This is a genomic window from Neorhizobium galegae, from assembly GCF_017877055.1.
GTDB lineage: Bacteria > Pseudomonadota > Alphaproteobacteria > Rhizobiales > Rhizobiaceae > Neorhizobium > Neorhizobium galegae_D.
The window spans coordinates 1,131,004-1,236,461 of the sequence record NZ_JAGIPG010000002.1 but is presented as its reverse complement, the minus strand read 5'-3'; the positions used below and the strand labels follow the sequence as shown (position 1 = coordinate 1,236,461).

Below are 105,458 nucleotides of genomic sequence, written 5' to 3'. Positions count from 1 at the left end.
GGCCGAGCGAATCGGCGATATCCTGGGTGACCGGCTGGATCTGCACACCGAGCCAGCCGCGATCGACCTTGCCGTCCTTCATCAGGTCGGCAACGACGTCCTTTGCGGTGGAAGACGGGATCGCAAACGCAATGCCGACATTGCCGCCCGACGGCGAGAAGATCGCGGTGTTGATGCCGACCACTTCGCCGGAGAGGTTGAAGGTCGGGCCGCCGGAATTGCCGCGGTTTACGGCCGCATCCACCTGGATGTAGTCGTCATAGGGACCGGAGCCGATGTCGCGGCCGCGGGCCGAAACGATGCCTGCGGTGACCGTGCCGCCGAGGCCGAACGGGTTGCCGACGGCAACCACCCAGTCGCCGACCCGAACTTTCGAGTCGTCCGCGAAATTGACATAGGTGAACTTGCGGCTGGTGGCGTCGACCTTGAGCACGGCGAGATCGGTGCGGCTGTCCTTGCCGACCAGCTTGGCTTCGAGTTCGGTGCCGTCGTTCAAAACGACCGTGTAGGCGGAACCGTCTGAAACGACGTGGTTGTTGGTGACGACATAGCCGTCTTCGGAGATGAAGAACCCGGAGCCCTGTGCCGCCGGGCGCAGCCGGTGAGGACGATTGCTGTCCTGGCCTCGCGGGCCGTTGCGGTCGGCGCGATCCTGGTTGCGGTTGTTGCGGTCGCCCGGAGCACCCGGCACCTGGCCGCCGAATTCACGGAAGAACCGCTTCAGGGGATGATCATCGGGAAGCTGGTCGAAGCCGCGACCGCCGAAGCTGAACGAGCTGCTGTCATCGGAAACGGGCTGCGCATCCGACTGGACGCGGACGGAAACGACGGCAGGGGAAACGGCCGAAACGACATCGGCAAAGCTCGGGGCCTGCGGTGCGGTGACGCTGACCGGAGCAGCAAAAGACTGCGTGATCTGAGCCGGGATGCCGCTCGAGAGCATGACCGCGGCAAGACCAGCAACCGTGGTGGTCTTCAAGACGGTCTTCAGGGAGGGACGTCCGATATTGCGCATGTTTTAAGCTACCTTCTTCTCTTCAGTCATTTTGGCTGGAGGTCAGCCAAGCGGTGGATGACGAGAGATATAGGCGCTCGCAGGTTAACTGCAGGTGGCGGACGAATGAAATATTGGTAATGTTCGGGCGGGGTTGCTTCAGCCCGCTATTTTTTCAGAAGCTCTTCGATGCGCGCCTGCTCCTCTGCGGAGAGCGCCGCAACCGCGCGTTGGCTTGGCCGGGTGCGGACGAAGACCAGGATGGCGATCGCACCGACCAGCAGTAGCAGGACCGGCGTTGCCCACAGGATGACAGTCTTGGCACTGAGGCGCGGTTTCAGCAGCACGAATTCGCCGTAGCGCGACACGACATAGTCGATGACCTGCTGGTCCGTATCGCCGTTTGTCAACCGCTCGCGCACCAGCACGCGCAGGTCGCGGGCAAGCTCCGCATTGGAATCGTCGATCGACTGGTTCTGACACACCATGCAGCGCAACTGCGCCGAAAGATTGCGGGCGCGCTGTTCGAGCGCGGGGTTGGAGAGGATCTCGTCGGGGTTGACGGCGAAGGCCGGGAGGGGGCTGAGGAGAACCAGGAGAAGCAGGAAGGATTGGAAAAGAGCTCCGGCGGACCGGCATCCTCCCCTCTTCTCCCCAGCGGGGAGAAGGTGGCCGGAAGTGTCGGATGAGCGGGGCGTAGCCACCGATTCCCAATCATATAACTTGTGCCGTGAGGCCTCCTCATCGCCGCGCATACGCTCGGCTCTTCTCCCCGCTGGGGAGAAGAGGGAGGTTGCCGCACCGGCCTGCTGAACCACCTTCACTCCGCCGCCTCCAGCCTGGCCTTGACCGGCTTCGCCTTCCGGCTCGGCGCGCCCACACGCAGTCTCCGATCCGAGAGCGACACAAACCCGCCGACCATCATCACCAGAGCGCCGCCCCAGATGCACAGGATGAACGGCTTCCACCAGATGCGCACGACCATGCCGCCGCTTTCCATCGCGTCGCCGAGCGAGACATAGAGCTGGCTGAGCCCGAAGGTGAGGATGCCGGCCTCCGTCGTCGGCATCCGCCGCGCCGTATAGAGCCGCTTCGACGACCAGACATCCGCCACCTGGACGCCGCCGCGGCTGACGGCGAAATGCCCGCGCTGCTCGGTATAGTTCGGGCCGACCGCATCGCGCAGACCGTCATAGGTCAGCGAATAACCGCCGATATCGACGGAAGCGCCCTGCTTCATCTCGACCACCGTCTCGGTGCCGAAGGTCGTCGCCGCGAAAATGCCGAGCACCGTGACGCCGAGGCCGAAATGGGCGATCGCCGTGCCGAACACCGAGCGCGGCAGGCCGGCCAGTCGCTTGAGGCCAACCGAGAGCCCTACCTTGGCAAAATTGGCGCGATACCAGAGGTCGGCAAACGCGCCGATCATGCCCCAGAAGCCGAGCACCAGGCCGAAGATCGCCAGAACCGGCCCGCCGTTCTGGATGTAGAAGAAGGCAAGGCCTGCGGCCAGCGCCAGGCCTGCGAAGACATAGAGCCGCTGCAGGGCGCCCAAAAGATCGCCGCGCTTCCACGCAAGCACCGGCCCGAACGGCACGGCGACCAGGAGCGGCAGCATCAACAGGCCGAAGGTCATGTTGAAGAACGGCGCGCCGACCGAGATCTTTTCGCCGGTCAGCGTTTCGAGGATCAGCGGATAGAGCGTGCCGGTCAGCACAGTCGCGGTGGCCACGGTCAGGATCAGGTTGTTGAGCACCAGCGCGCCCTCGCGCGAGATCGGCGCGAAAATACCGCCCGCCTTCAGCATCGGCGCCCGCCAGGCAAACAGCGCGAAGGCGCCGCCGATGAAGATGCCGAGAATGCAGAGGATGAAGATGCCGCGGGTCGGGTCGGTCGCGAACGAATGCACCGAGGTCAGCACGCCGGACCGCACCAGGAAGGTGCCGAGCAGCGACAGCGAAAACGTCATGATCGCCAGCAGCACGGTCCAGATCTTCAGCGCCTCTCGCTTTTCCATGACCAGCGCCGAGTGCAGCAGCGCCGTACCGGCAAGCCAGGGCATGAAGGAGGCGTTTTCGACCGGGTCCCAGAACCACCAGCCGCCCCAGCCGAGTTCGTAATAGGCCCAGTAGGAACCCATGGCGATGCCGGCCGTCAGGAAGGTCCAGGCGGCGAGTGTCCACGGCCGCACCCAGCGGGCCCAGGCAGCGTCGATGCGGCCTTCGATCAGTGCCGCGACCGCAAACGAGAAGCAGACGGAGAAGCCGACATAACCGAGATAAAGCAGCGGCGGATGCACGGCGAGGCCGAGATCCTGCAGCACCGGATTGAGGTCCTGCCCTTCCGCCGGCGCCGGATCGAGACGCAGGAACGGATTGGAGGTCAGCAGGATGAAGAACAGGAAGGCGGTCGAGATCCAGGCCTGCACAGCGAGCACATTGGCCCGCAGCGTATCCGGCAGGTTACGGCCGAAAGTGGCGACGAGCGCGCTGAAAAAGACGAGGATCAACAGCCAGAGCAGCATCGAGCCTTCGTGATTGCCCCAGACGCCGGAATATTTGTAGATCAGCGGCATCAGCGAATGGGAATTCTCCCAGACATTCGCAACCGAAAAATCCGAAACCACGTAGGCCCAGGTCAGCACGCCGAAGGAGAAGGCAACGAGCGCAAACAGCACCAGCGACCCGGTCGGCGCCAGCGCCATCATCGCCGCATCGCCGCGTCGTGCGCCGATCACCGGCAGGACCGACAGGATCAGAGCGGTTGCGAGCGCCAGAACGAGTGCATAATGGCCGATCTCGATGATCATCTGGTTGCCGTCCCCTTGGTGCCGCTGCCTTGACCCTGGTTGCCCTGACCTTCGTTCCAGACGCCCTGCGCCTTCAGCCGGTCGGCGACTTCCTTCGGCATGTAGTTCTCGTCGTGCTTGGCGAGCACGCTGTCGGCCACGAAACCGTGCGATGCGGCGTCGAAAGCACCCTCGGTCACGACGCCCTGCCCCTCGCGAAACAGGTCCGGCAAGATGCCCGTATAGGTGACCGGCACGCTGCCGGTTCCGTCCGTCACGGTAAAACTCACGGTCGAGCCCTGGCTGCGCTTCACCGATCCCTCGGCCACCAGCCCGCCCAGCCGGATGCGGGTGCCGGGCTTGACGTCCGCCTTGGCAAGATCGGCCGGCATGAAGAAATAGGCGACCGACTGGCTGAAGGCGAACATGACGAGCAGCACCGCGACGAGGATGAAGCTCATGCCGCCCGCGATCACCGCCAGCCGTTTCTGTTTGCGCGTCATTGCGCCACTCCTTCGACGGCAAGCCCCATCTCGTTGGCGAGTGCCACAAGCTCGCCTGATGACGGGAATTGCTTGAGGCCGCTCTTCAGCGCCTCCTGGGCTTTGGGTTTATCGCCGAGTACGGCATAGGAGCGCACCAGCCTTACCCAGCCCTCCAGATTGTTTGGCTCCTGCTTCAGCCGTTCCGCAAGGCTGTCGACCATGCCGCGGATCATCGCCTGCCGGTCGCCCTGCGACAGGTTTTCGGCTGCCGCGACATCCGCCTGGCTTGGGTTGCCGGGCGCCTGCGCCGTGTCCCGGCCAGGTGTAATGGTGCCGCCATTCTTGGCGATATGCTGGTTGACGAGCTGCATCCACGGCGCGTCCGGCGGCGAGCCCTTGGCGATCGCCTCGAACTGTGCCCTCGCCTCCGCCGCCCGGCCGGCCTGTTCGAAGCCGAGGCCGACATAGAAACGGGAACGCGGATTGTCCGGATCGAGCTTCACCGCCTGCTCGAATGCGGCCCGTGCATCCTCGGTGACGATCCCGTCGTTCGACGCGACCAGCGTTTCGCCAAGCCCCGCGAGCCTGAGGGGATTGGGGCCGAGAATGCGGATGGCATTGCGATAGGCCAGTTCGGCATCGCCGAGCCGCATGGAGCGGAAATAGATCGGCGCGAGCAGATCCCAGCCGGCGCCGTCGTTGGGATTTTCGGCCAGATGCCGCTCCGCCTTGGCGACCAGCAACGCGACATTGTTGCCGGGATTGGCAAGCCGCGCTTCGAGCGGCTGGTCCGGCAGCCCGGGGTTGCCGAGCGCCAGATAAAGACAGAGGCCGATAACGGGCGGCACCATTGTGACCGCAGTGGTGGCCAGCGCATGTTTTCGCGCCTTCGGAGCGGCGGTCTCCCTGCCCTCCCCGGCACCGGCACCGGCGGCGGCAAGCAGCCGGCGGCCGATTTCGGCGCGAGCGTATTCGGCTTCCTCCGCGTTGATCAGGCCTTGGGCCCGGTCGCGATCCAGTTCGGCCAGCTGGTCGCGATAGACGGCGACCTCTCCGGCACGGTCGACGGACGCTGCTTTGGTGGCTCGGGCGAAAGGCAGGATGAGGATTGCCGCAACGGCCGCCGTCAGAGCTGCGAGGATGATCCATAAAACCATAGTGGCCCAATACTGCAACGGCCCGCGCTTTCCAACAGCGCAGCCGGCGTTGACGCGAATTTGAGGCCTTTGGCCGCAAGTTCAAACCTGCATATGGGGCCGATCCGACCTGGCGGCCATGACCCATGTCAAACAGCCGCAGAGGAAATCAGACGGGGGAATCAGGTGAGCGGGGTCCAGGTGCCGTTCGAATTGCGGCAGGCAGCGCCCCGCGCCGTCATGTCGCGGCCATTCATGGTGACCGTATGGCGATACTGGCGGCAGTTCTGGGTGCCCACCTGATAGGGGGCGTTGGCGACCACCTGGCCGTTCGCGTCGTCACCCTTCCAGGTAATTGCCTCGCCGCCGGCGGCCCCTTCCAAAGCGCGATATTCCGCCTCGAGGGCGCGGGAACGGTCGCTTGCCGAAAGCGTTGCGCCGGTGCGGCCGACGATGCCACCCTGCAGCGCAGAAATATAGGAAGTCGATGGTGAAGGCCTCGGTGTCAGCAGGCCACGCGTGCCGCCGGTTCCCGCTCCTGAAGACGTGCCACAGCCAGCCAGCAGGCCAGCAACCACAAGCGATGAAACGGCATTTCGTAGGCTCAACAATCGCATCGTGTCGGAAACCGGTCGCGGCTCGTTTTCTTGGTAAATCTTGCCGAGACTGGTCCCGTCCCGGCATGGCATCATTATGGCGTCATTGGGAAAACACACAAATCCGACGATCTTTCAGTCTCCCCGTATATTAGCAGACATCATAGAAATGTCTCTTCCGACAAAGATATAGCAGGCGATCCATCCGTCCATAACCAAAGGCAGGGAATAGGCCGATGTTGCCGTTGCGCCACAGTTGGGCAGGACCGTGTTGCGAAATTTCCAACACTACGGGGTTTCCTTGGCGACGCCCGGGAGCAGAAGTTGTGCCCTCAGACCACCGCGCGTCCCGCGCGTCAGCTCGATCGAACCCTGGTATTCGCCGGTGATCTCGCGCACGATCGACAGTCCGAGCCCGGCGCCCGGCTTGCTTTCGTCGAGGCGCCTGCCGCGTTTCATCGCTTCTCGGATCTGATCCGGCTCCAGCCCCGGACCGTCGTCCTCGACGGCGACCTCCACCCAAGAGCGCCGTGCGGTTTCCCCTTCGCCGGACTGAGGGCCGGATGTGGGCGTCGCAGTGATCCACACGCCAGTTTCGCAGAAGCGCGCCGCATTTTCGAGCAGGTTGCCGACCGTCTCCTCGACGTCCTGCTGTTCCATGGCAAGCGCCACGCCCGGCGGGAAAACCGACAGGTGGAATTCCTTTTCCGGATTGAGTCGCCGCATCACCCTGACCAAGCGTTCCAGCACCGGCTCGATCTCCGTCCGGGCAAGCAGCGATTCGCGCTGAGCGGCGATGCGCGCGCGGTTCAGGTAGGATTGTACCTGCGCCTGCATTCCCTCCGCCTGCGACCGCACCATATCGGACTGCACCTTCTCGACGGCGCGCGATTCGTTGAGCAGAACCGCGATCGGCGTCTTCAGCGAATGGGCGAGATTGCCGACCTGCATGCGCGCCCGCTCGACGATGCGGCGATTGCTTTCGATCAGCGCGTTGATATCGCTGGCAAGCGGCATGATTTCGCGGGGAAACTCGCCTTCCAGCCGCTCGGCCTCGCCGCGCCGCACCTTTTCGAGCGAGCGTCGTGCCCCGTCGAGCGGCAGCAGGCCGTAAAGGATAGCCAGACCATTGACGACCAGGCTGCCGAAACCGAAAACGGCAAGGGCGATATAGAGACTGCGGGTAAAGGCCTGGATATCCTCCTCGACAACCGCGAGATTGCCCGAGACGCGGAAGCGCGCTGCGCGGCCTTCGCCGTCGAGTACGACTTCGGTCTCGGCGACCAGAACATGGTTCTTGTAGGCGTCGATCGCCGGATAGAAGCGCTCGTAGCGATTGTTGAAGGGCACCGCCAGGATCGACGGCACGCTGATGTTCGAGGTGCCGAGCGAAGAGGATGAAAGCGGCGTGGCCGCAAAGGTACCGAGCGGCTCGATGATCCAGTACCAGCCGGTCTCGGGCTGCGAGAAGCGCAAGTCGCCGAGCTGCGGGCTGCCGGCAAGCTTGTTATCGTCGCCGATCGTGATCGAGTTGATGACATTATAAAGCTGGGCGCGCAGGAGGTCGGTGAAGGCGCGTTCGGCCGATTGCCGGTAGAGCTGCGAGATGACGATCGAGATGACCACCAGGGCCAGCGCCGACCACAACGTGGCCAGAAGCAGCACGCGGGCAGTCAGCGATCTTGGTCCGATCATCCGGAATTTAGGGCGCATCGTTTGGCGCTTGCATCCTGTAGCCGAGCCCGCGGACCGTCTCGATGAGGTCGACACCGAGCTTCTTGCGAAGCCGGCCCACGAAAACTTCAATCGTATTGGAATCTCGGTCGAAATCCTGGTCATACATGTGCTCCACAAGCTCGGTGCGTGAAACGACCTGCCCCATGTGATGCATCAGGTAGGACAGCAGCCTGAATTCGTGCGAAGTGAGCTTCAGGGCGACGCCTTCGACGCTCGCCTTGGAAGCCTTGGTATCGAGCCGCACAGGCCCGCAGACGATTTCGGAGGATGAATGCCCCGCCGCCCGGCGGATCAGCGCCCGAACGCGGGCTAGCACTTCCTCCACGTGGAAGGGCTTTGCGACATAGTCGTCGGCACCGGCGTCGATGCCCGCCACCTTATCGCTCCAGCGGTCGCGGGCCGTCAGCATCAGAACCGGCATGCCCTTGCCTCCGGCACGCCATTTCTCGACGACGGTGATACCGTCCATGACCGGAAGGCCGATATCGAGGATCACAGCGTCATAAGGCTCGGTTTCGCCCAGATAATGGCCCTCCTCGCCATCGAAGGCCTGGTCGACCACATACCCCGACTCCTTGAGGGCGTCGGAAAGCTGCCGGTTGAGATTGACGTCGTCTTCGACCACCAGAATGCGCATGCACCGCCCCTCGAATGATATGCCGGCGGCCGATCGCCGCCGGACCCGCCTTACATCGGAACCCTGACGGTCACTTTGCGCGGTCTTTGATTGCCATCGCCTTGGACGAGCACCGTCACGACACAGGTCTGGCCATCGGAGGAGGGCTGAGCGGAAAGAAGCTGGCCGCCGGTTTCCCGCACCACGCGAGACGCCGCCGAGCCGCAATCGCCTGCGACAAGAACGAGATAATCACGCGCAGCGACCTTTTCCGGCAAAAAGCCGGCAAAACCGGCAAGACCGGCGGTCAGTATCGCGATGATTGGCAGTCGCGCCATGGTTACAATTTCCACTCACAAGACAAACAGGATTCATGTCCAAAGCATGTGATGGATTATGTAGCCAAAGGCGGCTGAATGGCAAATGAATGGTCCGTAGTGCTTTCCTTCATGAGCCTATTTTCCCCTGATTCCGCTCTGCGCCGCGACGCGTCCATAGATCGCAAAAAGCCCGCCGGCGGCGCCTGCCAGCGTCACCGCGAGGTCCGCGAGATCGGCCTGAACATCCGCTCCGAGCTGAATTCCCGTGACCTGCAGAAGCGAAGCGGCGACCGCGATCAATCCGCCCCAGACCGTTTTCGACTGATACCACACCTTCATGCCATCCATGCGTCATCTCCTTGTTCAACCTAAAATACAACGGTCGCCTCGGCGGGGGCGCCAAGCGGGACCGCCCGGCCCATCTGCCGGACCCGCAGCGAAAGGGTCGGTTGAGTCCCACCGAAATCGGCAATCTCATCGATCGCCGGATAGATGAAAGCCGGCTCTGCCACCTCGACCACACGCCTGACGATGGTTCCGTCCAGCACTTCCAACAGGTAGCGCTCCTCCGGCTCGTCCAGCGGGATCTCTGTTCCGTCCCAACCGTCCGCCTCGATCCTGCCGCGCCTCACCCAGGTCAGCCGGGCATCGCCGGCAACCTGCCGCTCGCCGCGGATATGCACCGGCGAAAGCGGCGTCTCGGCGCGCATGCCCCCCGCAAACCTGCGCGGGCCGGAACGCCCTCCCGCCTGCCCCGGGCTTTCCGCCAGCCAGTTCATCACCAGGCCCCGCTCCTCCGCCGACAATCCGAGGGGCACAACTGCCTCGTCGAGCACGACGACGGCCGCACCCACCGCGGCACCCGCCTGCATCGCATCCTCGGTCCCCGCCAGCCCGCGCAGCAGGTTCGACAGGGACCAACGGTTCGGGCTGATCTCTTCGGCTGCAGCAAAGGCGACTATTTCCCAAGCACCGTTCTGCGCTTTCACCGCAATTCGGTTTTCGCCATTCAGTACCGCCTGCTCGTCCGCCGACGACAATCCGCCGAAAAACAATTCGATCTCCATGGCCGGGCCACGATCGAATCGCCCGCCAACTCCGCCCGAAAGCGGCACCGCCAGAATGCCCGCCCTCGCGGGCCGGTCGAGCACCGACCGTGTGCGATACCCTTCCGCCGTTACAGAGGAGGACAGTGCCATCCGCCGCCACGGTCGGCAGAAACCCGCGACGCGGGCGAAGCTCGCCCCTTCGCCCGGGGCAAACCGCGGCAGATCAAGAAAGTGCAGGACAGGCGCAAATGCATCGGAGACGGCGCTACCGCCATTCCGGTGTCCCCCATCGCCGGCATAGTTCGACGGCACGAGCGGCGCGTGGTGCCGTGCCTCGATCCGCCGCGCGGCCCCCTCTTCTATCCGTTCGACGATGAACGTCCCCGCCGGGCCAGCGGCATCCGGCAGAGCCAGCCGCACCGCATCGCCGGGCTCGACGGTAATATCCGCCGGTGAAAGTGCAAAACTCAGCGACCGCCTCGCGATCCTGTGCGTGCGCAGCAGGGTCTCGACGGCACCGAGCGAGGTCTCTTCTGACAGCACGGCCGGCAGGTCGTAGCTGAGGATGCGCTGGCTTTCCGCCCGCGCCCGCCGCGATCGCACGCCCGCCTGTTCGTAGTCCAGGCTCGGATTGTAGGAGGTCAGCACCGCCCCAGCCGCAAAATCGCTGTCATGCCCCCGGTTTTCAGACCACAACGGATCATCCTCGATATCGGCAATGACGGCGATCTCCTTCGCCGCCAGGCTCGCCGTCAGCCGTGACCGGAAGCGCAGCCTACCACCGTCTTCGGCGACATCCACCTGAAAGACCTCGATCAACGGCTCCAGAAGCGCCCTTGCGGAGGTTACTTCGCCCTGCACGTAGCCGGTCAGGTCGCCGCTCACTTCCGAAACATCGAAATCGTCAAAACCATGCTCGGCCAGGATCGCGGCGATGGCATCGGCAAGCGTGGTTCCGCCCAGCCGGCCATTGAGCCAATGGCCGGTGCGCCAGTTGCCGCCATCGCTCCAGACCGAAAGATCGCCGGGGAAGGCCGGAACAGGCCGTGCATCCCAGGTCCAGACAAAGACGTGGCCCGGATCGACCATGCCTCCCGGCTTCGCCTCTCCCAGCCAATGGCCATGATGCGCTTCCAGGAACCGCCGCTGCATGCTGTCCGACCGCCCGCCGCTCGAAAAATACGGCAGCGCGCTTTCGGCGGATTTCGGGTCGGTAAAGACATTCGGCTGACTGGCGCCCTTGTCGACCGCCGGACACCCGAGTTCGGTAAACCAGATCGGCTTCATGCCGGGCACCCAAGCCGTGGGCGTCCCGGTCTCGACACCGCCCACACGATCAAAGTGCGGGTTCGACCACCAGCCCGAGAGATCCTTGTAACGATAGACCCAAGGTTTCCCCGCCAGCCCATCGCCGATCGGCGACCGGACCCGGTTCCGCCGGTCCGCTTCGCTCGCGTAATACCAGTCGAAACCCTCACCGGCAGCGATCTGCGCCGCCATGGCCTGTGCATCATCCGCAAGCCGAAAACCATCTGGATTTTCGGTCCAAAGATCCTCGTCGCGCCAATCGCCGAGCGGCATGTAGTTGTCGATGCCGACCGCATCGATATCCGGCGAAGCCCAGAGCGGATCGAGATGAAAATGCACCTCGCCCGAACCGTCCTGCGGGTGATAGCCGAAATACTCGCTCCAGTCGGCGCCGTAGGTGATCTTCGTCCCCGGTCCGACGATCGCCCGCACATTCGCCGCAAGCCCAACCAGTTCCTGCACGAAGGGAAACGCACCCGTTTCGTCGCGCAACTGCGTCAGCCCGCGCAGTTCCGAACCGATGACGAAGCCGTCGATCCCACTCGCGGCAGCCGCCAGACCGGCATAATGCAACACCATGCGCCGGTAGCCTTCCGCGCCGGCGCTGAACGCCTGCACCTGAGCCCGCGCATCAGCAGTCTTGTCGGCCGACAACGGGAAACACGTGATGCGCCCGCGCCAGGGAAAGGCCGCCTGCTCCGCGCCCCCATAAGGATCCGGCCGGGCGTTGCCGGGCGGGATATCCATCATCAGGAACGGATAGAGGTAGACCTTCAGCCCACGCGCCTTGAGGTCGGTGATCGCCTCGACCACGCTCGCATCGCTCGGCGTGCCGCCGAAGGCCGGCCCGCCGTCCTGGCTCACCAGATGCGCCTCGCGACGCGACACCCCTGCCACTGACCACTCCGAGCTCTCCTCCCACCGCTCAGGCACTTCGACCCCTGGCACGATCCGGCAAGACCCTGCCCTGAGGTCGGTCCCGAACCAGGCGATCACCAGCGCCACCCGTTCGAGGTTCGGGCAGAGCGCCTGCAGCTCGTCGAGCGATGCCTGCCAGTCGGTCCCGGACGTCAGCGTATGGCGGTTGAGAATGCGTGCACTGCCCTCGCCGGTCTTTTCCGTCACCGGCACAGTTGCATAACCATGTTCGGTCGCGCCCGGAATGAGCGTCACGGCGCGGATCTGCTTCTCGAGCCTGCCTACCGGCCGCAGCACCTCGAATTGCAGAAGCGGAATGCGATTGCCGAAACTGTCGAGCGGCAGCCGTTCGAATGTGACATAGGCCAGCCCGCGATAGGCCGGCGCATTACCTTCGCCCTGCTTCGCCTCGATCAGCGGATCGGGCAACTGCTCTTCGTCGCCACGATAGACCCGCATCTCGAGCGCTGTCAGATCGAGTTCACGCCCATCGGCCCAGACCCGCCGCACGCCCGCGATCGTCCCCTCGCAGAGCCCGACAGCCAGGTTTGCGAAATAGCGGAACGTCTCCACCCGCGGCCCGCTCGTCGCCTTGCCGCCGGAGCGCTCGCGCGTCACCTCCTCCTCGAAACGCGTCGCCCAGATCAACGTACCGCCGATCCGCGCCGTTCCGTAGATACGGTTGACCGCCGTCCCCTCGTCGGCACCCGGGATGCGCGCCGTCGCAAGACGAGGCCCGGAGATGGTCGTGCTGCCACCGCCGATCAGTGCCCGATCGACCACGCTGCCGGCCAGCGCTCCCGCGGCCCGCCCGATGATCGCACCGACCGGACCGAACACACTGCCGAGCGCCGCACCCGCTGCCTGGAAAAGGATAGTGGCCATCAACAACTCCACATATTCTAAAAGGCGAGCAAACCACTGGAAGCTCGTTTCGATTGCGTGATATGAGGTAATAGGTTGAGTGCATAAGCAGTATGTGTCGCGCCAGCCGGCACGTCGATGGTCAGGTCGGGCCACATTGACCTTGGCAGAGGCCCTGCTCTCAATCATGGAGGGGATGTTATGAGGCGAAGGCCTTTTAGCGTCACGCTGATGGTGAGAAAAATCCGGACGGGCTGGTCTATAGCCGTCCGGGTCATATTCGCTAACTAGGTAAAACGATGGGCGAGGCTGCTACCTCGCTCATCACTCCAAAAAGGATAACAACCTCTTGGCAACCAACAAGTAATCATCAGTTGCATAAATTGCAACTTATAAGATTGCCGGGTTGTGTTGCCAGTGGGCGAATACCTAATGGAAACCGGTACACGCCCGCAACCCGTCGCAGCCACGATGGTACCAGCGCCGAACGCGTTACCGCCGATTGCTCATAGGCATGGATGAAATGCTGCGGCCCGACCAAAACCCCGGCGTGTTTCGCCGGACAGTCCGGCCGCCAGCGGAACAGCAGGACGTCGCCGGGTTCCGCGTCACTCATCTGCACGGCCGGCCCGAAGAGCCGCGAGGCAGCGTCCGCGAGCCGGTCTTCGCCGCTTCGCTCCGCCCAGTCGGGCGCATAGGCCGTCACAGTCTCCGGCTCCTCGCCGTAAAGCTCGCGCCAGATGCCGCGGATAAGCCCGATGCAATCGCAGCCGACACCGTTCGTCGCGCCCTGGTGCCGATAGGGCGTGCCGATCCACCCCTGCGCTAGCGCTACGATCCGTTCGCCCTGCCCGCTCATTCGAAGATCGGGCCGCCGTCATGGACCCGCTCCCCATCGGCGTAGGAGTAGGCGAAATCGGCGCCCGGAACATGCGGAAAGCCGCGGAAATTCAGGTGGTTTGCAAAGCGCGCCTTGCAGGTCGCAAACGACTTGTCGCAACCGGCGGTCACCGCGAACGTGTCACCCTCCGCGACCGGCAATTCCAGTGGCAGCCAGAAAGTCAGCTCCACCGAACCATCCGCCCGCTTCTCGTGCGCATCGACATCCATCGTCACACCGCCCGAAAACGTCAGTACGCCCTGCCGGAAGAAACCGCTCTCGAAGCCTCCGAGCCCCGAAACGACGACCCGGCTCGCATCCTTCACCGCGATCACCGCACCCTCGCCGCGCCACGGATCCAGATCGATGCCGCAACGGGCGTCACCAAGGCTCGCATCGCAGCGCCGGTTGTAGACACGCCCCTGCGGCTGGCCCAGCCGATGCGCCAGACTGCGCAGCTCTGCCCGAAACTGACCGCCGGCGCGGGAAACCTCGCCGATCTCCCGCACGTGCAAAAGCACGTGCTGACCCGGCGCCGCCCAATTGACCAGAAACAGCTCCACCCGCGCACCGTCATATCTGCCGCTCGCCAGGTCCTGCTCGCGGATCGCCGCATTCGAAAACCCGCCGGCCACCTCGTCGGCACCGGCCGAAAGCCCCGTTGCCGCCTCCGCCTCGCTTGCCGAAAATCCACTCGCCGCCAGGAAGGTCGTGTCGTCGAATGTCAGGTCGTGGTCGTGTTCGGTAAAACCCAGTACGGCGCCGTCACGCCGCGTCACCCTCCATGCATGGCAGGTGGTCGTCGTCTCCCGCGCCAGATGCTCGGCCAGATCAGCCGGTACCGTTCTCATGCCAAAACCTCCGCCAGCGGAATGGTTGGAATATGCCCGGCATTGAAATGCGCGAGATTGACATCGATCCGGTCCGTATCGAACCGCACCGGCACATCGAATTCGTAACCCGCCCGCACCACCGCCCCGACCGGCGGAAAACGCCCGGCGGCAAAGGTGACGATCCCGGTCGCCACATCAACGGAGAATGCCTCCGGCACTTGGCCAACGCCGTCCACCGACACCACAACCGAGCCTGCGGCCGGCTTGGCTATCCGCCTCGTCCAGCTGCCGCCGCCATCCGCGTAGGTTTTGACGAGTTGGAACGCCGCGGTCTCCCCGTCGCCCGTGCCGATCACCTGATCGGTCGCCGACGCAACCTCGCCCGGCGCGCAGGATTTCCAGTCGACCGGATCGCGGAACCGGAACCCGTAAAGCTGTCCGCCCCGCGCCTCGAAAAATTCCAGCACCGCATAGAGATCGGCGAGCGATTTCACCCCCGAGCCGGCATCATAGCTGCGCCTTGAATCCCGCCAGCGCTGGTTGCGCTGTTCGCGCCCGTTGGAAAGGTTGACGATATCGGTGCGCCGCACCGGCCCGCCGGTCGCCCCGAGCGCCAGGCGCAACGGAAACCGAACCTCGTGAAAACCGCTCATCTTTTCCTCACAATATTCAGGTCACAGGCCGCGCCGGCCGCGCGAAACGCTGCGCGCCAGCATGGCGGAAATCTGCCCTTCGCTTTTTCGAAAACTCGCCGCGTCGCTCGCCGTCACGTTGAAGACGATCTGCGGCGCGCCGCCGCCCGCCGCAGCCACCCCAAGCGCGCCGTCCGGTCCGCGCCGCAGCGGCAGGATCGCCTCCGCCCCCGCCTCGCCCATCAGGCCCATCTCGCCGCCCATTGGAAAGAAGCTCGGGGTCCTCACCACGCCGCCGTCGGCAAACGGCGTCACCGACCCCACCAGCCCGCCGATCGCATTGCCCAGCATGTTTTCGAGCGGCCTCAGCCCTGCCGCAAGCGCAATGTCGGAAAGCCGGTTGCCGAGTCCGCGCAACACGTCCTCAAGCCCCCTGCCGCCCGTTGTCGCGGACCTGAGCGCGCCGGTCAGCGCCGCCCCGAACCGCAGCGAACGGACTTCAAGATCCGCCATCACATCGGTCAGCGCCTCGGCGCCGGACAAGGTGCCGGCCAAACTCTTGTCGTCGTCTTCCATGGTCGTCCCTCATGCCCCTCACCTGAAAAATCCAGCACTTAGGCTTTGGCTAAGATGCTGATTTTTCCTCCTCTCCCGCCAGGGAGAGGGAGGGGGCCCCAATCTCCCGCCGAATTTGCATCTCGGCGAAGGCGGTGCCGCGAACTCCCTATTCCCCTTTGCGGGAGGAATGGAGTTTCAACATCTTAGCCAAAGGCTAAGTGTTAGAAATTCCAAGAGAGGGGGTCAGTCGCCGCCATCCGGAAACGCCTGCATCAGCGCCTCCAGCCCGGCCTTCCCGATACCCAACCCCCGCGTCTTCAACCCGCCGGTCATCGCAAGGAACTCGACCGGCGTCAGCGCCCAGAAATCCCTCGGGGGAAGCCGCAGCAGGCAGAGGCCGGCGTGCATCACCGTTTCCCATGGAAACGGTTCCGGCCTTGCTTCTTCGGTCGCAAGTGCAGAGGGAAAACCGCCTGCCACTGCCCCTGTGCCCGCTGCGGCACTCAAGGGTTTACCGCAGCTTCCCCGCCCGGCCCCGCAAACGTCGCTGCCAGCAGATCGCCGACAATCTGCGCGTAGCCCAAAATTCCGCCCTCGATGCTCATCGCCGCCACCTCGTCGTCGGAGAACAGATTGCCGCCGCCGCGCAGGCCGGCGCCGATCAGCCGGATCATGTCCGACGCCTTCAACCGGCCGGAGGAAAACCGCTCCGCCAGGCTATTCAGGTCGCCGACGGAAAAGGCCGTCTCCAGTTCCGCCAAGGCGCCGAGCGTCAGGCAGAGAATGCGGCGCTCGCCGTCGATCACCGCCTCCACCTCGCCGCGCCTGCGGTTTGCGTGTCCGCCCGCCATCAGAGTGCCCCGAAGGTCAGGCCGCCCGCCGATTCCAGCGCCAGTTCGAAGCGGATTTCGCCATTGTGCTCGCCGGAATATTCGAGCGCCGTCACCTGGAACGGCCCGGTTACCGCGCCGAAGGCCGGGATCAAGATCTGCCATGCAAGAATGCTGCCTGAAAAAAACGCGGCCCGCACCAGCGCATCGCTTTCCTGGTCCTTGAAGATGCCGGCTCCGGTCAGCGAAGCACGCTGCACGCCGGCGCCGCCCAGAAGCTCGCGCCAACGCCCGGCGCTTTCGGCATCGGTGATATCGACGGTCTCCGCATTGAAGGCGAGCCGCCTCGAACGCAGCCCCGCGACCGTCAGGAATGCGCCGTCATTATCGATCTTCAAGAGCAGGTCCTTGCCCTTCTGCGCCACCATGTGGAAGTCCTTTCCTGTGTTGTCGGATTGTCGCTTTCGCGCCTCCGGAAGCGGTGCTAGAGGAACGGGCGTTCACAACCGCTTCGCCAATGCTTCCCATCGCCATGCCCAAAATTCTCCCTCTGCGCTCGGCGCAGACGATCGCCGTGCTCGCCGTCACCCAGATCATCTCCTGGGGCACGACCTTCGATATGCTCGGGGTCATGGGCCGCATCGTCGCGCCGGAACTCAACCTCCCGAACGAGGTCGTGTTCTTCGGCCTGTCGATCATGATGCTGGTCAGTGCGCTTGCCGGTCCCGCGGCCGGCCGGCTGCTCGGCCGCCACGGCGCCGCAAAAGTCATGGCCGGCGCATCCGTCATCTTCGCGATCGGCCTGCTGCTGCTCGCGAGCGCCCACGAAATCCTGGTCTACGGGCTTGCCTGGATCATCATCGGCATCGGCGGCGCGCTCGGCCTGTCGGCGCCGGCCTATACGGCGGTCGTCGAGCGTGAGGGGCTGGACGGCAAGCGCATCATCGCCATCCTCATGCTGTTCACCGGGCTTTCGGCGACCATTTTCTGGCCGGTCCTCGCATTGATGAACGATCTCGTCGGCTGGCGGATGACCTTCGTGCTCTCGGCCATGCTGCAGCTCTTCGTCTGCCTGCCGCTCTATCTGTTCGGCCTGCCGAAACCGGTCGATCGCAACGAGCAGACCCAAGCCACGGATAGGGTCCCCGTCGATTTCACGCCGCCGGAACGCCGCCGCGCCTTCTTCCTGGTCGCCGCAGCCACCGCGATCAGTTCGTTCATCAGCTTCGGCCTGTCACCTTCGCTGCTGGCCCTGCTGCAACAGGCCGGCGCCTCGCCGGCGTTTGCCCTGCAGCTCGGCTCGGCGCGCGGCGTGATCGGCGTTTCCGCCCGTTTCGTCGACATGGTTCTCGGCCGGCGCGGCAACGCGCTTCTCACTTCGCTGGTCGGCACCGGATTGGTTCTCTTCAGCTTCCTGCTCGCCGCGACCGTCACGTCCTCGGCCCCGGTCCTCGTCATCTTCATGCTGCTCTATGGCTTCGGCACCGGCGTGCTCGCGGTCGCCCGCGCACTCCTGCCGCTGTCACTCTTCTCGCCCCGCGAATTCGGCCTGCAATCGGCCCGCCTGTCGCTGCCGCAAAACCTGGCCAATGCCGCCGCGCCGGTCATCTTCACCGCGATCCTCGACCGCGCCGGCGCCACCGCAGCGCTTGTGACCGGCGCCGTGCTCTCGGCGATCTCGCTGGTTTTCGTACTGATGCTGGTCGGGCTGGTGCGCAGGGCGAATGCGAGGAGCCACTTAGTTGCTGATTGACTGTTCAATGGACAAGTCCCTTACTCCGTCACCGCTCGAAACCGCATCTCCGTCAGCGTGAACTTCGTCTTCGGTTCCCTCCGCGTGCGCGAACTGACCTGCAACAGGTTCACCAGCACCGCCCCATCAAGCGCCAGCGCCGCATCATGCAGGAGGCCGCGCACGATCCCGGCAATCTCCTGCGCCTGCCGCCGCCCCTCACCGTCGGACCAGATCTCCAGCACCAGCAGATGCTCCTCGCCCGCCTCGCTGGCGGTCGAAAAATCCCGGGTCTCCGTCTCGCCGAACACGACGCAGGGCAATTTTGCCCGCGGCAGCAGTCGGTCGCGAATGCCGTCGGCGCCGATAATGGCCGCCAAGGCGGCATCACCGGCAAGCGTTTGATGGATCGCCTGCAGAAGCGCATTCGCCGCCGTCATCGGGCCTCCTCCTCGCATTGGCAGACGAGATAACGCCGCGTTTCGTCCGGATCGTGCACCAGTTTCACCAGAAAGACCCGCGCCCCTTTTCGGAACCGCTGGCCGGCTGATATGCCGTCGCGGAACCGCACCCAGATGCGATGGCTGATCGTGCCGCCTTCGGCCGCCGCCCGCTCCTCCACCACGAACGAGACCGGCTCGATCCGCGCCCAGAGCGAGGCCGTCACTTCCCAGGTCACGGTCGCGCCACCCTGGCCGTCCGGGAGCGCCTTCGGCATTTCGAGATCGAGCCTGGCGGTCATCGACCCCGGATCGAAGAACACGACCATCAGAGCCTCCGCATCCGGAAGGGTGCGATCAGCCGCTCATAACCGTCGGGAATGCCGGCCGGCTGCTGGTCCGGTGAAACGACGCCGCGGAACGCGAACATGTGGCCGATATGGAGCGACATCGCCCGCTTCAGCGTATCCGGCACGTCGGTGCCCGCCTCACCGAAACCGGCCGAAAAATCGATTTCGATGCCGTTGACGAATCTCCCCGGCTCGGGCGGATTTCTCAGCCACAGCCGTGCCGGCCGGCCTTCGCCGTCGAGCAGATGATCTTCCAGTGGAACTTCAAGCTGCGTTCCGTCAGCGTCGTAAACCGTAACGTTGTCAACCGCCTGCACCGGCGATCTCGAAATCCGAATCACCCCGTCCGCCGGCCAGCGGTCGAGATAAAGACGCCACCCTTGAGACATGAGGCAAACCCCCGTCTCTCTTTCCAGGTGTTCGCGGGCGGTCCTGATCAGCGAGGCCAGCAGCGCATCCTCGTCACTTCCATCGAGACGCAGATGCGCCTTCACCTCGGCAAGCGTCAGCGGCTCCGCAGCGGGCGGAGTGGTTTGGGCGTAGGTCATGGGGTTCCTGGGGGGTGAGTAGTGGTTAGCCGGTAGTGAGTAGTGAGTTGCGAGCAGAAGCAGTGATGCGAAAAGGGCAGCCATCGGCCGCCCCCTACTCACTACTCACTTCGCGGCGGCTCACGCCGCCGCGAATTTCACCACCTTGATCGCCTCAAAATTCTGCACGCCCCCGCCGACGCGCTTGGTGGTGTAGAAAAGCACATAGGGTTTCGCCGAATAGGGATCGCGCAGGATGCGCACCCCCGCCCGGTCGACCACGAGGTAACCGGAGCGGAAATCGCCGAACGCGATGGAGAGCGAATTCTCCGCGACGTCGGGCATCTCCTCGGCTTCAGCGATCGGGAAGCCCATCAGCGAGGCCGGCTGGCCGGCAGATGCCGGCGGGTGCCAGAGATAGTTGCCGTCGGCATCCTTGAACTTGCGGATATCGCCCTGCGCCTTGCGGTTCATCATGAACGTGCCGTTCTGGCGATGGCCGGCCTTCAGCGCATAGATCAGGTCGATCAGCGTGTCCGAAGGCCCCGTCGATTTCCAGCCGCCTGCCACGCCAGTGGCGATGTAGCCGATATTGCCCCAGCTCCAGGCGCTGTCGGCCACCGTCGGATAGGACAGAAACCCCTTCGGCTTGTTGATGCCATCGCCTCGGATGAAGGCGTCGCCCTCCTGCTCGGCGAAGACGATGTCCACCTCGCCGGCGATCCAGGCCTCGATATCGACCGCCGAGTCGTCCAGCAGCGACTGCGTGGCCGCCGGCATGGCGTAGAGTTCCATGGTCGGGAAGGAGAGTTCGGCAAGCTGCGGCGTATTGGTCTGCGGCCGCGCCGCCGTCTCCGCAACCCAGCCGGTCGAAAGCCCGGCCGCCGCGAACGGCTTCTTCAGCACCGCGGAGGATACGGTGCGTACCGTCGAGAGCGCCCGCATCGGCGAAACCGCCGAAATCCGCCGACCGATTTCCGTATCCGTTTCCGGCGGCACGAGATAACCGCCGTCGGCACCGGTCCCACCGGAAAACGCCTTCGCCTCCAGTTCTCGCAGGCCGTTCTCATCGCCGCGCCTGACATAGGCGTCGAAGGCCGCCTTGTGCTCGACGGCCTCGGCCGAAAGCTCCGCATCGCCGCGCCCAAGTTGCGGCCTGGCCTTCTTCAGTACCAGCTGGTCGAGCACCTTCTTCTGGTCGTCGACGGCGCGGTTGATGCGGTCCATCTTGTCGCGGGTCACGACGTCGGCCGTCAGTTTCTGTTCGATCTCGCCGAGGCGCCGGTCGTTGACCTCCTTGAAGGCCTCGAAGGCCTCCATGAATTCGTCGAAGGCCGCCGTCACCGTTTCCGGTACTCCCTTGACTTCGGGGGCCTTCACTTCGGGGGCCTTCACCTGGGGCGCCACGCTTGCCATCGTTCTCGCCTGCTCCGTCATATCGCTTTTCCTTTGAAGGTTGATTTCATCATCATCTTCGCCGCCCGCCGCATCTGGCGGACGAGTTCGGTTTCCCTGTCGCGGAAGAACCGCGCATGCTTGACGTTGGAGACCCGGGCCGAAGGCAGCATCGGAAAGGTCACCACCGAGATTTCCCAAAGATCGGCCTCGAGAATTTTGCGCACGCCGGTCTTGGCGTCGGTGCGCGCCTTCACCGTGCGGAACCCGATCGACAGCCCGTCGAGCGCGCCTGATTTCATCAGCGCCAGCACCTCGCGGGAGCGGGCGACACCGGGTGAAAGCATGCCTTCGACATAAAGCCCGCGGGCATCCTCCCGGATCGTCCTCCAGGCGCCGATCGGCTCGGAAGGATCGTGCTGATAGAGCATCCGCACCCCCGGCGCCCCGCGCTCGACGAGGCAATTGCGGAAGGCGCCGCGCTCGATCGTATCCTTGCCGAGATCGACCTCGCCGAAGACGCTGGCATAACCGGAGAAAACCCCGTCGCCGGTAATGCCTGCGAGTTCCAGATTGGCGAATTTGCGCGCAGTCGGACGCGGCCCGCGGTAAGCGTGCATGGGTATTCTCCCTGAAATTGAAATGATCTGGCCGGCGAAGGGGCTCTAGGCGAAGACCGAAGTTAAGCGCCGCCGTTCCGTCCCCCATATCTGACGGCAATCCTCGCCAGCGCGCCCAGCACCCACCAGGCACAAAGGCTGGCCGCCGCCGATCCCGTCAGCATTACTTCGGGGCCGGAAAGCTCTCCGCCGATCCCCAGCCTTTCCACCAGCCACAGCCCGGTCGGCCCGCCGAAGATCATCCCGCAGCTCAAGCCCGTCAGAAACCGGCTCGCCGCCTCGCGACGGCTCTTCGGCAGCAGATAGATCAGTGACACGCCGGCTCCCGCCGTGGCGCCCACCGCCTTGGCGGCCCAGATGCCGGCCAAGGCGCCCGGATCGTTTCCGAGGTCAGCCATTTTTAATCTCTCTTGTTTATGATGCACGCATACGGACCGAACGGCGCTGCTGCCATGCAACCAGCCGTTCCGCGCCTGACGCTGGGTCAGGCGGTCTCATTTTCATCAATTGTCAGAATCACTTCCGACACTCTGCTGAGAGGTTGAGTCGGCGAGTTCGCAAGTTGAGTCACTCCGCGGTTCGGCCAAAGGCTTCGACCGCCTGAAGTCACTCAATACCCCACCGCCTCACGCTTCTCCTCATCGCTCAGGAATCCTGCCGCCCCGACCCTTGCCCACAGAGCCTCGCGCTCGGCGGAAAGGCCGGCGATCCGGTCGAGGTCCGGCTCCAGCCGCAGCCGTTCGCCATAGGCTTCCGACAGCCAGGCGGAAAAGCTCGCGGCGGTGCGGGAGATCAGCGGCAGCACGGTGAGGCGATAGAAGGCGCGGTTGGCCTCCTGGTAATTGGCATAGGTATTGTCGCCCGGAATGCCGATCAGCATCGGCGGCACGCCGAAGGCGAGCGCGATGTCGCGGGCAGCCCCGTTCTTCGCCTCGATGAAATCCATGTCCTTCGGCGACAGGCCCATCGCCTTCCAGTCGAGCCCGCCTTCGAGCAGCAGCGGCCGCCCGGCATTGACGGCCCCGGAATAACCCGCCTCCAGCTCTTGCCTCAACCGCTCGTACTGGTCGGCGGAGAGGTTGCCGCCATCCTTCGGCTGGTAGACCAGCGCGCCGGAAGGCCGGGCGGAATTGTCGAGCAGCGCCTTGTTCCAGTTCGCCGCCGCATTGTGCAGGTCGAGTGCCGCACCCGCCGCACCGAGCGGCGGAAAGCCGCAATGGTCGTCGAGCGGATGAAACAGTTTCAGGTGCAGCAGCGCGATGCCGTCGCTTTCAACCGGCAGGCGCCGGGTGGTGCCGCCGGCGCGGTAATCGTAGCCCGCCACCCAGCCGTCGCGCGCCTCGACGGCGCTCACCCGGTCGGGCCGCAGCAGATGCAGTTCGCGCAAATCCCCGCCGATCGACAGCGGTTCGACATAGGCATTGCCGGAAAGCGCCAAGTGCCCGTAGAGCGCCTCGAAAAAGTCGGGCCCTCCCTGCCGTCCGTTCGGCCGGGCCAGCAGCGCCAGCGCCGGATGGTCGGCAAGCTCGGTCACCCCGTCATAGGCAAGCCAGGGAACGGCCGCGGCGGCTTCGGCGATCATCCGCACCGCCCGGTACGCGACCGGGTTCCTCATGAAGCCTGTCCGCGCCAGCGCCGCATAGGACCGTCCCGACCAATGCGCCGCCCCCTCGCCGGAGACGATCGCGAAACCGGAGGCCATCTTGGTCTCGGGCTTCTGGGTTTCCGTCCCCTGAACTTCGGGCACGCCCTGTCGCCCGCCCGTGGAAAACCACGGGCGCCGGAATGGAGATTTCATTGTGACTTGTCCTTTCGCTCGGGCGCCAAGGCCCGCCTTAGGGAAGCGGCAGGGGTGCTTTCACCGCGCTCGCGCTGTCGAAATCGGCTGCCATGCGAATTTCCCGGATTGGCCGGACGATGTCGATCGATGCCTGATAAACCGGATGCGCCTTGTAGGCGGCCAGCGCTGCCTCGTCCTCGAACTCGCCGTAAACGACCAGATCGATCTCGTTGCCAAGCTGGTCGCTCTTCACATTCGTGCCGATCTCCAGGATCGATGCATGCGGATTGACGGTCAGCAGGGAGAGGCCCGCCCGTACCCGGTCGATCTCGCCGGCCTCAGCCGTGAAAAACACGATGTGACGTATCATGGAACCTCCAGCAAAACGGAGGCCTCGCTATCATGGGCTGCCACGGGCCACAATGCGGCCTATTGCAGCGCCTCGGCGAATACCCGCGCATGCCGCGCCACGAGTTCCGCCCGGTCGCTGCCGTTGATGATTTTTCGCGCGCCCACCCAATCCGCCCTACCCTGCCCGAAATAGTCGCCAAGCTTCCGCCCGGTGAAACTGCCGCGCCGCATGCCCACGATCAGGATCGCGACCGAGACCGGCATTTCCATCGCCCGGCCCGGATCGGCCACCAGGTCGATCCCGGTCAGGTCGGACATCGCCTCGTAGTTCCGCCGGTGAGTCAGTTGCAGGAGGCCTCGGCCGAGCCAGCTTTTTCCGTCTGCGTCCGGCCGCCAATAGGGCGTCTTTACCGACCCGAGCCGGCCCGCCGCGAAAGCCTCGTCCAGCCGCGCGATCGCGGAGCTGTCGCTCGCCGCCAGGGTCTCCCGGACGGGCTGCATCGTGGCGGCCGTCTCGTGAAAGGCGGTCGCCAGAACATAGGCGAGCGGCAGGCCCTCATCTTGGCCGCCCCTCTCCCGCCAACCGTCGAGAATCGTCGTCAGCCCCTCTACCTGGTTGGTGACCAGCCGGCCTTTGAAGAGCCTCGTCCGTACGAAATCAAAGAAAACATGCCGGTTGTGAGCCATGGGGAGCCTACCCTTATACCGCGTCGCAAAGTTTCAATCGGTTTAGAAAAACTAAATCGTTTTAAGACTTTAGGCGGCAGTTTACTTTTTTCTAACGATGTGGAACCAACGGCTTCACACGACGTTCATGTCGGCTTTCTAAACAACAGGAGATCATGATGATGCAGCAGCCCGCACCGGCCGCCCCTTCCAAGCCGATCCCGCAGCATGTCGTCGAGCGGATGGAATCCGAGTGGAGGCAGATCCGCGAAAGCGCCCAGCCGAAGCCGGCCACCCCGCGCTGATCATCATCAACCTGGTAAAGAGCCGCGCCTAAATGCCCCGCACGCGCGGCTCCCCGTGACCCTCCAGCATCAGCGCCGTCAGCGCCCAGACCAGCGCGTCGAGCCGGTCGGGCGAACGGCCTGAGGACAGTCCGTCCGGACCGAAATCGCACATCTGGTCTTCGAGCTCGGCAAACCGGCCGGCATGGGCCACACGCCCCTGTTCGTAGAGCGCCGCCACCGGCTCGGCGCGCAAAAACTTGCCCCGCGTCGCCCGCACCATCGTCACCGGCAGCGCCGCATCGACGCTTTTCAGCATCGCCGTCACCATCTCGCCGCCCTGGTTCACTTCCGCCACGACCCGATCCGCCTGGAAGCGCGCATAGGCCCGCGCCACCGCATTCGCCCAGCCGGCCGGGCTTTTGCCCTCGACAGAACAATCGGCCAGCACCACCGCCCGCCCGCTCGCCTCCAGCCCGGCGACGACAATGCCGCAGCAGGACTTTTCACCCGAGCCTGAAGGCGGATCGACCGCCACCACGATGCGCCTCAGTGCGCCGGTAAACCTTATCGTAAAGGCCTCCAGATCGCTGCGTTTCCACAGCGCATCCTCACGGTCCTCGATCAGCTCGCCGGCCAGTTCCTGCCGCCCGAGCCGGGTGCCGCCGTAACGCGCCTCCAGCGCCGAGATGAAGCCCGGCGAGAGGTTGCCGGCATTCGCCTGGGTCGAGATCCTCACGAGCCGCGTGCCTGAATCGGCGATCAGCCGTTTCAGGATCGGCACCGGCCGCGGCGTCGTCGTCACCAGCTGGCGCGGATCGGCCCCGAGCCGCAGCCCGAACTGCAGCATGTCGAAGGTTTCCTCCGCATGCCGCCACTTGGCGAGCTCGTCGCACCAGGCAAAATGAAACTGCGGTCCGCGCAGGCTTTCCGGGTCTTCGGAGGAAAAGATCTGCGCGATCGCCCCGTTCGGCCAGACCAGCCGCCGACGCGAAATCTCGAAATCCGGCCGGTTCTTTCGTGCAATCCGGCAGATCCCGGAAACCCCGTCGATCATCACCTCGCGGGCATCGCCCAGCGTTTCCGCCACCAGCGCGATCCGAAGCTCCGATCGTGCGTCGGCCGAGGCCAGCCCGTGGATCCATTCGGCGCCTGCCCGCGTCTTGCCCGACCCGCGCCCGCCCATGATCAGCCAGGTGCGCCAATCGCCTTCGGGCGGTTTCTGGTCGTCGCGACCGGTATGGCGCCAATCCCGGCTTGCGGCGCGGGAATGATGTGCATGGACGCTATCACGCCACTTACGCGAAGAACTTGCTGAGGACGATGGCGGCTCAGCGGACTCCTTATTCTCCCCATCCGGGGTTCGAAGGACGGGTCGAGACGCGTGGCTCGACCCCAGCGGGTGGTGCGAAGGACCGGATGAGGGAGGCGAAGCCACCTTCTCGCTCCCCAATTCCGCTTCGGGCATTTCTTGATCCACCAGATCGACCGTTCCGGCGTCGTCGGCCCCCTCATCCCCTCGCTCCGCTCGGGGCTTCTCCCTGCTGGGGAGAAGAGGGAGCTCGCCGCCCTGGTCCGCTCCGGCCTCATCGACAGCGATTTCAGCCACGCCTTCGTCGCCCTCCGGATCAGCGATGATCGCCTGACCCTTCGCTATTGCTCCACGCTTCCGAGCTCGCAAACTGCTGATCCGGTCCATCGTTTCCCCGTATTCAGCCAGCATTTCGTTCGTCTCAGCTTCGACAAGGTCCTCAACCGGTGTCAGGCGGTACCGCTCCATTCCCTCCCGCACCACCGGGCTCACCAATCTCAATACCAGCCGCGAGGCACCGCTTCTCAAAACGCTCTTGAGCACGCCGTTCGATAAGTTCTTCGACCTCACGCACAGCCTCCTCATAGCCGCCCTCGTCCGCCTCACGTTCGGCCGCTTCCTCGCGGTCGCGAGCGAGCTGGCGCTGCAGGCTGTCGACTTTTTCGAGGGTGCGGACGATCAGCGACATGGCGTCGGTGGCCGCCTTCACGTCGGCACGCGCTAGTTTCTGCGCGGCGTCGTCGCCACTCTCGAGCGCCGCCTCCGCCGAGGTGCGCATCCTCCGAAAAGTCGAAAACTGATCGCGCATCTCGACCGTCATCTCGTTCAGGAGCCGCCGCAGCTCCTCGCCCGGAGAAAATGCGTCCTCGGCCGACTTGATCTCCAGCAGCACGCCGCGCACCGCGTCGACCAACGCCGGATCATCCATCGCGACCCCGTCGCCATAGACCGGCGCCTCCGCCCAGAGCCCGAAAAGCGCCGGATCGAACGTCTCGAATTCATCCATTTCGGATATCCCCGGGGCCAAAATGAAGGCCAGAATTTCGGCGCAGAAAATCCCGCCGCGCCGTTTCCGGTCGCCGCGCGTCCCCGCCGCCGATTTTCGAGATAAAAAGAAGGCCCGGCTTTTGAGACCGGGCCAGTTTGACTGGAAGTCTTGCCACCGGCCGCCCGAAGGCTGCCGCCGGCACAATACTTCGACTGTGCCTAGACCCTATCAAACAACCGTCACGCCGTCAAGGACTATTTTCCTAATTAGCAAAGATTAATTTACGGACGGAGTCATGTCCCGCAGAACGTCTGCATCACCCGTTCCTCCGGCTTCGGAGGCTGCGTGAAATCTTCGAATTCCGGCCGGTCCTCGTAGGGCTTTTCCAGTGCCTCCAGCAAACGTTCGAAGACACCGAAATCTCCGTAATTGGCGGACGAAAGAGCCTCCTGGACCTTGTGATTGCGCGGAATGACCGCCGGGTTGACGGCGCGCAGTCCGGCAGCCAGTTCGCCGACCGGCCGGGCCTCCGTGGCCAGCCGCTCGCGCCAGTCGGCAAGCCAGGCCTGAGCCTTGTGCGGATCGGCAAAACTGCCCAGGAACGCCGCGTCCCTGCCCTCCGCCGCATCGGCAAGCCGCCGAAAGGCCAGCGTGAAGTCCGCCTGCCCCTCGTGCATGGCTGCCAGCAGCGCCTGGATCAGGTCGCCATCGCCGTCGGCCTCGGTCGCAAGACCGATCTTTGCCCGGAAAACGCCGATCCACTCTTTCTGAAACCGTTCGCCGAACGCTTTCAGCACGGCGTTTGCCGCTTCCACGGCCTTCTCCTCGTCCGCGTCGAGCAGCGGCAGAAGGCATTCCGCCAGCCGCGCAATGTTCCACTGGCCGATGCCTGGCTGGTTGCGATAGGCATAGCGGCCGCCCTGGTCGATCGACGAAAACACCTTCATCGGGTCGTATTCGTCGAGGAAGGCGCAAGGCCCGAAGTCGATCGTCTCGCCCGAAATCGTCATATTGTCGGTGTTCATCACCCCATGAATGAAGCCGACGCCCAGCCAGCGGGCGATCAGCTCCGCCTGACGCGCCGCCACGCCCTGCAGCAGCGCCAGATAAGGGTTCTCCGCCGTTTTCAGCTCCGGATAATGCCGCTCGATCACATAGTCGGCGAGCAGTTTTATCCCGTCATTGTCGCCGCGGGCGGCAAAGAACTGGAACGTGCCGATCCGCACGTGGCTTGCCGCGACGCGCACGAACACCGCGCCCTGCTCCACCGTCTCGCGATAGACCTGTTCGCCGGTTGCGACAGCCGCCAAGGCCCGCGTCGCCGGCACGCCGAGGGCGTTCATCGCCTCGGACACGATATATTCGCGCAGCACCGGCCCAAGCGCCGCACGCCCGTCGCCCCGGCGGGAATACGGGGTCGGCCCCGCCCCCTTCAGCTGGATGTCGCGGCGCCTGCCCTTATGGTCGACGACTTCGCCCAGCAATATCGCCCGCCCGTCGCCGAGCTGCGGCACGAAATTGCCGAACTGGTGTCCGGCATAGGCCATGGCGATCGGCATGGCGCCGGGCGGCACGACATTGCCGGCAAGGATCGCCGCCAGCCGGGCGGGATCGGAAAAATCGGCCTCGACGCCCAGTTCCTCTGCCAGTTCCGCGTTGAATTTCAGAAGCTTTGGCCCCTCCACCGGCTCGGGATAGACAGATGCGAAAAACCTGTCCGGCAGGCGGGCATAGGAATTGTCGAACTGGAACACGGGAAGGACTCCTCTGGCCGCCCGGATGCGGCGACCTTTTCTTCAAATATGGGAAATCTGTCCCGCCGAACAAGCGAAATGCGTTTTTGTTGCGCTGCTCAAGGCTTGGCGAGCCGCACGCCGAAACCGAGGATGAAGGTCAGGAGCGCACCGACTGCGGCAGTCCCGTAGAGCCACAGCGCCGGCCCGCCGGCCTCGCCGTTCTCCAGCGCCGAAACCAGGCCGGTCGCACTTGCGATCATCCCGGCGATCCCCGCGCCGATCGCGTAACCGGCGGTCGAAATCGTCGGCAGCAAGGCACTTGCGAGATCGCGCTCCTGCCTTGCTGCCGCTTCCATCGCCGCCTGGTTGACGCTTGCCCAGGCGACGCCGAAACCCGTACCGATTGCCACCTGGCCCACCAGCAGCAGCACCAGCGACCCGCTCGCGAACGCGGCGGCGAGGCCAAGGAAACCGGCCAGTTGAAACAATGCGCCTGCGCGCATCCACCGATGCCGCGGCCCAAGCGCAGTAATCCTGCTCGCGACCACTGCGACCGCACTCCAGGAGAGCGCCATGGTCACCACCAGATAACCGACCACGGCCGGCCGGAAACCGAAGACGGCGTCGATCATCAGCGCCAGGTAAACGCTGCCGACGGAGTGGCTCGCCGACATCAGGAACAGCACCCAGAACCCGTGCCCCAGCACCGAGCCGAGCCGGAAAGCGCCGTCCGGAAACAGTTTTGGCCCGATCCGCCCGTCGAGCCTCAGCGCCGGCAGGAACAGGCCGACGCCTGCCACGACCGCCACCGCCTGCATCGCCCCTCCGGTCGCCACCGAGGAGAGCGACAGGACGAAGGAGGCCGCCAGGCAGAGCGCAATGGTGGCGACGGACAGCGGCACCGGTGCCGCCTCGGTCACTCTCGCCTTCGCGGTCAGCGCAAAGACGGCAAGCAGAACCACCAAGGGCGAGACGGCCAGAAAAGACGCCCGCCAGGAATAGGCCTCGGTCAGAAGCCCGCCCGCCAATGGCCCGGCAATCGCCGCCACCGCCCAGACGATCGCCTCCACCGCGAACACCTTCGCGATCAGGGCGGAGGGAAAGCTGGCTGGGATGAGGCTGTAGCAGATCGCCACGATCAGCCCATCGGCAATCCCCTGCAGCAGGCGCCCGGCCATGATCCAGGAAAAGGCCGGCGCCGACAGCGCAAGCAGCCCGCCCACAGCAAAGATCAGCGCCGAGATAACGAGGATGAGGCGTGCGCCAAAGCGGTCGCGCAGGGCCGCAGCCCCCGTGCCGCCGGCGATCGAGCCCAGGAAATAGAGCGTATAGGCCCAGCTGAAATAGCCCGTGCCGCCGATCTCCCTTGCCGCCGGCGGCAGGGCCGCAACGATCGCGAACTGGTTGAAGGCATGCAGCCCGACCCCCGCCGAGATCAGCCCCAGCATCGCTCCTTCGCGGCCCCTGAGAAGCCTCGACCAGCCTACATTGATGTCCTGCAACACGCCCTGCCTCTTGTCCTGTTTTTCAGTCCCGGGGACGCTACAACCTCAACCACGATTGAGGTCAAGGGATGAGCCGAAAATTAAAATTGCACGTTTTCAGGATCTTAAGGCGTAATTGCAGATTTTCTCCGATGTTGTATTTTAGCTACAGCTTTCCAAGCAAACCGCTCTATTTGCGTTTCTGCCAACCAATCGGAGGGAATATCCATGAAGGCTCTTTTCATTCTTGCAGCGTCGGCCGCCATGACCGCCTCTTCCGTTGCTTACGCAGCCGACGCCGTCGAGCAAATCCCGCAGGCGCCGCAAGCCGTCGAAGCGCCCGTCGTATTCTCCTGGAACGGCCCCTATATCGGTGCCCATACGGGGTATGCCTGGGGCGACGGCGATGCTGCCGGCGGCGGTTCGGACGATTTCGACAGCTGGAGGCTTGGCGGCTTCGTTGGTTATAACTGGCAGTTCTCCAGCGGTTTCGTGGCCGGTATCGAAGGCGACGTCAACTACGACTGGAACGAAAACAGCTATGCGGGCGGCATCGATATAGATACCGGCTTCTCCGGTTCGGTTCGCGGCCGCGTCGGTTATGCCATGGACCGGGCGTTGATCTTCGCGGCAGCCGGCTGGACGGCCACCACCGCCCACATCGACGGCGGCGGCTTTGACGACGACGACATGCTCAACGGCTGGACCGTCGGCGCCGGCGTCGACTACGCGTTCACCGACAATGTCTTCGGCCGCCTCGAATACCGCTACAACGACTTCGGCAACGGCAGCCTCGCTGGCGCCGATTTCGACTTCAGCCAGCACGTGATCAACGTCGGCATCGGCGTGAAGTTCTAAGCCGCGACTTCGAGATATGTTTCAATGCTCCACCTTGCGAAAAGGTGGAGCAAAATCTTGAGGGTCGGCCTGCTTGCTCACGGGCGTCTCAGCACCTTGAAGGCGATGAACTGTGTCTTCTGTTCCTTTGAGAAATTGTTGTCGGAAGCGAAGATCAGCAGATCGCTGCCGTCGGTGCCCTTGGCGAAGGTGACGGCCTCGATATTGTCCGGCTTCAAGCCGATCGCCTGCATGTCGAGCACCTGGGCCTTGCGCACGGGCACGATGGCCGCATCGGCATTGGCGAGCGAAGGGATGGCCGAGACATCGGTCGCGCCCTCGGTATCCACCATGAAGACCTTGATCGAATTGCCGAACCCTTGCGCGAAACCGCGCTCGACCACCAGAAGGCGGTGGTCGTCCAGGCTTAAGATTTCCGAGGCGCCGTTGTCGTTATAGCCTTTTTCGACGGTCGGCGCCTGAGGGATCGGCGCGATCGGATAGACATATTCAGCTTTCGGCTTGCCGGTAGCCGCGTCGTAGCGGATCATCCGGGCGAGCGTGCCGCGGCTAAGCCCCGAAATCGGGCCGTCCTGGAACAGCGCCGATTCCACCTCCACCATCAGGTCGCCGCCGGGCAGCGTGGCAAGCCCTTCGAAAGCGAGGTTGTCGCGGATGCCGGCGGATTTGTCGGCAGTCGGCAGAAACGCCTTGGAAAGCTCGAACTCGCGCAGGAAGGCGCCGTCCGGGCTGGCGACACGGACGAAGGGCGGCAAAAGCTGCTTCACGTCACCCTCGCTCGACCAGTAGATGCCGTCCTTGGCAAGCCGGATCGATTCCGGATCAACGCTCTTGGCTGCAAAAGCTTCGCCGTTCCTGTCCTTCAGGGTTACCGTCTTCACCACTTTCACATCGGTGATGCCGGCGGCGGTCGCCTCGATCGAAAGCTCGTAGAACCGGGCCGGCGCCCTTTCGGAACGGTCGTCGGAAATGGCGATGTACCGATTGCGGGCCGGATCGTAATCGATACCGGACAGACCGCCGAACTCGACGCCGTCGAACGACGTGCCGGTCGGGATCGTAAACTCGCCTGCGAAGGAAAGCTCGATGGCCGCCTTGCAATCGCCGAACGGGCAAGGCGTGGTCACCGTCACGCCGGGTTCCGCGGCCTGGGCTGCGGGTGCGAAGAGGATGGCGAGGGCAACGGTTGAAAACAGCGCTTTAAGCATGGGGGCGTCCGGCAATTCGAGGGCGGGTGAAAAACAGCAGGCCGACCCCACGGATGAAAACCAGTCCAGGAGCCACCTCTTGTCTGCCATGCGAATTTTGCGGACGTGTAACGTTTGCCCGTCAGAATGTTGAATTTTTCATGACGGCTGTGCGGGAGAGGCGGAAATGTCCGCCTCTATTACGCATGACAGTCCCCCTTCGCCTCAAGCCGCCGTCCTTTCCGGCGAATACCCCGCCTCGCGGATCGCCTCTTCGGCCTTCACCGCATCTCCTTCGATCGTGACTTTCCTGGTGGCGAGATCGATCGCCACCGCTGCACCCGGCAGGGCTTCCGCCAGCGCGCCGCGCACGGTCTTTTCGCAATGGCCGCAGGTCATGTCCGGCACGGTGAAAATCGCAGTCATCAGAATCTCCTTGTTCGATGTGTGTGTTCTGCACCTTCCCATGGAGGGAAGGTCAAGTGTGTAAAACGGGCCGGTGCGGCAGTCTCCCAATGATCTCCCCCCTTGAGGGGGAGAGGTCACCGAAGGGTCCGAAGGGTCCGAAGGACGAGGGGGAGCGACGGTGCGGCAGAAGGAGTATGCCGAGAGGTTTACCCCCTCTGTCCTGCCGGGCATCTCCCCCTCAAGGGAGTGATTGGAAGGAGGCGCTGTCCTGCCTCATCCTGAGGTGAGCACATCAAGCATTCTGTTTCATCTTCTTTCGCGCCGCTGGTGCCTGTGGGTCGCCTGCCGCCGCCCCATCCCCCGCCAGATCATCGAGAATCGGGCAGTTGGGGCGGTTGTCGCCGCCGCAGCAATGGGCGAGATGTTTCAGCGTCTTGACCATGCCCTGCATCTCGGCGATGCGCCGTTCGAGATCGCCGATATGGGCGGTCGCCACCTCCTTGACGGCGGCGCTCTCGCGGCTCTTGTCCTGCCAGAGTTTCAGAAGCGTCTCGGTTTCCTCGAGCGAAAAGCCGAGGTTGCGGGCGCGCTTGATGAAGCGCAGGATATGCACCTCCTCCTCGCCATAGACCCTGTAATTGTTGCCGGTGCGGCCCATCGGGCGGATCAGCCCGATCTCCTCGTAGTAGCGGATCATCTTGGCCGAAACGCCGGATGCATTCGAGGCCTCGCCGATATTCATCGCGTTTCTCCCACTTTCACCGCCTTCAGCCGCAGCGCGTTGCCGAGCACGAAGACGCTCGACAGAGCCATGGCACCGGCGGCGATCATCGGCGACAGCAGCCAGCCGAAAGCCGGGTAAAGCACGCCCGCCGCGACCGGGATCAGCGCCACATTGTAACCGAAGGCCCAGAACAGGTTCTGCTTGATATTGGTCATGGTGGCGCGGCTCATGGCAATCGCCGAGACGGCGCCCGAAAGCTCGCCGCCGACCAGCACCACGTCGGCGCTTTCGATCGCCACGTCGGTGCCGGTGCCGATGGCGATGCCGATATCGGCCTCGGCCAGCGCCGGCGCGTCGTTGATACCGTCGCCGACGAAGGCCAGCTTCTTGCCGCCCTGCTTCCCCTCTGCACGCATCGCGTGGATGGCCGCCACCTTACCCTCCGGCAGGACTTCGGCGACGACTTTCGTGATGCCGACCTGACGGCCGATGGCGTCCGCGGTGCGGCGGTTGTCGCCGGTCACCATGGCCACTTCGACGCCCATCGCCTGCAACGCCCTGATCGCCTCGCGGCTCGACGGCTTCAGTGGATCGGCGACGGCGATGGCTGCGGCCAGCTTGCCGTCCGCCGCCGCATAAAGCGGCGTCTTGCCTTCATCGCCGAGCCGGGCGGCGGCTTCGGCAAAGACCTCCACCGAAAGCCCCAGCTTTTCCATGAACCGGTCGGCGCCCACCGAAACCCTGCGGCCGTCCACATCCGCCTCGATGCCGTAACCGGTGACCGATGCGAAGTTTTCCGCCTTCGGCACGGTCAGGCCCTTGGCTTCGGCCGCCTTGACGATCGCCTCGGCGATCGGGTGTTCCGACTGTGCCTCGACGCTTGCGACAAGCGCCAAAACATCGTCCTGGCCAAAACCTTCCGCCGTCACCAGATCGGTCAGTTCCGGCCGGCCCTTGGTGACGGTGCCGGTCTTGTCGACCACGACGAGCGCGACATTGCGCAACTCCTGCAGCGCTTCCCCCTTGCGGAAGAGCACGCCGAGTTCGGCCGCGCGGCCGCCGCCGACGACGATGGAGGTCGGCACGGCAAGCCCCATGGCGCAGGGGCAGGCGATAATCAGCACCGCGACCGCATTGACCAGCGCATGCGTCAGCGCCGGTTCGGGACCGAGGAAGAACCAGACCGCGAAGGTGAGAACGGCCAGCGCGATCACCGCCGGCACGAACCAGGCGGTCACCCGGTCGACCAGTGTCTGGATCGGCAGTTTCGCCCCCTGCGCCTGTTCGACCATGCGGATGATCTGCGCCAGCATGGTGTCGCGGCCGACCTTGTCGGCCCGGAACCGGAAGGCGCCGGTCTTGTTGATCGTACCGCCGACCACGGTCGCTCCCACCGCCTTTTCGACCGGCAGCGGTTCGCCCGAAATCATCGATTCGTCGACATTCGAGGAACCGTCGATGACAGTGCCGTCGACCGGAATGCGCTCGCCCGGCCGGATCACCAGCACGTCCCCGGCAATCACCTGTTCTGTCGGAATATCCAGCACCCTGCCGTCGCGCTCGACGCGGGCGGTCTTTGCCTGCAACCGGCTCAACTTCTCGATCGCCTCGCCGGTACGACCCGTGGCGCGGGCTTCCAGCAGCCGGCCGAACAGGATCAGCGTGACGATCACGGTCGCCGCTTCGTAATAAACGAATTGCGCACTTTCCGGCAGCAGGTCCGGGGCAAATGTCGTCACCAGCGAATAACCGTAGGCGGCGAGCACGCCGACGGCGACCAGCGAGTTCATCTCCGGCGCCCCGCGCAGGAGCGCCGGCAGGCCGATCTTCAGGAAGCGGAAGCCCGGGCCGAAGACCACCACCGTCGCCAGCGCGAAATAGATGTAAAAGAGGTTCTGCGTCTCGATCACGCCCATCAACCAGTGGTGGAACGGGTCGTAGACATGGCTTGCCATTTCCAGCACGAAGAGCGGCAGGGTCAGCACGAAGGCGATCGCCAGGTCGCGCTTCAGCACGCCCTCCTCGCCCTTGTGCATATGCATGTGGTCATGCCCGCCCGCATGGCCCGCCGTCTGGTCGTGGCCCATGGCGGCGTGGTCCATGTGGTCGTGGCCTTCGGACCCGGAATGGCCATGGTCGTGGGGATGCACGTGCCCAGCATGCGGAGCCTTGGCGGCAGGCATCATCCCCGCCTCGCGCATCGCATGGTCCATGGCGCCCGGCGAGATCTCGTAACCGACCTTCCGAATCGCCTTTTCCAGATCCTCGGTCGAGAAGCCTTCGGCCGATTCCACCGTCAGCTTCCTGGTCGCGAAATTGACCGCGCTCCTGTCGATGCCGGGCACTTTGGCGGCCGCGTTTTCGACGCGGCGGACGCAGGAGGCGCAGGTCATGCCCTCGACCGGGACGGTGAAGGGCTCGGCTTTGTGGGGCGGTTTGACGATCTGGTTCATGGGACGGACCTCACTTTCCGGCCCTATGTGGAGCTTCCCATGATGGGAAGGTCAAGGGGTGAAATTGATTTTCCTTGAACCGTATCCGGGATACGCTGTCTCCCGAGGCAAGGAGATCGATCATGGCGGTCCAGGACAGGATCAAACGCTATCGCGAGAGCGGGGGAGCATCGGACCTGGTGCGGGTGGAAGTTCTCGTGCCCGCGGTAAGACGTGGCGATATCCTTTCCCAGGCCGCGACCATGCGCAACGAGCACAGGCACAAGAAAGAGCGGCTGCAGCGCTTTATCGATGAAGCGCTCGACCTTTACAGACCCAGAATCCTCGACAATATCGATCTTGATCGGCTGCCGGACCTTGCTCAGAAGTCGCACGTCATCGCCAAGGCGCTGATCGAACGGGGCGACGCCAGGGCATTCGCCATCGGCCGGCGGATGCTCGCCGAACTGGAAGGCTGATCATGGCACTCACTCCACTCCAAAAGGCAATCCGGACGGACCGGAAGAGTGGGAAAGGCGTTAGAGATCCTTGAGAACACCGCCAAAGCCCGGCGCGTTCAGCCCGGACAGCAGCAGCACGAGTTCCGCCTGGCGGGTGGTGCCGGTCTTTTGCATGATCTTCTTCAGGTGCGAGCGGGCGGTTTCGAGCGAGATGCCGAGGGAGGCGGCGGCCGTTTCCGGCGTCTGGGCCATCGCGATGCCGCGCGCCACGCGGGCTTCGGCGGGGGTGAGGTCGAAGAGGCCGCAGAGCACCCGCATGTCCGGCGGGCCGACCTGCCCCACCTGAGTGACGGCCAGCACCGCCATCGAGCGGGAGAAGATGTCGCGGGCGGCGCGGCGGACCGGCAGAAGATGCAGGATCAGCGGCGGCGCTCCGTCGCGCGCCGCCATCGGCAGGGACTGCACGGTCGGGGAAGACTGCGCCCTGTAGCGCTCGATCGCCTCGTCCAGCAAGGCATTGGCGCCCGTCCCTTCCAGCACCAGACGGTCGCCGGCGCCGGTGCGGATGCGCGGGCTCAAGCCCTCCATTTCCGGGTTGGTGGCGATCGTCTGGCCGCCGTCGCCGATCACCGCCGCCGGCAGTCCGAGCATGGACAGCGTTTCGGTCATCGAGCGCGCCTCGCTGAAGGCGAGCCGCGACGAGATGTAGGCCGCCCGGGCGAGATGCGGCTTCAACAGATTGAGGCGCGCCAACTGTTCGTCGGAGAAATGCACCAGGCCCTTGGCGCGCATCATGCTGATGACGACGACATGGCCCGTGGGCTCCTGAAAGGCCCAGCCGGCTTCCCACTCCATGCCGTAGGGCAGCAGGAAATCCCGGCGGATCGGGTCCTCCTCGAACTCCTCCCGGCTCATGATGTCGGTTTCCCGCGCGAAGGAGAAGGGATAGCGCTCCATGCCGCGCATCGGCCGGACATTGTTGAACCTGTGCTCGCTCTGCACGAATGCAGCAAACGCGTCCGCGATATTGGGAGTGGTGACGTAACGATGATTGCCGCTGCCGTCGATGGTGAAGATCGAGGCGGTGCTGGACCCCGCCTCCAAGGCAATTCTCTCGCAAGTCTCCGTCCAAAGCTCCGGAACCAGGGCTGCCTCGTAGAGGCGGTCTGCCAACGTGCCTTCTGCATTCATCGGGGTGCCATCGGAATGAATTTGCCTGTCACCCGAACCTTAGCGTTTCTGCACGCCCGGGCCTACTGGTAGAATTACCTGAAAAACTAGCGTAGCTCGTCTTAACTTATTTCATTGACAGTTAATAAACTTGTGCTTCGAGCGACTTCCCTGCCGGATCCTCGCGCGCCGGTTCAGCCCGGGGCCGTTGATCCGGTATTGCCCGATGGGCGGACAGCCCCACCGGCACCGGGCGCCGGACGCGGGCTTTCAACAGGCATTGCGGGGCGCCGCTCCGTCTGCCGTGAAGCGGCTCATTCGGGTGCGGCGATCCGGATAGGACGCGTTCCGATCGGAGCGCCGGTTGCGCGGTCGATGGTGACCGGATCGATCTCCGTTCCGGTCTCTGCGTCGAAGAACCGGGTCACCTTGCCGCCGCCGCGATGCTTGCGTCCCCACGCGCCGATCGCAAACAGGACGGGCAGGAAATCGCGCCCAGCTTCCGTCAGCACATATTCGTCCCGTGGCGGACGGTCGGAATAACGGCGTTTCTCCAAAAGCCCCTCGTCGGTCAGGCCCGAAAGCCGTCCCGTCAGCATCGTCGGCGCGATACCGAGGCTCTTGCGAAACTCGTCGAAGCGGGTCAGCCCCGCATGGGCGTCACGCATGATCAGCATGCTCCACGCGTCCCCCACAAGCGCGAGGCTCCTGGCGATCAGGCAGGGTTGGTCGGAAAGTTTTTTCATGTCGATATCTTTTTAGTAGTGACTCGATACGGATTTGATAGTAACTGATCACTCAAGGATGTTCCATGACAAAATGAAAGCGGAACCGATGAGCAGGAAAAAACGCGGCGTCGCCCTGGTTACGGGCGCCTCCTCAGGAATAGGACTGGTGACGGCGCAGGTGCTGCAGCGGGACGGCTATCTCGTCTTCGGCACCAGCCGGAGACCGATGCCGGACACGGTGGACGGGGTGACGATGCTGATCTGCGACGTAACCGACGATGCATCCGTAAAAAATGCAGTTGGCGAGGTTCTGCGCCGCGCAGGGCGGATCGATCTTCTGGTCAACAATGCCGGCATCGGGCTGCTTGGCGGCGCCGAGGAGTCCACGACGGAACAGGCGAAGTCCCTGTTCGACGTGAACGTGTTCGGCATCATCCGGATGACAAATGCCGTCCTGCCCGTAATGAGGGGCCAGCAACGGGGCCGCATTGTCAACCTGAGTTCGATACTCGGGCTGATCCCGGCGCCTTTCAACGCCCTTTATGCAGCGACCAAGCACGCCGTCGAAGGGTATTCGGAGTCCCTCGACCATGAAGTGCGGACCCAAGGCATCCGCGTCGTGCTTGTCGAGCCCGGCTTGACCCGCACCGCCTTCGAGGAGGACCTGACGCGCGCAGACCGCCCGCTTTCCGTCTATGACAAGGTTCGCGGCGACGCGGAGCGGCTGATGCGCGAAATCGTCGCAACGGGCGATGCACCGGAGGTGGTCGCCGAAGCCGTTGTAAGGGCCGCCAATGCGGCATTGCCCAAACGGCGCTACACTGCCGGAAAAATGGCAGCACAGGTCCGCTTCCTGCGTCGGTTCCTGCCCGAAACCATCGTCGACAAGAACCTTCGGAAGTTCAACAGGCTTCCCGTCTAAGCATTATCGCAGGCCCGCCGGCCACCACGAAAACGGAAGTTAGTCCGATGAAATCATTCCTGATCGATCGCTATCGCAAAGGCGGCGCTCTGCGGCTCGGCGAAACGCCCGAGCCGGCGTTGCGCGACAACGACGTCATGGTCGAGGTTCATGCCGCCGGCGTGAACGCCCTCGACAACAAGATCAGGGACGGCGAATTCAAGCTTATCCTGCCCTATCGCCTTCCGCTGGTGCTGGGCAACGATGTGGCAGGCGTCGTCGTCCGGGTCGGGGCGAATGTCCGGCGGTTCAAGCCGGGCGACGAGGTCTATGCACGTCCGGCCCAGGATCGCATCGGCACGTTTGCCGAATATATCGCCATGGACGAGGCCGATGTGGCGAGAAAACCCGGCAATCTCAGCATGGTGGAGGCGGCATCCATGCCGCTTGTCGCCCTGACGGCATGGCAGGTCCTTGTCGAGCGGGCCAACCTGCGGAAGGGGCAGAAGGTCCTGATCCATGCCGGCTCGGGCGGCGTCGGCACCATCGCGATCCAGCTCGCCAAGCATCTCGGGGCTCATGTGGCGACGACCACGAGCACGGCCAATGTCGCCCTTGCGAAAAGTCTCGGGGCGGACGTCGTCGTCGATTACAAGAAAGACGACTTCGAGAAAGTGCTGCAGGGCTACGACGTCGTGCTGAACAGCCTCGGCAAGGATACGCTGGAGAAATCCTTGAACGTATTGAAGCCGGGCGGCAAGCTGATCTCGATTTCCGGCCCGCCCGATCCGGATTTCGCCCGGCAGAACGGCTCCGGATGGCTGCTTCAACAGGCCATGCGCCTGCTGAGCTTCGGCATCAGGAAAAAAGCGCGACGCCGGAAGATCGGCTATTCGTTCCTCTTCATGACGGCGAACGGCGGTCAGCTCGCACAGATCACCTCGCTGATCGAGGCGGGTTACATCCGCCCGGTGATGGACCGCGTCTTCCCGTTCGAAAAGACCAACGACGCACTGAACTATGTCGAAACGGGTCGCGCGAAGGGGAAGGTCGTCATCGCGGTGAAGTGACGCCCTGTCCTAGCGTTCCTCGCCCACCGTCAGCGGCCAGTCGACCACGTAGTCCTCGAAATCCTCGACATCGACGTCATTTTCGCTGACCGTACGGCCTCGGGCAGAGATGCCGGCCTGATGCACGGTATCCGGATCGCCCGACACCAGCGGATGCCACCAGTAGAGGTCCTCGCCGTCGCGGACGAGGCGATAACCGCAGGTCGGCGGCAGCCAGGCGATCTCGTTGACGGTCGTCGGGGTGAGCTGGATACAGTCCGGCACGGTTGCCTGGCGGTGCTGGTAGTCCTTGCAGCGACAGCTCTCCCCGTCGAGCAGCCGGCAGGCGACGGAGGTGAAGACGACGTCGCCCGAATCCCAGTCCTCGAGCTTGTTGAGACAACAGAGGCCGCAACCGTCGCACAGGCTTTCCCATTCATTTTGGGTGAGCTCGTCGAGCCGCTTGGTTTTCCAGAAAGGTTCGTCGGTCATCGTGGTATCACATTTGCGGCAGAGCGGAACAAATCCCCGCATCTGCATTTTACCTGTTGCGATTTTGATATCGCGCATCAACCATTTGTCAGCTAAAGCTGATTAACGGTGAGAGGCTAGAGCTCTTGATCCCTTGAAGGGACCGCGTCAAGCACATCTCATCGAAAGGGCGGGGAATTCCGAAGGTGCAGGACGAGCCAAAGTCATCAGACGACCGGCCGCGCAACAAGCGCCACCTGCTGCTGCGCATCGATTCCTGGATCGATTCCACCGTCTGGAATCTCGGTTTCCGGCTCGCCGAAATCTGGGAGGAGATCACCATCTTCTTCCGCCGTTTTCGCGTCCGCGGCTGGAAGCGCCTCGGCTTCGAACTCGCCGGCGAGGCGATGACGCTCGGCACCGCGGGTTTCGTGCTGCTCCTGGCCCTCGCCCAGCCCGCTTTCGAGGAAACCCACGAGGACTGGCGCAATCGCGGCGATTTCGCCGTCACCTTCCTCGACCGCTATGGCAGCGTCATCGGCCATCGCGGCATCATCCATGAGGACTCGGTGCCGATCGACGAATTGCCGGACCATCTGATCAAGGCGGTGCTGGCTACCGAGGACCGCCGCTTCTTCGACCATTTCGGCATCGACTTCTTCGGCCTTGCCCGCGCCATGAGCGAGAACGCCAAGGCCGGCGGCGTCGTGCAGGGCGGTTCGACGCTGACCCAGCAGCTTGCCAAGAACCTGTTCCTCACCAACGAACGGTCGATCGAACGCAAGATCAAGGAAGCCTTCCTGTCGCTGTGGCTCGAAGCCAACCTCTCCAAGAAGGAGATCCTGTCACTCTATCTCGACCGCGCCTATATGGGCGGCGGCACGTTCGGGGCGGCTGCCGCGGCACAATTCTATTTCGGCAAGAACATCGCGGAGGTGAACCTTGCCGAGAGCGCCATGCTGGCCGGCCTGTTCAAGGCGCCGGCCAAATATGCGCCGCATGTCAACCTGCCGGCCGCCCGCGCCCGCGCCAACGAGGTGCTGTCCAATCTTGTGCAGAGCGGGCTGATGACCGAGGGCCAGGTTATCGCCGCCCGCCGCAGCCCGGCGACCGTCGTCGACCGCGACGGCGCCAAGGCGCCCGACTATTTCCTCGACTGGGCCTTCGACGAAGTGCAGCGGCTGGCACAAGCCGGCAAGTTCCACGAACATTCGGTCGTGGTGCGCACGACGATCGACATGGGCCTGCAGCAGGCCTCGGAATCGGCGATGGAATCGAGCCTGCGCGAATATGGGGAGAGCTTCAAGGTGAAGCAGGGCGCCCTCGTGATGATCGAGAACGGCGGGGCCGTGCGCGCCATGGTCGGTGGCCGCGACTACGGCGAAAGCCAGTTCAACCGCGCCGCCAAGGCGCTGCGCCAGCCGGGCTCGTCCTTCAAGCTCTATACCTATTCGGCGGCGATGGAGAACGGCTTCAAGCCGGAATCGACCATCTCGGACGCGCCGATCACCTGGAACGGCTGGTCGCCGCAGAATTACGGCCGCTCCTACAAGGGCAAGGTGACACTGCTGTCGGCGATGGCGCAATCGCTCAACACCGTGCCGGTCAGGCTCGCCAAGGATTATCTCGGGACCGACGTGATCGTGAAGACCGCCAAGGCCTTCGGTGTCGAAACGCCGCTCAGGAAGGACAAGACCATCCCGCTCGGCACGTCGGAAATGACGGTGCTCGACCAGGCGACGGGTTACGCCGTGATGCCGGCCGGCGGCATGGAATCGCGCCGCCACGGCATCGAGCAGGTTCTCGGCTACGGCGGCGACGTGCTCTACGACTTCAACCGCGACGAACGGCCGGCCAAGCGCGTGCTCTCCGAGCAGGCGACATCGTCGATGAACCGCATCCTGACGCAGATCCCGGTGATCGGCACGGCCCGCCGGGCGGCGCTCGACGGCGGCATCGTCACGGGCGGCAAGACCGGCACCTCGCAGAGCTATCGCGACGCCTGGTTCATCGGATTTACCGGCAATTACACAACCGCGGTCTGGTTCGGCAACGACGACTTCACCTCGATGAACAACATGACCGGCGGCTCGCTGCCGGCCGCGACCTTCAAGACGGTGATGGACTATGCCCATCAGGGCATCGAACTGCGTGCCATTCCCGGCATAGACAATCCGCTGCCAACCGGCGACCACAAGGGCAACGCGGTTGCCAAGAAGAAGGATGGCACCATCGATACCGGATTGCAGGCGCTCATCCGCCCGCGCTCCCTGTCGGCCGAATCCACCCGCCTGCTGCGGCAGATCGCCGGAAAGCTGAAAGAGGCTCCCCGGCTCGGACCGGCCACCGCCAAGGTCGTCGACAAGACGACGATCGGATCGGTCGCCGAGGCAAAGCCCGTCAGTTCCAAAAACCCTTGAACCCCTGGCTTCCGAGTTTGCCGCGCACGGTCGCGGCAACGCAGAGCGCCGTCACGCCTTCGTGCAGGCCGCCCTCGGTCAGCTTGCCGAAGGCGATCCGATCCCGCTCCGACAGGTCGCCGCCTGCCTGCGAAAGCCAGGCGTGAAATTCCGCGCTGCGCTCGGCCTGCGCCATCTCCTGCCCCATCAGATCGAAGAAGCGGATATAGCTGTCGACGGCGAGGTTCTTGACCGGGGGGCTCGTCCAGCTCTCCCGAGCCGGCTGGGGAAGGCAGATTTCGATACCGTCGATGATGGCGCGGCGCGCCTCCGTCGGCTGGCTTTCGGTCAGCGTCATGAAGTTGAGGGAAATGTCCTTCGGGGTCGAAGGGCCCGGCACGGGTTTCAGGTGGTAGTAGGCTCCCGAAAATCCGGCTGCCACGGCCATCAATGCACCGGTCGCCATTATCCATGTTCTCATCGTCTCTGCTCCGGAACGTTGTCGCGGGACGACGGTAGCCAAGGAATGAACCGAGCAAGACGCGGGCGGTTTTTAGTCACAGGAACCGCTCCAAACAACCTTATCAAAGGGTTAACCCTAAAGTCGAACCTGTGTGGGGATGGCACGCAAAGGCCTTGGGTGACCGACCGCGGCACAGGCGGCGGGTTTCTCGCCGTCGATCCAGCGGGGCTGGGAGGAAGGGTGGCCGGCGATTCTCCGAGGATGCACGGGGAGCGATTCGCTCCACGCCGGAAGCCACGAGGCGAGCGTGCCGGAAAGACACAGCCCACCCATTCCTTCGCACTAGAATCAATGGTAACCCTCTGGCACAGCTGTCCGAGGGCCAAAGCAAACCCGTGTTCCGTGTTCCCTTCCTCATCGCGATCGCGCTCACCATCGCCTTCGGCGGCGGGATATGGTCCACCCTCGTGGCACTGGATGCCACGATCGGTTTCGGTGCGATCAAGCTCGGCTCGTGGGAAGCCTTTCCGGACGCGCAGACCGCGCAGGCGGACCCTTACGCGAAATCGCACCGGGCCAGTGCCGGCAAGCTCATCTACGCGAGCGCCGAAGGCCTCTCCTTCATCGCTTCGGTGGACCAGGCCGGCGAGCGGCTGACCGGAAACTGCTCCTATCGCCTCATCGGCCACACGCCGCCGGCGCGTTTCTGGACACTGTTTGCCACAGCCCCCGGCGCTGCCCCGCCCTCGGCGCAATCGGACCTGCCGACCGCGCTCAATTCCCGCATCGTGCTGCGCAACAGCAGCAGCGACGGCGGTTTCGACATTGCGATTTCCGCGACCGCCAAGCCCGGCAACTGGCTGGCGGTCTCGACGCCCGGCGTGTTCCGGCTGACGCTGACGCTGTTCGACACGCCGACCGCCGGCAGTTCCGGGCTGATCGACCTCACCATGCCGCGTATCGAGAAGACCGGGTGCGGCAATGTCTAGAAGCCTTGGGTTCGGAAGTCTGCGATTTAGACGTCTGGGGTTTAGACGTCTGCGCGCGCGAGGTTTGGGGTTGAGGTCGGGGGATTTCGCGTTCCAGAAGGCCGGATCTCGTGGCTTTGCGCTGAAGGTTCTGCTGGCGGTGATCACCGGGCTCGTCGGTGCGGCGCTCCTGCACCTGATCATAGTGCTGGCCCTGCCCGATTTCAGCGAGCGGGACGCCTATACGCGGGTGCTGGCGGAAGGCGAGATTTACCGTTTCTATCGCTTAAGAGAAAAGCCGGACCGCGCCGGGCTTGCCAAGGACGATCCGTTCGTCGATGCGGCGGTCTGCGCCTTCGATATCTCGGAGGGGCCGGTGAGGCTGGCGGCCGCCAATGGCGGCGTTCCCTTCTGGTCGCTCGGCGTCTACGACCAATCATCCAACGAGGTGTTCAGCATCAATGACCGGACGTCGTCCGGCGGGGTGCTGGACGTGGTGATCGCATCACCGATGCAGCTGACGGCATTGCGCAAGGCGCTGCCTCAGGCGATTTCGCAGTCGATCCTGGTGGAAGCACGGGCGGCGGAGGGATATGTGGTCTTGAGAAGTCTCGTCCCGCAACCGAGCTTTGCGGGTATCGTGTCGCAATTCCTGAACCAGGCTACCTGCGCACCCTTCGAATGGCGCTCCCGAAGCCGGTTCTGATCTTCGTTTGCCGACTATTCGGCACGCACCGCGTGGTTTTCAGCCTTGCGGTCGCCCAGGTCTTCGAAACGTTCGTATCGCACGCCGGTGAACAGCAGAAGTTGCCCGGCGTTCTCGCTTTCGCCGATCTTGATCTGCGGCCGGCGCTGATTGTCACTGCGCCATCTGTTCAATACTACGATCTCTGCCATGCTCGTCTCCGTTTAAGGAATTCGAGACGGATGAAGACGGACCGATCTCACCCTGCCCTCTCCCAAGGGCCTGACGCTTCCCGAGACAGAAGTCCGGGCATCCGCGCCTTTCTCGCCTGTGCGCCTTTTTCGAAGGCGCAACGACATTTCCGCATGAACGGCCGGTTCCGCCTGAACCGGCCGTTATCGGAATGGCCACAGGAACGCGATGGCCAACCGGAACTTGAAAACCCGGCAAAACACACGCCGGTTACTGCCTGGATTCAGCCAGACGACCGTTAACAATGCATTACCACTAATATAGCACTTGCTACCGGTGCATGTCTGTTATCCGCCCCTAAAACGCAGAAGCACCTGTTTGGTTCACGGCCTTTGCAGGCGTCGATCGGAGCCGCAATCTCATGCCTGAAACACGGAAACTGCAAGAAATGACAGACGTATCAAAACGACCCATTTTCACAGACCGTTAACCGTCCAAGAGTTAGCATCCGGTTAAACCAAGGCGACCCCATTCTGCAGATGTTCTCACAGCTGCGTGAGCGGGCGGCGCGCCACCGGGAGTTTCCCAGGCAAGGTACGATGAGAGCGCCAGGCGAGCTTTTCCGGCACACCTGATCGGCGTTCGCACTCCGGATTTGTTTTGCGTTGATTGCGAGTTTGCCAGTGACGAATGAGTTTCGAGACCTTGAAAGGCCCCAGGCCATGCGTAAGAAGGATGTGGTGCTGATGGCCACGGTGACGAGCTTCGAAAGTCTTCCGTACCCTTCGCGGTCGGAGCTTCGACAGTTCGCCGAGCTCTTCGCCCCCTTGTTTTCCGCCTCGTCGGAAGAGGCCCGCCGCGATGCGGTCGCGGCCCTCTCCCAGTGCAAGAACATTCCCCCGGCCGTCGCCTTCTTCATCGCCAGCCAGCCGATCGCGGTTGCAGCACCGTTCCTCACCTCCTCGACCTGCCTTTCCGACGATGCGCTGATCGCAATCGCCCGCACGCAAGGGGAAGCGCATGCCCGCGCCATCGTGCGCCGCGATGCGCTGTCGCCGACGGTGATCGACGCGCTGGTGGGCTTGCGCCACGACCGCACCAAGCGCAGCGACGCGCCCGAAAACCTCGAGGCGCTCATGCCGCGCAGGCCGACGCCGGAAATGATCGACGAGGCCGAGCGCAACACGCGCGACGAACTCCTGCGCAACCGCATCAAGGCGCTTGCCGGCCATGTCGACCGGCCCGCCGCAGACCGGTTGGGCTTGCGCAATCTGTCGCCGATCCAGGAGGCGCTGCTCGTCCGCTTCGCCCGCAACCGCGAGACCGGGCTGTTTGCGACCGTGCTCGCCGATACGCTTTCCGCCAGCCACTGGCTTTCGGAACGGATCATGCTCGACATTTCCGGCCAGCAGCTCGCGGCGACGCTGAAGGGCCTGGCGATGGAAACGGAGGATGCGCTGTTCATCCTGCAGCGCCTTTACGACCATCTGGGCGCGGAACAGGACGGGGTGACGCGAGCCGCCGCACTCTGGGATGCGCTCGACGAGGACGAATGCGGCAAACGCGTCGAGGCCTGGCGCCGCGCCGACAGCTACACCTATGCCGAACCGCAGCACCAGCCGATGTTTGCCGACAACCGCGGAGACGACAGCCGCCAGCCGCGGGTGATCCGCACCACCGCCAGCGCCCGCAAGCCGCTCAACGGCCTCTACCGGGTGCGCTGACCGGTCATAGCGCGGCCGGTCAGGTGGGCTTCACCACCTCGAAGAGATCGGCGACGTCGTCGATCTCCAGTTCCAGCAGCCAGAGATCCGGATCGAAGCGCAGTTCCCGCGACAGCATCTCGCCGATCGCCTCCGGCTCCGCCCTTTCCACCCTCACCTCGAATTTGCGCCCGCCGTCGTCCTCGTCACTGAAGAAATTCTGCGGGGCCGGGGCGTAGAGCGTTTCCAGCCCGTCGCGAAAACGCTGGCGGATGAAAATCGCGCCCGCCGCCTCCGCCCCCTTCTTTTCAACGGCGGCAAAACCGCCAAGCCCGAAGACGCGGCGGATCATGGCGGAGACGACGATTTCGGATTTCAGGCGCATGGCCCCTCTTACGGCGCTTCGCGACCGGGCGCAAATTCGCCCTCGTCGAATTTTACCCGGATATAACCATTGCCATAATATTACCCGGATGATATTAGCTGCGCTTCCATCAAGGAAGGTACGGGACATGAACACCATCGACAGGAAAGCGGCGATCTCCGCCTACAAGGAACGCAAGGCTCCGGCCGGCATCTATGCGATCCGTTTCACACCCATGGGGCAGCGGTGGGTCGGCCGCTCCGGCGACCTCGACAAGATCCAGAACCGCATCTGGTTCACGCTCCGGCACGGCAGCCACGTGAGCAAGACCCTGCAGGCGACCTGGAACGCCAACCGGCCGGAGGATTTCGCGATCGAGCGGCTGGAGGAAATCGACGAGGAGCTGACCGGCTATTTGCGCGACCGGACGCTGAAGGACCGACATCTGCACTGGGCCTGGGAACTCGGCGCCGAAGCGATCTGAGCCCGCACAACGAAGCCCCTGAGAAGAAACAGGAAATCGGGCCCTTTTCTTTCTCCGAATGCACCATAATTACACATCGATGCCACACGGCATTGTTGAAAAGGAGTTTGGGGCTTGGCTACTTCCGCATTGATCAGCATTCTGATCACCTTCCTGGTGATCGTCCTGGTTCTCTATCTCGTCGCGCGCCTGCCGATCGACGGCCGCGCGAAACAGATCGCGCAGATCATCATCATCATCATCGGCATCATCTCGCTGCTGAAATATCTCGCCGTTTTCTGAGGCGATTTCAGGCGAATTGAGATATTGCTCTGATCCTCTCTCCGTTCCGGCGGGGAGAGGCACTCCCTTGAGAAGGTGGCAAATGCCGGGCGGTTGTGGGGTGACCACGGCGACCTCACGCAAATTGCGGACGCTCGAAGCGTTCTTGAAGGTCCGCTCCCGACCCGTAGGAGACGGTAGCGGCTGATCTATAATCTCCCGTAAAGTCATCCGCGGGACACGCGGCACTTCCATTGGCGGACCGTATTGGAGAGCTCAATTGCAGACGGACGACCCTCCGACCTACCGCTTCACCGCGAAAGTCCATATTCATCATAAAAGCTCGCCAGGGATCACGATGGCCTACGTCATCGACGCCCAGGGCCTTTCGGTGACGCAAGGACGGTCCGTCAGACTCGTCCCATGGACTTCGTTTCGTTTCCTGCACCTTCACGTTACGAGTGGGGTCGGCACCACTGGGTTCCCAGTCCACAGCGCGCGTTTGCGGACGCTCTTCGCATCAAGGGAGCTATCCTCGCTGGATTGGCAGGGAGAGACAGGCCTCGATCGATCCGCCGACTACGTTCGGTTCATGGAAGAACTGATTCCGTTTGCAGTCGCCCGTAACCCGCGTCTCCGCCTTCGATACGGCGGCGACCCTATGATGGAGGCGGCGGCCCCGATGGTGCTGACCTTCTTGATCCTACCGTTCGCCTTTATCCCACTTTTGATCTTCAAACCGCTCGGTGCTCTTGTTGCTGGTTGGAAAAAGCCGCTTGGCAAACTCGTGTTTGGGGCAATCAGCACGAGTTTTGGTGTAGTGCTGAACATGCTTCCCTGGTCCAGCGGTAAGCCGTTCAAGGCCGACGATCTGCCCATCGCAGAACTCCCGCCGAGATATCGGCAAGGTGGCGTCTGAAGACGTAGCGATATGCCTGCGACGAGCTTCGAGGGTGAGACGGACGGCAGCTTATCGGTTGACGATCCTTCAAACCAGACTGTCCGAAAACCACCCCATCTCAGACGAATCCAACTCAATCCTGCAATGGCCGCTTCGGGCCAAAAGCGGCGTTGTTGCACTCGCCGCACCATCAAAGGAATATCCGGGTCAATTGAGCAGACGCCCTACAGCGCGCCGATCGATTTCAGCTTCTTCAGCACCAGTTCGTCGGGCTCGCCGGTTTCGGGCAAGCGATAATGGCGCTGGAAGCGGCGGATGGCGGCCTTGGTCTGGGCGCCGGCGACACCGTCCACCCCGACATCCGCATAGGCGATGTTCGACAGGCCACGCTGGATCTGCAGCACGAGGTCGCTTGGCTGGCCGGACGCGTTCGGTTGACCGGGTGCGTTCGGCTTCTGGGAGACGGGGGTCGCCGCCGGCCGGCCGGAACTGGAGGCGGCGTTCGGGATATTGGCGGGCGGCGTCATCGCCGGCTTGCGCTCGGAGGCGCGGATTGCGGCGGCAACCGGGTCTTCGCCGCGCGCATTGGCGCTTTCGGCCGGGCGGGACGGAGAAACGGGCTTCGGCGGCAGGGCGGCGGATTGGACGGGCCTTGTCGGCGCGGCCGGGGTCGGCCTTGCCACCTCGGCAGGCTTCGGCGCCGCGGGCTGCGCCTCGTGGGGCGTTGCCGGCTGGGGACGCGGGGTCGGGGCAGCAACGGAAGGCGCGGCCGGCAGGGGTGCCGCCTGTACTGGCGAAGCGGTCTCGGCCGGTGCGGCCGCGGGTGCTGCGGCCGGAGCCGGCGTTACGGCATTCGGGTCGGCGCGCTCGATGCGGAACGTCGTGACATCGGCGGGTGCGGTGCGTCTTGCCGGGCGATAACCGGCGATCTGATTCGGGTTCTTGGAATCGCGGGTGGCGAGGAACGGCGACGGATGGCCGCCCGGCTGGTACCAGAGCGCATTGGCCGCGACGAAGGAGAAGACTATGCCGAAGGCAGCGCAGCCGAACAGGGTCTTCGGCCGGCGCGCGGCAGCCCGCGCTCCGGCCAGCAGCAGGTTCGACAGAATGCCCGGTTGCTTGACAGGTTTTTTCCTGTCAGGCGATTTTCGCTTCCGCGCGGTCATCGATAAAATCCTGTTCGTCCATCATGGCCGCATGCCGGGCTGCCCTCAGCCGCGGCGGGAATTCGACTTTGTCCTCCCGGGAGTCATCCCGTTTTCCTTCGACGCCCGAACCGTCTGCCGGCAGGGAGATCGTCACCACGGTCCCCTCGCCCGGACGGCTGGTGATCGTAAAACGACCCCCGTGCAGCGCCACCAGGCCTTTTACCAGAGAAAGCCCGAGACCGGTACCTTCGTAGGTGCGGGTATAGGCGTTTTCCACCTGCATGAACGGCTGGCCGATATATTGCAGCTTTTCGGCCGCGATGCCGATGCCGGTGTCGCTGACGGAAATCTTGACCTCATCGCCCTCCAGCATGGCGTCGATCGACACGACGCCGCCGGGGCCGGTGAACTTGATCGCATTGCCGGTCAGGTTGATGAGGATCTGCTGCACGGCGCGGCGGTCGGCGACCACTTCGCCGAGCCCGCGCGGGGCGCGGCTGGTGAGCGTCACGCCCTTTTCGCGGGCCGTGAGATCGAGCATGGCACGGCAGGTTTCCACGGCTTCTGCGATGGCGAAGGGCTCAGTGAGCAGTTCGTAACGGCCAGCCTCGATCTTCGACATGTCGAGCATGGTGTTGACGACGGACAGGAGATGGCCGCCGGACTGGCGGATCAGCCCGACATATTCGCGCTGGCGGTCGTTTTCGAGCCTGCCGAAATATTCGCCGGCGAGCACGTCGGAAAAACCGAGAATGGCATTGAGCGGGGTACGCAGTTCGTGGCTGACGGCCGCGAGGAACCTCGACTTCGCCTCATGGGCGGAACGCGCCTCGGCGATATGGGCGGCTGCTTCCGAACGAAGATGCTCCTCCTCCGACATGTCGCGCGCCTGCGCCAGGACGTAGAGGAGTTCCCCCTCGCCGTCGCGGATGGCGGTCATGTCGAGACGAACGGACAGGAACTGGCGGCCGGCGGCCGAGAACGGCCGCTCGATGCGGATATCGGCGACGGCGCTTGGCACGCCCTGGCGCAGCATGTCGAAAGCCTGGACGAGGCCGATCCGGTCGGACACGTGGACGCGCTCGGCGAGCGGCTCGCCGGCCATCTCGCGCAGGCTTGGCGGAAACAGATGCTGATCGCGGCCGCCGGTCTTCACCAGCAGGCCATGCGGATCGAGAATGAGCGACAGGCCCGGCATCGCATCGAAGGCAACGTCTTCCGGCGGCGGCGCGGCAACGGAGGCCACGGCATGGCGCGGAAAAGCAAAGGAGGCGGCCGCGGCCAGAAGGAAGAGCGACAGCACCAGCGCGACACCGACGGGCAGAGCCAGCGCCGGCGGCAGGAGCAGCGCCAGTGCCGGCGGCATGGTGACGAATGCGCCAAGGCCACAGAACACGAGGCGGCGGAACTGGGCAATTTCACCGGGGCGTGCGGTCGCGCCCTCGCCGAGGCGCGACAGCCAGCGGCTTGCGGTCTCATCGACCAGCATGACCGCCTTTCCGGCAATGTTACTCAATACGCGCACGCAAAACCCTGCACAGACTCGTTTATCGAAGCCGACAATAGGCCTCCGTGGCTTAAGGAAAGGATAAAAACAGGGGGTGGCGGAAGTCCCGCAATAGGTCAAAATCCGGCTTTGGGACAGAAGGGGCAAGCCTTCTCAGCTTGTGGTTAACGCGACGTAAGCGGCGGATTTGCTTTGATTTTTCCTTTTGCGTTAACCTTTGTGGCAAACCGGCGCCCAACAAAGCCCGGGGTTTCGGGCGGACTGCCGCAATTATGCTTAACATCGATCGCTAAAATTCGATCCAAGTTCGCGACAAAGGCGCTGAAAATGCGGATATTTCGCATTTTAGGCAAATTTGCCGAAAAGCCGAACGATCCCGTCAAAGCCATATTTGCTTCCCGGCGGTACAACCATGTTCAAGACCGGCACAGATCCGGCGGCCCGCTCAAAGACCCAGGAGCGGGAAAAACAGGTGGATAGAGCGATGTGGTTTCTCATCAAGGGAAGTATGTGGTTCGCAGCGGTGCTGGTGGTGCTCTCCTACTTCAGCAGCAAGCCGGCGACCGAGACCGAGGGGCTTTCGCCTTTGCAGGTCAGCAATGCCTTTTCGGCCGCGACCGAAGCCTATCAATATGTGAGCGCCATCTGCACCGAGAAGCCTGAGGTCTGCGAAAAGGGTGCCGAGACATTCTCGGCGCTCGGCACGCGGGCAAGGCAAGGCGCCCAGGTCGCCTTCGAGCTGCTCGACAAGCAGTTCGGCGACAAGGGCAAGGAGACGGCGATGCTCGCCGATCCGCAACCGACCCCTTTCCCGGCCAAGCAGGCCGAAACGGGAGCCGATACGATTTTCACCGGCACCGTACCGGTCCCGCAGAAACGCCCGACACATTAACTGGCACAGCCAATCCGCCTGATACCGGACGTTTCCGTCCGACTCCGAATTCCAAAGCTTGCACCGGGCTCTCATTGCCACGGTTCCCGGTGCCTGATCTGCCTGCCCTGAATTCAGCACATGCTGACGCCGTGAGGATTGAACCCCTCACGGCGCATTTTTTTCTTTTATCCGGGCCTGCAGTGCCTATATGGAGCAGATAGAAGAACCGGAGCGCTTATGGCCAGCCTCAAGCAGATCATCGACGATTTCGAATACCTCGACGAGTGGGAAGACCGCTACCGTTACGTGATCGAACTCGGCAAGGCGCTGCCCGACCTTCCCGATCACCAGAAGACCGCAGAAAACAAGGTGCAGGGCTGCGCGAGCCAGGTCTGGCTGGTCAGCCATCTCGGCGACGGCAGCGCTGATCCGGTGATGACCTTCGAGGGCGATTCGGACGCCCATATCGTACGCGGCCTCGTCGCCATCGTGCTCGCCGTCTATTCCGGCAGGACCGCCTCGCAGATCGCCGCCACAGATGCCATCGAGATCTTCGACCGCATCGGCCTGGTCGAACACCTGTCGTCCCAACGTGCCAACGGGCTGCGTTCGATGGTCAAGCGGATCCGGGAAGAGGCAAGGATCAGGGTTGCGGCTTAGGGCGCAAAGCCCCATCCCCCTTCCCCGCGGGCCATGTGGCGAGCGCCTGCTCGGCAACGGCCTCCAGCGTGTCGCGGCTGAAGCCGGCCTTGGCCTGCACCGCCATGCCGTGAAGAACGGCCATCAGGAATGTCGCAAGCGTGTCGGGCCTGGCCGTCTCCGGCAGGTCACCCTCGGCCTTTGCCCGTTCGAAGCGTTCGCGCAGCTGCGCCTCGGCTTCGACCCGCGCCTCTATTAAGGCCTGCCGGACAGGCTCCGCTTCATCCGATCCCGCCAGGACACCCTGGATGCCGAGGCATCCCGTATGGTCTGGATAACGGGTGGTGAGGTCGATTGCGCCCTGGAGAGCGTGCGCCGCAACCTCGCGCGCCGTCGGGAGCTGAAGTGCATCGGGAAGATAGTCCGCATACCGCTCGTAGTAGCGTGCCAGGACCTTGCGGAAGAGCGCTTCCTTATTGCCGAACGCTGAATAGAGGGCAGGCCTCTCGACACCCGCCGCCTCGGTCAGATCAGCGTAGGAGGCGCCTTCATAGCCCTTGCGCCAGAACACGCACAACGCCGCGTCGAGCGCTTTCTCCACGTCAAATTCGCGATGGCGTCCCATCAGCCCTGCTCAGCCTTTTTCATAATGACCGTTATTAAAGTCCCTTGACCATCATTGTCAAATTTCATACCGATTGTTATCGTAACATACGTTATGAAATTCGAGGATTGCCCGCCAGGATCGAGCGGCGCCCTCATCGAATAGAGAAAGGATACTCATGTCGAACATATTCAAGGGGAAGACCGTCCTCATTACCGGCGGTTCGCGCGGCCTTGGTGCCGCGACGGCGGAAGCGTTCGCCGATCACGGAGCTGACGTGGCGATCAGCTACGCCGCCTCGGCCGACAAGGCGAAAGCCGTCGTCGAGAAACTCAGGGCAAAGGGCGTTCGCGCGATTGCGGTCAAGAGCGACCAGGCCGACCTTTCTTCCGCAAAGCCACTGATCGACAGGGTGATGGCGGAATTCGGCAGGCTCGACATCCTCGTCAACAATGCCGGCATCGCCATCCAGGGTCAGATGGTGGACGACCCGGAACTCGACGGAGACAACTACAATCGCCAGTGGCAGGTCAACGTCCTCGGCACGATCGCCAACACCCGCGCGGCGGCGCAAAAGCTGACCGACGGCGGCCGGATCATCTTCGTCGGCTCCCTCCTCGGCTCCTACGTCCCCTTCCCCGGCGTCGCCGACTATACCGGGACGAAGTGGGCGCTCGCCGGCTATGCGAAGGGCATTGCGCGCGACCTTGGCCGGCGCAATATCACCGTGAACGTGGTTCAGCCGGGCATCATGCCGACGGACATGGCCGCGGACGTTGCCGGCGAGCTTCCGAACCGTGACGCCATCCTCGACATGCATCCGATCCGTCGCATCGCAACACTTGAGGAAGTGGCGGAAACCATCTGCTTCCTGGCCGGACCACATGCCGGCTACATCAACGGAGAGACCGTGAATGTAGCCGGCGGTCTCGGGATCTGAGCATCGAAGCCCGGAGCTTCGGCACAAAGGCCAGGATCGGGTCACCAGCCTAAAATCCCTGAGCTTCAAACGAAGCTCAGGGATCGGCGGCAAGGGATCAGGCTTCCGCTGCCTTGGCGGCCATTGTGGCCCTTGCCCACCAGACCAGCTCGTCGAGCGCCGTTTTGGCTGAAGGCAGCAGATTTGCCTCGATCTCCTCGATCGGCTTGTTGCCGCCTCTTGGAGCGACCGCCATGAAGTCTCCGCCGCCGATATGGACGGCGGCGTGGGTCGATACCATCTGCAGCTCGACCCCGATGCCGCGCAGGTGTTCCACGGCGCGCGACGCGCCCGTGCCGCCGTAACCGATGGCGGTAAAGGGCTTCCGGTTCCATTCCTTGTAAGCCTGGTCGAGGGCGTTCTTGAGCACGCCGGTGAGCGAGTGATTGTACTCCGCGACCACGAAGATGTAGCCGTCGAAGCGGCCGACGGTTTCCTGCCAGCGTACAGCTTCCGGATTCTGGCTCGGCATCCACATGTTCGAGGCCATCTCGTCGAAGAACGGCAGGGGATGGTCGCGCAGATCGACCAGTTCGACCTCAATGTCGTCACGCGCCTGCGCCTGCTTCAACATCCACTGTGCCGGCTTGTCGGCAAAGCGGGTGGGCCGGGTAGAGCCGATAACAACAGCGATTTTAGGCTTCGGAACCATGGTATCCTCGTGTATGTTGGTTTCTGTCCGTAACCATCTATCCGAGGATCGAGTGCCCCATCAAGAAAGCACTTTTCGGAAACCAGGTAACCACAAGGATACCGCGTCCTGCGAGCCAATCAGCCGCATGCTGGCTCGGATCAGCGACAAGTGGACGCTTCTGGTCGTGCGCGTTCTGGGGAGCGGGCCTCTTCGCTTCAACGCACTGAAGCGCGAGATCGGCGAGATCAGCCAGAAGATGCTGGCTTCCACCCTTCGCGATCTTGAGGAGAATGGTTTCGTGACGCGGACCGTCACTCCGACGACGCCTCCGCAGGTGGAGTATGCCCTGACGGACCTCGGCCGGGATTTTTGGGAGCCAGTCCAGGCGCTGGCCGACTGGACACATGCGAACTCACCCAGGATCGACGCCGCCCGCGCCGCTTATGCAGCGAAACGGGCAGCGCGCTAGGTCGGTGTTTCTGGAGCTCGCTTCGAGCCGGTCACCGAAGGCAACTGCAGCGTCAGCCTAACAAGTCTCCGTCACAGGACCGGCCGGTAATCCTCGGCTCCCCAATGATGGCTGCGGCCGCGTTTGGGCGGAGCCGGTGGCGCATAGTGGCGGGCGAGTGCGAGCAGCGCGGTGCGCAGCATGAGTTTGGCGGACCGCGCGGGCCATTGGCGTTCGCGTTCCACCGTCTCAAGACCCTTCACAAAGCAGCAGACATCCATCGCAACGCCGGAAAGTTCCGGTCCCATCGCTTCCACCGCCCTCGAAAAACGATTGCGGGCCGATATCGCGCTGTCGGCGATGTCGGCCTGGCCGCCGGCGGCGCCCTTGGCGCGGGTGGCGAGCCGCGGCTCCCAGGAGGCGGTGACGCGGGGCTGGAGCTGGCCGCGGGTGAAATCGGCAGCCAGGCGTTCACCGGCGTCCAAGGCTTCAGCCGGCAAAAAGGGTTTTCCCTCGCGGTCCTTCATCCGTGCGATCACGCCAAGCGGTGATTCCGCAAGGTTCCGGCGCACGAGCTGGCGGGCGCCGTCGATCTCGGCGGAGGTCACAACGATCTCGCCATGCTGTTCGACGAACACCTCCTCGCCCATCACCAGAGCCCGGCGCAGGAAGCTGGACGCCGCCGCACTTGCGGCAATCCTTCCGTCGGCAAGCTGCGCCAGTCCGAGCGAGCGGGCCTGCGCGATCACCGCTTCGGGATAGGTCCGCTCTTCGGCCCCGATGAGCCGGACCTCACCCGAATTACCCGCCTCGATCGCGCAATCGCCGCGAGCGAGCTGGCGGATCAGCCGCAGGAGGTGCCGTCTGAGGGCTGGATCCGCTGCCTTGTCCATCACGGATTTCCGGATAGCCTCAGTCATGGGCTACCACCTCCGACAGGCCGAAAACGGCGGTGACGATGCGTTCGACGGCCGAGACGAACTCGTCGAAGGCCAGATCATCGCGGCGATCCTCGACCACGTGGCAGGCATGGCCGACAGTGGTGCGGTCGCGGCCGAACGCCTCGCCGATGTCGCTCATCGAAATCTGGAGTGCCACATGGCAGACATACATGGCGATCTGGCGCACATGGCAGGAAAGCCGGCGCCGGTCGCGGCGAAGCATCACCCGGTCGCCAAAAAGCAGGACAAGCTCGGAGACCATCTGGCGGACGATGCGGCAGGCGCTCCTGAGAGGCAGGCTAGCTGGAAGCTTCGGCGAACCGGCCGTATCCACCGGCACGGGCGGGGAAAACGGCAAAGGGGAAGGCAGGGCGGAGGGCTCGAAATATCTCTCGAAAGGCATGACAACTCCTCAATTAATAGGAATTAATTCATACACCCTAGAGCAAAGACGGGGATGATGAAAACTGCCTCCGCGCGATTACGCGCTGAAACTGTTGATAATTTCTACAAGTCCCCGAAAGATAATGGGATTTTTTTCCTCTATCCATCCCCATGACGTCCGCTTTAAAAAAGAAAAACCGGGCACTTGATCGGCCCGGTTCTTTATCCACATCTCTAATTCGATGCCAAAACCAGCCACCCGCCGCTGTCGCGATCGGTCCTCATCGGGCTGGTCTCAAATCCTCCCTGCCATATCGGGCGTCGCCCGGATCAGGCCTTGCCGCGCTTGCGGCGCTGGCCGAGACCCATTTCCTTGGCGAGCCTGGAGCGGGCTTCCGCATAGGCGGGCGCCACCATCGGATAGTCGGCCGGCAGGCCCCACTTCTCGCGATATTCTTCCGGCGTCATGTTGTAGTGGGTCATCAAATGCCGCTTCAGCGACTTGAACTTCTGCCCGTCCTCCAGGCAGATGAGATAGTCGTCCTCGATCGATTTCTTGATCGGGACCGGGGGCTTTGGCTTTTCGATGGCTACGACAACCGGTGCCGGAGAAGAGGTGTTGCTCAACGCCGAATGCACGTCCGCGATCAAATTCGAAAGATCGCTGACGGGCACCACATGGTTGCTCACATAGGCGGCCACAATATCTGCGGTCAGCTCTACCAGCAGATCCGGGCTTTTGCCCAATGCGATGTCTGTCATTTCCTGTCTCCTGTTTAAGTGACTGGCTGGCCCCGCGACCTCCGCGACACCTGCCCGTTCGTAGAGTCTTCCCGGAGAAAACCTATGCCGCCCCGCCGTCTTGCGACCGAAGCCTACCCCTAAGCTTCATGCGGAAAAGAAAACGGTTCACGCCGGATGTTGCGTTCGATTAAAACCTGCCCGCGTGGGTAAACGGCGTTGATCATTCTTCAACTCGAAGAACTTGCCGACTTTACCGAATTGCCCGAGGGAACGCCTAATCTAGAACAACATCTGCACTCTACTTGTAATGAAGTACCACTGCTTCGCTTCATCTCCAAGTGCGAATTTCGCTGGTTACCAGCCTTTCTGCCGCCTATATCGCCCCTACATCAGCTTTACTGACGAATAGATGGGCATTTGCTCAGGCGTCACAGCGTTATAACTCGGCTCAGAAAGGATTATATTCGCTTATCATAATCCTTCATTTCATCCCGGACTGACTCAGCGTAAAGTGGATAGCCAACCTTGTGCGCCGCCATAGCGAGCAGATGCGCCGAAACCGGGGCCGTTAAAACAAAGAAAAAGAAGCCTGCAAGCGCCCTTGCAAAAGTCGGCAGGTCGCCCGCATGAACGCCGACTGCCAGCAGCAGCAGGCCCGAACCGACCGTGCCGGCCTTGGACGCCGCGTGCATGCGGGTATAGAGGTCCGGCAGACGATTGAGGCCGATCGCCGCCACGAGCGCGAACCCTGCGCCGCCAAGAATCAGAAGAGCGGTCGTCGCGGCCAGTAGAATGTCCATCATTTCTTTGCCTTCCGCCGGACGGCCGGCCCGGTGCCGGATGAGCGCCTTGCTGCGGATCTGCGCCGCGGTTCGGGCACCGACGCCGTGAAGGTCTTCATCATGTCTCCCTTCGGCGCCCCCCTGTTCCCGCGCGACAGGATGAACCGCGCAAAGGCGACGGTGGCGAGGAAGCCGACAAGGCCGAGCGAGATGGCGATATCGATATAGAGCGTGAAGCCGGTGCGGATGGCGATCAGCGCGATGAAGCCTATGACGATCCCCGTCAGCATGTCGAGCGCCACGACCCGGTCGGGAAGCGTCGGCCCCTTGATCACCCGCCAGACGGTGAGCAGGAAGGAGACACAGAGCACCACGAGCGCCAACCAGACCGCATAGGAGATGATGACTTGCGCCACCGTCATCGGAACGCCTCCATGATCTTGCGCTCGAAACCATTGGCGATATCCCGTTTCGTGGCTTCGATATCGGAACAATCGATCGCGTGGACGAACAGCGTTTTGCGGTCCTCGGAGACGTCGACCGACAGCGTGCCGGGCGTCAGCGTGATGAGGTTGGCAAGCAGGGTGATCTCGAAATCGCGGGTGACGGTCAGCGGGAAGGCGAAGATGCCGGGCTTCAGGTCCATGCGCGGGCTGACGACCAGTACCGCCACCTTCCAGGCCGACAGCGCCAGTTCCTTCAGGAACAGCGCGAGCAGCGACAGGATGCGGCCGAGCCGCCGCCAATAGCCGCGGGCACCCATCTCGTCGCGGACGACCCAGAGCACCAGCGTCGACAGCGCAAACCCGAAGATCAGGTTGTGCAGCGTGGCGCTGCCGGTGACCGCGACCCAGACCACGGCAAAGACCAGGGACAGGATATAGGTGATCATCGCGCTGCCCCTCCCGGGAAGACCGACTGGATATAGGCCGCCGGTTCGCCGAGCCCCTCCGCCGCCGTCTGGGCCAGACCGAGCAGCGGTTCCGGCAGCAGGCCGAAAAGGACGACGAGCCCTGTCAGGCAGCCGAGCGGCAGGGCGATACGCCAATCGACGGCCGAGCCGCCCGGAGCGGCGGCCTCGGGGACAGGTTCGGGCTGCGGCCGCCAAAAGGCAAGCAGGAAGACGCGGGCGAGCGCCAGCGTGATCAGGAAGGCGGAGACGAGGATCGCGGCGGCCAGCCACCAGGCGCCGATATCGAGCGAAGCTTTCAGCAGCGCCACCTTGGGCCACAGGCCCGACAGCGGCGGCAGGCCGGATGCGGCCAGGAACAGCAGGAAGGCGGCGCCCGAAAACCACGGCGCCTTCCGGTAGAGCCCACCGAGGCCGGAGAGCGCCCAGGTGCCGCCGAGCCGGCCGACTTCGCCCGCCACCAGATAAAGCGCGGTCATGGTCACCACCGAATGCAGCGCGTAGAGGATCGCGCCGCTGACGGCCGCCGGCGTGCCGATCGCGACGCCCGCCATCATGTTGCCGATGCCGGCGATGACCACGTAACCGACGAGCCTGCGGATATCGTTCTGCGCCAGCGCGCCGAGCGCGCCGACCAGCATGGTGAGAGCCGCCGACAGGGCGACGATCAGGCTCAACGCCTCGCGCTCGACCGGAAAGAGCATGATGGTGACGCGGATCAGCGAATAGATGCCGACCTTGGTGAGCAACCCGCCGAACAGCGCCGATACGGTGACGCGCGGCGTGTGATAGGAGGCCGGCAGCCAGAAATTCACCGGAAAGGCGGCAGCCTTCATCGCAAACGCCAGGATGAACAGCGCCGTCAGCGTCGTCAGCGGTGCGGTCTCGCGCAGGCCTGCCGCCTTGCGGGCGATATCGGCCATGTTGAGCGTGCCGAATATCGCATAGAGGTAACCGACCGCGATCAGGAACAGCGTCGTGCCGATCAGGTTGAGGACCGCGTATTTCAGCGCGCCGTCGATCTGCTCCGGCTCGGAGCCGAGGATCAGGAGGCCGAAGGACGAGATCAGCAGAACCTCGAACCAGACATAGAGGTTGAAGATGTCGCCGGTCAGGAACGCTCCCGTGACGCCGGCCATCAGCAGCATCAGGAACGGGTAGAAGCCGTAGCGCCGGCCGCTGGCGTCGATATCGCTGAGCGCGAATATGCCGGCGGCAAGGGCGACGATGGCCGCCGCAAGCGCCATGACCGCGCCGAAAAGGTCGGCGGTAAAGGCGATGCCGAAGGGCGGCAGCCAGCGGCCCATCACCATGGTGACCGGGCCGTGGGTCCAGACGCGCCAGAGTAGACCGGCATCGAGGATGACGAGAAGTGCCAACCCGGCAATCGCGATGCCGCCATGCAGGCGGACGGACTTGCGCACCATCATCAGCACGGCACCGAGGCCGATCATCAGCGCGACGGGGAGAACCACCAGCCAGTCGGCCAGCGGCGGGGCGGAGAGGATCAGGGCTGCGGAGAGGTCGATGGGGGCGGCCATCAGTGGATGCCTCCTGTCCTGCCAACCAATATGGCCGCGGTATCTTCCTTTGCCAGGCTGGCTACTGAGGCCAAGATGCCTTCCTCTGCGCGGACGGATGTCGTCGAAGCCGGGCCACCCCCCTCTGCCCTGCCGCGGCTTCGGTGGCCGGAAAAAACGCCGCGGCCTCGATAGCCGACAGGGCAGACGTGGGTATCAGGCTGAAAACTCAACACCATGCCCTCAATACCCCACAGGCGGGAGTTGCTCGTTGCGCGGTTCGGCGAGCCGCATCTCGTCGGTATCGTCCGTGCCGAGCTCCTGGTAGGCGCGGTAGGTCAGGACCAGGAGGAAGGCGAAGAAGGAAAACGAGATCACGATGGCCGTCAGGATCAGCGCCTGGGGCAGAGGATTGGCGGCGCCTGGCGACAGCGTGTCCATGCCGGCCGGGATGATCGGCGGCACTTCGCGCGTCAGCCTGCCGGCGGTGAAGAGCAGCAGGTTGACCGCATTGCCGAGCAGTACCACGCCGAGCAGGATGCGCACGGTGGATTTCGACAGGACGAGATAGATGGCGCCCGTAAAGAACAGGCCGATGAGGATCGAAAACAGCGCCTCCATCAGTTTTCTCCCTCCGCGTCGGAGCCCGGCTCCTGTTCGAGCGCGAGCGCGATCGAGGTGATTGCCCCGACCACGACCAGGTAGACGCCGATATCGAAGGACATCACGGTCGAGAGCGGCAGCTCGACCTCGAAAATGACCGGATAAATCCAGAGCCCGGTCATGAACGGCACGCCGAGGACGATGGAGAGCAGGCCGGAGAGGGTGGCGAGCAGCAGGCCGAAGCCGGCGATCGCCATCGGATGGAACCGGATCGCGCGGCGTACCGAAGGGACGCCGAAGGCGATGCCGTAGATCGCCAGCGCCGAGGCCGCGATCAGCCCGCCGATGAACCCGCCCCCCGGCTCGTTATGGCCGCGCAGCAGGACGAAGACGGAGAACAGCAGCATCAACGCGGTGAGAGAGGGGGCGACGGTACGCAGTATGAGCGTGTTCATGGATGAGCACCTCGCAGGTTGGTTGCCGCCGCCTCGTGGAGGTTGATCAAGGACCGCTCCCCTTGCAGCTCGAACCTCGCCAGCCCTCCTCTGTCCTGCCGGACATCTCCCCCTCGGATGGGGAGATCACAAGTGGCACGGTCCCTGTTCATCCAAAAATGTCGTGCGGAAGGTAACACCAAACCGGATGCGGTGAGCGACCTCCCAGCCGATCTCCCCTCCTGAGGGGGAGATGCCCGGCAGGGCAGAGGGGGGTGCGCCGAGGCGAAGGCCATCACTTCCCCTCCCCCGAACTGGCGCGTCTGCCCGCCCTCACCCGGATCAGCGCCAGGACAGCGAGCGCAGTGACCATCACCACCGCGATCTCGCCCAGTGTATCCGTGCCGCGGAAGTCGACGATGATGACGTTGACGACGTTGGCGCCGTGGGCGACGGTCTTGGAATAGGTGTTGAAGAAACCGGTGAGCAGGGTATCGAACGGCGTCTCAGTCGATTTCAGAAGGAGCAGCGTGAAGCCGAGGCCACATGCGACCGCGATCGTGCCGTCGAAGAGCGTCTGTCCGAGAGGCCGATGATCCCGGGGGGACAGCCGCAGCCGGGTCATGACCAGCGCCAGGATGACGACCGACAGCGTCTCAACCATGAACTGGGTGAACGACAGGTCCGGCGCGCCGAACAGCAGGAAGATGACGGCGACGGCAAAACCCTGGATGCCGAGGGAAACGATCGCCGTCAGCCGGTCTTTTGCGCGCAGCACGGAAACAAGGCCGATCACCGCTATCAGGAAGAACGCCGCTTCCTGAACCAGCAGGTCTTCCGGCCAGGCGGGCATTTTGGGCAACTCGCCGAACACGAAGGGCGGGACAAGCAGCGTCACCGCCAGCAGGAGGAAGGTTGCGGTGATGTAGATTTCCAGCCGTCCCGGCTGGACGAGACGGGTGACGACGCCTGAGAGCCGCACCATGCCGGAGACGAAATGATCGAAGCCGCGGTCCGGACCGGGGCCGAGACTTTCCACCGCCCGCACCATGAAGGCCCGCAGTTCCGTCAGCCGCCAGAAGGCGAGCGCCCCGAGCATTAACGTGATTACCGACAGAAGCAGCGGCACGCCGAGGTGCGGCATGCTCGAAATGTCGACGACGGTCTTCTTGTCGGTGATCGCGCTTGCCATCGGCGAGGAGACGTAGCGGTGTGCGGTGCCGGAAAAGATCGCGGCAAGCAGGCCGAGCACCGAGAGGGCTGCCGGGCCTAGCCAGAGCGTCACCGGTCCCTCATGGGCAGGTTTGGGCGTCTCGACATGGGGGCCGAGGAACGGTTTCAGCGCAACGGCGAAGGCAATCGCGACCATCAGCGCATTGCCGATCACCGCCAGGCCGGTGAAGAACACGGCGCGCGGATTGCCGGCGGCGAGCGCGGCATAGATCTCCTCCTTGGCGAGGAAACCGAAAAACAGCGGCAGGCCGCCCATGGAGAGCGCCGCCAGCAGGGCCGCGCCGAAGGTGACCGGCATGGCGGCACGCAGGCCGCCGAGCTTGGTGACATCCCGGGTGCCGGCCTCATGATCCACCGTGCCGGCGACCATGAACAGGGCGCCCTTGAACAGCGAATGAGCAACGAGATAGAGCACCGCCGCCTCCACCGCATGGGCCGAGCCGAAGCCGGTCAGCATGACCAGGAGACCGAGCGAGGCCATGGTCGTATAGGCGAGCATCAGCTTCAGGTCCGTCTGGCGAACGGCGAGGAAGGTGCCGGCAATCAGCGTGATACCGCCGAAGAAGGGCAGCAGGATGACCCAGGCGGGCGTTTGCCCCATGACCGGGTTCAGCCGCATCAGCAGATAGACGCCGGCCTTCACCATGGTCGCCGAATGCAGATAGGCCGAAACCGGGGTCGGTGCTTCCATGGCGTTGGGCAGCCAGAAATGGAACGGAAACTGCGCCGACTTGGTGAAGGCGCCGGCGAGCACCAGCAGCAGGGTTGCGAGATAGAACGGGCTCTGACGCAGCCCGTCGCCCAGGTGCACGAGGAGCGAAAGCTGGGTGACGCCGGTGATGTTCCAGAGGAAGACCAGGCCGGCGAGCAGGCAGAGCCCCCCGCCGCCGGTGACCACCAGCGCCTGAAGCGCCGCACGCCGGGCCGCCTCCCTCTCGTGATCGAAGCCGATCAGCAGGAAGGAGGTGATCGAGGTCAGTTCCCAATAGACGAACAGCATCAGAAAGCTGTCGGAGACGACGAGGCCGAGCATCGCGCCCATGAAGGCGAGGATGAAGGCCATGAAGCGTCCCTGCCCCTCGTGACCCTTCATGTAGCCGCCGGAATAGAGGACGATCAGCGTGCCGATCCCGGTGATCAGAAGCGCGAAGGTGAGCGACAGGCCATCGAGGAACCAGGAGAAGGAGAGGTTGAAGCTCGGCGCCCAGGCATATCCCCCGGTCACCACCTCGCCGGCGGCGATTTCAGGCAGGAAGGTGCAGAAATGCGCGAAGGCGAGCGCCGGCGCCAGCGCCAGAACCCAGGCGGCCCTGTCGCCCAGACGACGAGTGAGGAAGGGCGCCAGAACGGAAGCGACGAAGGGAAGGAAGAGCGCAAAGAACGTCAACGCCGGCGCATTGGCAGCCATGTCATCTCCACGCTTCAGAAGCCCCACACCGCCCGACCGTTCGGAGGCACGTGATTTTCTATGGGAAACGGGGGCCCGCCTCAAGCAGAACCGGACGAAACACACAGAAACGCGACTTTCCGGGAATTTGACGGCAAGGGCTGCCAACGCTTGGGGGCAGCTTCGCGCGATGAGCGGTCATTGCCTGGACGGGCCGTTGACCACCAAGCAAAGGTCGACTAGGAATCAACCCGCGCCGGTCCGCGACCGTCGCCGTAGGCGTTACCGTTATCCAACGCGTCCTTTGTCAAGAAGGTCCCAGCAGGGAAAACTTGGCTCCAAAGGTACGCGGTAGAGATTTTGCTTCGTAATCTGCAGCCCTGTCTTCATCGTCCGCTCCGGGCGGGGTGAAGCATTGCACTGCATTCCTGACGATCATGCCGTGGCCTTTCCCTAAAACACCTTGGAAGGGTTCACAAATGAAAATGACCGACAATACCGTCCTGATAACCGGAGGCACGAGCGGCATTGGCCGCGCGCTCGCCGAAGCGTTTCATGACCGCGGCAACCGCGTCATCATCACCGGGCGGCGGCAAAATATGCTCGGCGAGATTACCCGTGCACGGCCCGGCATCACAGGGTTCCATCTCGATCTGGATGACGCCGGTTCCCTCGCATCCATGGCAAGCGCAGTGCACGATCGATTTCCCCGCCTGAACGTGCTTATCGCCAATGCGGGTATTTCCCGCATAGAGGACATGACGGCCGAGGATTGGGATACCGCCGACGCGGAGGCGATGGTACAGACCAATATCATCGGCGTGTTGCGCGTCGTCGGCGCCTTTCTGCCGCTCCTGAAGCAGCAGCCGGCATCGACCGTCATGGCAACGAGTTCGGCGCTGGCTTTCCTGCCTCGCGCCGATTTCCCTACCTATTGCGCTACCAAGTCCTTTCTGCATTCGTGGCTGACATCACTACGTCACCAATTGCGCAGGACGTCGGTCGATGTGCTCGAATTGTCGCCGCCCTACGTGCAGACCGAACTGACCGGTGCCGCGCAGGCCGCAGACCCCCGCGCGATGTCCCTGGCCACCTATACCTCCGAGGTGATGACGATGCTCGAACGGGGCTGCCACCCCCGCGGCGAACTTCTACTCGAACGCGATCACGCGCGCCGCTGGGCCGAACGGGACGGTACCTATGACAGCATCTTCGCTGCCATGAACCCTGCTTGAACAAAGGGATGAAATCCGCCGGCCATGAAGGCGAAATCATTCATGGCCGGTTTGGGCCGTAAGCGGTCATGCCGGCATCTGCTCTCTCACCGTGGACTTTTCCTCCGCCGCCTCGATGCCTATCTATGGGGAAACGAAAGGAACCTTGCGATGTCCGATGTCATCACCCCGAAAATCCAGAAGACCGATGCAGAATGGCGCGCGCTCTTGACGCCTGAGCAGTACCGCATCCTGCGGCAGGCCGGCACCGAACGCGCCTTTACCGGCCCCTTCTGGAACAGCCATGAAAAGGGTCTCTACAGCTGCGCCGCCTGCCACGAGCCGCTGTTCGTCTCCGACACCAAGTTCGATTCCGGCTGCGGCTGGCCGAGCTATTTCGAGGCGGTGAATCCGGAGGCGATCATCGAAATCCGCGACACCTCGCATGGCATGGTGCGCACCGAAGTCCGCTGCAGCAATTGCGGCGGCCATCTCGGCCACGTCTTCCCGGACGGCCCGCCGCCGACCGGCCTGCGCTACTGCATCAACGGCCATGCGATGGATTTCGAGGCGATGAAGTAAGGGCGGGGGCTACCGGCTCCTGGCTGAAAATGTAGAATACTCCTGGCACAGAAGTCGGTCGCATGATTTCGAATTTTGCGAGCGACTTTTGCGACAGACGCTAAGTGATTCTTTCAGCGCCCCGGATCTTGCTGCTAAACTTGGGCGCCCCACCTTCATATAGATCGAGAGTGACAGTAGCCGTCCGGATCCTGCCTCGTTTCAGCATCCGGGAACTTAAGCCGTCATCCCCTGCTGTCGAGACAGATATTCCGCCCGTTTTTGTTCGGTCTCCGCATAATTCTCGATCATGCGGTCGATCTGTGCGGACAAGGGGGCGTTCTTCATGCCTTCGTAGTCGATCGTGATCGTCGGTCCTTCGAATGGCGGCATGGCATTATACTGCCTCTGCGTCATCGCGGTGGATGCCTTGACGATCCGGCCGCCCAGCAATTCGGCGATCTTCTCGGCCCTGAATTGCGCACTTGCCGGACCGCCGGGGACATTGGCCTCGCCGGCCAAACCGTCCTTGAGCAGTTTGCTGACGCGCTCGCCCAGCGCGTCGCTTGCCGTCGTCACGACACCCTGATTGTCGATGGTCGCGACGACCCTGCCGGCGATGGTAATCGTCGCATAGGTCTTCATGCGCGGATCGTTCGAATAATCCGGGAAGGTCCGTTCGGTATACTGGCTTTCGAGGTACTTCTTGTTCGCCTCTATGCCGTTCCGCGTTACCTCCATGAATTGCTGGTACTGATCTTCCGGCAATTCGGCAACGTTGATCGCCTTGAGGTTCGAACGGTCGAGAACGATCGCGTTGACGACCTTGCCCATGAAGCTGATCGTCGCCGTCGAAGCGCCGCTGTCGGTGGCGGCCGAAGCCTTGCCGGCCCGGCTCCCCGATCCCTGATCCGCGACGGCGTCCCCATAGGGATCGTCGGCCTTGGCAAGACCGGCGCCATTGGAACCGGCATGTCGAGTGGCGGCGTTATAATAGGATGTGGATGCAATAGTGGTCATGATTATTCTCCTCGAAAATATTCAACGAAGAGAAGCACCCGAGCCTTGCGCCAATCTTGAGCTGCAGCCTCATGGCATTCGCCTTTGGCAGGAGACGGCTGAGTATCGCCAAATCCCGGTCAGGGCGATCGTTTTACGACTGAATTTTGCGATCAATAATCCTCGCTGATCTCCAGCCAGTAGCCGTCAGGATCCTGCAGGTAGATCGACCGCACGCCATCGGCACGCGTGTAGATCCTGCCCTCGTTTCTCGCCAGATCCCCATATCTGGTGCCGGTTGCGGCGATGTGGGCGACCGTGCCGTCGAGGTCGGTCACGGCGATGCAGAGATGCGTCGACATGGTGACGTAGGTGTGGCCGAAATCGCCTTCGATCAGGTGGATCGACTGGTCGTCGCCGATGCCGAACCAGCGGATGTTCGGCTTGCGTGCCTTGCACTCGATTTCCGGCAGGCGCAGGACCTTCTGATAGAAATCAGCACTGCGGGTGAGATCGCGGACCATGATGGACAGGTGGTTTATGCGAAGCGACGCGGCCATGCTCTCCCCCCAGCTCTCGCGGGACCGCCTGAAGTCAGGTCGGGTCCTTGTCGTAGACAATGATCCCGAGCGGCAGTTGCACCCGGGAATGCCGGTGGCAACCATAGACCGAATGTGGGGCTGCGGGAAGCCGGGATAGCCCTGAACGCTAGACCGGCAATTCCACCGTGAAGGCGAAGCGGGCCTTTTGCCCAGCCGCAAGGACCATGCCGTAAGGACGTTTCGCCAGGTCGTCCGAACCTCCGAGTTCGGCCGCCGTGCCGTGCCAGGGCTCGATGCAGATGAAGGGGGCGCCGGGTTTCTGCCAGAGCGCCAGGTTCGGCAGGTTCTCGAAGGAAAATTTCAGGGCGGGGCCACCGTCGGCGGCATAGGTCAGCCCCTCACCCGCCCCTTCCGGGAAGATCATGGCATCCGCTTCGAACATCGCATGGTCGAGCGTCAGGCTGCCAGCCTTGAAGGGAGAGGCAAGTTTTTCCGGCTTTACCAGACCGCCTTCGAGCCGGGTAAGAGCCGGTTCGGCGCCGTTGTCGAGGGTGATGGTGTGGGCCTTGCCCACCGCACCGGGGATCGGCCAGACGAAGGCCGGGTGGAAGCCGAGGCCGAAGGGCATCGGTTTCTGAGCGCGGTTCTCGACTTCGGCCGCGACCGTCAGCGTGCGGCCATCGAGCGAGTGCTCGACTGCCAGCAGGAATTCGAACGGATAGACGGCGCGCGTCGCATCCGAGGCGGCGAGCTCGTAGCGGCACATGGTCCCGCTCGACGCGGCGAGCGTAAATTCGCTGCGGCGGGCAAAACCGTGCTGGCCCATCTCGTAAGACTTGCCGTCGACGCTGATGCGGTTTTCCGGCGCCTTGCCGACCATCGGAAACAGAACCGGGGAGCGGCCGTTCCAGAAGGCGGCATCGCCGCTCCACAGGAAGGAGCGGCCGTCGGCCGCAGTCAGCGCCTGCATCTCGGAACCGAGCGAGGAGACGTCGGCGGTCAGATAGTGGTTGGAAATACGGGTAATGTCTGACATGGCGGCTCCTCTCGGCTGAATGATCCCAAGCTTCCGCCACAAGGATTGCCATTCGATGACCAAAGCGCGGTCCGGATCCCCGAGGCCGAAAATTTAAACGGCGCGAACCTCAGTCCTGCACAATCTCGCTCGAATATTGCAGGTTGGTGACGGGTCCCAGCCACTCCGCCGTGCTGCCGTTCAGCGCTTCCTGGATAGCGATATGGGTCATGGCGGTGGTCGCCGAGGCGCCGTGCCAGTGTTTTTCGCCGGGCGGGAACCAGATCACGTCGCCGGGCCGGATGGCCCGTACCTTCTCGCCCCAGACCTGCGCCAAGCCGGCGCCGGCCGTGACGATCAGCGTCTGGCCGAGCGGATGGGTGTGCCAGTCGGTACGGGCGCCGGGTTCGAAGGTGACCGAAAGGGCGCGGACCCGGGCCGGCTCCGGCGCCTCGACGATCGGATCCAACCGGACGGTGCCGGTGAAATATTGTGGCGGAGCCTGCGAAGGCCGCGATCCGCTGCGTTTGATGTCCATGGTTCGATCCTCGCTGAACGACTGGTTTCGCTTCATATAGGTCAGAACGGCATATAGATCAGAACAGACCGGCGCGACGTCCAAAAAATCTTGACTTCGATTTTGGCATGATTATCCCTTTCCGTCGAAGAGCGTCCGCCTTTGAGGTTCAGTTTGCCCAAGTAATCCCCGGTCTCGACAGGTTCACCCTCCCATTCGGAAGAGCGATGGCGCTTGTCCGCGTGGGAACACTGTTCATCGGGTGGCGGCTTGAGACCGGTTTGGCATTGATCGTGCCAGTGCGGCCTCCGTCGCCCTGCTTCCGACGCTCCCTTCCCACAGTCCGGACCTTCGCCACGCCGTGCGCGCCCCAAGAGGGCTTCTTGAGTGCCGTTTCCCGCATGAACTTCCTGACCGGAAGATCAAAACGGCATGTGCGACATCCTCCATCTCGAATGGACTGCAACCCCTAAAACTCCACCCCGGCCGATCCTTGCCTGCAGCGGCTGCGGGGTATCGAGACCATTCCGTTCCAGCGGCCGCATCCGCCTCAACGCCAATGGCAAGCGGCTCGATGCGTGGCTCATCTACAAATGCCTCTATTGCGACGGTACCTGGAACCGGCCGATCTTCGAGCGGCAAAATGTCCGGGCGATCGATCCTGCAGTGCTCGAGGCGATGCAGGCGAGCACGCCGGACTTCGTTTCCCGCATCGAATTCGACGCGCAGGCGCTGAAAGCCCGGGCGAGCCGCATCGAGGAAAGCGACGGCATCGACATGCGCAGGACGATACTGCGCTGCGACGCCGATTGGCGGCGGATCGCGATCACTCTCGCCCAGCCCTACCCGACCGGCCTGCGGCTCGACAGGCTGCTGGCGGCGGAATTGCCGCTCTCGCGCAGCCGGTTGCAGGTGCTTTTCGAGACGGGCGAGATCCGCGTCGCGCCGGAGCGGAAGGATGCCTTGAAACGCGCCATCCGCGACGGCACCCTGATCACGCTCGACCTGCGCGACGAGGCCGAGCGGATTGCGACCGGGAGAGCGGCGATGGGTGGCTGATCAGCGATAGCCGGCGGCGTCGGCCGGCTTGCCAGGCTCCTGAACCTCTTTCATGTAGCGCCAGCAATCCGGCCGCGAACCGTCTATGTCATCGAACTCGTAGACCTTGGCGAGACCGCCGCTCGACAGCGACTGGCCGTTCCAGCGTGCCCGGTCCGGATCGGCGGCAAGGGCTGCCACGGCCCGTCCGATGAAGCGCGGGGTTTCGGAAATGCAGAAATGCGGCTGGGCGACGAGCGCGTCCCGCCAGTTCTCCTCGGTCACCTGATAGATATCGAGCATCATTTCGGAGCGCAGCCAGCCGGGTGTGATCGACACGGAGGTGCTGCCGACCTTTTCCAGATCCTTGCCATGCGCCCAGGCGAGCCGGGTGATCGCGGTCTTGCAAAGATCGTAGAAGGGCGAGAGGCGGTAGTGTTCGGCATTGTATTCGGCTGTGCCGTCGGTGACCTCGACCAGCAGGCCGCCCGGCTTTTCGACCATCAGCTTCAGGGCATGATGAGCGGTGATCAGATGCGTGTCGATCGCCAGACGCAGCATGCGCAGGCCCTTTTCGAGGTCGTGCTCCCAGACCGGTTTGTCCCACTCGAAAAGTCGCTCTCCGCCCCAGATGTCGTTGACGAGGATGTCGAGCCCGCCCTGCTCGTGACGGATGCGCCCGACGAGGGCTGCGACATCCTCCGAAACGAGATGATCGAGCGGCACCGCGACGCCCGTGCCGCCAGCCTCCGTCACCAGGTCGGCGGTGTCCTCGATCGTCTCCGGCCGGGCGTATTCCGACTGCTTCTGCCGCGTCGTGCGGCCGGTGACATAAACCGTGGCTCCGGCCGCGCCGAGCTCCACCGCGATACCCCGCCCGGCACCGCGCGTCGCTCCCGCCACAAGCGCGATTTTCCCCTCCAGCGGCGTTTTGCACACGTGCGACATGACGGCTCCTTCCCTTCCGGTTCGGTATGGTTAGAACTGGCTTTCCAAATGGAGGCAATATATAAACGTTTATTCGTTTATAATACGAGAGACAAGATGGCGCGACCAAAAACCATGCCGGACAACGACGTACTGGCGGCAGCGCTGAAGATGATGCACGAAAAAGGCCCGGAGGCGCTGACCTTCGCGTCGCTTGCGGCCGCCTGCGGCCTTTCCGGCTCGACGCTGGTGCAGCGCTTCAGGAACAAGGAAGAACTCGCGCGCGCCGCCCTGCTGTTTGCCTGGGACGATCTCGATGCCAAGACGGAAGCGGCGATCGCTGCCGCGCCGAAAACGCCGCAAGGTGCCGTGGACATTCTCGTCGCGCTTTCCGGTGACTATGGCGGCATCGACGCCTATGCCGAGGGCCTGCTGATGTTGCGGGAGGATTTTCGCGATCCGCGCCTGCGTGCCCGCGGCAGCGCCTGGGGCAAGGTCATCTCCAGCGCGATCACCGCCTGTTTTGCAGCGACGCCCGGCACGCCGGACAATATCGGCATGCTGATGGCCTCGCAGTGGCAGGGCTGTCTTCTCTGGTGGGGGTTCAATCCCATGGGGCCGATCGATGCGCATGTGCGCAGGAGCCTGGAAGCGTTTGTCGCATCGGTGCTGCCGAGGCAATGAAAAGGCCCGGGATGCCGGGCCTTTCGTCAAACTCCTGGGCTCGGGCTCACTGGCTCAGGCTACCTGCTCAGGCGATCCTGCCGCTGCGGTGCGGGCGAAGGACGGCGGCAAGCCTGCCGCGGGCGCTGACAAGAATTTCCGTCTTCAGCGACACGATCGCGACACCGGCAAGCACGATCGCGGTCGCGATGATCTCTCTGAGGCTAACCGGTTCGCCCAGCAGGACAAAACCGAGGACGATCGTCCAGGGCGGCAGGAAATAGCCGTTCATCGAACCGATGGTCGGGCCTGCCTTCTTGAGGATGTTCATATAGAGAACGATCGGCAGGGCCGTGCCGAACACGCCGAGGACGAGAAGCAGCGGCAGGTTGTCGAGCGCCGGAGAGAAGGCCGAAAAACCACCGAGAGTGATCATCACGGCAAAGGTCGGCAGGCCGGAAAACAGCTGCTGCCCCAGCGCCAGCCGGACCGGCTGAGCACCTGGAATGCCACGCACATAAAGATTGCCGAGCGCATAGCTGACCGCGACGATGGCCACGGCGCCGACGCCGCGGAGGCTGACGCTGTCGGCACCGAACGCTGCCGGACCGATGAGCAGGACCATGCCGCCGAAGCCGGTTGCAAGCCCCAGCGCCACTTTCGGCGTCAGCCGTTCGCTCGCAAACAACGCCTGCGCCAGAACCGCGACGACGAGCGGCGTAGCGGCCTGGATCATCGAGGTCAGGCCCGCCGAAATTTCCGTCAGTGCATAGGCCGTCAGGCTGTTCGGCACGACGCCCTGCAGGAAACCAAGGACGACCCAGTCGCGCATTTCCCGTCCGCGCGGGAGAATGTTGTGGCCAGAGACGATCATCCAGACCGCGATCAGGCTGCCGCCCATCAGCCCTCTCACCGCCGTCAGGGCCAGCGGCGACAGCGCCGTGCCCGCCACCTTGAGCAGAATGAAGGCGCCTCCCCACAGGAAGGAACAGGCAAGCATCTGCACGATCAGCGGAATTTCAAAAAGCTTTCTTGCGGCGATCGAAGGCATGGTCGGTTCCTCACCTATTTATCTTCATGTGAAGATATTTGCTCCCAATTTATCTTCATGTCAAGATAGTTTCATCGAGACGGAGAATCGGAATGACGGAAGAACGAAAGATGCAGGATCACATCGATCGGGCGCGAGGCCAGTGGGCCAAACAATTGCCGGATCTCGATACGGGGCCGATGGAGATTCTCGGCCGCATCTACCGCGTGTCGCGGCTGGTGACGCCGTCGATCGAGGCGACATTCGCCTCCTTCCAGCTCGACCGCGGGGAATTCGACGTTGTGGCGACCCTTCTGCGCGCCGGGCCGCCCCATCGGCTGACGCCGACGGAGCTCTACCGGTCGCTGATGATCGCCTCCGGCAGCCTCACCCACCGGCTGGGCCGGCTGGAAAAGGCCGGCCTGATCAAGCGCGTGCCATCCGACAACGACGGCCGCAGCCTGGCGGTGCAGCTGACGGACGAAGGCGCCGGGCGGGCGGAGGCTGCGTTCCGGCAGGACATGGCGAGCGAGGCGGAAGCCATCGCGGGCTTCGATCCGGAAAAGAAGGCACAGCTTGCCGGCCTGCTGCGGGAACTGAACCTCGCCGTCGAGGCCCATCTATCCCGCCAGACGCCCGGCGAGCCAACGCAGGATTGATGGCCACGACATCACGCCGCAGCTAACTTTCGCCGCGCCGGCAGGGTCATGGCGGCAACCCCCGCGACAACACAGACGAGACCGGCCCATGCGCTCGAATTCAGGCTTTCGCCAAGGAAAACGGCGCCGATCGCCACCCCGACCGGCACGCGCAGATAGGCCTGCGACGTCGCGCCGACCGAACCGAGCGTCTGCATCAGCCGGAAATAGATGACGAAGGCGAGCGCAGTCGAAAAGATCGAGAGCGCCACCAACGCAAGGATCGAACCCAACGAAGGCGCGAGCGTCCAGGGCTTGTCGATGATGAGGCTTGCCGGGATGAGCAGTGCGGCGCCACAGACGAGCGAGCCCGCCGCCGGCATGATCGGGTCGAGACCCTTGAAGTTCCTGCCGAAAATCGCAGCACCCGCATAACAAACGGTCGCCAGCACGATTGCGAGCTGGGCCATCAGTCCCTCGCCGAGGCCCGACAGCGCCTGCACGCCGATGACGAGGCAGATGCCGATGAGCCCGGCGCCGACGCCGAACAGTTTTCGCACCGTCACCGGTTCGTGGCGGGTGATCAGCGCGGTGATCAGAAAGGCGAAGATCGGCGTGGTGGAATTGAGGATCGCGGCCAGTCCCGCATCGGTTGATTGTTCCGCCCAGGCGATCAGCGTGAAAGGAACGGCGCTGTTGAGGCAGGCCTGGAACAGGAAGCGTGCCCAGGTGGCCGCATCGCGGGGCAGTTTCAGGCCGCGCCAGCCGATGACGGCCAGCAGCGCCATTCCGGCAATAAGTGTGCGCAGCGCGATCAGCGTGACCGGGGGGATGGTCTCGACGCCGATCTTGATGAAGGTATAGGAGGCTCCCCAGAGCGTCGAAAGCGCCAGGAGCAGCGCGAGTTCTTTCGTCATATTCGGGGTGCTCGGCATGAGGTCGGCCTGGCTGTTCGCGTTTCGATGCGCTCGTTCTAGGTGAACGCGGCGGACGAATGCTTCGGCGCCGGTCGAAGTGTTTCGAAACTTTCGGGGATCGGCTGGAAGTCGTTCGCGCCATCTATGGCGATGAAGATGCCGGCTCGAAAGACCGTGCCGAGTGACTTGCAGCCGGAGGCCGCCTGCGGCAATGATGCCGGTGCTTCACTTGAAGGAACAAGATATGCCCTCGACCGAGCTGTTTCTCGCCTTCCTCGCCACCACAGCGGTGTTCGCCTACATCCCCGGCCCGGCCATGCTCTATGCCGCGGCTCAGACGCTGGCGCGCGGGCGGTGGTCGGGCCTGATGGCCTCGCTCGGCATCCATATCGGCGGTTATGCGCATGTGTTTGCCGCTGCGGCCGGGCTTTCGGTGCTCTTCCATGCGGTGCCGATGCTCTACCTGGTCGTGAAGCTCGCGGGGGCGGCCTATCTCGTCTGGCTCGGCATCTCGCTGTTTCGCGCCAGGGCGGCGGGCGATGTCGAGCTTCCGGAGATCGCCCAGAAATCCGGCCGGCGGGCGTTTTTCGAGAGCATCACGGTCGAGGTGCTGAACCCGAAGACGGCGATCTTCTTCCTTGCCTTCCTGCCGCAGTTCATCGATGCGTCCGCGGCCTTCCCCATCTGGCTGCAGTTCGTCATCCTCGGGACGATCGTCAACCTGATGTTCTCCTCGGCCGATATCGTCTGCGTGCTGCTGGCCGGCGCGGTGATCACCCGGCTGAAGCGATCGAGCGGCGCGCAACGGCTGATGCAGAGGGCCGGTGGGGCGCTGCTGGTGGGGCTCGGCGCGCATCTGGCGCTGCAGCGGAGCTGAGGATCATCCGTCGGGGAAGAGAATGGCTTCGTAGTCCTGGGCGCCGTTGAGAATGTGCAGGATGTAAATCCGTTCATCCAGAACGTGGTGGAAGATCAGGTGGTTGCCATGGGGTATTCGGCGGATTTTGCTCTGCTCATGTCCGGGCAAAAGCGGATATCGGAGGGAACGCAGCCTCAAGCTCCACGCGTCGCCGTTCCTTGATCTACAGCAGCCGGAGGCCTTCCCGCAGGACATCGTCACGCGAATCGTAACGTCCGGCATTCACCAATTCATCGACATAGTCTTCGAGATGTCTTCCGAGATTGTCGTCGCTGGCCATGGCAATGTTCCTCCGCGGGGCCGATGGCCGTTGTCAAAGTCACCCCGTAACCTTGAGCTCCATGCAGGTCAGATCCAGCCAGCGGCCGAACTTGGTGCCGACCTCGGAAAACGTGCCTGCGGTGCGGAAGCCCAGCTTCTCGTGGAGGCCGATCGAGGCGGTGTTTCCGGCCTCGATGCAGGCGACCATGACGTGGATGCCGTTCGAGGCGGCGCGGGTTATCAGCTCCTGCATCAGCAGCCCGCCGATGCCGCCGCCGCGGAAATCGCGGTGGACGTAGACGGAGTGCTCGACCGTGTGGCGGAAACCGTCGAAGGCGCGCCAGTCGCCGTAGGAGGCGTAACCTGCGACCTTGCCGCCGGCATCCGCCACCAGAACCGGAAAGCCGCGCGACTTGCGGGCGGAGAACCATTCTCTGCGGTTCTGGAGATCGACCAGAGCCTCGTTCCAGATCGCCGTCGTGTTGGCGACCGCGTCGTTGTAGATCTCCATGATGACAGGGAGATCGGCTTCGGTGGCGTCGCGGATAAGGGGTTCGGTCATGTTGCATCGTCCATCATGATGTTATTTCGTCCACTATAACAGACGCAGGCGCGGCGAGTCCAGATTGTTGGCATGCGTCTCTTCTGATAGCCTCACCGGGGCGAGTGCGGGAGGGGCGGAATGCGGTATTTGCTGATGGTTATGGCATGGCTGATCGTCGTGTCCCCGGTGTCCGCTGCCGAATGGCAGAGCTACAGCAATGCCCGCTTCGGTTATCGCGTCGAGGTGCCGCCGGGTTTCAAGATGGGACCTGCGCCGGACAATGACGACGGGCGGACGTTCACCGGTGCCAATGGCGACCGCATCCTCGTCTTCGGCACCAACCTTATCGACATCGCCTTCGAGGGCGAAGCCTCGAACCGCATCGTGCAGGCGATCGACGACGGCTGGCAGATTTCCTATTCGCGGGTCGAGATGGATTGGACGAGCTATTCGGGGGCCAGGGGAAACCGCGTTCTATATGTGCGCGGAGTGCAGCTCTGCAACGAGGCGGCGGCCTTCGTGATGCTCGAATACCGCAGCCAAGACCTCAAGGCCTACGACGTGATCGTCAAGCGCATGGTCGCCAGCCTGAAACCGGTCGGCTGCGCCAGGTAGCCCACGGGCAGGCGACAGTCAGAAACCGCCGGAGAGGCTGAAGCAGGTCATCACCGCGCCGTAGTGGACGGCGGCGGCGGCGACCACGAAACCGTGCCAGATGGCGTTCTGGAAACGCAGCCGCTCCCAGACGTGGAAGATCACGCCCAGCGAATAAATGAAGCCGCCGATGACGATCAGCCAGATGGTGACGGGGGGCAGATATTGCGAAATCGACCCGGCCACCATCACGCCGCTCCAGCCCATGGCGAGATAGAGAAGGATGGCCAGCTTGTCGTAACGGCCGGGAAACAGGCATTTCAGCGTAATGCCGAAGATGGCGGTCGCCCAGATCGCCAGGAGCATGGCGAATATCCACGGGTCGTGCGCGCCGCGCTGCAGAAAGGGCGTGTAGGTGGCGGCTATCAGGATGAAGATCGCCGAATGGTCGAGCCGCCGCAGCACCCATTTGGTGCGCGAGTGAGGCCAGATATTGTAGGTGAACGAGATCGACAGGCAGATGATCAGACCGAGCCCGTAGATCCAGGCGGCGGCGATCTCGCCGTGGCTGGACCAGACGGTGGCGTAGAAGATCAGGGCGGTGGCGCCGACCAGCGCAAACACGATACCGACGCCGTGGATGATGCCATCCGCGACGATCTCGTGAAAATCGTACTTGCGCCCGAAATTGACGAACTCGTTCATCCGACCTTCCGCCTTCCTCGGTCTTAAGAATGAGCATGGCCAGGGCGGAAGGCAAGAGAGGGAGGATTCACATTCCGTTTCCCGCGTTAAACTTCGTCCGACACCTCGCCGGCGCAGGTCTGACAAAGCGGGGTGTGCGGCACGGCATCCAGGCGCTTTTCAGCGATCGGCTGGCCGCATCTGGCGCAAATTCCGAACGTGCCGGCGGCAATGCGGTGAAGTGCCGCATCGACTGCCGCAAGCTCCCGTTCGCCGGTTTCGCCGAACTCTTCCAGCACCTCGTCATTGTTGCGTTCGACGGCGCGGTCGTCGTCGTCAGGATTGCGGGGCGTGACGAAATCCTCTTCGATGCGCCTCAGGCGGTTTTCCAGCTCCGCCTTTCTCGCCCTCAGAATACTGTCATATCTTGCCGTATCCATGGATCCGTTCCTTCTCAGCGGTCGACGAGGACCGAGCACGTGGCGTGGCGCACGACGCGGTCGGCGGTGGCGCCGATCAGATAGTTCGACAGGTCCGGGATATGCGAGGCGACGATGATCAGATCCGCGTCCTGATCCACCGAGGCTGCCAGGATTTCTCGCGCCGGCGAGCCCTGGCGGATCTCGATATCGGCCTCGATGCCGGCCTTCTGGCGAAGCTCGACGAGCTGCCGTTCGGCATCCTGACGGGCTGCCACGATCAGATCGACGGTCAGGTCGGAGACGAGATAAGCGGGCATGTCCTCGACCACGTTGACGATCAGGATCGTGCCGTCCTTGTCGAGCAGGTTCGAGGCGGTGAGCAGGATGCGCTCGCCCTTTTCCAAGGCGGAGACATCCACTGCGACGATGATCTTCTTGTACATGCAACCTCCTTCATGCTTTTCGTTTATTGTAGCTCTGGCTGTTCCCACCCGCCTTGATCAAGGTCAAGTCGCCTCTTGATCGTCTACATTCTGGAGACGATCAATCGCCGTTTTGCGCTCTATCGTGAACGATGGCTGTGGGCCATATAGGTTGCAACAGGGTGTTTCAGCCGCCCGACGCCCGAAAGGATTTGATATGTCCGATGTAACGCAGCCTTTTGCCCTGACCCGTCCCGCCCATGTCCGCGGCGCGCATCTTGTTGTCGGCGACCTCGCCCTGGTTTCCGGTTTCTACCAGAACATCATCGGCCTGAAGGTTATCGAAAAGAGCCCGAGCGGCGAGGTGCTGGGCGTCGATGGACTGCCGCTCCTGACGCTTTCGACCGGCAACAACGTGACCCGCGCGCCGCGCAATGCCGCCGGCCTGTTCCACACCGCCTTCCTGGTCCCCAACCGGCAGGAACTCGCCCATTGGCTTGCCCATGCGGCTCGCAACAACGTCAGGCTGGACGGCGCGTCCGACCACCTGGTCAGCGAGGCGATCTATCTCTCCGACCCCGAGGGCAACGGCATCGAGATCTATCGCGACCGCACACCGCAGGAATGGGCCTACCAGCCGGACGGCACGGTCGCCATGGCGACCGAACGCCTGAACCTGCAGGAACTCTACAGCAGCGCGCCGAAGCAGGCTTTCGACGGCATGGCGGACGGCACGGCCGTCGGCCACATCCACCTGCAGGTCGGCGATATCCCGCAGGCCGACGCCTTCTATCGCGACGTGCTGGGCCTGAAGATCATGGCGCGCTATCCGGGCGCCAGCTTCTTTGCGACCGGCGACTACCACCACCATATCGCGGCCAATATCTGGAACAGCCGCGGCGCCCGAGTGCGCGAAGACAATATGACCGGGCTTTCGGATTACACGGTGCGCTTCAACGACAAGGCGGCGCTGGATACGGCGCTGACGGCGCTCGATACCCAGGAGATCGCCACGACGAAGACAGCCGAAGGCTGGTCGCTCAAGGATCCCTGGGGCATCGGCCTGACGCTCGCCGCCTGAGCCTGATCCACCCCGTTTTGCGGACAAGCGGCGCCCCGGAACCGGAGCGCCGCTTTTGCGTTAAGAGGCATCACGGGGACCTCTGGACATATGGCGATCATGAGCGCGCGCAACGGCAGCAAGCCGAAAAGACATCCGATCGGCCTGGCCGCACAACCCCGAGGCGAAACGGCCTTGCGTCCCGAGGATATCGAATCGACCGAGAACCTGCCGCTTGGACGCGAAGCGCTCGACGTGGCGATGGCCTGGGCGGTGATCGGCATTTTCGCGATCGTGTTCCTCTCGCTGGTCCATTACATGTCGCTGATCCTGATCCCGGTCACGCTCGCGGTCGTCGTCGGACTGATCCTCGGGCTCGTCGCGGATCGGCTGAGCCAGGCCGGCGTGCCGCGCTTCGGCATCGCTCTCATCCTGTCGACGCTCGTCTTCGCGGTCCTGTTCCTGATCGCCAATTCGCTCGCCGAGCCGGTCGCGACGCTGCTGCGGGAAGGTCCGAGTTTCATCGAGCGGACCATCAACCGCATCAAGCCCTTCCTCGAAAGCCAGCAGTGGATCAACGTCTCGCCCGCGACCTTCGAGACCGGGCCGATGTCGATGCAGTCGCTGATCGAAAATTCCGGCAATATTCTCGGCATCGTCACCGCCAACCTGACGCCGGCGATCATCCAGGGGATGATCTTCTTTGCGGCCCTGCTGCTGTTTCTCTACGGCCGGGTGCGGCTGCGGCGCACGATCATCCTCGCCTTTCCGACACGCCGGCAGAGGCTGATGGCAATCCGGGTGCTCAATTCGATCGACGAGGTGCTCGGCTATTATTTCGCGACGGCCAGCCTCCTCTATCTGGGGCTCGGCGTGGTGATGACGCTGATTGCCTATTTCGGCGGGCTTTCCATGCCAGTGCTCTGGGGTATGTTCGCCTTCGTTTCGAGCTTCATTCCCTTCCTCGGCATCACACTGATGACGATCTCGGTGGCGATTGCCGGCATTCTCACCCATGACGCCCTGCTCCTCGGCCTCATTCCGGCGATCATCTTCTTCACCGTGCATCTCGCCATGGAAAACCTGCTCTTCCCGGCGATCATGGGCCGGCAATGGGAGATCAATCCCTTCATCGTGTTCATCGCCATCCTGTTCTGGACCTGGATGTGGGGAGCGGTGGGCGCCATGCTCGCCCTGCCCCTTTCGCTGATCATGATGACCGTGCTCAACGAGCTCTTCCCGGACCGCAAGACCGTGCCCAACCTGCCGGGATGACGGCAGCGCATCGGGTTATTTCAGTCTCGGCGATACGACCGAAGGCCGAACGGAGCGCTCATTCGTAGAGGTAATACTTGTCCCACTCTTCCCTCGGGACCTTCGAGCCGATCTTGTAGTCGAAGGACATGACTTTCAGCCCTTCGTCACCGGTCTCGCATCTGTATTTGAGCCGATACCAGTCGCCGGCGCTGCGGAACACAGCCCCCGGCGCCCGAATGGCATTGCCGGCCTCGATCGGATCGCCGAACGTATAGGCAATCACCTTGTCCGGCTTGAACTCGCCCTTGTTGTCCTGCTTGATGCGATCCATCGCCTCGATATCGCAGCGCTGCTCGCGCCGTTCATCCGGGGCTAGCGCGTCGAGCTGCCTCACGATTCGGGCATCCAGCGCATGGGCCGGCAGGGCGGAAACGAGGGCGAGCGCTGCGAGCGACCAGGTTTTCATCATGTCATTTCCCATCCAATATGGCTCGGAGCGCGGGAAACTATGAGATGGTTACGCGATTGACCACCTACCAGAACGGGAAATAGGATGATGTGATCGGGTGGCGTAGTGGGGCAGAGAGGTGAGCAAGCGTCTGGAACAAACGCGCGCCAACCCGCGAGCGGACTGGCGAATTGAAGAGATTGCGGCAGTCTGCGAGGAGTTCGGTATTTCCTGTGCATTGCCGCGATCCGGAAGCTCTCACTACAAGGTCAGCCATCCTATGATGCGCGAAATCCTGACCGTGCCTTTCAAACGACCGATCAAGCCAGTATACATTCGAAAACTTGTGCAATTTATCGACGCTGTGAGGACTTTCTCATGAGTCCATTACGATATCCCGTTCTGGTCTCTCCGCTTTCTGCCGAAGATGGCGGCGGTTTCCTGGCGACCGTGCCGGATCTTCCAGGCTGCATGAGCGATGGCGAGACGCCGCAAGAAGCCCTTTCCAACGTCCAGGATGCGATCGAAAGCTGGATCGAGGCGGCGCGGGACATGGGGCGCGACATTCCCCAACCTTCATTGCAGGCCGCCCTCGGCTAAGCATTCCGGAAGCAACCCGCTTGCCTCGCGCGCAAGCGCCCCCTATCTCTGGCACTCCTCGCATCACAACCGGAGTGCTTCCTTGGCCACCTCCCGCCCATCGCCTTTCGCCAATCTTCCCGCCGCCCCCGTTGCGGCCAGGAAGCCGGTTTCCGATACCCGCCACGGCATTACCCGCACCGACGACTATGCCTGGTTCCGGGCCGACAACTGGCAGGCGATGTTCAAGGATCCATCGATCCTCGACCCCGAGATCCGCAAGCATCTGGAGGCCGAGAACGCCTATATGGAAGCGGCCATGGGCGACACGGCCGAGCTGCAGAAGGTGCTGTTTGCCGAGATGCGCGGCCGCATCAAGGAAGACGACAGCTCCGTGCCGATGAAGGACGGGCCGTTCGCCTACGGCACGCTGTTCGTGACCGGCGGCGAGCAGCCGCATTATTTCCGCACCCCTCGCGGCGGCGGGGATAAACAACTCCTCCTCGACGGCGACAAGGAAGCCGTCGGCAAGGACTATTTCCGTCTTTCCGGCATCGACCACACGAGCGACCATTCCCGCGGCATCTGGGGTTACGACGACAAGGGCTCGGAATATTTCACGCTGCGCATCCGTGACCTTGCGACCGGCGAGGATCTGGCCGACGTGATCGAGAATACCGGTGGTGGCGGCGTCTGGGCCCCTGATGGCAAGAGCTTCTTCTATACGCTGCAGGACGAGAACCACCGGCCCTCGAAAGTCTTCCACCACATCGTCGGCCAGCCGCAGTCGGAAGACCGACTGGTCTACGAGGAAGAGGATCCGGGCTTCTTCATGGGCGTCGGCGGCTCGCTGCTCGACGACTTCATCTATATCGACATCCACGACCACGAGACGTCGGAATACCGGCTGCTCTCGACCAAGGACCTGACGGCCGAGCCGGCTCTCGTCGCCGAGCGCGAGGAAGGCATCGAATATTCGATGACCGAGGGCGGCGACGTCTTCTATATCCTCACCAATGACGGCGATGCGAAGGATTTCAAGATCATGCAGGCTCCGGTGACGGCGCCGGGCAAGGAGAACTGGACCGAGGTCGTGCCGCACGAGCCCGGCCGGCTGATCATCAGCCACATGGCGTTCGCCCGTTATCTGCTATGGCTGCAACGCAAGGACGGGCTGCCGCAGATCATCATCCGCGACCGGACGACCGGCGAGGAACATGCGATCGCGTTTGCCGAAGAGGCCTATTCGCTGGGGCTTCAGGGTGCCGCAGAATACGACAGCGACGTGATCCGTTTTTCCTATTCGTCGATGACGACGCCCAGCCAGCTTTACGACTACGACATGACGACCCGCGAGCGGGTTCTCCTGAAGACCCAGGAAGTGCCCTCGGGCCACAATCCCGACGACTACGTTACCCGCCGGGTGATGGCGCCGGCGCATGACGGCGAACTGGTGCCGGTCTCATTGCTCTACCGAAAAGATACGCCGCTCGATGGGTCTGCGCCCTGCTTGCTCTATGGCTACGGCGCCTACGGGATCACCATTCCGGCCGGGTTCTCGACCAACAACCTGTCGCTCGCCGACCGCGGCTTCGTTTATGCCATCGCCCATATCCGCGGCGGCAAGGACAAGGGATTTGCCTGGTACGAAAACGGCAAGATGGAGCACAAGGAAAACACCTTCAAGGACTTCATCGCCGCCGCCGACCATCTGGTGGCCCAGGGCTTCACCTCCTATGAGAACATCATCGCCGAGGGCGGTTCGGCGGGCGGCATGCTGATGGGCGGCATCGCCAACATGGCGCCGGAGAAATTCGCCGGCATCATCGCGGCCGTTCCCTTCGTCGACGTGCTCAACACCATGCTCGACGACACGCTGCCGCTCACCCCGCCCGAATGGCCGGAATGGGGCAACCCGATCGACAGCCCCGAAGAATACCAGTGGATCGCCGCCTACTCGCCTTACGACAATGTCGCGGCGAAACCCTATCCGCCAATCCTCGCCATCTCAGGCCTCACCGACCCGCGCGTCACCTACTGGGAGCCGACCAAATGGGTCGCCAAGGTCCGCGAATTCTCGACCGGCACCGCGCCGATCCTCTTGAAGACCAACATGGCCGCCGGCCATGGCGGCAAGTCGGGGCGTTTCCAGCGGCTGGAGGAGATCGCGTTCGAATATGCGTTTGCGATCAAGGTGGCGGGGAAGGGGTAAGGGGCCTTATCTAACGGAGAGGCCGTGCCGTCCTTCGAAGCACGCCCGGCAACACCGGAACATAAGATGGGCTGGCCTTTGGGAGATAAGGAATGACCGTCTACATTGCCCTGCTTCGCGCAGTGAACGTCGCCGGCACCGCGCTCCAGATGACTGAACTCAAGTCCATCTGCGAAACCCTCGGCTTCACCGACGTGAAGACCTACATCCAGAGCGGCAATGTGCTGTTCCGGACCGACGAGGCCGAGGCCAAGGTCGCCGACAGGCTCGACGACGCTCTCGGCCAAAAATTCGGCAAGAAGCCGGGCGTGATGGTGCGCTCGACGGAAGAGCTGGAGGCAATTGCCGAAAACGCGCCCTTCCCCGAGGCGAAGCCGAATTTTCTGCTCGTGCATTTCCTGCCCGAGAAGGCATCGAACGATGCGCTCGACAAGATGGTGGCGCCGGATGGCGAGGAGGCGGTCGTCGCCGGGCGCGAGATCTATGTCCATTATCCGATCGGCTCGGGCAAATCGAAGCTGAAGCTGCCGGCGCTGAAACCCGGCACGTCGCGTAATCTCAACACCGTGCGCAAGCTCGCCGAAATGGCACGGGCGATGGAATAGGCGAACGGATGGCGGGCATCATCATTCCGATCGTCTGCTACGCCGTGATCATCTTTGTCCTGGGCGCGGCCGGCTGGTCCGTCTGGCGACAGCGGAGGACCAAGCAATCCGGCTGGCCGCCCTACCCTTTGATCAATGCGAGCGAGGAAGAGATGAACCGGCGGCGGGCGGAGGTGCGCGACAGGCTTTCGCACAAGGCGCTCGGGGCCGAGCGGATGCGTCTGGTGTGGGAAAAGCTGCAGCAGGCCAGGATCGGCGAAGGGCTGATCCACGAATTCCACCGCGACTTCTGCGGCCACGGCCTGATCCGCACCGAGACCGGCGTCACTCTCTGCGGCATCCAGGACGGCTTTCATCCGGGACAGGCCATCGCCACCTGGGCAAGCGAAGAGGAGTTCGTCACCTTCTTCTCCCGCCAGAGCGACTTTACGCTCAGCGGCTGGGACCCCGCCGAACCGGTCTTCTACACGCAGGACACATGGTACCGACAGAACCAGCGGCTCACGCAGGCGATATTCGACGGTTTTCTCCGCGACCGGAACGGATAAGGAACGCGCCGAACAGCCGTCCGTCAGCATATTTTTGTCAAGCCCCTGTCGTCAAACCGCAACATCAGCCGCAAGCCTCGCGCAAGCTTCGTGCGTTAACCATTTGTTAACCATTTTGAACGCGGGCGTTTCGCCATGAAGATCGATAGCGGCCTCAACGGCTATTATTATCCCAACCGGGCACAAGAGATGGACCGGAAAGTCGAGGAAGCGCCTCAGCGTGAAACTGTGGCATCTCAACGCTCCCCCAATGCCTTGACGGGGAGCAGCACGCTTCTCTCGTCTTCGCTTGCCAATGCGCTCTGGGTCATGGAAATCGACGATGCAGGCTCTGCAAACGTCGATATGCAGGTCCGGTCCGCCCCGCAGGACTGGGTTGAAAACCGTTATCAGGAATTCGCCGAATTCTAAGACATCCGGCTACGCCGTTCTGGCGGGCGTGACTTCCACCGTGACATGCGACAGATCCCGGATGCCCCGGAGCTTATCCTTGTAGAAGGACGGCGCCTGGGGTTTTGGCGTGACCAGCGCGACGATCGCCGCATGGTGCCCCGGGCCAAGCTGCCAGACATGCAGGTCCGAAATCCTGTCCTCCTCCGTCTCGACGCTCCGGCGGATTTTACCCGCCAGTTCCGCGTCATCCGGTTGCGCGTCCAGAAGCACCGTGGCTGTCACGCGGATCAGCCCCCAGGACCAGCGGGCGATCACCAGGCCGCCGACCACGCCCATGACCGGGTCCAGCCAGACCCAGCCGTAGGACCGGCCGAGAATCAGCGCCGCGATTGCCAGAACCGAGGTCAGCGCATCGGCAAGCACATGCAGGTAGGCGGCACGCAGATTGTGGTCCTTGGCGGCAGGCCCGTGCGCGTGGGCACCGTGATGGCTGTGATGTCCGCCATGATGATGACCACCGTCATGGGCATGATGATGATCCTCCCGGAGCAGCCAGGCGCTGAGCAGGTTGACGGCAAGCCCGGCCACGGCGACGAGGATCGCCTGGTCGAAATCGATCGCCACCGGGTTGGCGAGGCGGACAAAACTCTCCCAGGCGATCAGCAGCGCGATCAATGCCAGCACGATGGCGCTGGCAAAGCCGGCGAGATCGCCGAGCTTGCCGGTGCCGAACGTGTAACGCGGATTGCGGGCCTGACGGCGGGCATAGAGATAGGCGAGTGCCGCGATCAGCATGGCGCCTGCATGGGTGGACATGTGCCAACCGTCGGCGGTCAGCGCCATGGAGCCGAAGATCGAGCCGGCGACGATCTCCGCCACCATCATCGTCGCGGTCAGTGCGATCACCAGCCAGACCTTGCGCTCGTTGCGCTCATGGTCGGCGCCCAGAAACACATGCTCGTGCTTCAGCTCCTCGATGGAATTGGGCATGGTCTTCTCCTTCGCCTCGATCAGCGGATATAGGTGCGGAGCGCGTCGGCAAGCTCGTCGACCGCCTGCGCCCTCTGTTTCTCGTCATCCGCATGCAGCACGTGCTCGCGCAGATGGTCCTCCATGACTTCACCAGTGAGCCCGGACAGTGCGCCACGGATCGAGGCGAGCAATTGCAGCACCTCGCCGCAGGGCGCCTCGGCTTCCAGCGCCCGCTCGACCGCCTCCATCTGCCCCTTCAGCCGGCGAACCCGCGCCAGGAGCTTTGCCTTTTCCCGAATGGTGTGCGCCACCAATGTCTCCAGTTTAGTATAGGGGGGTACTCTATATTCGTATCACCGACGATCTGATGCAAGCCAAATCCGAAAGCCCCGTGCAGGTTTCGGGACCTAAGCCGCTAGTGGTCTCAGACGGGGAGAGTCGCGATGACGACAATTGGAAGCACCAATCCTTATTATGCATCTCTTTACGGCATCCTTGGCAAGAACGGCGGCGACAAGAACGCTTCGGGCGGCAGCGCCAATGACTACGCGGCGCCGCGGCAGTCCGTCTCGGGCGGCATGACCGGCAGCGATACGGTGTTCGGCGCAAAGCTGGCAGATAGCCTCTGGTCTATGGAGAGCCAGGGCGTCGAGGTCGATCACGGCGCAGGCGACACCTGGCTTGGCGAGGCGCCGTCGACCAAATACGAGGACGAGTTCATGGATCTCGCCAAGAAGACCTTGGCTGAGCGTATCCGCGAACAGTATCTCAAGGACAAGGACCTTACCGAGGACGATCTCAAGGCCATGTCGGCGGAAGACCGCGAGGCGATCGAGGCGGATATCCGCAAGGCAATCCTCGAAGCCATGGGCGTCAACGGCCGGAAGCAGGAAGCGGCGATGGACATGGGCGGCAACCCGGCGGCCCTGGCACAGGGCAACGCGCAGAAACAGCAGCAGAACGGCACCGAAGACGATACGCTGTTCTCCATGTAATTTTATATATGCCTTCAGCGGCTGCAGCCTTGTCAATCAGGGCTGCAGCCGTTTTACGTTCGGCAATCGGCTCCATTGTCGGCGGCGATCATCGCGGACAGTTCTTCGTTTGCATGCTGTTGGCGGTCCCATTGCGGCCGAGACCGCCGCAGCATCTCCATCGCCAGTATCAGCCACATGCCGGCCACCGTGGCGACGAGCGCCCAGAAGAGCCAGCCGATATCCCTCAAGAACCCGTCGACCCTGGCGTGGCAATGGCTGCAGCATCCGTTCATGTCGTCACCTTCCGTTTGCTCTCTGGTTGGTCCGGCCGACTTGTCTTCGCATCGGTGACCGACTAGATAATTCCTCCAGTGACTAGAGCTTCAAGAGGAATTTTCAGCCATGCTGTCGATCGGCGATCTTTCGAAACGTACCGGCGTCAAGGTGCCGACCATCCGTTATTACGAGCAGATGGGCCTGATCGAGGCGGCCGAACGTTCGGAAGGCAACCAGCGGCGTTACGAGAGGCACGATCTCGAGCGGCTCGCCTTCATCCGCCATGCCCGCGACCTCGGCCTCGACATCCCGGCAATCCGCGAACTGATCGCGCTCAGCCAGCACCCCGACCAGCCCTGCGCCAATGCCGACAGGATCGCCGCCGACCATCTGATCGCGGTTCGTGAAAAGCTCGAAAAGCTGAAGAAGCTGGAACACGAACTCGAACGGATCATCTCGCACTGCGACGGCCATTCGATCGAGGATTGTTATGTGATCCGGGCGCTATCGGACCACGGGCTGTGCGAGGGGGAGCATTGAGGGTCTGGCGGACGGCTAAGCTTACGACATTTGTTGTCATTATTTGATAGCAAATAATGACTAACGACCTGCCGGAACCGCCGCGACAGCCTTTGCCCCTCGAAAGCCTGATCGAGAATGCCGGCCATTCGACCGCCGACCAGGGCATGGCGGAGGCGATCATTGCGGCCGCCAACCGCTTCGCGGATGGTGCTTGACAAGGTTTGAGATCGGGAGCATCTAAGCGCCATGATCAACACGCGCACGACCATCGCCTGCTCGTATTTTTGGGCCTTCCTTTAAAGGGCGGCTCGACAGATCTCCATGTCAACAAGCCGCCGTCAGGCGGCTTTGTTGTTTCAAACGGCACCTGACGGCAAGAAGACCGAAAAAGGATGCCGGAAATGACCGAGGATACCGATATTACTCTGCCCCGCCCGCCGGTCGTGACGATCCGCAATGCGAAGTCGCGCGACCTGCCGGAACTCAACGAGATGATCGCGCTGCTCGCCGCGCATCACAACGACCCCGCAGGCATCACCCCTGAGAAGCTCGAGCGCGACCTGTTCGGAGCGATGCCCTGGATCAGTGCACTGGTCGCCGATACAGGCTCGAATCTGATCGGCTACGCCATTCTCGTACCGGTCTACCGGGCGCAGGAAGGCACGCGCGGCATGGACCTGCACCATCTCTTCGTGCGCGACGGGCATCGCGGCCACGGCATCGGCCAGCACCTGGTATCTCGCGCCCGCGAGATCGCCAGGAGCGCCGGCTGCGGCTATCTTTCGGTCAGCGCCGCTACCGGCAATTTCGCCGCGCACCGCTTTTACGAACAGATGGATTTCAAGCCGCGCCCGGTCACCGGCATGCGCTATACGCAGGCGCTCGCGTAAAATCTGCGGCCGAGGCCTATCCGGCGGCCTTGGCCAGGATTTTCAGATAATCAGGCCGCCTCTCGATCCCCCTACCGCGCAGGCACTGCCTTCAGATACGCTGCGATCGCCTCTAGATCGCTCTTCGGCAGGTGGGCGATGTTCTGCTGCACCTCGACCATGGAGCCGCCGGCGGTGTCGAAATCCGGGGTGAAGCCGGTTTCGAGGTAACCGGCGATGTCGCTCTCGCTCCAGGAGCCGATATCCTTCGATCCCGGCGTGATGTTGGGGATGGTGCCCTTGCCTTCCGGGTTCGGGCCGCCGGCGAGCCAGCGGTCAGCCAAGAAACCGCCGGCCGCGTCGCGCGGCGTGTGGCATTCGCCACAATGGCCGGGGCCTTCGACCAGGAACTGGCCGCGCCTGACCTTGTCGTCGGCGGACGCCAGCTGCACCCGCGGCTGATCGTTGAAATAGAGGAATTTCCAGCCACCGACCGCCAGCCGGATATTGTAGGGGAACAGCAACTCGTGCGGCGGCGCGACATTGGTGCTCGCCGGCAGGGTTTTCAGGTAACCGAAGAGATCGTTGATATCCCTGGCCGAAAGCCGCGAATAGGAACCGTAGGGGAAAGACGGAAAAAGGTGTTCGCCGTCCGGACCGACGCCACGGGTGGTGGCATTGCCGAACTCGGCCAAAGTCCAGTTGCCGATGCCGGCATTCGGATCAGGCGAGATGTTGGGGATATGAAAGGTGCCGAACGGGCTTGGCAGCGCCCTGCCCCCGGAGAGAACCTTGAGTGCATCGCCGGTGGCGCCAGTCGCGGCATGACAGCTCGCGCAGCCGCCGGCCCAGAAAAGCTGCTCACCCTTGGCGAGATCGGGGGCGCCGAGACCCGCCCAATGGGAAGCCGGGTAGGGATCGGGCTTGGTCGGCGCCCAGGCCATGGCTGTGCCGGCGGCGATCACCACGACCCCCGCCACCAGGATTTTGGACCATATCGAGGCCATCACCTTCCTCCAGCATCACTCTACAATGGGAGGACGGCCGCAGAAGGCCGCGGCCGTCCTTACGTCCCAGAATGGGCCGCGATCACTTCAGGCGAAAGTTCTGGTGGCAGGTGTTGCAGTTGCTACCGAGCGTCTGCAGGGCCTTGCCGACAGCGGCCTGGTCTGCCGGCATGGAAGCCAGAAGCGCCTCCGCATCGGAGCCGAGCTTCTTGGCATCGGCGCGGAATTCCGCGTTCTTTTCCCAGATGGCCGGTGCCGCCTTGGTCTTGTCGCCGGTCTCGGAGCCTGCCGGGAACTGGTCGGGAAAAGCCTTGGCATTGGTGCTGATCGTGGTCAGCGCCGCGCGCACCGCAGCCTGGTCATAGGGCTTTTCGCCCTTGGCGATACCACCCAGAGCGCCGGCTGCGCCGCCGATGCCCTTCATCAGCGCCTGGCGCTTGGCAATCGGGGTTTCCTGCGCGGTCACGGCCGTAAAACCAAGACAGAGTACGGCTGCGGCCGCGGCAATCAGTTTGAACTTCATCAATCTCTCCTCGTTGAGCCGGTCATGCCGGCGCAGTTTGCGGCAGCATGATTGCCAGCTTATGCGTTTGAAAAAAGTAACTTTTCTGTCACGACTCCGCGAGCGCTCCGGCTGTTGCCGGCGGGTCACGGTATGTGAAGGATGTATGTCTGGCGAGGCGACGGCTTTCCGCTCGTCATGCCGCAAGCCCCTCCCAGAGCGTCAACATGGAGACGGCAAGCAGCAGAACGCCCGCAATCCGTCCGACCCAGATCGTCGCATTGCCATTGCCGACCAGGAATTTTCGCGCCTGGCCGGCCGCCGCTGCCAAGCCGCCGTAGATCGCCAGCTGGGTCGCCGCCGTCATCACCGCCATGACCGCCGCCTGCGGGGCGAGCGGCCCGAAATCCGGCCGCAGGAACTGCGGATAGACGGCGAGCATGAACAGATAGGCCTTGGGATTGATGAGACAGGTGACGGCACCGCGCCGGAAGGCTTCCCAGTTCGACCGGGTATCCGCCGGCCCGACATGATCGACGGTGATCGAACTCCTGATCAGGCTCACGCCGATCCAGGCCATGTAGAGCGCGCCTGTGATCAGCAGCGGCCTGAACAGGACCGGCATCAGGCTTGCGAGCAGTCCGACGCCGACCGCGCCGTAGAGAGAGTGCACCAGCCCGCCGGCGATGATGCCGGCGGTGGCGGCAAGACCCGCGGTGCGGCCGCGGGTCAGCGAATTGGCGAGCACGAAGATCATGTCCATGCCCGGCACGACGATGATGCCGAACAGAAGCGTGAAGAACAGCCAGAGATTTTCGGTATAGGTCATGTCAGTTTGTTAAGCCCCGCAATATCCGGCTTCGAACGCCGAAGCCTTGTTTTTCAATCGGATATGCGCTCCTATACGGCAGCTCAACTGACAGCGTATTGTCAGTAGCGATTGTTCTGCTACGAGGAAACCGGCATGCGCAAGGCCTCGCGCCTGTTCGAGATCATCCAGATTCTGCGGCTTGCCAGGAAGCCGGTGACGGCGGCCGAAATCGCCGTGCAGCTGGAAGTGACGGTGCGCTCCATCTACCGGGATATCGCGGCTCTTCAGGCGATGCGGGTGCCGATCGAGGGCGGGCGCGGCATCGGTTATATCCTGCGCCCCGGCTTCACGCTGCCGCCGCTGATGCTGTCGATCGAGGAGACGGAGGCGATCGTGCTGGCGCTCGCGCTGCTGGAACGCACCGGCGACATGGAGCTTCGACAGGCCGCCAAGCAGGTCAACCGCAAGATCGCCGCCGTGGTGCCGGCGCCGCTGGCCGGTACATTTTCCGCCAACGCGCTGCATGCCTGGGGCTCGGTCGCCCCCGTGCCGGATGCGCTGGACCTTGCCATGGTGCGCCGGGCGATCCGCGACGAGCAGAAGCTGGCGCTCGACTACCGCGACGAATATGGCCGCGCCACGGACCGGACGATCCGGCCGGTGGCGCTGATCTATTATTCGCAGACGGCCAATATCGTCGCCTGGTGCGAGCTTCGGCAGGCGATCCGCAATTTCCGTGCCGACCGGGTGGAGCATTGCGCGCTGGCCGACGGTTTCTTCCGCGGCGAAGGCGAGACACTGCGGCAGCTCTGGGTTCAAGGCTGGGCGGACAAGACGGCCGCCGGGACGGCTGGCTAGAGCGGAAGCGTGCGGCTTTCCTCGCGGCCGTGGCCGATGATCTCGATGCAGTCGGCGTGGATCTCGACCACCGCAAACGTGTTTTCCGCCTCGGTGTCGACCATGCCCTTGAAGTTGACATACCAGGTACCGCTGTTACGGCCGAGATTGCCCACGTGGTTATGGCCGTTCAGGTAGGCGATCACATTGCCGGAGCGGGCGAAAAGATCGGTCAGCCGCTCGTAGCCCCAGAGATTGTGATCGTTTTCGGGGTAGAGCGGATAATGGCCCAGCACGACGACCTTCTCGCCCGCCGCACGGGCACGCGCGAGCACGCCGTCCAGCCAGGCGAACTGCTCGTCGCCGATGCCGCCGTTCCATTCCTTGGCGTTGATCGCGCCTTCGGCCAGCAGTGTTTCCAGCCGCCGCTGCGCCAGCGTGCGGCGCGGATGACCTTCCGGGGTCGAAAACAGGCTGATTTCGTTGCCGTCGATCACCACGAAGCGAAACCCGCCGCGGGAAAAATCGTGCCAGGCGGCCGGCATGCGGAGCCGCACATGGACGTCATCGAGCTGCCCCGGTGCAACGGAGAAATCGTGGTTGCCGGGCATCAGGAAGCTCTCGTGGCGCAGGCCGTCATAGAGGCCGAGCACCGGATCGTAGCTCTCCCAGCCTCGGTCGATGAGATCGCCGAGCGTCACCACGAAGGCGAGATCCTCGCCGTTCAGCACGTCGATTGCCTCGCCCAGCTTGTCGAGGCTGTTGGCGTAATAGCGGTTCATCTCCAGCCATGGCGGCAGGTCGGCATATTGCGGATCGGCGATCACGCCGAAGCGGAGGAGAGGTTTTTCGTGAGGCATTTCACGGAGGTAGTCGGTGGTTGTGACAGGGGTGTGACATGGTCGGGCTGCGCCCAGCGGGCCGGCGTTTGCAGCGTCAGAGAGATAATGCGTCGGGTGCCTTCACCGCCACACCGAACGGGAGGAAGTGCTTGAGGTTGCGAGTGATGATCGTCAACCCGTGAAGGCTCGCCGTTCCGGCGATCATGGCATCCGCCATGCCGGGACTGTGACCGGCAGACATGGCAATCGCCTCCAACCTGCCGGATTCCCGAGCCGTCCCGGCATCGATCGGCAGGATTCGGTCACTATATCCGGCAATCAGTCCCTGCAGAAAAAGCTCGATGAGCGCCGCCTTCGAGGTCGCGCCCTTGGCTTCCAATAATCGAACGCCCTTTTCAATCTCATGGATGGTCACCGCAGACAGATAGACCGTCTCGAGTTTCTCCTGCTCTTCCACCCAACTGGCAAAAGCCGAGGAAGTACCGGCCCTGGACGGTGAAAACATCGAAACGGCGTTTGTATCGAGCAGGAAACCCATCACAGATCAGCCTCGCGGCTCGGAGCGGAATTTCTGGCGAAGACATCGTCCTCAAGATCGATATCGGCCGGAAAACTCCTGAGATACCGGAGGAAGCTGGGATGATCCTTCCGCAACGCCCTCCTTGCCGCATCCGCGGCCTCGACGCTGACGATCACCGCCGCCGGCTTGCCGTGCCGGGTGATCGTCACGAACTCGCCAGCGGCAGCCTGATCGACGAAGTTGGAAAAGCCTGCCTTGGCATTCTTCAAACTCACTTCCGACAACTCAGCCTCCAAAGTAGTCACAAGTGACCATTTTGGATCTTTCGGCGGAAAAATCAAGTGGGCGGCAGGATTTTAGACAAGGCCCGGGCCTGGCCAAGGCGCCCATTCACGCAATCACTGTTCCCTGGTGAAAGACGATCTTCCAGCCGGCCGCAGTGCTCCTCCAGAACGTGGACCGACGGGTGAGGCGGTCCGGCTCCTCCAGAATATAGGACAGATGGTAGAGGTCTTCGGCGAGGCGGTTGATGGTGAAATCCCGGCAGGGCCAGTCGTGAGGCTCGGGTTCGCGGTATCGTTCCAGGAGATTGGCGATGACGAACTCGCGCTGGTAGACCCTGCCGCTCGCGCCGATCTCCCAGAATGCCTCGTCCGTCATGGCTTCAAGAGCTTCCCGGCTGGTGCCGTATTCGCGTCGGTGAAAGATCGGCTCGCGGGCGGCGAGCTCCGCAAGGACAGTTTCGATCGAAGGCTCGGTCATCCTCATCCCTTCAAGGTTTGGGCTTCACGAAGGACAAAACAAAAACACCCGGCGCCTTGCGACACCGGGTGTTCTCGAAAAGAAACGATCAAGCCGCTCGATTATTTCGTGGCGGCTTCGTAGCGTTCGAGTACGTAGTCCCAGTTGATCAGGCTATCGACGAAGGCTTCGAGATATTTCGGGCGGGCATTGCGGTAGTCGATGTAGTAGGAATGTTCCCAGACGTCGACGCCAAGGATCGGGTCGGCACCGTGAACCAGCGGGTTCTCGCCATTCGGGGTCTTGGAGATGGCGAGCTTGCCGTCCTTGACGGAGAGCCAGGCCCAGCCGGAACCGAACTGGGTCGTGCCAGCGGCGATGAAATCGGCCTTGAACTTGTCGTAGCCGCCGAGATCGGAGGCAATTGCTGTCTCGAGCTTGCCCGGCAGCTTGGTGCCGCCGCCGCCCTTCTTCATCCACTTCCAGAAATGGATGTGGTTATAGTGCTGGGCGGCGTTGTTGAAGAGGCCCTGGTTGGTGCCGAAGGATTTCTTGACGACGTCCTCGACCGACAGATCGGCGAGGCCGGCTTCAGCTGCGAGCTTGTTGCCGTTGTCGACATAAGCCTTGTGGTGCTTGTCGTGGTGGAATTCGAGCGTCTCTTTCGACATGAAGGGCGAAAGGGCTTCGTAGTCGTAGGGGAGTTCGGGAAGTTCGAAAGCCATTGGTCTACTCCTTGTTCGGCACACACCGTAGGTAAAGCGTCGTGCGGGAACATAGGAGCGCGGGGGCCAAGAGGCAACGGTAACTTTGCCAAAAATCAAACCAATCGCGTCAAGAACTTGCTGAAATTTCAAGATACAAGAAACGGGCCAGATCACCGATTCGGAGCCCGTTCGATGAAGACCACTTCTGCTCTTGCCGCAGCCCTCATTGCATCCGGCGCCACCGCCGCGCACGCCTCCTCCGACGACGCCTGGTCCAGTTTCCAGGCCGAAGTCGCCAAGGCTTGCGTCACCGCCGCCAAGGGGCTGATCGAGAACGGCAAGGCGCTGGTCGACCCGTTCGGCAGCCAGAGCTACGGGCTCGCCGTCGTCTCCGGCAAGGCGGTCGGCGCCAAGGTTACGATCAGCACCATCTGCGCCTTCGACAAGAAGACCCGCAAGGCCGAGATCGGCGGCGAGATTTCCGCCGACAAGCTGACGGTGAAGACGGGGAAATAGACGTCGTCGCCACCAGCGCGGGTTCTTGACCACGGCAGCGAAACTGCCATGTCCGGCCCCCAGCAGCGATATTTGATGCCTCGTTTCCGCCGGCTCTCTCCGGGTGACGCGGGAACCTTTGGTCCCGGCGGAGAATTTAAAGCGGATGCCCGTGGCCAAGAGGAGGCTTGATGTCCTTCGATTTCCTGACCTCCGAATTCCTGATCTTCGTCGCCATAGGCTTCTTCGCACAGATCGTCGACGGGGCGCTCGGCATGGCTTTCGGGGTGCTGACGACGACCAGCCTGCTTGCCATCGGCGTGGCACCCTCCACCGCAAGCGCCATGACGCACGTGACCGAGTGTTTCACCACCGCAGCCTCGGGACTGTCGCATCACTACAACCGCAATGTCGATTGGCGGCTGGTGGCCAGGTTGGCGCCGGCCGGCATGGTCGGCGGAGCGGTCGGCGCCTATGTCCTGTCGAATATCGACGGCAAGGCCATCGAGCCCTTCGTCTCGGTCTACCTGATCGCCATCGGCCTCTTCATCCTCTACAAGGCCTTCCGCCCGAAATGGCCGCGCGACGTGCGCGACTGGATCGTGCCATTTGTGGGCGGCGGGGGCGGGTTGCTGGATGCGATGGGCGGCGGAGGATGGGGACCGATCGTGACCAGCTCGCTGCTCGGCCGCGGCCACGACGTCAAAAAGGTGATCGGTTCCACCAACCTGACCGAATTCGCCGTCACCACGGTGATTTCCGCCACCTTCATCATCACGCTCGGCTGGTCGGAACTTTCCTCCGCCCTCGGCCTGATCCTCGGCGGTGTCCTGGCGGCGCCGATCGGCGCCTTCATCGTCCGGCACCTGCCGGTCAAACCCCTGATGATCGTCGTCTCGATGATCATCATCGGCACGGCTGCGGTCCGGCTTGTTTGAGGGAGGCATAGCAGGACACCAGACGCGGGGTTGCCTGCAGCGCCGGCTGCCGAATGGCCTAATAAACCCGACAGCGAAAATAGCGCCCCTTGCCCGAACGTGATAGGCTTGCCCGCGAACAGGAACCGACCTATGCGCCCGAACCGATCGATTACCATCTCTCTGCCTGAAGACATGGCCGAACTCGTCCAAAAGAAAGTCGCGTCCGGCGAATTTGCTGACGAGAGCGAGGTGGTAGCGGAAGGATTGCGGTATCTGGCGGACCATGATGCGGGAATAGAGAGTTGGCTGCGGGACGAGGTCGTGCCGGCGCTGAGAGCGCATGATGCCGATCCCAGCAGGGGGCGCACAATCGAAGAGACGAGAAAAGAACTTGAAGAATACATGCGGACCAGGGATCGAAGATCGATCGGTGCATGAAATATTCAGTCATCCTCTCCTTGGAAGCTCGTTTGGATCTGGCTGATCTGTTCGATTACCTCTCAGGCAGGACCGGAGATGATTTTGCGCGTGCTTATATCCGCAGGATCATTGACCATTGCAATGGCTTCAGCACTTTCCCCAAACGGGGAACCCTCCGCAACGACATAGAGCCGGGCTTGAGGCTCGTGGGTACCGCCGAAAAGCAACCATCGCATTTCGCGTGGATGAGAATACCGTCACGATTGCTCGTATTCTTTATGGTGGCAAAAGCCTCGGCGGCGCGGGCGATATCGAGGACGACCTCTAACCGCTCCCCTGCCCCGCCCGTCGCCGCCTGAAGGCTTCAGGCCTCGTCGCCGGGCGAGCGGGCCCAGTCCATGTAGAGTTCCAATGCCTTGCGGGCGACCGGCCCTTCCTGGAGTTGGCGTTCCTCGAAGCGGTTGACCGGCACGATCTTGGAGTAGTTTCCGGAGGTGAAGATCTCGTCGGCATCGATGAAGTCGTCGACCGTCAGCGTCATCTCGCGCACGTCGAAACCGCCGCGGCGCAGAAGGCCGATGACGCGCGAGCGGGTGATGCCGGCAAGGAACGTGCCGTTGGCGATCGGCGTCATGATCACCCCGTCCTTGACCATGAAGATGTTCGAGGAGGCCGTCTCGGCGACATTGCCGTTCAAGTCGCGGGCAAGCGCGTTGTCGAAGCCACGGTTGCGGGCTTCCATGATCATGCGGCCGCTATTGGGATAAAGGCTGCCGGTCTTGGCGCCGGTGATCGCCACTTCCGGGTTCGGGCGGCGATAGGGCGAGACGGTCAGCGACGAGGGTTTGGCGGTCTGCATCGGCGCCTCGAAGAGGCAGAGCGCGAAACGGGTCGATTCCGGATCGGCGGTGACGACGCTGTAGGGCATGCCGTGTTCGGACCAGTACATCGGCTTGATGTAGATCGCCGTCTTGCCGTCGAACTTCTTGACGCCCTCCCAGGCGAGCGCCTCGATCTCTTCCGCCTGCATCACCGGCTTCATACCCATGTTCGTGGCCGACCGATTGACGCGCTGGCAATGCAGGTCGATGTCAGGCGCGATGCCGTCGAACCAGCGGGCGCCATCGAACACGGTGGAGCCGAGCCACATGGCATGCGAGGTCGGGCCGATCAGCTTCGGATTGCCCTCCAGCCATTCGCCGTCCACGAAGGTCCAGGTGGTGGTGCGGGGGGCGGTGTTGACGGACATGGCGATCTCCTTGGTCATGCGAAAGGGCGGTACGCTTCAAAATTGCGGGCTGAGTGAAGTCCGGCCCCGCCGCCGAGGTCAAGCGATAATATCAAATGGATCATCACAAAAATTGATATTTTTGACCATGGTGACCGGCGCGCCGGAGTGCCATGTTCCAGCGAGACAACATTCCAGGAAGACAGCGATGGCGTGGTCGGCGGAGCAATATGTGAAATTCGAGGACGAGCGGACGCGCCCGGCACGCGATCTTCTGGCGCAGGTGCCGCTCGGCTCGGTGGCCCGCGCCTATGACCTCGGCTGCGGCCCGGGCAATTCGACGGAACTGATTGCCGACCGTTTCGGGGCGGCCAACGTTACCGGCCTCGACAGCGACGACAACATGCTGGCGGCGGCCCGCAAGCGCCTGCCGGGCACGCAATTCACCAAGGCCGACCTGAATACCTGGGTGCCGGAGGAGCCGGTCGACCTGCTTTACGCCAACGCGGTGTTCCAGTGGGTGCCGGATCATATTTCCGTGCTCGCCCGACTGATGGACCACCTGAGGCCCGGTGGGGTGCTGGCGGTACAAATGCCGGACACCCTCACGGAGCCGAGCCACACCCTGATGGAAGAGACCGGGGCGGCCGGCCCGTGGAAGACTGCCTTCGAAGGCGGCCGGCTACGCCGGGCGGCGCTGCCGCCGCCGGCCGACTATTTCAACCGGCTGATGCCGAAATCCGCCCGCGCCGACGTCTGGCACACGGTCTATTACCATCCGCTTGCCGATGCGCCCGCGATCGTCGAATGGGTCCAGGCGACGGGGCTTCGGCCCTATCTCGACGCCGCCGGCCCGGAGCATCGGCAAGCCTTCGCGGCGGATTATACCGCCCGCATCGCCAGGGCCTACCCGCCGATGGCCGACGGGCGGGTGCTGTTGCGCTTCCCGCGGTTCTTCATCATCGCGGTGAAGGCCTGAAGAAGTCGACTGTCAAGGTGTACCCGGCGGCGGGGCCAGCGGGTTTTGCGGCTGAGGCTGCGTGACCTCCATCCGGCCGAGGCCGGCATCGTTCATCCAGATGATGCTCAGAACACAACCGACCAGGATCAACAGCACCGCGATAAAAAGCCAACGCATCAGTTCACTAACTCCACTCTTCAGTCATCGAGAAAGTTTCCAGGCGGAAACATTCCGTGATCCTTGGAGCAAAACATCTGGGCGTCGGTGCGGCAACGCAGCAAATCGGCGATCCCGGGACAGCAAAACGGAGAACCAGGCCGCCGAAATGGCCGGCAAACAGGGGGAACCGGCCGGCAAACAGGTTGACTCGGCGCCGATGCGCTTGCACTCTTCAGCCTTGCCATTTTCCTCGTCCTGCCCGAAAAGCCGTTCGAAGCCATGCCGAAACCATCCAGATTGTCGCTCACCCAGGATCTCGTCGACCTCTGCTTCCGCGAGGAAACCGATCCCGGCCCGCCGGCCACATGGGAGCCGCTGACCGACGACGACTACGTGCAGACCGCCGATCGGCTGTTTGCGGAAATCGGCGAGGAACCGCTGTGGATCTTCGCCTATGGCTCGCTGATCTGGAAACCGGGCTTCGATTCAATCGCCTGCCAGCGGGCGGCCGCCTATGGCTGGCATCGCTCCTTTTCGCTCAGGATCGAGCGCGGCCGGGGTTCGCCGGCACAGCCGGGGCTGATGATGATGCTGTCGCGCGGCGGCCGCTGCGACGGGGTGATCTACCAGGTTGCCGACGACGACAAGCGCGTCCAGATCGAAAAAGCGTTGCGCCGCGAGATCAGCCATCGCGACAGCCTTGCCTCGTTCCGCTGGCTGCCGGTCCGCACCCAGGCCGGCGAGACCGTGCGGGCGCTGACCTTCTGGGTGGGCGGCACCAGCAGGCGTATCGTCCGGCCGCTGTTGCCGCTCGACGAGGTGGCAGGGGTTTTGGCGCGCGCCTGCGGGCATCGGGGATCCTGCGCCGAATATCTCTACAATACCGTCGTGCACCTCGCCGAATTCGGCATCCACGACCGCAATCTGTGGCGATTGCAGGAGATGGTGGCGAAGGAGATCCGGGCGATGCATGTGCGGGAAGTTGCGGTGGAGACGGCCGGCGTGGAGGCGTGAGACGGAGCCGTCACGTCGTGAAGCGGAAATGGGAGACATTGTGTCGTGCCAGCCCCCTCTGCCCTGCCAGGCATCTCCCCCTCGGGTGGGGAGATTGGCTGGGGGCACCGGCATCTCCTAGGAAACAGATGCCGCCATTCCGCGCAGCGTAAAAAATTGGCCGGAGGTCAAGCCGCTTATGATCTCCCCACCTGAGGGAGAGATGCCCGGCAGGGCAGAGGGGCCAGCGATCTCGGCAGAATCCGAATTGTGACCACGATCTCCACGAGATCGAATTGCTGGGTCGCCCACAAAACCGATTGCAAAAAGCAATCAGCCAAGCTATCCGTAAACCAGTTTCATATCGCAATCGGTTATGGGAGGCCGTCATGCGTCCGGTTCTGTATTCACATCCGTTCTCGTCCTACTGCCAGAAGGTGCTGACGGCGCTTTACGAGAACGACACCCCCTTCGACACGCGCATGCTGGGGCCGGAAGATCCTTCGGCGTACCAGGATCTCTGCAGCATGTGGCCGGTGAAGCGCTTTCCGATCCTGATCGACGGGGAGAAGCGGGTCTTCGAAGCGTCGATCGTCATCGAATATCTGGGCGTCCATTATCCCGGACCGGTAAAACTGATCCCGGACGATGCCGATACGGCGCTCGATGTGCGGATGATGGACCGTTTTTTCGACAACTACATTTCCACCCCGCAGCAGAAGGTGGTGTTCAACGCCATCCGGCCGGAGGAGCACCGCGATCCCTACGGCGTGCAGGAAGCGCGCGGCATGCTGGATGCCGCCTATGGCTGGCTCGACGAACGCATGGCGAACCGGCAATGGGCGGCCGGCGAGGCGTTCAGCCTTGCCGACTGCTCCGCCGCCCCTGCCCTCTTCTACGCGGACTGGACGCACCGGATCGGCGAGCAGTTCGCCAATGTACGGGCCTATCGCAGCCGGCTGCTCGCCCGGCCGTCTTTTGCGCGTGCGGTGGACGAGGCCCGGCCCTATCGCTCGTTCTTCCCGCTCGGCGCGCCGGACAGGGACTAGGGCAGATCGGCGAAAGCAGCGACTTGGCCTTTAGAACATGCTGTCATTGGCGATCGGTAGACCGCGTATGGCAGCATAGACCCGCCATACCTCGTGGCGCAGGACCGCGCTCGGGCGGACGCCGCCGCTGCCGTAGTTCTTGTACTTGTCGCGATAGGCATCGATGAACACCGTCACCGCCTCGATGACGTCGGCATGCAGTTCGGCCCTGCGGCGCAGTTCCTCCCTCTCGGAATGGAGGGTTTCAAAGCTCTGAACAAGCAGTCGCAGGTCCTCCATCGGCACGGCAACATGCGCACGTTCGGCCGAACCGGCACTCACCTCCACCCGGATACGGGCGATGATTTCATTCAGCTGCTCACTCATGGGAAGATTCTCCTGTCCCGCGGATGTGGGTAGCAAAATCGACCAAAGCAAGGCTAATCTGTGATCCGAAAGACACTTTTCCCGATCAATGTGATCGGAGCAGTCTCCTAAAGTCGCGCCGCGAGGAAGTCGATATAGGCGCGGATGCGCAGGGCGAGGTGCTCGTGGCCGGCATAAACGGCGTGGATTTCCTCGATGTCCTCCGGGTTGAAATCCTCCAGAACCGGTACGAGCCGGCCGGCCTCGATATCCGGCTCCACATGGAAACGCCCGACCCGGCCGATGCCGAGGTGATCCAGGCAGAACTGCCGGATGATCGAGCCGTTGCTCGCCTTCAAGCTTCCGGAAACCGGCAGCAGCTCGCGGCTGCCGGTTTTCGGATCCCGAAAAGGCCAGCCTTCGACGGCCCGCCGGAAATTGAAATTGATGCAGTTGTGATCGATGAGCTCGGCCGGCGCCTTCGGGACACCGTGACGCTCCAGATAGCCAGGCGATGCGATCACCACCTGGCGGCTCTCGCCGAGCTTTCGCGCCATCAGCGACGAATTGCGCATCGGCCCGTGGCGGATGGCGATATCGACCCGCTCGCGGATGAGATCGACGATATCGTCGGTGAGGGTGATATCGAGCTGCACATCCGGGAAAAGCTGCTGGAACTCGCAGGTGAGCGGCAGGACATAACGCTCGCCGAAGCCGACCGAAGCGTTGATCGACAGCGGCCCGCGCGGCAGCGTCCGCCCACCGCCGGAGACCATCTCTTCCGTGTCGGCGATCTCGGCAAGAATGCGCTGCGCCCGCGCCAGATATGTCTCCCCCTCCGGCGTCAGTTGAAGCATGCGGGTGGAACGGACCACGAGGCGCGCGCCGAGCCGATCCTCCAGGCGGGTGACGAGCTTGCTGACGGCGGACGGGGAGAGCTTCAGCTTTCGGCCGGCCGCCGAGAAGCTTTTCAGCTCGGCCGCAAGGGCAAAGACTTCCATTTCACCGGCGCGGTTGTCCATTGTCTTCGATCCTTTCTTTCAAAATCCCGATCATGACCGCTGTGCCGCGTCGCCCCCTCCGGCCTGCCGGCCTGCTCGCCGCTCCAAATTCCGCACCCCATTCTGCGTGGTCTGGCTCTTCGGGGTTTGCCAGGAAATAGCGGTCATGCGGCTTGTGATCTCCCCACCGGAGAGGAGATGGCCGGCAGGCCAGAGGGGGCGGGCTTGCTCAACCAACGACGTCACCTGTGACTTCAATTCACAAATGATTATCCGCTTATGCGGCTACACAGGCAAGTCCCTCGCACCGATATTGCGCTGCATCAATTCAATCCCTTCCTCCCAAGGATCAGGAACACGACAATGCCTCTTGCTCTCTACGCCCTGACGGCCGGTGCCTTCGGCATCGGGGTCACCGAATTCGTCATCATGGGCCTGCTGATCGATGTCAGCGCTGATCTCGGCGTGTCGATCTCGGCCGCCGGCCTGCTGATTTCCGGCTACGCGCTCGGCGTCGTCGCCGGCGCCCCCATTCTCGGCGCGATCGCCGGCAAATGGTCGCGCAAGACCCTGCTAATGAGCCTGATGGTGGTGTTCACCATCGGCAATCTCGCCTGTGCGCTGGCGCCAGACTACTGGACGCTGATGGCCGCCCGCGTGCTCACCGCCTTCGCGCACGCCTCGTTCTTCGGCGTCGGTTCGGTGGTCGCCACCAGCCTCGTCGCCCCGAACAAGAAGGCGTCAGCCATCGCCATCATGTTCACCGGCCTCACCGTCGCCAACATTCTCGGCGTGCCGTTCGGCACCTGGCTCGGCCAGGCCTATGGCTGGCGCTCGACCTTCTTCGCCGTCACCCTGATCGGCCTCGTGGCTCTCGCCGTGATCGCGCTGTTCGTCCCCAAGGACAAGGCTGCGGACGGTCAGGAGGAAAGCTCGCAGGGTGCGCTTGCCGTGCTCGGCCGCCGCCCGGTCCTGCTCGGGCTTTTGATCACCGTCTTGAGCTGGGTCGGCGTGTTTGCGGGCTTCACCTATATCGCCCCGATCCTCACCGAGATCACCGGCTTTTCCGAAGCCGCCGTCTCGCCGATCCTGCTGGTCTTCGGCGGCGGGCTGGTGATCGGCAACCTCGCCGGCGGCTGGCTGGCCGACCGGCATCTGGTGCCGACCATCGTCGCCAGCCTGGTCGCGCTGTCCGTCGTGCTTTTAGGCCTGACCGCCGCGATCCACCAGCCGGTTCTCGCCGTCATCGCCATCGGCCTGTTCGGCGCCGCGGCCTTCGCGACCGTCTCGCCGCTGCAGATGTGGGTGCTGCAGAAGGCCGAAGGTGCCGGCCAGGGGCTCGCCTCGTCCTTCAACATCGCCGCCTTCAACCTCGGCAATGCGATCGGCGCATGGCTCGGCGGCGTGGTCATCGACCATGGCCCGGGACTCGGCTCGGTCACCCTGATCGCCGGGCTGGTGCCGCTTGCCGCACTTGCCGTTGCCCTCTTCGCCATCCGGCTGGACAGGCGCCAGATCGCCATCAGCGGCGCGCCTGCCCTCTCCTCCCCTGCCGAATAACCGTCAATTCGAGGAACACGACCATGGAATATCGCAATCTCGGACAATCCGGCCTCAGGGTGCCGGTGCTCAGCTTCGGAGCCGGCACGTTCGGCGGTTCCGGCCCGCTGTTCAGCCACTGGGGCACGACCGATGTCGAAGAGGCCCGCCGCCTTGTCGACATCTGCCTGGAGGCCGGCGTCAACCTGTTCGACACTGCCGACGTCTATTCGAACGGCGCTTCGGAAGAAGTGCTCGGCCAGGCGATCAAGGGCCGGCGGAACGAGGTGCTGATCTCCACCAAGGCCAGCCTGCCGACCGGCAACGGGCCGAACGACTGGGGCTCGTCGCGCTCCCGGCTGATCGGCGCGGTGGATGCGGCGCTGAAGCGGCTCGGCACCGACCATATCGACATCTTCCAGCTGCACGCCTTCGATGCCTCGACGCCGGTCGAGGAAGTGGTCTCGACGCTCGACCAGCTCGTGAAGGACGGCAAGCTGCGCTATATCGGCGTTTCCAACTTCTCCGGATGGCAGATCATGAAATCGCTGGCGGTGGCCGAGCGGCATGGGCTGACCCGCTATGTGGCGAACCAGGTCTATTATTCGCTGATCGGCCGTGATTACGAATGGGACCTGATGCCGCTCGGGAAAGATCAGGGTCTCGGTGCGCTCGTGTGGAGTCCGCTCGGCTGGGGGCGCCTCACCGGCAAGATCAGCCGCGGCAAGCCGATCCCGCAAGGCAGCCGGCTGCATGAGACGGCGGATTTCGGCCCGCCGGTGGAGGACGAACTGCTTTACCGGGTGGTCGATGCGCTGCAGGCGGCGGCCGACGAAACCGGCAGGAGCGTGCCGCAGGTGGCGATCAACTGGCTGACCAGCCGGCCGACCGTCTCCTCCGTCATCATCGGCGCCCGCAACGAGGAGCAGCTTCGCCAGAATCTCGGGGCCGTCGGCTGGTCGCTGAC

At 63.3% G+C, this 105,458-nt stretch carries 130 protein-coding genes and 1 pseudogene (2 of these 131 only partly in view); 46 read left to right on the top strand and 85 right to left on the bottom strand.

Annotated features, from left to right (window positions below; translation table 11 throughout):
- From J2857_RS16450 to J2857_RS16365, 18 genes are all read right to left on the bottom strand, one after another.
- Positions 1–1,015: the 5' portion of a Do family serine endopeptidase gene (locus J2857_RS16450; RefSeq protein ID WP_210011168.1), read on the bottom strand. It extends 566 nt beyond the left edge of the window; 1,015 of the gene's 1,581 nt are visible here — the first part of the coding sequence; its start codon is at positions 1,013–1,015; its stop codon lies off the left edge, out of view.
- Between the two features lie 146 nt (positions 1,016–1,161).
- Positions 1,162–1,599, bottom strand: coding sequence for a cytochrome c-type biogenesis protein (locus J2857_RS16445; protein ID WP_210011705.1), 438 nt, complete (start codon positions 1,597–1,599; stop codon positions 1,162–1,164).
- A gap of 215 nt (positions 1,600–1,814) precedes the next feature.
- Entirely contained in the window at positions 1,815–3,803 is a 1,989-nt protein-coding gene (locus J2857_RS16440; protein ID WP_210011167.1) for a heme lyase CcmF/NrfE family subunit, read from the bottom strand.
- Positions 3,800–4,285, bottom strand: coding sequence for a cytochrome c maturation protein CcmE (ccmE, locus tag J2857_RS16435; RefSeq protein ID WP_210011166.1), 486 nt, complete (start codon positions 4,283–4,285; stop codon positions 3,800–3,802). The genes J2857_RS16440 and ccmE overlap by 4 nt, the downstream gene beginning before the upstream one ends.
- Positions 4,282–5,424, bottom strand: coding sequence for a c-type cytochrome biogenesis protein CcmI (ccmI, locus tag J2857_RS16430; RefSeq protein ID WP_210011704.1), 1,143 nt, complete (start codon positions 5,422–5,424; stop codon positions 4,282–4,284). Before ccmI ends, ccmE begins: the two co-directional genes overlap by 4 nt.
- A 161-nt stretch (positions 5,425–5,585) precedes the next feature.
- Entirely contained in the window at positions 5,586–6,020 is a 435-nt protein-coding gene (locus tag J2857_RS16425; RefSeq protein WP_210011165.1) for a hypothetical protein, read from the bottom strand.
- 267 nt (positions 6,021–6,287) lie between these two features.
- Positions 6,288–7,694, bottom strand: coding sequence for an ATP-binding protein (locus J2857_RS16420; protein ID WP_245363388.1), 1,407 nt, complete (start codon positions 7,692–7,694; stop codon positions 6,288–6,290).
- Positions 7,695–7,701: 7 nt separating this feature from the next.
- Complete coding sequence (locus J2857_RS16415; protein ID WP_046628321.1) at positions 7,702–8,373, bottom strand: response regulator transcription factor; 672 nt, start codon at positions 8,371–8,373, stop codon at positions 7,702–7,704.
- Positions 8,374–8,423: 50 nt separating this feature from the next.
- Positions 8,424–8,690 (bottom strand): hypothetical protein, encoded by a 267-nt coding sequence (locus J2857_RS16410; RefSeq protein ID WP_037081003.1) that lies wholly within the window; start codon positions 8,688–8,690, stop codon positions 8,424–8,426.
- Between the two features lie 117 nt (positions 8,691–8,807).
- Positions 8,808–9,020 carry a hypothetical protein gene (locus J2857_RS16405; protein WP_210011164.1) on the bottom strand — a complete coding sequence of 71 codons (213 nt, stop codon included), beginning with the start codon at positions 9,018–9,020 and terminating at the stop codon, positions 8,808–8,810.
- A 20-nt stretch (positions 9,021–9,040) separates the two neighbouring features.
- Complete coding sequence (locus tag J2857_RS16400; RefSeq protein ID WP_210011163.1) at positions 9,041–12,832, bottom strand: baseplate multidomain protein megatron; 3,792 nt, start codon at positions 12,830–12,832, stop codon at positions 9,041–9,043.
- Positions 12,833–13,181: 349 nt separating this feature from the next.
- Positions 13,182–13,670 (bottom strand): NlpC/P60 family protein, encoded by a 489-nt coding sequence (locus J2857_RS16395; protein WP_210011162.1) that lies wholly within the window; start codon positions 13,668–13,670, stop codon positions 13,182–13,184.
- Positions 13,667–14,542, bottom strand: a complete 876-nt coding sequence (locus J2857_RS16390; protein ID WP_210011161.1) for a DUF2163 domain-containing protein — start codon at positions 14,540–14,542, stop codon at positions 13,667–13,669. Before J2857_RS16390 ends, J2857_RS16395 begins: the two co-directional genes overlap by 4 nt.
- Entirely contained in the window at positions 14,539–15,177 is a 639-nt protein-coding gene (locus J2857_RS16385; RefSeq protein ID WP_210011160.1) for a DUF2460 domain-containing protein, read from the bottom strand. Before J2857_RS16385 ends, J2857_RS16390 begins: the two co-directional genes overlap by 4 nt.
- A 21-nt stretch (positions 15,178–15,198) precedes the next feature.
- Positions 15,199–15,732 (bottom strand): phage tail tape measure protein, encoded by a 534-nt coding sequence (locus J2857_RS16380; RefSeq protein ID WP_210011159.1) that lies wholly within the window; start codon positions 15,730–15,732, stop codon positions 15,199–15,201.
- Positions 15,733–15,957: 225 nt separating this feature from the next.
- Entirely contained in the window at positions 15,958–16,221 is a 264-nt protein-coding gene (locus J2857_RS30975; protein ID WP_245363387.1) for a rcc01693 family protein, read from the bottom strand.
- Entirely contained in the window at positions 16,218–16,565 is a 348-nt protein-coding gene (locus J2857_RS16370; protein ID WP_210011158.1) for a gene transfer agent family protein, read from the bottom strand. The genes J2857_RS30975 and J2857_RS16370 overlap by 4 nt, the downstream gene beginning before the upstream one ends.
- Positions 16,565–16,972: a phage major tail protein, TP901-1 family gene (locus J2857_RS16365; protein WP_210011157.1), complete on the bottom strand. Its 408-nt coding sequence runs from the start codon at positions 16,970–16,972 to the stop codon at positions 16,565–16,567. Before J2857_RS16365 ends, J2857_RS16370 begins: the two co-directional genes overlap by 1 nt.
- A gap of 104 nt (positions 16,973–17,076) precedes the next feature.
- Here J2857_RS16365 and J2857_RS16360 point away from each other — a divergent pair, with 104 nt between their 5' ends.
- Positions 17,077–18,297, top strand: coding sequence for an MFS transporter (locus J2857_RS16360; protein WP_245363385.1), 1,221 nt, complete (start codon positions 17,077–17,079; stop codon positions 18,295–18,297).
- A gap of 20 nt (positions 18,298–18,317) precedes the next feature.
- On the opposite strand, the gene J2857_RS16355 is transcribed toward J2857_RS16360, so the two are convergent.
- The 9 genes from J2857_RS16355 to J2857_RS16315 all read right to left on the bottom strand — a co-directional run bounded on the left by J2857_RS16355 (position 18,318) and on the right by J2857_RS16315 (position 24,426).
- Positions 18,318–18,716 carry a DUF3168 domain-containing protein gene (locus J2857_RS16355; protein WP_210011155.1) on the bottom strand — a complete coding sequence of 133 codons (399 nt, stop codon included), beginning with the start codon at positions 18,714–18,716 and terminating at the stop codon, positions 18,318–18,320.
- Complete coding sequence (locus J2857_RS16350; RefSeq protein WP_373426730.1) at positions 18,713–19,045, bottom strand: phage head closure protein; 333 nt, start codon at positions 19,043–19,045, stop codon at positions 18,713–18,715. Before J2857_RS16350 ends, J2857_RS16355 begins: the two co-directional genes overlap by 4 nt.
- Entirely contained in the window at positions 19,045–19,614 is a 570-nt protein-coding gene (locus tag J2857_RS16345) for a head-tail connector protein (RefSeq protein WP_210011154.1), read from the bottom strand. Before J2857_RS16345 ends, J2857_RS16350 begins: the two co-directional genes overlap by 1 nt.
- A 120-nt stretch (positions 19,615–19,734) precedes the next feature.
- Positions 19,735–21,009: a phage major capsid protein gene (locus J2857_RS16340; protein WP_245363526.1), complete on the bottom strand. Its 1,275-nt coding sequence runs from the start codon at positions 21,007–21,009 to the stop codon at positions 19,735–19,737.
- Positions 21,010–21,026: 17 nt separating this feature from the next.
- Positions 21,027–21,608, bottom strand: coding sequence for an HK97 family phage prohead protease (locus tag J2857_RS16335; protein ID WP_210011152.1), 582 nt, complete (start codon positions 21,606–21,608; stop codon positions 21,027–21,029).
- A 62-nt stretch (positions 21,609–21,670) separates the two neighbouring features.
- Positions 21,671–22,006 (bottom strand): DUF6107 family protein, encoded by a 336-nt coding sequence (locus J2857_RS16330; protein ID WP_210011151.1) that lies wholly within the window; start codon positions 22,004–22,006, stop codon positions 21,671–21,673.
- A gap of 212 nt (positions 22,007–22,218) precedes the next feature.
- Positions 22,219–23,406, bottom strand: a complete 1,188-nt coding sequence (locus J2857_RS16325) for a phage portal protein (RefSeq protein WP_210011150.1) — start codon at positions 23,404–23,406, stop codon at positions 22,219–22,221.
- 37 nt (positions 23,407–23,443) lie between these two features.
- Entirely contained in the window at positions 23,444–23,758 is a 315-nt protein-coding gene (locus tag J2857_RS16320; RefSeq protein ID WP_210011149.1) for a Dabb family protein, read from the bottom strand.
- 59 nt (positions 23,759–23,817) lie between these two features.
- Positions 23,818–24,426 carry a hypothetical protein gene (locus J2857_RS16315; protein ID WP_210011148.1) on the bottom strand — a complete coding sequence of 203 codons (609 nt, stop codon included), beginning with the start codon at positions 24,424–24,426 and terminating at the stop codon, positions 23,818–23,820.
- 155 nt (positions 24,427–24,581) lie between these two features.
- Between J2857_RS16315 and J2857_RS31285 the strand changes: the two genes are divergently transcribed.
- Complete coding sequence (locus J2857_RS31285) at positions 24,582–24,710, top strand: hypothetical protein (protein ID WP_281068621.1); 129 nt, start codon at positions 24,582–24,584, stop codon at positions 24,708–24,710.
- A 28-nt stretch (positions 24,711–24,738) separates the two neighbouring features.
- Here the strand turns inward: J2857_RS31285 and J2857_RS16310 are convergent.
- The 4 genes and pseudogenes from J2857_RS16310 to J2857_RS16295 form a co-directional block, all read right to left on the bottom strand.
- Positions 24,739–25,938: pseudogene (locus J2857_RS16310) on the bottom strand (DNA-packaging protein); the annotation flags it as partial.
- A gap of 502 nt (positions 25,939–26,440) precedes the next feature.
- Positions 26,441–27,007, bottom strand: coding sequence for a hypothetical protein (locus tag J2857_RS16305; RefSeq protein ID WP_210011147.1), 567 nt, complete (start codon positions 27,005–27,007; stop codon positions 26,441–26,443).
- 275 nt (positions 27,008–27,282) lie between these two features.
- A complete protein-coding gene (locus J2857_RS16300) occupies positions 27,283–28,743 on the bottom strand; it encodes a protein adenylyltransferase SelO (RefSeq protein WP_210011146.1) in 1,461 nt (486 codons plus the stop codon).
- A 98-nt stretch (positions 28,744–28,841) separates the two neighbouring features.
- Positions 28,842–30,230 (bottom strand): MFS transporter, encoded by a 1,389-nt coding sequence (locus tag J2857_RS16295; protein ID WP_210011145.1) that lies wholly within the window; start codon positions 30,228–30,230, stop codon positions 28,842–28,844.
- A 207-nt stretch (positions 30,231–30,437) separates the two neighbouring features.
- Between J2857_RS16295 and J2857_RS16290 the strand changes: the two genes are divergently transcribed.
- Positions 30,438–31,067 (top strand): outer membrane protein, encoded by a 630-nt coding sequence (locus tag J2857_RS16290; protein WP_210011144.1) that lies wholly within the window; start codon positions 30,438–30,440, stop codon positions 31,065–31,067.
- Between the two features lie 77 nt (positions 31,068–31,144).
- On the opposite strand, the gene J2857_RS16285 is transcribed toward J2857_RS16290, so the two are convergent.
- The 4 genes from J2857_RS16285 to J2857_RS16270 all read right to left on the bottom strand — a co-directional run bounded on the left by J2857_RS16285 (position 31,145) and on the right by J2857_RS16270 (position 35,839).
- Positions 31,145–32,275, bottom strand: a complete 1,131-nt coding sequence (locus J2857_RS16285; RefSeq protein ID WP_210011143.1) for an esterase-like activity of phytase family protein — start codon at positions 32,273–32,275, stop codon at positions 31,145–31,147.
- Between the two features lie 204 nt (positions 32,276–32,479).
- Positions 32,480–32,680 carry a heavy-metal-associated domain-containing protein gene (locus J2857_RS16280; RefSeq protein WP_210011142.1) on the bottom strand — a complete coding sequence of 67 codons (201 nt, stop codon included), beginning with the start codon at positions 32,678–32,680 and terminating at the stop codon, positions 32,480–32,482.
- Between the two features lie 274 nt (positions 32,681–32,954).
- The gene (gene cueR / locus J2857_RS16275; protein WP_210011141.1) at positions 32,955–33,404 is read right to left on the bottom strand and encodes a Cu(I)-responsive transcriptional regulator; all 450 of its coding nucleotides are present in this window, start codon (positions 33,402–33,404) and stop codon (positions 32,955–32,957) included.
- Positions 33,401–35,839 carry a heavy metal translocating P-type ATPase gene (locus J2857_RS16270; protein WP_210011140.1) on the bottom strand — a complete coding sequence of 813 codons (2,439 nt, stop codon included), beginning with the start codon at positions 35,837–35,839 and terminating at the stop codon, positions 33,401–33,403. The genes cueR and J2857_RS16270 overlap by 4 nt, the downstream gene beginning before the upstream one ends.
- Before the next feature lie 122 nt (positions 35,840–35,961).
- On the opposite strand from J2857_RS16270, the gene J2857_RS16265 reads away from it, so the two are divergent.
- A complete protein-coding gene (locus J2857_RS16265) occupies positions 35,962–36,297 on the top strand; it encodes a hypothetical protein (protein ID WP_210011139.1) in 336 nt (111 codons plus the stop codon).
- A 60-nt stretch (positions 36,298–36,357) separates the two neighbouring features.
- On the opposite strand, the gene J2857_RS16260 is transcribed toward J2857_RS16265, so the two are convergent.
- Both J2857_RS16260 and J2857_RS16255 read right to left on the bottom strand, forming a co-directional pair.
- Positions 36,358–37,452, bottom strand: coding sequence for a helix-turn-helix transcriptional regulator (locus J2857_RS16260; protein ID WP_210011138.1), 1,095 nt, complete (start codon positions 37,450–37,452; stop codon positions 36,358–36,360).
- Positions 37,453–37,763: 311 nt separating this feature from the next.
- Positions 37,764–38,195 (bottom strand): winged helix-turn-helix transcriptional regulator, encoded by a 432-nt coding sequence (locus J2857_RS16255; RefSeq protein WP_210011137.1) that lies wholly within the window; start codon positions 38,193–38,195, stop codon positions 37,764–37,766.
- An 88-nt stretch (positions 38,196–38,283) separates the two neighbouring features.
- Between J2857_RS16255 and J2857_RS16250 the strand changes: the two genes are divergently transcribed.
- Both J2857_RS16250 and J2857_RS16245 read left to right on the top strand, forming a co-directional pair.
- Positions 38,284–39,099 carry an oxidoreductase gene (locus tag J2857_RS16250; RefSeq protein WP_210011136.1) on the top strand — a complete coding sequence of 272 codons (816 nt, stop codon included), beginning with the start codon at positions 38,284–38,286 and terminating at the stop codon, positions 39,097–39,099.
- 47 nt (positions 39,100–39,146) lie between these two features.
- Positions 39,147–40,148, top strand: a complete 1,002-nt coding sequence (locus J2857_RS16245) for an NADP-dependent oxidoreductase (protein WP_210011135.1) — start codon at positions 39,147–39,149, stop codon at positions 40,146–40,148.
- 9 nt (positions 40,149–40,157) lie between these two features.
- Here the strand turns inward: J2857_RS16245 and J2857_RS16240 are convergent, their stop codons facing one another.
- Complete coding sequence (locus J2857_RS16240; RefSeq protein ID WP_210011134.1) at positions 40,158–40,619, bottom strand: YcgN family cysteine cluster protein; 462 nt, start codon at positions 40,617–40,619, stop codon at positions 40,158–40,160.
- Positions 40,620–40,804: 185 nt separating this feature from the next.
- Between J2857_RS16240 and J2857_RS16235 the strand changes: the two genes are divergently transcribed.
- Positions 40,805–43,018, top strand: a complete 2,214-nt coding sequence (locus J2857_RS16235; protein WP_210011133.1) for a transglycosylase domain-containing protein — start codon at positions 40,805–40,807, stop codon at positions 43,016–43,018.
- Here the strand turns inward: J2857_RS16235 and J2857_RS16230 are convergent.
- Positions 42,999–43,478, bottom strand: coding sequence for a hypothetical protein (locus J2857_RS16230; RefSeq protein WP_210011132.1), 480 nt, complete (start codon positions 43,476–43,478; stop codon positions 42,999–43,001). The genes J2857_RS16235 and J2857_RS16230 overlap by 20 nt on opposite strands.
- Positions 43,479–43,855: 377 nt before the next feature.
- On the opposite strand from J2857_RS16230, the gene J2857_RS16225 reads away from it, so the two are divergent.
- Positions 43,856–44,449 (top strand): DUF1214 domain-containing protein, encoded by a 594-nt coding sequence (locus J2857_RS16225; RefSeq protein ID WP_210011131.1) that lies wholly within the window; start codon positions 43,856–43,858, stop codon positions 44,447–44,449.
- A 70-nt stretch (positions 44,450–44,519) separates the two neighbouring features.
- Positions 44,520–45,134, top strand: coding sequence for a DUF1254 domain-containing protein (locus J2857_RS16220; protein WP_245363383.1), 615 nt, complete (start codon positions 44,520–44,522; stop codon positions 45,132–45,134).
- Between the two features lie 14 nt (positions 45,135–45,148).
- Here the strand turns inward: J2857_RS16220 and J2857_RS16215 are convergent, their stop codons facing one another.
- Positions 45,149–45,325, bottom strand: coding sequence for a hypothetical protein (locus tag J2857_RS16215; RefSeq protein WP_210011129.1), 177 nt, complete (start codon positions 45,323–45,325; stop codon positions 45,149–45,151).
- Positions 45,326–45,988: 663 nt separating this feature from the next.
- Here J2857_RS16215 and J2857_RS16210 point away from each other — a divergent pair.
- Positions 45,989–47,029: a DUF2336 domain-containing protein gene (locus J2857_RS16210; protein ID WP_210011128.1), complete on the top strand. Its 1,041-nt coding sequence runs from the start codon at positions 45,989–45,991 to the stop codon at positions 47,027–47,029.
- 19 nt (positions 47,030–47,048) lie between these two features.
- On the opposite strand, the gene J2857_RS16205 is transcribed toward J2857_RS16210, so the two are convergent.
- Positions 47,049–47,393, bottom strand: coding sequence for a DUF1491 family protein (locus J2857_RS16205; RefSeq protein WP_210011127.1), 345 nt, complete (start codon positions 47,391–47,393; stop codon positions 47,049–47,051).
- Positions 47,394–47,520: 127 nt separating this feature from the next.
- On the opposite strand from J2857_RS16205, the gene J2857_RS16200 reads away from it, so the two are divergent.
- The 3 genes from J2857_RS16200 (at position 47,521) to J2857_RS16190 (ending at position 49,036) form a co-directional block, all read left to right on the top strand.
- Positions 47,521–47,856, top strand: coding sequence for a GIY-YIG nuclease family protein (locus J2857_RS16200; RefSeq protein ID WP_210011126.1), 336 nt, complete (start codon positions 47,521–47,523; stop codon positions 47,854–47,856).
- A 114-nt stretch (positions 47,857–47,970) separates the two neighbouring features.
- Positions 47,971–48,138, top strand: a complete 168-nt coding sequence (locus J2857_RS16195; RefSeq protein ID WP_007772654.1) for a Thivi_2564 family membrane protein — start codon at positions 47,971–47,973, stop codon at positions 48,136–48,138.
- Between the two features lie 259 nt (positions 48,139–48,397).
- On the top strand, positions 48,398–49,036 hold the full coding sequence (locus tag J2857_RS16190; RefSeq protein WP_210011125.1) for a hypothetical protein: 639 nt from the start codon (positions 48,398–48,400) through the stop codon (positions 49,034–49,036).
- 206 nt (positions 49,037–49,242) lie between these two features.
- Here the strand turns inward: J2857_RS16190 and J2857_RS16185 are convergent, their stop codons facing one another.
- The 3 genes from J2857_RS16185 to J2857_RS16175 form a co-directional block, all read right to left on the bottom strand.
- On the bottom strand, positions 49,243–50,184 hold the full coding sequence (locus J2857_RS16185) for a peptidoglycan-binding domain-containing protein (protein WP_210011124.1): 942 nt from the start codon (positions 50,182–50,184) through the stop codon (positions 49,243–49,245).
- On the bottom strand, positions 50,156–51,655 hold the full coding sequence (locus J2857_RS16180) for a sensor histidine kinase (protein WP_210011123.1): 1,500 nt from the start codon (positions 51,653–51,655) through the stop codon (positions 50,156–50,158). Before J2857_RS16180 ends, J2857_RS16185 begins: the two co-directional genes overlap by 29 nt.
- A gap of 182 nt (positions 51,656–51,837) precedes the next feature.
- Positions 51,838–52,062, bottom strand: coding sequence for a hypothetical protein (locus J2857_RS16175; RefSeq protein WP_210011122.1), 225 nt, complete (start codon positions 52,060–52,062; stop codon positions 51,838–51,840).
- A gap of 95 nt (positions 52,063–52,157) precedes the next feature.
- Here J2857_RS16175 and J2857_RS16170 point away from each other — a divergent pair, with 95 nt between their 5' ends.
- Both J2857_RS16170 and J2857_RS16165 read left to right on the top strand, forming a co-directional pair.
- Complete coding sequence (locus J2857_RS16170; RefSeq protein ID WP_210011699.1) at positions 52,158–52,565, top strand: DUF5330 domain-containing protein; 408 nt, start codon at positions 52,158–52,160, stop codon at positions 52,563–52,565.
- Positions 52,566–52,784: 219 nt separating this feature from the next.
- Entirely contained in the window at positions 52,785–53,207 is a 423-nt protein-coding gene (locus J2857_RS16165; RefSeq protein WP_210011121.1) for a SufE family protein, read from the top strand.
- Here the strand turns inward: J2857_RS16165 and J2857_RS16160 are convergent.
- The gene (locus J2857_RS16160; RefSeq protein WP_210011120.1) at positions 53,191–53,811 is read right to left on the bottom strand and encodes a TetR/AcrR family transcriptional regulator; all 621 of its coding nucleotides are present in this window, start codon (positions 53,809–53,811) and stop codon (positions 53,191–53,193) included. The genes J2857_RS16165 and J2857_RS16160 overlap by 17 nt on opposite strands.
- 157 nt (positions 53,812–53,968) lie before the next feature.
- On the opposite strand from J2857_RS16160, the gene J2857_RS16155 reads away from it, so the two are divergent.
- Positions 53,969–54,730 carry an SDR family NAD(P)-dependent oxidoreductase gene (locus J2857_RS16155; protein ID WP_210011119.1) on the top strand — a complete coding sequence of 254 codons (762 nt, stop codon included), beginning with the start codon at positions 53,969–53,971 and terminating at the stop codon, positions 54,728–54,730.
- A 97-nt stretch (positions 54,731–54,827) separates the two neighbouring features.
- Here the strand turns inward: J2857_RS16155 and J2857_RS16150 are convergent, their stop codons facing one another.
- Positions 54,828–55,421 carry an NADPH-dependent FMN reductase gene (locus tag J2857_RS16150; protein WP_210011118.1) on the bottom strand — a complete coding sequence of 198 codons (594 nt, stop codon included), beginning with the start codon at positions 55,419–55,421 and terminating at the stop codon, positions 54,828–54,830.
- Between the two features lie 127 nt (positions 55,422–55,548).
- On the opposite strand from J2857_RS16150, the gene J2857_RS16145 reads away from it, so the two are divergent.
- On the top strand, positions 55,549–55,872 hold the full coding sequence (locus tag J2857_RS16145) for a winged helix-turn-helix transcriptional regulator (RefSeq protein WP_046607242.1): 324 nt from the start codon (positions 55,549–55,551) through the stop codon (positions 55,870–55,872).
- A 71-nt stretch (positions 55,873–55,943) separates the two neighbouring features.
- Here the strand turns inward: J2857_RS16145 and J2857_RS16140 are convergent, their stop codons facing one another.
- From J2857_RS16140 to J2857_RS16095, 10 genes are all read right to left on the bottom strand, one after another.
- Positions 55,944–56,771 carry a DUF6456 domain-containing protein gene (locus J2857_RS16140; RefSeq protein ID WP_245363380.1) on the bottom strand — a complete coding sequence of 276 codons (828 nt, stop codon included), beginning with the start codon at positions 56,769–56,771 and terminating at the stop codon, positions 55,944–55,946.
- Positions 56,764–57,195, bottom strand: coding sequence for a helix-turn-helix domain-containing protein (locus J2857_RS16135; protein ID WP_210011116.1), 432 nt, complete (start codon positions 57,193–57,195; stop codon positions 56,764–56,766). The genes J2857_RS16140 and J2857_RS16135 overlap by 8 nt, the downstream gene beginning before the upstream one ends.
- A 311-nt stretch (positions 57,196–57,506) precedes the next feature.
- Entirely contained in the window at positions 57,507–57,938 is a 432-nt protein-coding gene (locus J2857_RS16130) for a MucR family transcriptional regulator (protein WP_210011115.1), read from the bottom strand.
- A gap of 440 nt (positions 57,939–58,378) precedes the next feature.
- The gene (gene mnhG / locus J2857_RS16125) at positions 58,379–58,723 is read right to left on the bottom strand and encodes a monovalent cation/H(+) antiporter subunit G (protein ID WP_210011114.1); all 345 of its coding nucleotides are present in this window, start codon (positions 58,721–58,723) and stop codon (positions 58,379–58,381) included.
- Positions 58,720–59,124 (bottom strand): cation:proton antiporter, encoded by a 405-nt coding sequence (locus J2857_RS16120; RefSeq protein WP_210011113.1) that lies wholly within the window; start codon positions 59,122–59,124, stop codon positions 58,720–58,722. Before J2857_RS16120 ends, mnhG begins: the two co-directional genes overlap by 4 nt.
- On the bottom strand, positions 59,121–59,594 hold the full coding sequence (locus J2857_RS16115) for a Na+/H+ antiporter subunit E (RefSeq protein WP_210011112.1): 474 nt from the start codon (positions 59,592–59,594) through the stop codon (positions 59,121–59,123). Before J2857_RS16115 ends, J2857_RS16120 begins: the two co-directional genes overlap by 4 nt.
- Positions 59,591–61,153 carry a Na+/H+ antiporter subunit D gene (locus tag J2857_RS16110; protein WP_210011111.1) on the bottom strand — a complete coding sequence of 521 codons (1,563 nt, stop codon included), beginning with the start codon at positions 61,151–61,153 and terminating at the stop codon, positions 59,591–59,593. The genes J2857_RS16115 and J2857_RS16110 overlap by 4 nt, the downstream gene beginning before the upstream one ends.
- A 222-nt stretch (positions 61,154–61,375) precedes the next feature.
- Positions 61,376–61,753: a Na+/H+ antiporter subunit C gene (locus tag J2857_RS16105; RefSeq protein WP_210011110.1), complete on the bottom strand. Its 378-nt coding sequence runs from the start codon at positions 61,751–61,753 to the stop codon at positions 61,376–61,378.
- The gene (locus tag J2857_RS16100) at positions 61,753–62,190 is read right to left on the bottom strand and encodes a Na+/H+ antiporter subunit B (RefSeq protein WP_210011109.1); all 438 of its coding nucleotides are present in this window, start codon (positions 62,188–62,190) and stop codon (positions 61,753–61,755) included. Before J2857_RS16100 ends, J2857_RS16105 begins: the two co-directional genes overlap by 1 nt.
- Positions 62,191–62,464: 274 nt before the next feature.
- A complete protein-coding gene (locus J2857_RS16095) occupies positions 62,465–64,810 on the bottom strand; it encodes a putative monovalent cation/H+ antiporter subunit A (RefSeq protein WP_210011108.1) in 2,346 nt (781 codons plus the stop codon).
- A 458-nt stretch (positions 64,811–65,268) separates the two neighbouring features.
- Between J2857_RS16095 and J2857_RS16090 the strand changes: the two genes are divergently transcribed.
- A complete protein-coding gene (locus tag J2857_RS16090; RefSeq protein ID WP_210011107.1) occupies positions 65,269–66,024 on the top strand; it encodes an SDR family oxidoreductase in 756 nt (251 codons plus the stop codon).
- Positions 66,025–66,174: 150 nt separating this feature from the next.
- Entirely contained in the window at positions 66,175–66,585 is a 411-nt protein-coding gene (msrB, locus tag J2857_RS16085; RefSeq protein WP_210011106.1) for a peptide-methionine (R)-S-oxide reductase MsrB, read from the top strand.
- Between the two features lie 216 nt (positions 66,586–66,801).
- Here the strand turns inward: msrB and J2857_RS16080 are convergent, their stop codons facing one another.
- From J2857_RS16080 to J2857_RS16065, 4 genes are all read right to left on the bottom strand, one after another.
- The gene (locus J2857_RS16080) at positions 66,802–67,584 is read right to left on the bottom strand and encodes a hypothetical protein (RefSeq protein ID WP_210011105.1); all 783 of its coding nucleotides are present in this window, start codon (positions 67,582–67,584) and stop codon (positions 66,802–66,804) included.
- Between the two features lie 152 nt (positions 67,585–67,736).
- A complete protein-coding gene (locus J2857_RS16075; protein ID WP_210011104.1) occupies positions 67,737–68,123 on the bottom strand; it encodes a VOC family protein in 387 nt (128 codons plus the stop codon).
- Positions 68,124–68,271: 148 nt separating this feature from the next.
- Positions 68,272–69,141 (bottom strand): aldose 1-epimerase family protein, encoded by an 870-nt coding sequence (locus J2857_RS16070; protein WP_210011103.1) that lies wholly within the window; start codon positions 69,139–69,141, stop codon positions 68,272–68,274.
- A gap of 109 nt (positions 69,142–69,250) precedes the next feature.
- Positions 69,251–69,658, bottom strand: a complete 408-nt coding sequence (locus J2857_RS16065) for a (R)-mandelonitrile lyase (protein WP_210011102.1) — start codon at positions 69,656–69,658, stop codon at positions 69,251–69,253.
- A 411-nt stretch (positions 69,659–70,069) separates the two neighbouring features.
- Between J2857_RS16065 and J2857_RS16060 the strand changes: the two genes are divergently transcribed.
- The gene (locus J2857_RS16060) at positions 70,070–70,696 is read left to right on the top strand and encodes a DUF1062 domain-containing protein (RefSeq protein WP_210011101.1); all 627 of its coding nucleotides are present in this window, start codon (positions 70,070–70,072) and stop codon (positions 70,694–70,696) included.
- Here the strand turns inward: J2857_RS16060 and J2857_RS16055 are convergent, their stop codons facing one another.
- Positions 70,697–71,623: an SDR family oxidoreductase gene (locus tag J2857_RS16055; protein WP_210011100.1), complete on the bottom strand. Its 927-nt coding sequence runs from the start codon at positions 71,621–71,623 to the stop codon at positions 70,697–70,699.
- 96 nt (positions 71,624–71,719) lie between these two features.
- On the opposite strand from J2857_RS16055, the gene J2857_RS16050 reads away from it, so the two are divergent.
- Positions 71,720–72,286 (top strand): TetR/AcrR family transcriptional regulator, encoded by a 567-nt coding sequence (locus tag J2857_RS16050; protein WP_210011099.1) that lies wholly within the window; start codon positions 71,720–71,722, stop codon positions 72,284–72,286.
- Positions 72,287–72,353: 67 nt separating this feature from the next.
- On the opposite strand, the gene J2857_RS16045 is transcribed toward J2857_RS16050, so the two are convergent.
- Positions 72,354–73,316: a DMT family transporter gene (locus J2857_RS16045; RefSeq protein WP_210011098.1), complete on the bottom strand. Its 963-nt coding sequence runs from the start codon at positions 73,314–73,316 to the stop codon at positions 72,354–72,356.
- A 92-nt stretch (positions 73,317–73,408) separates the two neighbouring features.
- Here J2857_RS16045 and J2857_RS16040 point away from each other — a divergent pair, with 92 nt between their 5' ends.
- Positions 73,409–73,954 (top strand): MarR family winged helix-turn-helix transcriptional regulator, encoded by a 546-nt coding sequence (locus J2857_RS16040; RefSeq protein WP_210011097.1) that lies wholly within the window; start codon positions 73,409–73,411, stop codon positions 73,952–73,954.
- Between the two features lie 11 nt (positions 73,955–73,965).
- On the opposite strand, the gene J2857_RS16035 is transcribed toward J2857_RS16040, so the two are convergent.
- On the bottom strand, positions 73,966–74,850 hold the full coding sequence (locus J2857_RS16035; protein WP_432420157.1) for a DMT family transporter: 885 nt from the start codon (positions 74,848–74,850) through the stop codon (positions 73,966–73,968).
- Between the two features lie 244 nt (positions 74,851–75,094).
- On the opposite strand from J2857_RS16035, the gene J2857_RS16030 reads away from it, so the two are divergent.
- The gene (locus J2857_RS16030; RefSeq protein WP_210011095.1) at positions 75,095–75,727 is read left to right on the top strand and encodes a LysE family translocator; all 633 of its coding nucleotides are present in this window, start codon (positions 75,095–75,097) and stop codon (positions 75,725–75,727) included.
- A 3-nt stretch (positions 75,728–75,730) separates the two neighbouring features.
- Here the strand turns inward: J2857_RS16030 and J2857_RS16025 are convergent, their stop codons facing one another.
- Genes J2857_RS16025 through J2857_RS16020 form a run of 3 tightly spaced genes read right to left on the bottom strand, consistent with a single transcriptional unit; the run spans position 75,731 to position 76,592 of the window.
- A complete protein-coding gene (locus tag J2857_RS16025) occupies positions 75,731–75,964 on the bottom strand; it encodes a type II toxin-antitoxin system RelE/ParE family toxin (protein ID WP_245363519.1) in 234 nt (77 codons plus the stop codon).
- Entirely contained in the window at positions 75,933–76,049 is a 117-nt protein-coding gene (locus tag J2857_RS30970) for a ribbon-helix-helix domain-containing protein (RefSeq protein ID WP_245363378.1), read from the bottom strand. Before J2857_RS30970 ends, J2857_RS16025 begins: the two co-directional genes overlap by 32 nt.
- A 39-nt stretch (positions 76,050–76,088) precedes the next feature.
- Positions 76,089–76,592, bottom strand: coding sequence for a GNAT family N-acetyltransferase (locus J2857_RS16020; RefSeq protein WP_210011093.1), 504 nt, complete (start codon positions 76,590–76,592; stop codon positions 76,089–76,091).
- A 120-nt stretch (positions 76,593–76,712) separates the two neighbouring features.
- Between J2857_RS16020 and J2857_RS16015 the strand changes: the two genes are divergently transcribed.
- On the top strand, positions 76,713–77,189 hold the full coding sequence (locus J2857_RS16015; RefSeq protein WP_210011092.1) for a hypothetical protein: 477 nt from the start codon (positions 76,713–76,715) through the stop codon (positions 77,187–77,189).
- An 18-nt stretch (positions 77,190–77,207) separates the two neighbouring features.
- Here the strand turns inward: J2857_RS16015 and trhA are convergent, their stop codons facing one another.
- From trhA to J2857_RS16000, 3 genes are all read right to left on the bottom strand, one after another.
- The gene (gene trhA / locus J2857_RS16010; RefSeq protein WP_210011091.1) at positions 77,208–77,873 is read right to left on the bottom strand and encodes a PAQR family membrane homeostasis protein TrhA; all 666 of its coding nucleotides are present in this window, start codon (positions 77,871–77,873) and stop codon (positions 77,208–77,210) included.
- Positions 77,874–77,959: 86 nt separating this feature from the next.
- On the bottom strand, positions 77,960–78,292 hold the full coding sequence (locus tag J2857_RS16005; RefSeq protein ID WP_210011090.1) for a TraR/DksA family transcriptional regulator: 333 nt from the start codon (positions 78,290–78,292) through the stop codon (positions 77,960–77,962).
- A gap of 14 nt (positions 78,293–78,306) precedes the next feature.
- On the bottom strand, positions 78,307–78,717 hold the full coding sequence (locus J2857_RS16000; RefSeq protein WP_210011089.1) for a universal stress protein: 411 nt from the start codon (positions 78,715–78,717) through the stop codon (positions 78,307–78,309).
- 196 nt (positions 78,718–78,913) lie between these two features.
- Here J2857_RS16000 and J2857_RS15995 point away from each other — a divergent pair, with 196 nt between their 5' ends.
- On the top strand, positions 78,914–79,777 hold the full coding sequence (locus J2857_RS15995) for a VOC family protein (RefSeq protein ID WP_210011088.1): 864 nt from the start codon (positions 78,914–78,916) through the stop codon (positions 79,775–79,777).
- 99 nt (positions 79,778–79,876) lie between these two features.
- Complete coding sequence (locus tag J2857_RS15990; RefSeq protein ID WP_373426726.1) at positions 79,877–81,031, top strand: AI-2E family transporter; 1,155 nt, start codon at positions 79,877–79,879, stop codon at positions 81,029–81,031.
- 58 nt (positions 81,032–81,089) lie between these two features.
- Here the strand turns inward: J2857_RS15990 and J2857_RS15985 are convergent, their stop codons facing one another.
- A complete protein-coding gene (locus tag J2857_RS15985) occupies positions 81,090–81,482 on the bottom strand; it encodes a DUF930 domain-containing protein (RefSeq protein WP_152564390.1) in 393 nt (130 codons plus the stop codon).
- 118 nt (positions 81,483–81,600) lie between these two features.
- Here J2857_RS15985 and J2857_RS15980 point away from each other — a divergent pair, with 118 nt between their 5' ends.
- From J2857_RS15980 to J2857_RS15955, 6 genes are all read left to right on the top strand, one after another.
- Positions 81,601–81,843: a type II toxin-antitoxin system HicA family toxin gene (locus tag J2857_RS15980; RefSeq protein ID WP_210011086.1), complete on the top strand. Its 243-nt coding sequence runs from the start codon at positions 81,601–81,603 to the stop codon at positions 81,841–81,843.
- Positions 81,840–82,061, top strand: coding sequence for a type II toxin-antitoxin system HicB family antitoxin (locus J2857_RS15975; protein ID WP_210011085.1), 222 nt, complete (start codon positions 81,840–81,842; stop codon positions 82,059–82,061). The genes J2857_RS15980 and J2857_RS15975 overlap by 4 nt, the downstream gene beginning before the upstream one ends.
- Positions 82,062–82,143: 82 nt before the next feature.
- Positions 82,144–84,252: a S9 family peptidase gene (locus tag J2857_RS15970; RefSeq protein WP_210011084.1), complete on the top strand. Its 2,109-nt coding sequence runs from the start codon at positions 82,144–82,146 to the stop codon at positions 84,250–84,252.
- A gap of 92 nt (positions 84,253–84,344) precedes the next feature.
- Positions 84,345–84,857 (top strand): DUF1697 domain-containing protein, encoded by a 513-nt coding sequence (locus tag J2857_RS15965; RefSeq protein WP_210011083.1) that lies wholly within the window; start codon positions 84,345–84,347, stop codon positions 84,855–84,857.
- Positions 84,858–84,865: 8 nt separating this feature from the next.
- Positions 84,866–85,405, top strand: coding sequence for a hypothetical protein (locus tag J2857_RS15960; RefSeq protein ID WP_210011082.1), 540 nt, complete (start codon positions 84,866–84,868; stop codon positions 85,403–85,405).
- 135 nt (positions 85,406–85,540) lie between these two features.
- The gene (locus J2857_RS15955) at positions 85,541–85,816 is read left to right on the top strand and encodes a hypothetical protein (protein ID WP_210011081.1); all 276 of its coding nucleotides are present in this window, start codon (positions 85,541–85,543) and stop codon (positions 85,814–85,816) included.
- 9 nt (positions 85,817–85,825) lie between these two features.
- On the opposite strand, the gene dmeF is transcribed toward J2857_RS15955, so the two are convergent.
- Positions 85,826–86,788, bottom strand: a complete 963-nt coding sequence (gene dmeF / locus J2857_RS15950; RefSeq protein ID WP_210011080.1) for a CDF family Co(II)/Ni(II) efflux transporter DmeF — start codon at positions 86,786–86,788, stop codon at positions 85,826–85,828.
- Between the two features lie 20 nt (positions 86,789–86,808).
- A complete protein-coding gene (gene dmeR, locus J2857_RS15945) occupies positions 86,809–87,081 on the bottom strand; it encodes a Ni(II)/Co(II)-sensing transcriptional repressor DmeR (RefSeq protein ID WP_210011079.1) in 273 nt (90 codons plus the stop codon).
- Between the two features lie 132 nt (positions 87,082–87,213).
- Here dmeR and J2857_RS15940 point away from each other — a divergent pair, with 132 nt between their 5' ends.
- Entirely contained in the window at positions 87,214–87,765 is a 552-nt protein-coding gene (locus tag J2857_RS15940) for a hypothetical protein (RefSeq protein WP_210011078.1), read from the top strand.
- 53 nt (positions 87,766–87,818) lie between these two features.
- Here the strand turns inward: J2857_RS15940 and J2857_RS15935 are convergent, their stop codons facing one another.
- Positions 87,819–88,040, bottom strand: coding sequence for a hypothetical protein (locus J2857_RS15935; RefSeq protein ID WP_210011077.1), 222 nt, complete (start codon positions 88,038–88,040; stop codon positions 87,819–87,821).
- Between the two features lie 109 nt (positions 88,041–88,149).
- On the opposite strand from J2857_RS15935, the gene J2857_RS15930 reads away from it, so the two are divergent.
- From J2857_RS15930 to J2857_RS15920, 3 genes are all read left to right on the top strand, one after another.
- Positions 88,150–88,563 carry a MerR family transcriptional regulator gene (locus J2857_RS15930; RefSeq protein ID WP_210011076.1) on the top strand — a complete coding sequence of 138 codons (414 nt, stop codon included), beginning with the start codon at positions 88,150–88,152 and terminating at the stop codon, positions 88,561–88,563.
- Positions 88,564–88,619: 56 nt separating this feature from the next.
- The gene (locus J2857_RS15925) at positions 88,620–88,760 is read left to right on the top strand and encodes a hypothetical protein (protein WP_210011075.1); all 141 of its coding nucleotides are present in this window, start codon (positions 88,620–88,622) and stop codon (positions 88,758–88,760) included.
- Positions 88,761–88,946: 186 nt separating this feature from the next.
- The gene (locus J2857_RS15920) at positions 88,947–89,435 is read left to right on the top strand and encodes a GNAT family N-acetyltransferase (RefSeq protein ID WP_373426725.1); all 489 of its coding nucleotides are present in this window, start codon (positions 88,947–88,949) and stop codon (positions 89,433–89,435) included.
- A 71-nt stretch (positions 89,436–89,506) separates the two neighbouring features.
- On the opposite strand, the gene J2857_RS15915 is transcribed toward J2857_RS15920, so the two are convergent.
- The 3 genes from J2857_RS15915 to J2857_RS15905 all read right to left on the bottom strand — a co-directional run bounded on the left by J2857_RS15915 (position 89,507) and on the right by J2857_RS15905 (position 91,752).
- The gene (locus J2857_RS15915; RefSeq protein WP_210011073.1) at positions 89,507–90,421 is read right to left on the bottom strand and encodes a cytochrome c; all 915 of its coding nucleotides are present in this window, start codon (positions 90,419–90,421) and stop codon (positions 89,507–89,509) included.
- A gap of 82 nt (positions 90,422–90,503) precedes the next feature.
- On the bottom strand, positions 90,504–90,944 hold the full coding sequence (locus J2857_RS15910) for a c-type cytochrome (RefSeq protein ID WP_210011072.1): 441 nt from the start codon (positions 90,942–90,944) through the stop codon (positions 90,504–90,506).
- Between the two features lie 175 nt (positions 90,945–91,119).
- On the bottom strand, positions 91,120–91,752 hold the full coding sequence (locus tag J2857_RS15905; RefSeq protein ID WP_210011071.1) for a LysE family translocator: 633 nt from the start codon (positions 91,750–91,752) through the stop codon (positions 91,120–91,122).
- Positions 91,753–91,887: 135 nt separating this feature from the next.
- Between J2857_RS15905 and J2857_RS15900 the strand changes: the two genes are divergently transcribed.
- Entirely contained in the window at positions 91,888–92,592 is a 705-nt protein-coding gene (locus J2857_RS15900; RefSeq protein ID WP_210011070.1) for a helix-turn-helix transcriptional regulator, read from the top strand.
- Here J2857_RS15900 and J2857_RS15895 read toward each other — a convergent pair.
- The 5 genes from J2857_RS15895 to J2857_RS15875 form a co-directional block, all read right to left on the bottom strand.
- The gene (locus J2857_RS15895; protein ID WP_210011069.1) at positions 92,589–93,431 is read right to left on the bottom strand and encodes a metallophosphoesterase; all 843 of its coding nucleotides are present in this window, start codon (positions 93,429–93,431) and stop codon (positions 92,589–92,591) included. The two genes, J2857_RS15900 and J2857_RS15895, sit on opposite strands and share 4 nt — an antisense overlap.
- Before the next feature lie 76 nt (positions 93,432–93,507).
- Positions 93,508–93,951 (bottom strand): type II toxin-antitoxin system VapC family toxin, encoded by a 444-nt coding sequence (locus tag J2857_RS15890; RefSeq protein ID WP_245363374.1) that lies wholly within the window; start codon positions 93,949–93,951, stop codon positions 93,508–93,510.
- A complete protein-coding gene (locus J2857_RS15885; RefSeq protein ID WP_210011067.1) occupies positions 93,951–94,217 on the bottom strand; it encodes a type II toxin-antitoxin system Phd/YefM family antitoxin in 267 nt (88 codons plus the stop codon). Before J2857_RS15885 ends, J2857_RS15890 begins: the two co-directional genes overlap by 1 nt.
- 106 nt (positions 94,218–94,323) lie before the next feature.
- Entirely contained in the window at positions 94,324–94,695 is a 372-nt protein-coding gene (locus tag J2857_RS15880) for a DUF4440 domain-containing protein (RefSeq protein ID WP_210011066.1), read from the bottom strand.
- 101 nt (positions 94,696–94,796) lie between these two features.
- Positions 94,797–95,399: a superoxide dismutase gene (locus J2857_RS15875; RefSeq protein WP_210011065.1), complete on the bottom strand. Its 603-nt coding sequence runs from the start codon at positions 95,397–95,399 to the stop codon at positions 94,797–94,799.
- A gap of 174 nt (positions 95,400–95,573) precedes the next feature.
- Here J2857_RS15875 and J2857_RS15870 point away from each other — a divergent pair, with 174 nt between their 5' ends.
- The 4 genes from J2857_RS15870 (at position 95,574) to J2857_RS15855 (ending at position 97,575) form a co-directional block, all read left to right on the top strand.
- Complete coding sequence (locus tag J2857_RS15870) at positions 95,574–95,897, top strand: hypothetical protein (RefSeq protein ID WP_210011064.1); 324 nt, start codon at positions 95,574–95,576, stop codon at positions 95,895–95,897.
- Positions 95,898–96,067: 170 nt separating this feature from the next.
- Entirely contained in the window at positions 96,068–96,814 is a 747-nt protein-coding gene (locus tag J2857_RS15865) for a sulfite exporter TauE/SafE family protein (RefSeq protein ID WP_432420156.1), read from the top strand.
- Positions 96,815–96,988: 174 nt separating this feature from the next.
- Entirely contained in the window at positions 96,989–97,234 is a 246-nt protein-coding gene (locus J2857_RS15860; protein WP_245363372.1) for a ribbon-helix-helix domain-containing protein, read from the top strand.
- Complete coding sequence (locus J2857_RS15855; RefSeq protein ID WP_245363371.1) at positions 97,231–97,575, top strand: type II toxin-antitoxin system RelE/ParE family toxin; 345 nt, start codon at positions 97,231–97,233, stop codon at positions 97,573–97,575. The genes J2857_RS15860 and J2857_RS15855 overlap by 4 nt, the downstream gene beginning before the upstream one ends.
- A gap of 5 nt (positions 97,576–97,580) precedes the next feature.
- Here J2857_RS15855 and J2857_RS15850 read toward each other — a convergent pair whose 3' ends face one another.
- The gene (locus tag J2857_RS15850) at positions 97,581–98,465 is read right to left on the bottom strand and encodes a branched-chain amino acid aminotransferase (protein WP_210011062.1); all 885 of its coding nucleotides are present in this window, start codon (positions 98,463–98,465) and stop codon (positions 97,581–97,583) included.
- A 187-nt stretch (positions 98,466–98,652) separates the two neighbouring features.
- Between J2857_RS15850 and tam the strand changes: the two genes are divergently transcribed.
- Complete coding sequence (gene tam / locus J2857_RS15845; RefSeq protein WP_210011061.1) at positions 98,653–99,423, top strand: trans-aconitate 2-methyltransferase; 771 nt, start codon at positions 98,653–98,655, stop codon at positions 99,421–99,423.
- A gap of 12 nt (positions 99,424–99,435) precedes the next feature.
- Here the strand turns inward: tam and J2857_RS15840 are convergent, their stop codons facing one another.
- The gene (locus tag J2857_RS15840) at positions 99,436–99,582 is read right to left on the bottom strand and encodes a hypothetical protein (RefSeq protein ID WP_210011060.1); all 147 of its coding nucleotides are present in this window, start codon (positions 99,580–99,582) and stop codon (positions 99,436–99,438) included.
- Between the two features lie 261 nt (positions 99,583–99,843).
- Here J2857_RS15840 and J2857_RS15835 point away from each other — a divergent pair, with 261 nt between their 5' ends.
- A complete protein-coding gene (locus J2857_RS15835) occupies positions 99,844–100,578 on the top strand; it encodes a gamma-glutamylcyclotransferase (protein ID WP_210011059.1) in 735 nt (244 codons plus the stop codon).
- A 368-nt stretch (positions 100,579–100,946) separates the two neighbouring features.
- Complete coding sequence (locus J2857_RS15830; RefSeq protein ID WP_210011058.1) at positions 100,947–101,606, top strand: glutathione S-transferase family protein; 660 nt, start codon at positions 100,947–100,949, stop codon at positions 101,604–101,606.
- 30 nt (positions 101,607–101,636) lie between these two features.
- Here J2857_RS15830 and J2857_RS15825 read toward each other — a convergent pair whose 3' ends face one another.
- Both J2857_RS15825 and J2857_RS15820 read right to left on the bottom strand, forming a co-directional pair.
- A complete protein-coding gene (locus J2857_RS15825; RefSeq protein ID WP_210011057.1) occupies positions 101,637–101,972 on the bottom strand; it encodes a hypothetical protein in 336 nt (111 codons plus the stop codon).
- Between the two features lie 107 nt (positions 101,973–102,079).
- Complete coding sequence (locus J2857_RS15820; RefSeq protein WP_210011056.1) at positions 102,080–102,973, bottom strand: LysR family transcriptional regulator; 894 nt, start codon at positions 102,971–102,973, stop codon at positions 102,080–102,082.
- Positions 102,974–103,315: 342 nt separating this feature from the next.
- Here J2857_RS15820 and J2857_RS15815 point away from each other — a divergent pair, with 342 nt between their 5' ends.
- Positions 103,316–104,512: an MFS transporter gene (locus J2857_RS15815; RefSeq protein ID WP_210011055.1), complete on the top strand. Its 1,197-nt coding sequence runs from the start codon at positions 103,316–103,318 to the stop codon at positions 104,510–104,512.
- Between the two features lie 23 nt (positions 104,513–104,535).
- A protein-coding gene (locus J2857_RS15810; RefSeq protein WP_210011054.1) for an aldo/keto reductase crosses the window boundary here: on the top strand, positions 104,536–105,458 show its 5' portion. Its footprint extends 115 nt past the window's final position; 923 of the gene's 1,038 nt are visible here — the first part of the coding sequence; the start codon lies at positions 104,536–104,538; the stop codon falls past the right edge of the window.

Excerpts from the sequence above, each read along its gene's own strand:
- J2857_RS16440 (WP_210011167.1), bottom strand. The coding sequence starts at position 3,803 with ATGATCATCGAGATCGGCCATTATGCACTCGTTCTGGCGCTCGCAACC.
- ccmE (WP_210011166.1), bottom strand. The coding sequence starts at position 4,285 with ATGACGCGCAAACAGAAACGGCTGGCGGTGATCGCGGGCGGCATGAGC.
- ccmI (WP_210011704.1), bottom strand. The coding sequence starts at position 5,424 with ATGGTTTTATGGATCATCCTCGCAGCTCTGACGGCGGCCGTTGCGGCA.
- J2857_RS16425 (WP_210011165.1), bottom strand. The coding sequence starts at position 6,020 with ATGCGATTGTTGAGCCTACGAAATGCCGTTTCATCGCTTGTGGTTGCT.
- J2857_RS16420 (WP_245363388.1), bottom strand. The coding sequence starts at position 7,694 with ATGATCGGACCAAGATCGCTGACTGCCCGCGTGCTGCTTCTGGCCACG.
- J2857_RS16415 (WP_046628321.1), bottom strand. The coding sequence starts at position 8,373 with ATGCGCATTCTGGTGGTCGAAGACGACGTCAATCTCAACCGGCAGCTT.
- J2857_RS16410 (WP_037081003.1), bottom strand. The coding sequence starts at position 8,690 with ATGGCGCGACTGCCAATCATCGCGATACTGACCGCCGGTCTTGCCGGT.
- J2857_RS16405 (WP_210011164.1), bottom strand. The coding sequence starts at position 9,020 with ATGGATGGCATGAAGGTGTGGTATCAGTCGAAAACGGTCTGGGGCGGA.
- J2857_RS16400 (WP_210011163.1), bottom strand. The coding sequence starts at position 12,832 with ATGGCCACTATCCTTTTCCAGGCAGCGGGTGCGGCGCTCGGCAGTGTG.
- J2857_RS16395 (WP_210011162.1), bottom strand. The coding sequence starts at position 13,670 with ATGAGCGGGCAGGGCGAACGGATCGTAGCGCTAGCGCAGGGGTGGATC.
- J2857_RS16390 (WP_210011161.1), bottom strand. The coding sequence starts at position 14,542 with ATGAGAACGGTACCGGCTGATCTGGCCGAGCATCTGGCGCGGGAGACG.
- J2857_RS16385 (WP_210011160.1), bottom strand. The coding sequence starts at position 15,177 with ATGAGCGGTTTTCACGAGGTTCGGTTTCCGTTGCGCCTGGCGCTCGGG.
- J2857_RS16380 (WP_210011159.1), bottom strand. The coding sequence starts at position 15,732 with ATGGAAGACGACGACAAGAGTTTGGCCGGCACCTTGTCCGGCGCCGAG.
- J2857_RS16370 (WP_210011158.1), bottom strand. The coding sequence starts at position 16,565 with ATGGCGGGCGGACACGCAAACCGCAGGCGCGGCGAGGTGGAGGCGGTG.
- J2857_RS16365 (WP_210011157.1), bottom strand. The coding sequence starts at position 16,972 with ATGGTGGCGCAGAAGGGCAAGGACCTGCTCTTGAAGATCGATAATGAC.
- J2857_RS16360 (WP_245363385.1), top strand. The coding sequence starts at position 17,077 with ATGCCCAAAATTCTCCCTCTGCGCTCGGCGCAGACGATCGCCGTGCTC.
- J2857_RS16355 (WP_210011155.1), bottom strand. The coding sequence starts at position 18,716 with ATGACGGCGGCGAATGCGCTTCTGCAGGCGATCCATCAAACGCTTGCC.
- J2857_RS16350 (WP_373426730.1), bottom strand. The coding sequence starts at position 19,045 with ATGGTCGTGTTCTTCGATCCGGGGTCGATGACCGCCAGGCTCGATCTC.
- J2857_RS16345 (WP_210011154.1), bottom strand. The coding sequence starts at position 19,614 with ATGACCTACGCCCAAACCACTCCGCCCGCTGCGGAGCCGCTGACGCTT.
- J2857_RS16340 (WP_245363526.1), bottom strand. The coding sequence starts at position 21,009 with ATGGCAAGCGTGGCGCCCCAGGTGAAGGCCCCCGAAGTGAAGGCCCCC.
- J2857_RS16335 (WP_210011152.1), bottom strand. The coding sequence starts at position 21,608 with ATGCACGCTTACCGCGGGCCGCGTCCGACTGCGCGCAAATTCGCCAAT.
- J2857_RS16330 (WP_210011151.1), bottom strand. The coding sequence starts at position 22,006 with ATGGCTGACCTCGGAAACGATCCGGGCGCCTTGGCCGGCATCTGGGCC.
- J2857_RS16325 (WP_210011150.1), bottom strand. The coding sequence starts at position 23,406 with ATGAAATCTCCATTCCGGCGCCCGTGGTTTTCCACGGGCGGGCGACAG.
- J2857_RS16320 (WP_210011149.1), bottom strand. The coding sequence starts at position 23,758 with ATGATACGTCACATCGTGTTTTTCACGGCTGAGGCCGGCGAGATCGAC.
- J2857_RS16315 (WP_210011148.1), bottom strand. The coding sequence starts at position 24,426 with ATGGCTCACAACCGGCATGTTTTCTTTGATTTCGTACGGACGAGGCTC.
- J2857_RS31285 (WP_281068621.1), top strand. The coding sequence starts at position 24,582 with ATGATGATGCAGCAGCCCGCACCGGCCGCCCCTTCCAAGCCGATCCCG.
- J2857_RS16305 (WP_210011147.1), bottom strand. The coding sequence starts at position 27,007 with ATGGATGAATTCGAGACGTTCGATCCGGCGCTTTTCGGGCTCTGGGCG.
- J2857_RS16290 (WP_210011144.1), top strand. The coding sequence starts at position 30,438 with ATGAAGGCTCTTTTCATTCTTGCAGCGTCGGCCGCCATGACCGCCTCT.
- J2857_RS16285 (WP_210011143.1), bottom strand. The coding sequence starts at position 32,275 with ATGCTTAAAGCGCTGTTTTCAACCGTTGCCCTCGCCATCCTCTTCGCA.
- J2857_RS16280 (WP_210011142.1), bottom strand. The coding sequence starts at position 32,680 with ATGACTGCGATTTTCACCGTGCCGGACATGACCTGCGGCCATTGCGAA.
- cueR (WP_210011141.1), bottom strand. The coding sequence starts at position 33,404 with ATGAATATCGGCGAGGCCTCGAATGCATCCGGCGTTTCGGCCAAGATG.
- J2857_RS16270 (WP_210011140.1), bottom strand. The coding sequence starts at position 35,839 with ATGAACCAGATCGTCAAACCGCCCCACAAAGCCGAGCCCTTCACCGTC.
- J2857_RS16265 (WP_210011139.1), top strand. The coding sequence starts at position 35,962 with ATGGCGGTCCAGGACAGGATCAAACGCTATCGCGAGAGCGGGGGAGCA.
- J2857_RS16255 (WP_210011137.1), bottom strand. The coding sequence starts at position 38,195 with ATGAAAAAACTTTCCGACCAACCCTGCCTGATCGCCAGGAGCCTCGCG.
- J2857_RS16250 (WP_210011136.1), top strand. The coding sequence starts at position 38,284 with ATGAGCAGGAAAAAACGCGGCGTCGCCCTGGTTACGGGCGCCTCCTCA.
- J2857_RS16245 (WP_210011135.1), top strand. The coding sequence starts at position 39,147 with ATGAAATCATTCCTGATCGATCGCTATCGCAAAGGCGGCGCTCTGCGG.
- J2857_RS16240 (WP_210011134.1), bottom strand. The coding sequence starts at position 40,619 with ATGACCGACGAACCTTTCTGGAAAACCAAGCGGCTCGACGAGCTCACC.
- J2857_RS16230 (WP_210011132.1), bottom strand. The coding sequence starts at position 43,478 with ATGAGAACATGGATAATGGCGACCGGTGCATTGATGGCCGTGGCAGCC.
- J2857_RS16215 (WP_210011129.1), bottom strand. The coding sequence starts at position 45,325 with ATGGCAGAGATCGTAGTATTGAACAGATGGCGCAGTGACAATCAGCGC.
- J2857_RS16205 (WP_210011127.1), bottom strand. The coding sequence starts at position 47,393 with ATGCGCCTGAAATCCGAAATCGTCGTCTCCGCCATGATCCGCCGCGTC.
- J2857_RS16200 (WP_210011126.1), top strand. The coding sequence starts at position 47,521 with ATGAACACCATCGACAGGAAAGCGGCGATCTCCGCCTACAAGGAACGC.
- J2857_RS16185 (WP_210011124.1), bottom strand. The coding sequence starts at position 50,184 with ATGACCGCGCGGAAGCGAAAATCGCCTGACAGGAAAAAACCTGTCAAG.
- J2857_RS16180 (WP_210011123.1), bottom strand. The coding sequence starts at position 51,655 with ATGCTGGTCGATGAGACCGCAAGCCGCTGGCTGTCGCGCCTCGGCGAG.
- J2857_RS16175 (WP_210011122.1), bottom strand. The coding sequence starts at position 52,062 with ATGGCTTTGACGGGATCGTTCGGCTTTTCGGCAAATTTGCCTAAAATG.
- J2857_RS16170 (WP_210011699.1), top strand. The coding sequence starts at position 52,158 with ATGTGGTTTCTCATCAAGGGAAGTATGTGGTTCGCAGCGGTGCTGGTG.
- J2857_RS16165 (WP_210011121.1), top strand. The coding sequence starts at position 52,785 with ATGGCCAGCCTCAAGCAGATCATCGACGATTTCGAATACCTCGACGAG.
- J2857_RS16160 (WP_210011120.1), bottom strand. The coding sequence starts at position 53,811 with ATGGGACGCCATCGCGAATTTGACGTGGAGAAAGCGCTCGACGCGGCG.
- J2857_RS16155 (WP_210011119.1), top strand. The coding sequence starts at position 53,969 with ATGTCGAACATATTCAAGGGGAAGACCGTCCTCATTACCGGCGGTTCG.
- J2857_RS16150 (WP_210011118.1), bottom strand. The coding sequence starts at position 55,421 with ATGGTTCCGAAGCCTAAAATCGCTGTTGTTATCGGCTCTACCCGGCCC.
- J2857_RS16145 (WP_046607242.1), top strand. The coding sequence starts at position 55,549 with ATGCTGGCTCGGATCAGCGACAAGTGGACGCTTCTGGTCGTGCGCGTT.
- J2857_RS16140 (WP_245363380.1), bottom strand. The coding sequence starts at position 56,771 with ATGACTGAGGCTATCCGGAAATCCGTGATGGACAAGGCAGCGGATCCA.
- J2857_RS16135 (WP_210011116.1), bottom strand. The coding sequence starts at position 57,195 with ATGCCTTTCGAGAGATATTTCGAGCCCTCCGCCCTGCCTTCCCCTTTG.
- J2857_RS16130 (WP_210011115.1), bottom strand. The coding sequence starts at position 57,938 with ATGACAGACATCGCATTGGGCAAAAGCCCGGATCTGCTGGTAGAGCTG.
- mnhG (WP_210011114.1), bottom strand. The coding sequence starts at position 58,723 with ATGATGGACATTCTACTGGCCGCGACGACCGCTCTTCTGATTCTTGGC.
- J2857_RS16120 (WP_210011113.1), bottom strand. The coding sequence starts at position 59,124 with ATGACGGTGGCGCAAGTCATCATCTCCTATGCGGTCTGGTTGGCGCTC.
- J2857_RS16115 (WP_210011112.1), bottom strand. The coding sequence starts at position 59,594 with ATGATCACCTATATCCTGTCCCTGGTCTTTGCCGTGGTCTGGGTCGCG.
- J2857_RS16110 (WP_210011111.1), bottom strand. The coding sequence starts at position 61,153 with ATGGCCGCCCCCATCGACCTCTCCGCAGCCCTGATCCTCTCCGCCCCG.
- J2857_RS16105 (WP_210011110.1), bottom strand. The coding sequence starts at position 61,753 with ATGGAGGCGCTGTTTTCGATCCTCATCGGCCTGTTCTTTACGGGCGCC.
- J2857_RS16100 (WP_210011109.1), bottom strand. The coding sequence starts at position 62,190 with ATGAACACGCTCATACTGCGTACCGTCGCCCCCTCTCTCACCGCGTTG.
- J2857_RS16095 (WP_210011108.1), bottom strand. The coding sequence starts at position 64,810 with ATGGCTGCCAATGCGCCGGCGTTGACGTTCTTTGCGCTCTTCCTTCCC.
- J2857_RS16090 (WP_210011107.1), top strand. The coding sequence starts at position 65,269 with ATGAAAATGACCGACAATACCGTCCTGATAACCGGAGGCACGAGCGGC.
- msrB (WP_210011106.1), top strand. The coding sequence starts at position 66,175 with ATGTCCGATGTCATCACCCCGAAAATCCAGAAGACCGATGCAGAATGG.
- J2857_RS16080 (WP_210011105.1), bottom strand. The coding sequence starts at position 67,584 with ATGACCACTATTGCATCCACATCCTATTATAACGCCGCCACTCGACAT.
- J2857_RS16075 (WP_210011104.1), bottom strand. The coding sequence starts at position 68,123 with ATGGCCGCGTCGCTTCGCATAAACCACCTGTCCATCATGGTCCGCGAT.
- J2857_RS16070 (WP_210011103.1), bottom strand. The coding sequence starts at position 69,141 with ATGTCAGACATTACCCGTATTTCCAACCACTATCTGACCGCCGACGTC.
- J2857_RS16065 (WP_210011102.1), bottom strand. The coding sequence starts at position 69,658 with ATGGACATCAAACGCAGCGGATCGCGGCCTTCGCAGGCTCCGCCACAA.
- J2857_RS16060 (WP_210011101.1), top strand. The coding sequence starts at position 70,070 with ATGTGCGACATCCTCCATCTCGAATGGACTGCAACCCCTAAAACTCCA.
- J2857_RS16055 (WP_210011100.1), bottom strand. The coding sequence starts at position 71,623 with ATGTCGCACGTGTGCAAAACGCCGCTGGAGGGGAAAATCGCGCTTGTG.
- J2857_RS16050 (WP_210011099.1), top strand. The coding sequence starts at position 71,720 with ATGGCGCGACCAAAAACCATGCCGGACAACGACGTACTGGCGGCAGCG.
- J2857_RS16045 (WP_210011098.1), bottom strand. The coding sequence starts at position 73,316 with ATGCCTTCGATCGCCGCAAGAAAGCTTTTTGAAATTCCGCTGATCGTG.
- J2857_RS16040 (WP_210011097.1), top strand. The coding sequence starts at position 73,409 with ATGACGGAAGAACGAAAGATGCAGGATCACATCGATCGGGCGCGAGGC.
- J2857_RS16035 (WP_432420157.1), bottom strand. The coding sequence starts at position 74,850 with ATGACGAAAGAACTCGCGCTGCTCCTGGCGCTTTCGACGCTCTGGGGA.
- J2857_RS16030 (WP_210011095.1), top strand. The coding sequence starts at position 75,095 with ATGCCCTCGACCGAGCTGTTTCTCGCCTTCCTCGCCACCACAGCGGTG.
- J2857_RS16025 (WP_245363519.1), bottom strand. The coding sequence starts at position 75,964 with ATGTCCTGCGGGAAGGCCTCCGGCTGCTGTAGATCAAGGAACGGCGAC.
- J2857_RS30970 (WP_245363378.1), bottom strand. The coding sequence starts at position 76,049 with ATGGCCAGCGACGACAATCTCGGAAGACATCTCGAAGACTATGTCGAT.
- J2857_RS16020 (WP_210011093.1), bottom strand. The coding sequence starts at position 76,592 with ATGACCGAACCCCTTATCCGCGACGCCACCGAAGCCGATCTCCCTGTC.
- J2857_RS16015 (WP_210011092.1), top strand. The coding sequence starts at position 76,713 with ATGCGGTATTTGCTGATGGTTATGGCATGGCTGATCGTCGTGTCCCCG.
- trhA (WP_210011091.1), bottom strand. The coding sequence starts at position 77,873 with ATGAACGAGTTCGTCAATTTCGGGCGCAAGTACGATTTTCACGAGATC.
- J2857_RS16005 (WP_210011090.1), bottom strand. The coding sequence starts at position 78,292 with ATGGATACGGCAAGATATGACAGTATTCTGAGGGCGAGAAAGGCGGAG.
- J2857_RS16000 (WP_210011089.1), bottom strand. The coding sequence starts at position 78,717 with ATGTACAAGAAGATCATCGTCGCAGTGGATGTCTCCGCCTTGGAAAAG.
- J2857_RS15995 (WP_210011088.1), top strand. The coding sequence starts at position 78,914 with ATGTCCGATGTAACGCAGCCTTTTGCCCTGACCCGTCCCGCCCATGTC.
- J2857_RS15990 (WP_373426726.1), top strand. The coding sequence starts at position 79,877 with ATGAGCGCGCGCAACGGCAGCAAGCCGAAAAGACATCCGATCGGCCTG.
- J2857_RS15985 (WP_152564390.1), bottom strand. The coding sequence starts at position 81,482 with ATGATGAAAACCTGGTCGCTCGCAGCGCTCGCCCTCGTTTCCGCCCTG.
- J2857_RS15975 (WP_210011085.1), top strand. The coding sequence starts at position 81,840 with ATGAGTCCATTACGATATCCCGTTCTGGTCTCTCCGCTTTCTGCCGAA.
- J2857_RS15965 (WP_210011083.1), top strand. The coding sequence starts at position 84,345 with ATGACCGTCTACATTGCCCTGCTTCGCGCAGTGAACGTCGCCGGCACC.
- J2857_RS15960 (WP_210011082.1), top strand. The coding sequence starts at position 84,866 with ATGGCGGGCATCATCATTCCGATCGTCTGCTACGCCGTGATCATCTTT.
- J2857_RS15955 (WP_210011081.1), top strand. The coding sequence starts at position 85,541 with ATGAAGATCGATAGCGGCCTCAACGGCTATTATTATCCCAACCGGGCA.
- dmeF (WP_210011080.1), bottom strand. The coding sequence starts at position 86,788 with ATGCCCAATTCCATCGAGGAGCTGAAGCACGAGCATGTGTTTCTGGGC.
- J2857_RS15940 (WP_210011078.1), top strand. The coding sequence starts at position 87,214 with ATGACGACAATTGGAAGCACCAATCCTTATTATGCATCTCTTTACGGC.
- J2857_RS15935 (WP_210011077.1), bottom strand. The coding sequence starts at position 88,040 with ATGAACGGATGCTGCAGCCATTGCCACGCCAGGGTCGACGGGTTCTTG.
- J2857_RS15930 (WP_210011076.1), top strand. The coding sequence starts at position 88,150 with ATGCTGTCGATCGGCGATCTTTCGAAACGTACCGGCGTCAAGGTGCCG.
- J2857_RS15925 (WP_210011075.1), top strand. The coding sequence starts at position 88,620 with ATGACTAACGACCTGCCGGAACCGCCGCGACAGCCTTTGCCCCTCGAA.
- J2857_RS15920 (WP_373426725.1), top strand. The coding sequence starts at position 88,947 with ATGACCGAGGATACCGATATTACTCTGCCCCGCCCGCCGGTCGTGACG.
- J2857_RS15915 (WP_210011073.1), bottom strand. The coding sequence starts at position 90,421 with ATGGCCTCGATATGGTCCAAAATCCTGGTGGCGGGGGTCGTGGTGATC.
- J2857_RS15910 (WP_210011072.1), bottom strand. The coding sequence starts at position 90,944 with ATGAAGTTCAAACTGATTGCCGCGGCCGCAGCCGTACTCTGTCTTGGT.
- J2857_RS15905 (WP_210011071.1), bottom strand. The coding sequence starts at position 91,752 with ATGACCTATACCGAAAATCTCTGGCTGTTCTTCACGCTTCTGTTCGGC.
- J2857_RS15900 (WP_210011070.1), top strand. The coding sequence starts at position 91,888 with ATGCGCAAGGCCTCGCGCCTGTTCGAGATCATCCAGATTCTGCGGCTT.
- J2857_RS15895 (WP_210011069.1), bottom strand. The coding sequence starts at position 93,431 with ATGCCTCACGAAAAACCTCTCCTCCGCTTCGGCGTGATCGCCGATCCG.
- J2857_RS15890 (WP_245363374.1), bottom strand. The coding sequence starts at position 93,951 with ATGGGTTTCCTGCTCGATACAAACGCCGTTTCGATGTTTTCACCGTCC.
- J2857_RS15880 (WP_210011066.1), bottom strand. The coding sequence starts at position 94,695 with ATGACCGAGCCTTCGATCGAAACTGTCCTTGCGGAGCTCGCCGCCCGC.
- J2857_RS15875 (WP_210011065.1), bottom strand. The coding sequence starts at position 95,399 with ATGGCTTTCGAACTTCCCGAACTCCCCTACGACTACGAAGCCCTTTCG.
- J2857_RS15870 (WP_210011064.1), top strand. The coding sequence starts at position 95,574 with ATGAAGACCACTTCTGCTCTTGCCGCAGCCCTCATTGCATCCGGCGCC.
- J2857_RS15865 (WP_432420156.1), top strand. The coding sequence starts at position 96,068 with ATGTCCTTCGATTTCCTGACCTCCGAATTCCTGATCTTCGTCGCCATA.
- J2857_RS15860 (WP_245363372.1), top strand. The coding sequence starts at position 96,989 with ATGGCCGAACTCGTCCAAAAGAAAGTCGCGTCCGGCGAATTTGCTGAC.
- J2857_RS15855 (WP_245363371.1), top strand. The coding sequence starts at position 97,231 with ATGAAATATTCAGTCATCCTCTCCTTGGAAGCTCGTTTGGATCTGGCT.
- J2857_RS15850 (WP_210011062.1), bottom strand. The coding sequence starts at position 98,465 with ATGTCCGTCAACACCGCCCCCCGCACCACCACCTGGACCTTCGTGGAC.
- tam (WP_210011061.1), top strand. The coding sequence starts at position 98,653 with ATGGCGTGGTCGGCGGAGCAATATGTGAAATTCGAGGACGAGCGGACG.
- J2857_RS15840 (WP_210011060.1), bottom strand. The coding sequence starts at position 99,582 with ATGCGTTGGCTTTTTATCGCGGTGCTGTTGATCCTGGTCGGTTGTGTT.
- J2857_RS15835 (WP_210011059.1), top strand. The coding sequence starts at position 99,844 with ATGCCGAAACCATCCAGATTGTCGCTCACCCAGGATCTCGTCGACCTC.
- J2857_RS15830 (WP_210011058.1), top strand. The coding sequence starts at position 100,947 with ATGCGTCCGGTTCTGTATTCACATCCGTTCTCGTCCTACTGCCAGAAG.
- J2857_RS15825 (WP_210011057.1), bottom strand. The coding sequence starts at position 101,972 with ATGAGTGAGCAGCTGAATGAAATCATCGCCCGTATCCGGGTGGAGGTG.
- J2857_RS15820 (WP_210011056.1), bottom strand. The coding sequence starts at position 102,973 with ATGGACAACCGCGCCGGTGAAATGGAAGTCTTTGCCCTTGCGGCCGAG.
- J2857_RS15815 (WP_210011055.1), top strand. The coding sequence starts at position 103,316 with ATGCCTCTTGCTCTCTACGCCCTGACGGCCGGTGCCTTCGGCATCGGG.